Origin of the sequence: Catenuloplanes atrovinosus (assembly GCF_031458235.1) — a bacterium.
GTDB classification, from domain to species: Bacteria; Actinomycetota; Actinomycetes; order Mycobacteriales; family Micromonosporaceae; genus Catenuloplanes; species Catenuloplanes atrovinosus.
Map to the genome: position 1 here is coordinate 5,621,987 of NZ_JAVDYB010000001.1, position 115,343 is coordinate 5,737,329.

The 115,343-nt window shown below is 72.9% G+C and carries 97 protein-coding genes and 1 pseudogene (2 of these 98 running past the window's edge); 50 read left to right on the plus strand and 48 right to left on the minus strand.

From position 1 onward, the window contains the following. Positions 1–331 carry the end of a polyprenyl synthetase family protein gene (locus J2S41_RS24840; RefSeq protein ID WP_374728271.1) on the plus strand. The gene continues 653 nt to the left of window position 1, outside the view, so 331 of the gene's 984 nt are visible here — the last part of the coding sequence; the start codon falls outside the window, past its left edge; the stop codon is at positions 329–331. A gap of 60 nt (positions 332–391) precedes the next feature. On the opposite strand, the gene J2S41_RS24845 is transcribed toward J2S41_RS24840, so the two are convergent. After that, the gene (locus J2S41_RS24845) at positions 392–760 is read right to left on the minus strand and encodes an Rv2175c family DNA-binding protein (protein WP_310370985.1); all 369 of its coding nucleotides are present in this window, start codon (positions 758–760) and stop codon (positions 392–394) included. Between the two features lie 93 nt (positions 761–853). On the opposite strand from J2S41_RS24845, the gene J2S41_RS24850 reads away from it, so the two are divergent. The 5 genes from J2S41_RS24850 (at position 854) to bfr (ending at position 5,596) form a co-directional block, all read left to right on the plus strand. Beyond that, the gene (locus J2S41_RS24850) at positions 854–1,717 is read left to right on the plus strand and encodes a hypothetical protein (protein WP_310370988.1); all 864 of its coding nucleotides are present in this window, start codon (positions 854–856) and stop codon (positions 1,715–1,717) included. Positions 1,718–1,837: 120 nt separating this feature from the next. Next, positions 1,838–3,898, plus strand: coding sequence for a Stk1 family PASTA domain-containing Ser/Thr kinase (gene pknB / locus J2S41_RS24855; protein ID WP_310370990.1), 2,061 nt, complete (start codon positions 1,838–1,840; stop codon positions 3,896–3,898). Then, a complete protein-coding gene (locus J2S41_RS24860) occupies positions 3,889–4,758 on the plus strand; it encodes a deoxyribonuclease IV (RefSeq protein WP_310370992.1) in 870 nt (289 codons plus the stop codon). Before pknB ends, J2S41_RS24860 begins: the two co-directional genes overlap by 10 nt. An 85-nt stretch (positions 4,759–4,843) precedes the next feature. After that, positions 4,844–5,035: a (2Fe-2S)-binding protein gene (locus J2S41_RS24865; protein ID WP_310370994.1), complete on the plus strand. Its 192-nt coding sequence runs from the start codon at positions 4,844–4,846 to the stop codon at positions 5,033–5,035. Between the two features lie 78 nt (positions 5,036–5,113). Next, entirely contained in the window at positions 5,114–5,596 is a 483-nt protein-coding gene (gene bfr, locus J2S41_RS24870; RefSeq protein ID WP_310370995.1) for a bacterioferritin, read from the plus strand. A gap of 51 nt (positions 5,597–5,647) precedes the next feature. On the opposite strand, the gene J2S41_RS24875 is transcribed toward bfr, so the two are convergent. Beyond that, positions 5,648–6,469 (minus strand): FKBP-type peptidyl-prolyl cis-trans isomerase, encoded by an 822-nt coding sequence (locus J2S41_RS24875; protein ID WP_310370996.1) that lies wholly within the window; start codon positions 6,467–6,469, stop codon positions 5,648–5,650. Between the two features lie 432 nt (positions 6,470–6,901). Here J2S41_RS24875 and J2S41_RS24880 point away from each other — a divergent pair, with 432 nt between their 5' ends. After that, positions 6,902–7,489, plus strand: a complete 588-nt coding sequence (locus J2S41_RS24880; protein ID WP_310370997.1) for a hypothetical protein — start codon at positions 6,902–6,904, stop codon at positions 7,487–7,489. A gap of 4 nt (positions 7,490–7,493) precedes the next feature. On the opposite strand, the gene J2S41_RS24885 is transcribed toward J2S41_RS24880, so the two are convergent. The 4 genes from J2S41_RS24885 to J2S41_RS24900 all read right to left on the minus strand — a co-directional run bounded on the left by J2S41_RS24885 (position 7,494) and on the right by J2S41_RS24900 (position 13,170). Next, positions 7,494–8,516 carry a threonine aldolase family protein gene (locus tag J2S41_RS24885; RefSeq protein WP_310370999.1) on the minus strand — a complete coding sequence of 341 codons (1,023 nt, stop codon included), beginning with the start codon at positions 8,514–8,516 and terminating at the stop codon, positions 7,494–7,496. Next, complete coding sequence (locus tag J2S41_RS24890; RefSeq protein ID WP_310371000.1) at positions 8,509–9,915, minus strand: class II 3-deoxy-7-phosphoheptulonate synthase; 1,407 nt, start codon at positions 9,913–9,915, stop codon at positions 8,509–8,511. The genes J2S41_RS24885 and J2S41_RS24890 overlap by 8 nt, the downstream gene beginning before the upstream one ends. An 83-nt stretch (positions 9,916–9,998) precedes the next feature. Then, positions 9,999–11,186 carry an elongation factor Tu gene (gene tuf / locus J2S41_RS24895; RefSeq protein WP_310371002.1) on the minus strand — a complete coding sequence of 396 codons (1,188 nt, stop codon included), beginning with the start codon at positions 11,184–11,186 and terminating at the stop codon, positions 9,999–10,001. A 379-nt stretch (positions 11,187–11,565) separates the two neighbouring features. Then, complete coding sequence (locus tag J2S41_RS24900; RefSeq protein ID WP_310371004.1) at positions 11,566–13,170, minus strand: glycosyl hydrolase family 18 protein; 1,605 nt, start codon at positions 13,168–13,170, stop codon at positions 11,566–11,568. A gap of 141 nt (positions 13,171–13,311) precedes the next feature. On the opposite strand from J2S41_RS24900, the gene J2S41_RS24905 reads away from it, so the two are divergent. Further along, entirely contained in the window at positions 13,312–13,800 is a 489-nt protein-coding gene (locus tag J2S41_RS24905; RefSeq protein WP_310371006.1) for a glutathione peroxidase, read from the plus strand. 148 nt (positions 13,801–13,948) lie between these two features. Here the strand turns inward: J2S41_RS24905 and J2S41_RS24910 are convergent, their stop codons facing one another. After that, positions 13,949–14,299: a DUF2203 domain-containing protein gene (locus tag J2S41_RS24910; RefSeq protein ID WP_310371008.1), complete on the minus strand. Its 351-nt coding sequence runs from the start codon at positions 14,297–14,299 to the stop codon at positions 13,949–13,951. 197 nt (positions 14,300–14,496) lie between these two features. Between J2S41_RS24910 and J2S41_RS24915 the strand changes: the two genes are divergently transcribed. Next, positions 14,497–14,733, plus strand: coding sequence for a hypothetical protein (locus J2S41_RS24915; RefSeq protein WP_310371009.1), 237 nt, complete (start codon positions 14,497–14,499; stop codon positions 14,731–14,733). Between the two features lie 110 nt (positions 14,734–14,843). Here the strand turns inward: J2S41_RS24915 and J2S41_RS24920 are convergent, their stop codons facing one another. The 4 genes from J2S41_RS24920 to J2S41_RS24935 form a co-directional block, all read right to left on the minus strand. Continuing rightward, positions 14,844–15,236: a hypothetical protein gene (locus tag J2S41_RS24920; RefSeq protein WP_310371011.1), complete on the minus strand. Its 393-nt coding sequence runs from the start codon at positions 15,234–15,236 to the stop codon at positions 14,844–14,846. 154 nt (positions 15,237–15,390) lie between these two features. After that, positions 15,391–16,203 (minus strand): pyrroline-5-carboxylate reductase, encoded by an 813-nt coding sequence (proC, locus tag J2S41_RS24925; RefSeq protein ID WP_310371014.1) that lies wholly within the window; start codon positions 16,201–16,203, stop codon positions 15,391–15,393. A 71-nt stretch (positions 16,204–16,274) separates the two neighbouring features. Next, entirely contained in the window at positions 16,275–17,303 is a 1,029-nt protein-coding gene (locus J2S41_RS24930; protein WP_310371016.1) for a 6-phosphofructokinase, read from the minus strand. Positions 17,304–17,522: 219 nt separating this feature from the next. Further along, a complete protein-coding gene (locus J2S41_RS24935) occupies positions 17,523–18,026 on the minus strand; it encodes a polyadenylate-specific 3'-exoribonuclease AS (RefSeq protein WP_310371018.1) in 504 nt (167 codons plus the stop codon). 176 nt (positions 18,027–18,202) lie between these two features. On the opposite strand from J2S41_RS24935, the gene J2S41_RS24940 reads away from it, so the two are divergent. The 3 genes from J2S41_RS24940 (at position 18,203) to J2S41_RS24950 (ending at position 24,638) form a co-directional block, all read left to right on the plus strand. Then, the gene (locus J2S41_RS24940) at positions 18,203–20,791 is read left to right on the plus strand and encodes a glutamate--cysteine ligase (RefSeq protein WP_310371020.1); all 2,589 of its coding nucleotides are present in this window, start codon (positions 18,203–18,205) and stop codon (positions 20,789–20,791) included. A gap of 190 nt (positions 20,792–20,981) precedes the next feature. Next, positions 20,982–22,754, plus strand: a complete 1,773-nt coding sequence (locus J2S41_RS24945; RefSeq protein WP_310371022.1) for an N-acetylglutaminylglutamine amidotransferase — start codon at positions 20,982–20,984, stop codon at positions 22,752–22,754. Further along, complete coding sequence (locus J2S41_RS24950) at positions 22,755–24,638, plus strand: S9 family peptidase (protein ID WP_310371023.1); 1,884 nt, start codon at positions 22,755–22,757, stop codon at positions 24,636–24,638. On the opposite strand, the gene J2S41_RS24955 is transcribed toward J2S41_RS24950, so the two are convergent. Next, positions 24,589–25,380 (minus strand): phosphotransferase, encoded by a 792-nt coding sequence (locus tag J2S41_RS24955; RefSeq protein ID WP_310371024.1) that lies wholly within the window; start codon positions 25,378–25,380, stop codon positions 24,589–24,591. The two genes, J2S41_RS24950 and J2S41_RS24955, sit on opposite strands and share 50 nt — an antisense overlap. A 389-nt stretch (positions 25,381–25,769) precedes the next feature. On the opposite strand from J2S41_RS24955, the gene J2S41_RS24960 reads away from it, so the two are divergent. After that, complete coding sequence (locus J2S41_RS24960) at positions 25,770–26,462, plus strand: Crp/Fnr family transcriptional regulator (RefSeq protein ID WP_306826808.1); 693 nt, start codon at positions 25,770–25,772, stop codon at positions 26,460–26,462. A gap of 59 nt (positions 26,463–26,521) precedes the next feature. Here J2S41_RS24960 and J2S41_RS24965 read toward each other — a convergent pair whose 3' ends face one another. After that, positions 26,522–26,830 (minus strand): hypothetical protein, encoded by a 309-nt coding sequence (locus tag J2S41_RS24965; RefSeq protein ID WP_310371026.1) that lies wholly within the window; start codon positions 26,828–26,830, stop codon positions 26,522–26,524. 206 nt (positions 26,831–27,036) lie between these two features. On the opposite strand from J2S41_RS24965, the gene J2S41_RS24970 reads away from it, so the two are divergent. Continuing rightward, positions 27,037–30,501, plus strand: a complete 3,465-nt coding sequence (locus J2S41_RS24970) for an AAA family ATPase (RefSeq protein WP_310376515.1) — start codon at positions 27,037–27,039, stop codon at positions 30,499–30,501. A gap of 105 nt (positions 30,502–30,606) precedes the next feature. Here J2S41_RS24970 and J2S41_RS24975 read toward each other — a convergent pair whose 3' ends face one another. From J2S41_RS24975 to J2S41_RS24985, 3 genes are all read right to left on the minus strand, one after another. Continuing rightward, complete coding sequence (locus J2S41_RS24975; RefSeq protein ID WP_310371027.1) at positions 30,607–31,845, minus strand: hypothetical protein; 1,239 nt, start codon at positions 31,843–31,845, stop codon at positions 30,607–30,609. Next, positions 31,845–32,423, minus strand: coding sequence for an RNA polymerase sigma factor (locus J2S41_RS24980; RefSeq protein WP_310376517.1), 579 nt, complete (start codon positions 32,421–32,423; stop codon positions 31,845–31,847). Before J2S41_RS24980 ends, J2S41_RS24975 begins: the two co-directional genes overlap by 1 nt. A 282-nt stretch (positions 32,424–32,705) precedes the next feature. Then, positions 32,706–33,401, minus strand: a complete 696-nt coding sequence (locus tag J2S41_RS24985) for a lysophospholipid acyltransferase family protein (protein WP_310371028.1) — start codon at positions 33,399–33,401, stop codon at positions 32,706–32,708. 146 nt (positions 33,402–33,547) lie between these two features. On the opposite strand from J2S41_RS24985, the gene J2S41_RS24990 reads away from it, so the two are divergent. Then, positions 33,548–34,393: a DUF308 domain-containing protein gene (locus tag J2S41_RS24990; protein WP_310371029.1), complete on the plus strand. Its 846-nt coding sequence runs from the start codon at positions 33,548–33,550 to the stop codon at positions 34,391–34,393. Between the two features lie 196 nt (positions 34,394–34,589). After that, positions 34,590–36,002, plus strand: coding sequence for an alpha,alpha-trehalose-phosphate synthase (UDP-forming) (locus J2S41_RS24995; RefSeq protein WP_310371031.1), 1,413 nt, complete (start codon positions 34,590–34,592; stop codon positions 36,000–36,002). Here the strand turns inward: J2S41_RS24995 and J2S41_RS25000 are convergent. From J2S41_RS25000 to J2S41_RS25025, 6 genes are all read right to left on the minus strand, one after another. Next, entirely contained in the window at positions 35,999–36,793 is a 795-nt protein-coding gene (locus J2S41_RS25000) for an alpha/beta hydrolase (protein ID WP_310371033.1), read from the minus strand. The two genes, J2S41_RS24995 and J2S41_RS25000, sit on opposite strands and share 4 nt — an antisense overlap. Further along, positions 36,790–38,079: a flavin-containing monooxygenase gene (locus J2S41_RS25005; protein WP_374728272.1), complete on the minus strand. Its 1,290-nt coding sequence runs from the start codon at positions 38,077–38,079 to the stop codon at positions 36,790–36,792. Before J2S41_RS25005 ends, J2S41_RS25000 begins: the two co-directional genes overlap by 4 nt. 248 nt (positions 38,080–38,327) lie before the next feature. After that, a complete protein-coding gene (locus J2S41_RS25010; RefSeq protein ID WP_310371036.1) occupies positions 38,328–39,017 on the minus strand; it encodes an endonuclease/exonuclease/phosphatase family protein in 690 nt (229 codons plus the stop codon). 27 nt (positions 39,018–39,044) lie between these two features. Beyond that, complete coding sequence (locus tag J2S41_RS25015; protein WP_310371038.1) at positions 39,045–39,995, minus strand: ROK family glucokinase; 951 nt, start codon at positions 39,993–39,995, stop codon at positions 39,045–39,047. Between the two features lie 162 nt (positions 39,996–40,157). Then, positions 40,158–41,276, minus strand: coding sequence for a hypothetical protein (locus J2S41_RS39930; RefSeq protein ID WP_374728159.1), 1,119 nt, complete (start codon positions 41,274–41,276; stop codon positions 40,158–40,160). Positions 41,277–41,300: 24 nt separating this feature from the next. Next, complete coding sequence (locus J2S41_RS25025) at positions 41,301–41,753, minus strand: SRPBCC family protein (protein ID WP_310371039.1); 453 nt, start codon at positions 41,751–41,753, stop codon at positions 41,301–41,303. A 171-nt stretch (positions 41,754–41,924) separates the two neighbouring features. On the opposite strand from J2S41_RS25025, the gene J2S41_RS25030 reads away from it, so the two are divergent. The 5 genes from J2S41_RS25030 to J2S41_RS25050 all read left to right on the plus strand — a co-directional run bounded on the left by J2S41_RS25030 (position 41,925) and on the right by J2S41_RS25050 (position 48,904). Then, entirely contained in the window at positions 41,925–43,730 is a 1,806-nt protein-coding gene (locus J2S41_RS25030) for an AMP-dependent synthetase/ligase (RefSeq protein ID WP_310371041.1), read from the plus strand. Between the two features lie 34 nt (positions 43,731–43,764). Then, positions 43,765–45,456, plus strand: a complete 1,692-nt coding sequence (locus J2S41_RS25035; protein ID WP_310371043.1) for a sensor histidine kinase — start codon at positions 43,765–43,767, stop codon at positions 45,454–45,456. Between the two features lie 7 nt (positions 45,457–45,463). After that, on the plus strand, positions 45,464–46,132 hold the full coding sequence (locus J2S41_RS25040; protein WP_033341223.1) for a response regulator transcription factor: 669 nt from the start codon (positions 45,464–45,466) through the stop codon (positions 46,130–46,132). A gap of 251 nt (positions 46,133–46,383) precedes the next feature. Then, positions 46,384–47,193 (plus strand): SAM-dependent methyltransferase, encoded by an 810-nt coding sequence (locus tag J2S41_RS25045; protein ID WP_310371050.1) that lies wholly within the window; start codon positions 46,384–46,386, stop codon positions 47,191–47,193. Positions 47,194–47,206: 13 nt separating this feature from the next. Next, positions 47,207–48,904, plus strand: coding sequence for a putative bifunctional diguanylate cyclase/phosphodiesterase (locus tag J2S41_RS25050; protein WP_374728273.1), 1,698 nt, complete (start codon positions 47,207–47,209; stop codon positions 48,902–48,904). Here the strand turns inward: J2S41_RS25050 and J2S41_RS25055 are convergent. From J2S41_RS25055 to J2S41_RS25075, 5 genes are all read right to left on the minus strand, one after another. Next, a complete protein-coding gene (locus J2S41_RS25055; RefSeq protein WP_310371052.1) occupies positions 48,890–50,779 on the minus strand; it encodes an ABC transporter ATP-binding protein in 1,890 nt (629 codons plus the stop codon). The genes J2S41_RS25050 and J2S41_RS25055 overlap by 15 nt on opposite strands. Before the next feature lie 1,804 nt (positions 50,780–52,583). After that, on the minus strand, positions 52,584–53,708 hold the full coding sequence (locus J2S41_RS25060) for a glycosyltransferase family 4 protein (protein WP_310371053.1): 1,125 nt from the start codon (positions 53,706–53,708) through the stop codon (positions 52,584–52,586). 4 nt (positions 53,709–53,712) lie between these two features. Then, the gene (locus J2S41_RS25065) at positions 53,713–54,969 is read right to left on the minus strand and encodes a M48 family metallopeptidase (RefSeq protein ID WP_310371054.1); all 1,257 of its coding nucleotides are present in this window, start codon (positions 54,967–54,969) and stop codon (positions 53,713–53,715) included. Between the two features lie 25 nt (positions 54,970–54,994). After that, positions 54,995–55,225 (minus strand): hypothetical protein, encoded by a 231-nt coding sequence (locus J2S41_RS25070; protein WP_310371056.1) that lies wholly within the window; start codon positions 55,223–55,225, stop codon positions 54,995–54,997. Positions 55,226–55,284: 59 nt separating this feature from the next. Then, positions 55,285–56,694 carry an NYN domain-containing protein gene (locus J2S41_RS25075; protein ID WP_310371058.1) on the minus strand — a complete coding sequence of 470 codons (1,410 nt, stop codon included), beginning with the start codon at positions 56,692–56,694 and terminating at the stop codon, positions 55,285–55,287. 126 nt (positions 56,695–56,820) lie between these two features. Here J2S41_RS25075 and J2S41_RS25080 point away from each other — a divergent pair, with 126 nt between their 5' ends. The 8 genes from J2S41_RS25080 to J2S41_RS25115 all read left to right on the plus strand — a co-directional run bounded on the left by J2S41_RS25080 (position 56,821) and on the right by J2S41_RS25115 (position 68,730). Beyond that, positions 56,821–58,578, plus strand: a complete 1,758-nt coding sequence (locus J2S41_RS25080) for a DEDD exonuclease domain-containing protein (protein WP_310371060.1) — start codon at positions 56,821–56,823, stop codon at positions 58,576–58,578. 105 nt (positions 58,579–58,683) lie between these two features. Further along, positions 58,684–60,468, plus strand: a complete 1,785-nt coding sequence (locus tag J2S41_RS25085; protein WP_310371062.1) for a RelA/SpoT family protein — start codon at positions 58,684–58,686, stop codon at positions 60,466–60,468. Between the two features lie 24 nt (positions 60,469–60,492). Beyond that, positions 60,493–61,035, plus strand: a complete 543-nt coding sequence (locus J2S41_RS25090; protein ID WP_310371064.1) for an NUDIX hydrolase — start codon at positions 60,493–60,495, stop codon at positions 61,033–61,035. Continuing rightward, positions 61,032–61,871, plus strand: a complete 840-nt coding sequence (locus J2S41_RS25095) for an NTP transferase domain-containing protein (protein ID WP_310371065.1) — start codon at positions 61,032–61,034, stop codon at positions 61,869–61,871. Before J2S41_RS25090 ends, J2S41_RS25095 begins: the two co-directional genes overlap by 4 nt. Positions 61,872–61,907: 36 nt before the next feature. Next, positions 61,908–62,195, plus strand: coding sequence for an Lrp/AsnC family transcriptional regulator (locus tag J2S41_RS25100; protein WP_310371067.1), 288 nt, complete (start codon positions 61,908–61,910; stop codon positions 62,193–62,195). Between the two features lies 1 nt (position 62,196). After that, positions 62,197–63,009: an alpha/beta hydrolase family protein gene (locus J2S41_RS25105; RefSeq protein WP_310371068.1), complete on the plus strand. Its 813-nt coding sequence runs from the start codon at positions 62,197–62,199 to the stop codon at positions 63,007–63,009. 323 nt (positions 63,010–63,332) lie between these two features. Continuing rightward, positions 63,333–63,656, plus strand: a complete 324-nt coding sequence (locus tag J2S41_RS25110) for a CU044_2847 family protein (protein ID WP_310371069.1) — start codon at positions 63,333–63,335, stop codon at positions 63,654–63,656. Further along, the gene (locus J2S41_RS25115; RefSeq protein ID WP_310371070.1) at positions 63,637–68,730 is read left to right on the plus strand and encodes a tetratricopeptide repeat protein; all 5,094 of its coding nucleotides are present in this window, start codon (positions 63,637–63,639) and stop codon (positions 68,728–68,730) included. Before J2S41_RS25110 ends, J2S41_RS25115 begins: the two co-directional genes overlap by 20 nt. 100 nt (positions 68,731–68,830) lie before the next feature. On the opposite strand, the gene J2S41_RS25120 is transcribed toward J2S41_RS25115, so the two are convergent. The 5 genes from J2S41_RS25120 to ctaE form a co-directional block, all read right to left on the minus strand. After that, a complete protein-coding gene (locus tag J2S41_RS25120; protein ID WP_310371071.1) occupies positions 68,831–68,995 on the minus strand; it encodes a hypothetical protein in 165 nt (54 codons plus the stop codon). Between the two features lie 276 nt (positions 68,996–69,271). Beyond that, complete coding sequence (gene qcrB / locus J2S41_RS25125; protein ID WP_310371072.1) at positions 69,272–70,891, minus strand: cytochrome bc1 complex cytochrome b subunit; 1,620 nt, start codon at positions 70,889–70,891, stop codon at positions 69,272–69,274. After that, on the minus strand, positions 70,888–71,973 hold the full coding sequence (qcrA, locus tag J2S41_RS25130) for a cytochrome bc1 complex Rieske iron-sulfur subunit (RefSeq protein ID WP_310371073.1): 1,086 nt from the start codon (positions 71,971–71,973) through the stop codon (positions 70,888–70,890). The genes qcrB and qcrA overlap by 4 nt, the downstream gene beginning before the upstream one ends. Then, positions 71,970–72,836: a cytochrome bc1 complex diheme cytochrome c subunit gene (qcrC, locus tag J2S41_RS25135; RefSeq protein ID WP_310371074.1), complete on the minus strand. Its 867-nt coding sequence runs from the start codon at positions 72,834–72,836 to the stop codon at positions 71,970–71,972. The genes qcrA and qcrC overlap by 4 nt, the downstream gene beginning before the upstream one ends. Positions 72,837–72,916: 80 nt before the next feature. After that, positions 72,917–73,513 carry an aa3-type cytochrome oxidase subunit III gene (gene ctaE, locus J2S41_RS25140; protein WP_310371075.1) on the minus strand — a complete coding sequence of 199 codons (597 nt, stop codon included), beginning with the start codon at positions 73,511–73,513 and terminating at the stop codon, positions 72,917–72,919. Positions 73,514–73,689: 176 nt separating this feature from the next. On the opposite strand from ctaE, the gene J2S41_RS25145 reads away from it, so the two are divergent. The 4 genes from J2S41_RS25145 to J2S41_RS25160 all read left to right on the plus strand — a co-directional run bounded on the left by J2S41_RS25145 (position 73,690) and on the right by J2S41_RS25160 (position 76,600). Continuing rightward, a complete protein-coding gene (locus J2S41_RS25145) occupies positions 73,690–74,598 on the plus strand; it encodes a cytochrome c oxidase assembly protein (protein ID WP_310371076.1) in 909 nt (302 codons plus the stop codon). Between the two features lie 92 nt (positions 74,599–74,690). Beyond that, complete coding sequence (locus J2S41_RS25150) at positions 74,691–75,122, plus strand: hypothetical protein (protein ID WP_310371077.1); 432 nt, start codon at positions 74,691–74,693, stop codon at positions 75,120–75,122. Positions 75,123–75,162: 40 nt separating this feature from the next. Then, entirely contained in the window at positions 75,163–76,221 is a 1,059-nt protein-coding gene (gene trpD / locus J2S41_RS25155) for an anthranilate phosphoribosyltransferase (RefSeq protein ID WP_310371079.1), read from the plus strand. A 172-nt stretch (positions 76,222–76,393) separates the two neighbouring features. Further along, positions 76,394–76,600 (plus strand): hypothetical protein, encoded by a 207-nt coding sequence (locus J2S41_RS25160; RefSeq protein WP_310371081.1) that lies wholly within the window; start codon positions 76,394–76,396, stop codon positions 76,598–76,600. A gap of 67 nt (positions 76,601–76,667) precedes the next feature. On the opposite strand, the gene J2S41_RS25165 is transcribed toward J2S41_RS25160, so the two are convergent. Continuing rightward, positions 76,668–77,099 (minus strand): cytochrome c oxidase subunit 4, encoded by a 432-nt coding sequence (locus tag J2S41_RS25165; RefSeq protein WP_310371082.1) that lies wholly within the window; start codon positions 77,097–77,099, stop codon positions 76,668–76,670. Between the two features lie 9 nt (positions 77,100–77,108). Then, positions 77,109–78,086, minus strand: coding sequence for an aa3-type cytochrome oxidase subunit II (gene ctaC / locus J2S41_RS25170; RefSeq protein WP_374728160.1), 978 nt, complete (start codon positions 78,084–78,086; stop codon positions 77,109–77,111). A 194-nt stretch (positions 78,087–78,280) separates the two neighbouring features. On the opposite strand from ctaC, the gene J2S41_RS25175 reads away from it, so the two are divergent. Then, complete coding sequence (locus J2S41_RS25175) at positions 78,281–79,432, plus strand: cysteine desulfurase family protein (RefSeq protein ID WP_310371086.1); 1,152 nt, start codon at positions 78,281–78,283, stop codon at positions 79,430–79,432. Positions 79,433–79,435: 3 nt separating this feature from the next. Here the strand turns inward: J2S41_RS25175 and J2S41_RS25180 are convergent, their stop codons facing one another. After that, positions 79,436–79,789: a DoxX family protein gene (locus J2S41_RS25180; RefSeq protein ID WP_310371087.1), complete on the minus strand. Its 354-nt coding sequence runs from the start codon at positions 79,787–79,789 to the stop codon at positions 79,436–79,438. A gap of 116 nt (positions 79,790–79,905) precedes the next feature. Here J2S41_RS25180 and J2S41_RS25185 point away from each other — a divergent pair, with 116 nt between their 5' ends. Continuing rightward, complete coding sequence (locus J2S41_RS25185) at positions 79,906–80,715, plus strand: helix-turn-helix domain-containing protein (protein WP_310371089.1); 810 nt, start codon at positions 79,906–79,908, stop codon at positions 80,713–80,715. A 5-nt stretch (positions 80,716–80,720) separates the two neighbouring features. Here J2S41_RS25185 and J2S41_RS25190 read toward each other — a convergent pair whose 3' ends face one another. Continuing rightward, a complete protein-coding gene (locus J2S41_RS25190) occupies positions 80,721–81,950 on the minus strand; it encodes an outer membrane protein assembly factor BamB family protein (RefSeq protein ID WP_310371092.1) in 1,230 nt (409 codons plus the stop codon). Positions 81,951–82,079: 129 nt separating this feature from the next. Between J2S41_RS25190 and J2S41_RS25195 the strand changes: the two genes are divergently transcribed. Together J2S41_RS25195 and J2S41_RS25200 are read left to right on the plus strand one after the other, a co-directional pair. Beyond that, complete coding sequence (locus tag J2S41_RS25195; protein WP_310371094.1) at positions 82,080–82,664, plus strand: ArsR/SmtB family transcription factor; 585 nt, start codon at positions 82,080–82,082, stop codon at positions 82,662–82,664. After that, the gene (locus J2S41_RS25200) at positions 82,661–83,890 is read left to right on the plus strand and encodes an MFS transporter (protein WP_310371096.1); all 1,230 of its coding nucleotides are present in this window, start codon (positions 82,661–82,663) and stop codon (positions 83,888–83,890) included. The genes J2S41_RS25195 and J2S41_RS25200 overlap by 4 nt, the downstream gene beginning before the upstream one ends. 99 nt (positions 83,891–83,989) lie before the next feature. On the opposite strand, the gene J2S41_RS25205 is transcribed toward J2S41_RS25200, so the two are convergent. From J2S41_RS25205 to J2S41_RS25220, 4 genes are all read right to left on the minus strand, one after another. Further along, complete coding sequence (locus J2S41_RS25205; RefSeq protein WP_310371098.1) at positions 83,990–84,484, minus strand: P-loop nucleotide/nucleoside kinase family protein; 495 nt, start codon at positions 84,482–84,484, stop codon at positions 83,990–83,992. Continuing rightward, positions 84,481–85,458, minus strand: a complete 978-nt coding sequence (locus J2S41_RS25210; protein WP_310371099.1) for a carbohydrate kinase family protein — start codon at positions 85,456–85,458, stop codon at positions 84,481–84,483. The genes J2S41_RS25205 and J2S41_RS25210 overlap by 4 nt, the downstream gene beginning before the upstream one ends. A gap of 172 nt (positions 85,459–85,630) precedes the next feature. After that, positions 85,631–86,011 carry an iron-sulfur cluster insertion protein ErpA gene (gene erpA, locus J2S41_RS25215; protein WP_374728161.1) on the minus strand — a complete coding sequence of 127 codons (381 nt, stop codon included), beginning with the start codon at positions 86,009–86,011 and terminating at the stop codon, positions 85,631–85,633. A gap of 118 nt (positions 86,012–86,129) precedes the next feature. After that, positions 86,130–87,248 carry a glycerate kinase family protein gene (locus J2S41_RS25220; RefSeq protein WP_310371101.1) on the minus strand — a complete coding sequence of 373 codons (1,119 nt, stop codon included), beginning with the start codon at positions 87,246–87,248 and terminating at the stop codon, positions 86,130–86,132. Between the two features lie 93 nt (positions 87,249–87,341). Here J2S41_RS25220 and nadA point away from each other — a divergent pair, with 93 nt between their 5' ends. From nadA to J2S41_RS25235, 3 genes are all read left to right on the plus strand, one after another. Continuing rightward, on the plus strand, positions 87,342–88,511 hold the full coding sequence (nadA, locus tag J2S41_RS25225) for a quinolinate synthase NadA (protein WP_310371102.1): 1,170 nt from the start codon (positions 87,342–87,344) through the stop codon (positions 88,509–88,511). Positions 88,512–88,712: 201 nt separating this feature from the next. Beyond that, positions 88,713–90,068, plus strand: coding sequence for a UDP-N-acetylglucosamine 1-carboxyvinyltransferase (murA, locus tag J2S41_RS25230; RefSeq protein ID WP_310371103.1), 1,356 nt, complete (start codon positions 88,713–88,715; stop codon positions 90,066–90,068). 120 nt (positions 90,069–90,188) lie between these two features. After that, positions 90,189–90,797 (plus strand): DUF3043 domain-containing protein, encoded by a 609-nt coding sequence (locus tag J2S41_RS25235; RefSeq protein ID WP_310371105.1) that lies wholly within the window; start codon positions 90,189–90,191, stop codon positions 90,795–90,797. 7 nt (positions 90,798–90,804) lie between these two features. Here the strand turns inward: J2S41_RS25235 and J2S41_RS25240 are convergent, their stop codons facing one another. Beyond that, complete coding sequence (locus J2S41_RS25240) at positions 90,805–91,365, minus strand: helix-turn-helix domain-containing protein (RefSeq protein WP_310371106.1); 561 nt, start codon at positions 91,363–91,365, stop codon at positions 90,805–90,807. 53 nt (positions 91,366–91,418) lie between these two features. On the opposite strand from J2S41_RS25240, the gene J2S41_RS25245 reads away from it, so the two are divergent. Both J2S41_RS25245 and J2S41_RS25250 read left to right on the plus strand, forming a co-directional pair. After that, positions 91,419–92,228 carry an AzlC family ABC transporter permease gene (locus J2S41_RS25245; RefSeq protein WP_310371108.1) on the plus strand — a complete coding sequence of 270 codons (810 nt, stop codon included), beginning with the start codon at positions 91,419–91,421 and terminating at the stop codon, positions 92,226–92,228. Then, on the plus strand, positions 92,222–92,530 hold the full coding sequence (locus J2S41_RS25250; protein ID WP_310371110.1) for an AzlD domain-containing protein: 309 nt from the start codon (positions 92,222–92,224) through the stop codon (positions 92,528–92,530). Before J2S41_RS25245 ends, J2S41_RS25250 begins: the two co-directional genes overlap by 7 nt. Positions 92,531–92,717: 187 nt before the next feature. Here the strand turns inward: J2S41_RS25250 and J2S41_RS25255 are convergent, their stop codons facing one another. From J2S41_RS25255 to J2S41_RS25265, 3 genes are read right to left on the minus strand one after another with little or no spacing between them, the layout of a single operon-like run. Next, positions 92,718–93,674 carry an ABC transporter ATP-binding protein gene (locus J2S41_RS25255; protein ID WP_310371112.1) on the minus strand — a complete coding sequence of 319 codons (957 nt, stop codon included), beginning with the start codon at positions 93,672–93,674 and terminating at the stop codon, positions 92,718–92,720. Continuing rightward, positions 93,671–94,483 carry an ABC transporter permease gene (locus tag J2S41_RS25260; protein WP_374728162.1) on the minus strand — a complete coding sequence of 271 codons (813 nt, stop codon included), beginning with the start codon at positions 94,481–94,483 and terminating at the stop codon, positions 93,671–93,673. Before J2S41_RS25260 ends, J2S41_RS25255 begins: the two co-directional genes overlap by 4 nt. Then, the gene (locus J2S41_RS25265) at positions 94,476–95,324 is read right to left on the minus strand and encodes an ABC transporter permease (RefSeq protein WP_310371113.1); all 849 of its coding nucleotides are present in this window, start codon (positions 95,322–95,324) and stop codon (positions 94,476–94,478) included. Before J2S41_RS25265 ends, J2S41_RS25260 begins: the two co-directional genes overlap by 8 nt. A 183-nt stretch (positions 95,325–95,507) precedes the next feature. Between J2S41_RS25265 and J2S41_RS25270 the strand changes: the two genes are divergently transcribed. Beyond that, positions 95,508–101,528 carry a WG repeat-containing protein gene (locus tag J2S41_RS25270; protein ID WP_310371114.1) on the plus strand — a complete coding sequence of 2,007 codons (6,021 nt, stop codon included), beginning with the start codon at positions 95,508–95,510 and terminating at the stop codon, positions 101,526–101,528. 104 nt (positions 101,529–101,632) lie between these two features. Beyond that, positions 101,633–102,628: an aldo/keto reductase family protein gene (locus J2S41_RS25275; RefSeq protein WP_310371116.1), complete on the plus strand. Its 996-nt coding sequence runs from the start codon at positions 101,633–101,635 to the stop codon at positions 102,626–102,628. Positions 102,629–102,688: 60 nt separating this feature from the next. On the opposite strand, the gene J2S41_RS25280 is transcribed toward J2S41_RS25275, so the two are convergent. Then, complete coding sequence (locus J2S41_RS25280) at positions 102,689–103,474, minus strand: site-2 protease family protein (protein ID WP_310371118.1); 786 nt, start codon at positions 103,472–103,474, stop codon at positions 102,689–102,691. Between the two features lie 8 nt (positions 103,475–103,482). Then, on the minus strand, positions 103,483–103,683 hold the full coding sequence (locus J2S41_RS25285) for a hypothetical protein (RefSeq protein WP_310371121.1): 201 nt from the start codon (positions 103,681–103,683) through the stop codon (positions 103,483–103,485). Between the two features lie 118 nt (positions 103,684–103,801). Between J2S41_RS25285 and J2S41_RS25290 the strand changes: the two are divergent. Together J2S41_RS25290 and J2S41_RS25295 are read left to right on the plus strand one after the other, a co-directional pair. Further along, positions 103,802–105,694 (plus strand): annotated as a pseudogene (locus tag J2S41_RS25290) (bifunctional adenosylcobinamide kinase/adenosylcobinamide-phosphate guanylyltransferase); the annotation flags it as partial. Positions 105,695–106,679: 985 nt separating this feature from the next. Beyond that, on the plus strand, positions 106,680–107,441 hold the full coding sequence (locus J2S41_RS25295; RefSeq protein ID WP_310376524.1) for an adenosylcobinamide-GDP ribazoletransferase: 762 nt from the start codon (positions 106,680–106,682) through the stop codon (positions 107,439–107,441). A 736-nt stretch (positions 107,442–108,177) separates the two neighbouring features. On the opposite strand, the gene gcvT is transcribed toward J2S41_RS25295, so the two are convergent. Continuing rightward, a complete protein-coding gene (gcvT, locus tag J2S41_RS25300; RefSeq protein ID WP_310371123.1) occupies positions 108,178–109,266 on the minus strand; it encodes a glycine cleavage system aminomethyltransferase GcvT in 1,089 nt (362 codons plus the stop codon). Positions 109,267–109,399: 133 nt separating this feature from the next. Here gcvT and J2S41_RS25305 point away from each other — a divergent pair, with 133 nt between their 5' ends. Beyond that, on the plus strand, positions 109,400–110,953 hold the full coding sequence (locus J2S41_RS25305) for a leucyl aminopeptidase (protein ID WP_310371125.1): 1,554 nt from the start codon (positions 109,400–109,402) through the stop codon (positions 110,951–110,953). Positions 110,954–111,010: 57 nt separating this feature from the next. Here the strand turns inward: J2S41_RS25305 and J2S41_RS25310 are convergent, their stop codons facing one another. After that, positions 111,011–111,334 (minus strand): hypothetical protein, encoded by a 324-nt coding sequence (locus J2S41_RS25310; protein ID WP_310371127.1) that lies wholly within the window; start codon positions 111,332–111,334, stop codon positions 111,011–111,013. Positions 111,335–111,486: 152 nt separating this feature from the next. Between J2S41_RS25310 and lpdA the strand changes: the two genes are divergently transcribed. From lpdA to J2S41_RS25325, 3 genes are all read left to right on the plus strand, one after another. Continuing rightward, positions 111,487–112,902 (plus strand): dihydrolipoyl dehydrogenase, encoded by a 1,416-nt coding sequence (gene lpdA / locus J2S41_RS25315; RefSeq protein ID WP_310371129.1) that lies wholly within the window; start codon positions 111,487–111,489, stop codon positions 112,900–112,902. 44 nt (positions 112,903–112,946) lie between these two features. Continuing rightward, complete coding sequence (gene sucB / locus J2S41_RS25320) at positions 112,947–114,770, plus strand: 2-oxoglutarate dehydrogenase, E2 component, dihydrolipoamide succinyltransferase (RefSeq protein WP_310371131.1); 1,824 nt, start codon at positions 112,947–112,949, stop codon at positions 114,768–114,770. Positions 114,771–114,892: 122 nt separating this feature from the next. Then, positions 114,893–115,343, plus strand: partial view of a TIGR01777 family oxidoreductase gene (locus J2S41_RS25325; RefSeq protein WP_310371133.1) — the 5' portion only. It continues 446 nt past the right edge of the window; 451 of the gene's 897 nt are visible here — the first part of the coding sequence; the start codon lies at positions 114,893–114,895; its stop codon lies beyond the right edge, outside the window.

A 115,343-nucleotide genomic window follows, 5' to 3' on the forward strand; every position in this document is an offset into this window, starting at 1 on the left:
GTTCGGCGACCCGGCGCAGACCGGCAAGCCGGCCGGCGACGACCTGCGCGAGGGCAAGCGCACGTTCCTGATCGTGGCCGCGCTGGCCGAGGCGGGCGCGGCGGACCGGGCGACGCTGCTGGCCGCGCTCGGCGATCCGGCGCTGGACGCGGCCGGTGTGGACCGCCTGCGCGCGATCATCACCGGGACCGGCGCGCTGGTCCGGACCGAGGAGCGGATCACGATGCTGACCGGCACCGCGCTGGCGGCGCTGTCCGCCGTACCGCTGGAGCCGGAGGCCCACCAGGCGCTCGCCGACCTCGCGGAGGCGGCCACCCGCCGCACCATCTGAATCGCTGTTTTGCCTGGTGAAGGCGTCGTTCCCGGTCCGGAACGACGCCTTCACCGATCTTTAGAAGCCGGCCGACTGGGCGCGCCGCTTGACCTCGGTCGCGCGTGGCCCGCCCAGCGCTACGGCGGGCGAACCGGGCAAAGTGGCATCTTCGGTGTAGAGCCACTCCAAAGCCTCTTGGTCGTTGTACCCAGCGTCGTGCAGCAACGTGAGGACGCCAGGGAGGTGCTTGAGCACGGTGCCATTCGCCACCAGCTCAGCGGGCACCCGCATGATGCCGTCACGACGGACCGCCAGCAGCGCGCGATCACGGATCATCTGGTGCACCTTGCTGATGCCCAGACCCAGGCGCTCGGCGACGTCCGGAAGAGTCAGCCACTCGGCGGGACCCGGGGTTTCGCCGGCATTCACATCACGGGGTTCGGTCACCGACCCACCCTCGCATGCCGCGGTCGCGGCGGGCCAGCGGATCCCCCACCGGATCGGCCGGCCGGCCCGCCCGGCGAAAGGAAGCAACGACACGTGAGCATCTTGCGGATCGTCCGCGACGAGGCGGCGGGCGCCTGGCGATCGCTGCGGTACGACCTCGCCCGCCGCGGCACGGAGGCGCCGCGGCCCCACGGCGGTTACGCCTACCCCGGATACGACCCGGACACCGAGAACCTCTCCGGGTACGCCCGCCCGCCCCGCCGCCTGCTGGCCGCCGGCGCGTTCGGCGTGCTGGCACTGGTCGGCGCCGCGGGCACCTACGTGACGGTGGCGAGCAGCCTCGACTCCGTGCTGAACACGGACGCTGCGGCACCCCGCGGCGCGCCCGAGATCCCCGGCGTCCCGGCCCCGTCGCCGTCGCCCGGTCCGGCGCTGCCACCGGCCGCGGCGGCGTCGGAGGCGGCGGCGCGCGCGTGGACCAGCGCGGCGAGCCGCCCGATGCCGCGCGGCGCCGCCACCACCGCGACGGCCACGGCCCGCGGCGTGGCGCCGGTCGCCTCAGGTCCGGGGCGGCGCACGGTCGAGGCCGCCCCGACGCCGGACGTACCGCCGCTGACCGGCACGCCGGGCTCCGCGCCGGCCGCCGGGTCGCCGGGCCCGGCCCACCCGGGCCTGCCGGTGCCCACGCCGACCTCGCCGGACTACCCGGGGCACTGGGACGGCGACGAGGACGAGCCGGATCAGATCCCGGACTGGCCCGACTGGCCCGAGCATCCGGATTTTCCCACCGCGCCCCCGGAGATTCCCGAGTCCATGACGCCCACCCCGGGCGTGGACGCCACCGGGCCGGCGAGCGCGGAGCCCACCGGGGACGCGCCGAACACGCCCGCGAGTTCTCACAATCCCGGGAATACCGGGAATCCGGGGACGAATGCCGTGGGCGACACCGGCTACTAGGCGGCCAGCACCGGGCATAGCGTGATCGATCGGGCACTCTCCGCAGGGAGGGTGCCCGTGACGTATTCGCTATGGCATCCTGGTCTGCCGGTTATACAACGACACTTAGACTTCAGGCCGATGGATACTCAGGTCGCCGACGAACTTCTGGGCTCGCTTGTCGACGGGCGCTACCGCATTCGCGGTCGAGTCGCCCGTGGCGGCATGGCGACCGTGTACACCGCTACCGACGAGCGCCTCGAGCGCACGGTGGCTCTCAAGATCATCCATCCGTCGCAGAGCCGCGACCCGCGCTTCCTGGAGCGGTTCACCGACGAGGCGAAGACGATAGCGCGGCTGACCCACCCCAACGTGGTCGCCGTCTACGACCAGGGCGTCTACCGCGGCCTGCCGTACCTGGTGATGGAGTACGTGCGCGGCCGCACGCTGCGCGACATCCTGGCCCAGCGGCGCCGGCTGGACCCGGGCGAGGCGCTGACCATCCTGGACCAGATGCTCGCCGCGGTCGCCGCCGCACACCGCGCCGGACTGGTCCACCGCGACGTCAAGCCGGAGAACGTGCTGGTCGCAGAGCCGCCGAGCGGCGGGCTGATGGACGCGGTGGTCAAGGTCGCCGACTTCGGCCTGGCCCGCGCGGTCGAGGCGAGCGCGGAGGACGAGTCCGGCGGCGGCCAGCTGATGGCCACCGTGGCGTACGTGGCACCCGAGCTGGTCTCCGAGGGCAAGGCGGACACCCGCACCGACGTCTACGCGTCCGGCATCGTGCTGTTCGAGATGCTCACCGGCCGCGTGCCGTACGACGGCGACCAGCCCATCGAGATCGCCTGGGCGCACGTCGACAACGACGTCCCCGCGCCGTCCACGCTGGTCCCGGGCCTGCCGCCGTCGGTGGACGCGCTGGTCCGGTCCGCCACCCGGCGCGACCCGGCGGCCCGGCCCACGGACGCCGGCCGGCTGCTCACCGCCGTGCAGGCGGTCCGCGAGGAGCTGGGCAGCGCGCCCGCCGCCGTACCGCCGCGCCCCGGCGACGCCGCGACCGCGCAGCTGCGGCCGGTCTCCGAGCCGACCCAGGTGGTGGCGCGGGTCCAGCCGCCGGTGGTGGACGACCGCCCGCCGTGGTCGCGCCTGCCCGGCCAGCCGGAGCGCGCCCGCCCGCAGACGTACCCGGCCGGCGGCTACCAGCCACCCGCCGGCGGCACCTACTCCTCCGGCGGCACGGCGTACGGCAGCACCGCTTCCGGCGGCACCGCGTACGCCTCCGGCGGCGGCGCGTACGGCACGCCCCGCCGCCCGGCCCCGGCGGAGAACCCGCGGCTGCGCGTGGCCCTGCTCGCGGGCGGCCTGGCCGTGCTGCTGGTGGTGCTGCTCGGCGGCTGGTGGCTCGGCTTCGGGCGGTACACCACCGTGCCCACGCTGACCAACCTCTCCCAGGCGGACGCACAGAGCGCGATCACCCAGGCCGGCTTCGAGGTCCGGCTCGGCGACGGCCGGTACGACGAGACCGTGCCCAAGGACTCCGTGGTCGCGCAGGACCCGCCCAGCGGCAGCCGGCTGACCAAGGGCTCCACGGTCACGCTGATCCTCTCGCTCGGCCCGGAGCGCATCGTGGTGCCGGACGTGGTGGGCAAGGACTTCGCCGTGGCCAAGCTGGATCTGGAGAACCTGGGTCTTACGGCCGAGCGCGGCCCGGACCGGTTCGACAACGCGATCCCCGAGGGCTTCGTGGTCGCGGTCGAGCCGGCGGTGAACGCGGAGGTCAAGCCCGGCGACCGGGTGACGGTGACGGTCAGCAAGGGCCGCGCGCCGATCACCGTGCCCAGCGTGATCGGCAAGAACGTCAACGAGGCGCGCGCCCAGCTGGCCGCGCTCGGGCTGAACGTGCTGGAGGAGCGCAAGGACGACCCGAACCGGGCACGCGACGAGGTCATCTCGCAGGACCCGCCGGACGGTGCCGGTGCCGAGCCGGGCGCGGACATCCGGCTGACGGTGAGCAACGGCCCGCCGCAGGTCACGCTGCCCCGGGTGGTCGACCGCCCCTGCCAGGAGGCGAAGGCGCAGCTGGAGGGCATGGGCCTGCGGGTGCGGACCGACGTCAACCCGAACGCGACCGTCCGCTTCCAGAACCCGGCGGAGAACACGCCGGTCGATCCGAACGCCGAGGTCGTGCTCACGTGCTTCTAGCGAACTCCCGCCCGATCGGCGCGCACTCCCCGACCGCCGGCGGGCTGGCCAAGGCCGCACTGCCGCACCTGGACGCGATCGGCGGCGAGGCCGTCCAGGTGTACGTGTCGAACTCGCGCGGCTGGGCGCTGCCGGCCGGAAACCCGGCGCAGGACGAGCTGTTCCGCGACGGCTGCGCCACCCGCGGCGTGCCCGTGTTCATCCACGCGGCGCTGCTGGTCAACCTGGGCTCGCCGACGGCCGCCACGGTGGAGAAGTCGGTCGCCACGCTGGAGCACGCGCTGGTGCGCGGCCGCGCGATCGGCGCCTCCGGCGTGGTGTTCCACGCCGGCAGCGCGGTCGACGCGGAGTACGCCGAGACCGCGCTGAAGCAGGTCCGCGAGTCGCTGCTGCCGCTGCTGGACGCGGCCGCGGCGGCCGGCGGGCCACGGCTGCTGGTCGAGCCGAGCGCGGGCGGCGGGCGGTCGCTCGCGGCGCGGGTGGAGGATCTGGGTCCGTACCTGGCCGCGGTCGATCACCACCCGTGGCTGGGCGTCTGCTTCGACACCTGCCACGCATGGGCGGCCGGGCACGACGTGGCGGTGCCGGGCGGCATGACCGCCACGCTGGACACGCTGGTCCAGACCGTGGGGGTGGACCGGCTGCGGCTGGTCCACGCGAACGACTCCAAGGACCCGTGCGGCTCCACGCGCGACCGGCACGAGTCGATCGGCAAGGGCGCGATCGGCGAGGAGCCGTTCGCGGAGCTGCTGCGCCACCCGGCCACCGCGGGCGTCCCGGTGGTGGTGGAGACCGCCTCCGACGGTACGGCCGGGCATGCCGCGGACGTGGCGACGCTCAAGCGGCTCCGCACTGTGTGATCTTCCTCGGTGTGACAGGTCTTGCCTGGCCAGGGTGTTTAGGGCACCCTAACCAAGGCAAGCCTTACCAGACCGGAGGAGCGCAGTGTTCGCGTGCATCTGTAAGCGGGTCCGCGAATGCGAGGTCCGGTCGGTGATCCAGGGCGGTGCGCGGACCAAACGGTCCGTGGCGGAGGCGTGTGGTGCCGGGACGAGCTGCGGCACGTGCGTCCGCCGGATCGGTGATCTGATCGACGAGGAGACCGGCGCGCAGGCGGCGCTCAGTCACACCACCTAAACATATCCTAAGAAAAACCGCTAATCGGGCATATTGCTACGCTCCCCTCCACGGCAACCACGTGGGGGGTACAGAGCCATGCAAGGCGACGCACGCGTCATCGAGTTCCTGAACGAGCAGCTCACCGCGGAACTGACCGCGATCAATCAGTACTTCCTGCACGCCAAGATGCAGGACAACTGGGGATACACCGTGCTGGCCAAGCACACCAGGCACGAGTCGATCGACGAGATGCGGCACGCGGAGGTCCTGACCGACCGCATCCTCTTCCTGGAGGGCCTGCCGAACTACCAGAAGCTGTTCGCGCTCCGGATCGGCGAGACGGTCAAGGAGCAGTTCGACTGCGACATGAAGATCGAGCGGGAGGCCGTCGACCGGCTGCGCGCCGGCATCGACCACATGCGGTCCGTCGGCGACGTCACGTCCGCCAAGATCTTCGAGGACATCCTCGCGGACGAGGAGCACCACATCGACTACCTCGAGACGCAGCTGCACCTGATCGAGAAGTTCGGCGAGGCGCTCTACCTGCAGAACGTCACGCAGCACCCCGAGGCCGGATAAAGGCCATCAACGCGGTACGGGCGGGACCTCCACCGAGGTCCCGCCCGTCTCTCACTGTCCCTGTGCGTTCAGCACGTCCACCACGAAGCGCAGGTCGCCGGTCGGCCGGCCGCTCCCGTCGTCCTTGTCGCCGTAGGCCAGGTCCGGCGGCAGGTCCAGGATGATCCGGCTGCCCACCGGCACGTTCAGCAGGCCCTTCTCCCAGCCGTCGATCAGCTGGCCCATGCCGATGGTGAACTCGATCGCCTGCTGCCGGCTCCACGACGAGTCGAACTCCTCGCCGGTGCCGTACAGCACGCCCACGTAGTTCGCCGTGATCAGGTCGCCCGCCTTGGTGGCCGGGCCGGTCCCCTTGATCACATACGTAATCTTGGGCTTGCCCTTCTCGAGCGCGCCCTCACCCTTCTCCACCGTCGGCTTCGTGCTCAGCGCCGGGTCGGCACCGGCCGGGACCGGCGGGAACGGCACCGCGGGCGGCACCGACTGCTGCTCCTCGGCCGGCGCGGTCGGCGTGGCGGCGGGCTCGGCCGACGGGTCGGTCCGGCGGCTGTCCGCGAACCACACCGCGCCGACGATCACCGCGACCACCGCGAGACCGATCACGGCCAGACCGAACGCCTGCCGGCCGGCCTTGCGGGCGCGGGCACGCTGCGTCTCTATGCGCAGCAGCTCCCGCTTCTCCGCCTTGGTCAGCGGGCGGGCCTCCTCGGCCTTCTCCGTCTCCTCGGCGGTGTCGCCGGCCTCCTCGGCCGTGGCCTCGTCCGCGCCCCCGGCGGCGGCCTCGTCCTGGTCCTTGTCCGCCGCCTCGTCGATGACGTCCGCCTTCTTCGGCGCCGTCGTCTCGGACTTCTCCGTTCCGACCGGATCGCTCATCTGTCTGTCGACTCCCGATGGACAAGGGCCCGGCTCAGGCCCGTACGGCGAATAGCTTGAATTTCTCGGTACACCGTAATGCCTGAAGCTGGACGCGACCCACCCGGGAGCGAACGGATCGGTACCGTTGTCTGTCATGAGCGAGCTCGCGAGCGAATCATGGGCTCAGCGCCGCCCACCACGGAACCGCAGCATGGAGGATTTTCCGGCATGAGCGAGCTCGCGAGCGAATCATCGGCTCAGCGCCGCCCACCACGGAACCGCAGCATGGAGGATTTTCCGGCATGAGCGAGCTCGCGAGCGAATCATCGGCTCAGCGCCGCCCACCACCGAACCGCAGCATGGAGGATTTTCCGGCATGAGCGAGCTCGCGAGCGAATCATCGGCTCAGCGCCGCCCACCACCGAACCGCAGCATGGAGGATTTCCCGGCATGAGCGACCCGACCATGGTTGGCTTCGGTGCGAAACAGGCCTGGCTGGCCGTGCGCGACGCCGATCCCGCCGAGATCATCAAGGCGATGGAACTGCGGGACCTCGGCCCGGTCCCCTGGCGCGAGGGCATCGACCTCGCCTACCTCACGGACGACCGGCTGGTCCTCACGCCACCGCTGCCCGGCGCGGACACCGCCGCCTGGACGCTGGTGACCGGACGCTGGCTGCTCACCCCGGCCGCCCGCGCGGAGCTGGACGTGGCGGACCTGTCCGAGTCGCTCGGCACCGAGGTGCAGTCCTTCGCCACGCACCGGGTCGGCGAGCTGCACTCCTGGCGCCGCGCGGTGAAGGGCACGCTGGTTCGCGCGTTCGGCTACATCGGCGAGAGCGGCGACGTCACGGCCTGGCACGGCGCGCCGGACGAGGCCGAGCGCGAGGCCGGCCTCCCGGCCGAGCTGGACGACGACACCACCGTGCTGATCTCCGAGCGGGACGTGCTGCGCGTCGCCGCCGCGTGGAGCGTGGACCCGACCCGCCTCGACGGCCGCCGCGCGCCCGGGCCGCTGCGCGCCGCCGCGGCGCCGTGACCGCTCAGCTGAGCAGGTCGTGGAGCACCTCGGCGGCGCGGTCGACGCCGGCCGAGTCCACGTCCAGGTGGGTGACCAGGCGGGCCCGGCGCGGGCCGACCGGCGAGATCAGCACGCCGCGCTCGCGGGCGGCCTCGACCAGAGCCGCGGCGTCCAGCGTGGACTTGGTCAGGTCGAGCGGCACCAGGTTGGTGCGGACCGCGTCCGCGTCGACCACGCCGGTCGGCGCCAGCGCCGCGGCCAGCCGGGCCGCGTGCGCGTGGTCCTCGGCCAGCCGCGGGATGTGGTGGCGGACCGCGTGCAGGCCACCGGCCGCGATGATGCCGGCCTGGCGCATGCCGCCGCCGAGCCGCTTGCGGATCACGCGGGCCCGGGCGATCGCGGCCCGGTTCGAGACCAGCACGGACCCGACCGGCGCGCCGAGCCCCTTGGAGAGGCAGACCGAGACGGAGTCGAACAGCCGGCCGTAGACGTCCAGCGGCACGCCGGTGGCGACGTGCGCGTTCCACAGCCGGGCGCCGTCGCAGTGCAGGCCGAGGCCGTGGCGGTCGCACAGCGCGCGGAGCTGCCGGAGCGTGTCCAGCGGGATGATCGTGCCGCCGCTGCGGTTGTGGGTCTGCTCGACCGCGATCGCCCGGGTCGCGTTCGTGTCGTAGCCACCCGGCACCCTGATCATGCTCTCGACCAGCGCCGGGTCCAGCGCGCCGCCCACCGCGGGCCAGGTGCGGGAGGAGATCCCGCCGTAGGCCGCCGCCGCGCCCATCTCGTAGATCAGCACGTGGGCGTCCGCGTCGGTCAGCAGTTCCTCGCCGGGTGGCACGAGCAGTTGCAGCCCGATCTGGTTCGCCATCGAGCCGGTCGGCGTGAACAGCGCCGCCTCGTGGCCGAGCAGCGCGGCCACCTCGTCCTGCAGCAGGTTGACGGTCGGGTCCTCGCCGTAGACGTCGTCGCCGACCTCGGCGGCCGCCATGGCCGCGCGCATCTCGGGGGTGGGCTTGGTGAACGTGTCCGAGCGGAGATCAACCACGCAGCATCTCCGCCACCAGGAAGGCCAGTTCCAGCGACTGCTGCGTGTTCAGCCGGGGGTCGCAGGCGGTCTCGTACCGGCTGGGCAGGTCCAGGTCCGCGATGCCCTGCGCGCCGCCGAGGCACTCGGTGACGTCCTCGCCGGTCAGCTCCACGTGGATGCCGCCCGGGTGGGTGCCGAGCTGGCGGTGCACCTCGAAGTAGCCGAGCACCTCGTCGACGATCCGGTCGAACTGCCGGGTCTTGTAGCCGTTCGACGACTCGATCGTGTTGCCGTGCATCGGGTCGCACTGCCAGACCACGGTGGCGCCGGCCGCGGTGACCTTGTCCACGATCGCGGGCAGCGCGTCCCGGACCTTGTGGTTGCCCATCCGGCTGATCAGCGTGAGCCGGCCGGGGATGTTGTCCGGGTTGAGCCGCTCGCACAGCTCGATCGCGGTCTCCGGCGTGGTGGTCGGGCCGAGCTTGACGCCGATCGGGTTCGCGATGCGGGAGATGAAGTCGATGTGCGCGTGGTCGAGCTGCCGGGTGCGCTCGCCGACCCAGAGGAAGTGGCCGGAGAGGCAGTACGCCTTGCCGTCCGAGACGCGGGTGAGCGCGCGGTCGTACTCCAGCGCCAGCGCCTCGTGCGAGCAGGCCAGGTTGACCGTGCGCAGCGCGTCGTCGTCCTTCATGCCGCAGGCGCGGATGAACGCCATGGCCCGGTCGATCTCGCGGGCGATCGCCTCGTAGCGCTCGCCGGCCGCGGACGAGCGGACGAAGTCCTTGTTCCAGTCGTGCACCGCGTGCAGGTCGGCCAGCCCGCCGTTGAGGTACGCGCGCAGCATGTTCATGGCGGCGGCCGAGTTCGCGTACGCCCGGATCATGCGCTGCGGGTCCGCGACCCGCGCCTCCGGCGTCGCGTCCAGCGAGTTGATCATGTCGCCGCGGTACGCCGGCAGGCCCAGCGAGTCCGTCGCGGACGAGCGCGGCTTCGTGTACTGACCCGCGACCCGGGCCACCTTCACCACCGGCAGCGACGCGCCGTAGGTGAGCACCACGGCCATCTGCAGCAGCGTGCGCGCGTTCGCCAGCAGGTGCGCCTCGGTGTTGTCGGAGAACGTCTCGGCGCAGTCGCCGCCCTGGAGCAGGAACGCCTTGCCCTCCGCCACCAGCGCCAGCCGGGCGCGCAGGTCGTCCACCTCGTACGGCGCGACGATCGGCGGCACCGTGTCGAGGACCTTGCAGACCTCGCCGACCTCGTCCAGGTCCGGCCACGGCGGCATCTGCAGGCGCGGGAGCGTGCGCCAGCGGTCGAGGCCCAGCGCCTCGGCCTCCTCCGGGTCGGTGGTGGGGCGGCTGGTCTGCAGGGCGACCGAGCCGACGGCGGGATGACTCAGCTGATGCCACTCCTGGCGCATGCCTCAACACTACGGAACCGGCCGCCGCCCCGGAAAAGAGGCCCGCACGTCCCATCCACCAGGACGTACGGGCCCCTCACCGGCTAATCGAGCAGCTCGGTCACGGTGCCGGCGGCCACGGTCCGGTTGCCCTCGCGCACCGCGAAGCCGAGCCCGGCCGCCATCGCGACCGGCCGGTCCAGGACCACGCCGAGCGACACCGTGTCCCCCGGCACGACCATCGGCACCTCGCCCAGGTCCATCGCGCCGGCCACGTCCGCGGTCCGGAAGTAGAACTGCGGACGGTAGTTGGCGAGGAAGGGCGTGTGCCGCCCGCCCTCGGCCGCGGTCAGCGCGTACAGCTCGGCCCGGAACCGCCGGTGCGCCCGCACCGAGCCCGGCACGGCCACCACCTGGCCGCGCGCGACCTGGTCCCGCTTGACGCCGCGCAGCAGCACGGCCGCGTTGTCCCCGGCCTCGGCCGCGAGCAGGCTCTTGCCGAACGTCTCCAGCCCGGTCGCGACCGTGGCGATCGGCTCGCCGAGCCCGACCACCTCGACCGGCTCACCGAGGCGCAGCGTGCCGCGCTCGACCGCGCCGGTGACCACGGTGCCGCGCCCGGAGATGGTGAGCACGTTCTCGATCGGCATCAGGAACGGCTCGGCCAGGTCCCGCGGCGGCTCCGGCACGTAGCCGTCGACCGCGTCCAGCAGGTCCGCGATCGACTGCGTCCACCGCGGGTCGCCCTCCAGCGCACGCAGCGCCGACACGCGTACCACCGGCACCTCGTCGCCCGGGAAACCGTACTCGCTCAGCAGCTCCCGCACCTCCAGCTCGACCAGGTCCAGCAGCTCGGTGTCGGCCACCGCGTCCGCCTTGTTCATGGCCACCACCAGGTGCGGCACGCCGACCCGCCGGGCCAGCAGCACGTGCTCGCGCGTCTGCGGCATCGACCCGTCCAGCGCGGACACCACCAGGATCGCGCCGTCGACCTGCGCCGCCCCCGTGATCATGTTCTTCACGTAGTCGGCGTGCCCCGGCATGTCCACGTGCGCGTAGTGCCGGCTCGCGGTCTCGTACTCCACGTGCGCGATGTTGATGGTGATCCCCCGCTGCACCTCCTCCGGCGCCCGGTCGATCCCGTCGAACGACACGTAGCTGTTGACCTGCGGGTACCGCTCGGCCAGCACCTTCGTGATCGCCGCCGTCAGCGTCGTCTTCCCGTGGTCGACGTGCCCCATCGTCCCGATGTTGAGGTGCGGTTTCGTCCGCACGAACTGGCTCTTGGCCATGACCTTTCCCGTTGTATTCGTAAATTGCACCGGACGGCGAGCAGCAAAACGCGGGCGGACGCCACTCCGCGCCATTGACAATGGCATGACTCCGCGCCAGAACCGCGCGACGAAACCCCATGAGACTCCGGGGGTACGACGAGAGCACCCTCCTCCTCCGGTCCTGCTGGAACGGGAGAAGGGTCAGCTATCCAGTCGTCCGAGCATGACGGCGAGCGCGCCCACCCGGCCACCGCCGGTGCGCACCTCAAGCCCAGTCATGCCCAACATGGCGCCAAGAATAGTGCGGCGACCGGAAAGCCGCCACCCCATTGAATAGGCCTGCCCTCACCGCCGGGTGGACGGCGGTGAGGGCAGGTGTCCAGCGCGAAGGGATTACTTAGTTGAGGCCGTTCTTGACGGCGGTGATGAGTTCGCCGTTCGCGGTGTCGCCGGAGAGTTCCCAGAAGAACGCGCCGCCGAGACCCTGCTGCTTGGCGTAGGTCATCTTGCCGGTCATGGTGGCGGGGGTGTCGTAGCTCCACCAGTTGTTGCCGCAGAAGGCGTACGCCGTGCCGGCGACCGTGCCCGTGGCGGGGCAGGCGGTCTTCAGCACCTTGTAGTCGTTGATGCCGGGCTCGTACTGGCCGGAGGCCGGGCCGGTGGCGGTGCCGCCGGGTGCGGCCTGGGTGACGCCGGTCCAGCCGCGGCCGTAGAAGCCGACGCCCAGCAGCAGCTTGTCGGCGGGGATGCCCTTCGCCTTGAGCTTCTGGATGGCGGCGTCCGAGTAGAAGCCCGCGGTCGGGATGCCGTTGTACGAGGTGAGCGGCGAGTGCGGGGCGGTCGGGCCCTGCGCTGCCCAGGCGCCGAAGTAGTCGTACGTCATCGGCATGATCCAGTTGAGGTCCGCGGCCGCGCCGGCGTAGTCGGTGGCGTCGATCTTGCCGCCGTTGGTGCCGTCCGCCGTGATCGCGGAGGTGATCAGCGCGTTCGGGCCGAACTTGGAGCGCAGCGCCGAGATCACGTTCTTGTACGCGTTGGGCCCGCTGGTGTCACAGCTCAGGCCACAGGCGTTCGGGTACTCCCAGTCGATGTCGATGCCGTCGAACACGTCCGCCCAGCGCGGGTCCTCGACCACGTTGTAGCAGGACTCGGCGAACGCGGCCGGGTTCTGCGCGGCCTGGGTGAAGCCGCCGGACCAGGTCCAGCCGCCGAACGAGTAGATCACCTTGAGGTGCGGGTACTTCGCCTTGAGCTGCCGCAGCTGGTTGAAGCTGCCGCGCAGCGGCTGGTCCCACGTGTCCGCCACGCCGCTGACGCTCTCCGCCGCGGTGTAGGACTTCTCGTACGCCGGGAACGTCTCGCCGACCGAGCAGCGCCCACCGGTGGTGTTGCCGAACGCGTACAGGATGTGGGTCAGCTTCGCGGCGGAGCCGCTGGTGTCGATGTTCTTGACGTGGTAGTTCCGCTGGTAGACGCCCCACTCCGCGAAATACCCGACGACCTTCTTACCGCCCGGGTCGACCGGCGGCGGCGTGGTGGGCGGGGGCGTGTTCGGCGGCGGCGTGGTCGGCGACCCGGTGGTCGGCGGCGTCACCGGCCCGCCGGAGCAGGACACGCCGTTGATCGTGCAGTTCGTGGGCGCGGTGTACCCGCCGGTGGCCACGTATCCCCAGGTCACGGACGCGCCGGGGGCGAGACTGCCGGCCCAGCTCTTCTTGACCGCGGTGTACGTATTACCGCTCTTGGTGACGTCGGCGTCCCACGAATTGCTGATGGACGCGCTGGCCGGCAGCGTGAACGTGATGCTCCACGTGGCGACGGCGGCGTCGGAGCCGTTGGTCACCTTGACGGCGACCTCGTGCCCGGTCCCCCAGTCGGAGCTGGCGGTGAAGGTGGCGGCGATGCTGCCCGCGGCCATCGCGTTGACGGCCGGGACTGCGGTGGCGGCCAGCGCCGCGACGACCGCACCCGCCAGCAGCCCGCGGCGGACGGATTTTCTCATGGCGTCTCCACATCGATTAGGAAACTTTCCTAAGAGTGAAGGGCTACGTCACCACTTCGTCAAGATGGCCATACATGGATTTATCAATTTCTTAGGGCAACGGACGATCCGGACACCTCACGGCGCGTAGTCTCCAGTCTCATGACCGTCTTCGACGTCGAGATCAACTCACTCACCGGCGCGCCCTTCGACCTGGCCCGATACCGCGGCAACGCGCTGCTCGTCGTGAACGTCGCCTCCAAGTGCGGCTCCACCCCGCAGTACACCGCGCTGGAGGCGCTCGCCGAGGAGTACGCCGACCGCGGCCTCGTGGTGCTCGGCGCGCCGTGCAACCAGTTCGGCAACCAGGAGCCCGGCACCGCCGAGGAGATCGCCGAGTTCTGCGCCACCACCTACGGCGTCACGTTCCCGATGACGGAGAAGCTGGACGTCAACGGCCCCGGCCGGCACCCGCTCTTCGCCGCGCTGACCGACACGCCCGACACCGACGGCGAGGCCGGCGACGTCCGCTGGAACTTCGAGAAGTTCCTGGTCACCCCGGACGGCACCCCCACCGCCCGGTTCCGCACCCCGATCCGCCCCGACTCCCCCGAGGTCCGCACCGCCATCGAAAAAATCCTCCCGCACTGACCCTCACGCCCCTGCGGGTCGCGGCGATGCACGACGTCCGGGGTGGCGGGACGAGCGGCGGAAGTCATGGGACCGGCCGCGGGAGAGCAGGGAGGAGCGCCGGCGACGACCGGTGCCCGCGCCGGAACGGGTATATGAGAATTCCCGCTCAGGTCGGCCGGCGGCCGGCGAAGCCGCACTCCAGGCGGTGGTACCAGTCGATGCTGCGGTCGCCCTCGAGCCAGCACCAGAGGACCGGGCGGCCGTCGCGTTCGCCGGGGAAGTCGAGTGTGACCGGGGCCAGGTTCTTGATCTGGATGCCGTTCTGTTCGAGGAGCTCGACGGTGGCGTAGATCCGCGCGTCCAGCGCCTTGATCTCCGCGACGCCGCCGAACGCGCTCTCGATGCCGTCGGCCAGGTCGGCCTTCAGCTCCGCCAGGTCGGCGCGGAGCGTGATCAGCTCGTCGATGCGGGGACGCAGGGTCGCGATCAGCTGCCGGGCCTCGGCCAGTGTGAACACGACCCTCAGTATGGTGCATTCGTTGATCAGGCCATGCACCTGCCCGATCTGTCGCACTTCTTCCCCCATCGTGTCGTGGAGGGCGCGGACCTCGACGGGGTGCGCGTGCCGGGCCTGCGCGCCGAGTTCCACCGCCGCGCGAGCGCCGGCCGGACCGAGTCCGTCGGCGTCTACCGCTTCGCGGGCGAGGGATCTTCATGGCCTGGGGGTACGTCGGCGAGCAGCACTGCCGGTTCACCGCGCTCCGTGACGCGGCGGGCGGGTGGGGCGAGCCGGCGCCGGGATGCCCGCCGGTCCGCGAGGTACGGGACGGCGGGCGGGTCACTGCCCTCACGGTCGGGGATCACGTGCTCCCCATCGACCTCAGTGACCCACCCGCCGCCGACCCGTTCGGCTCCGGCCCGGACGTGCCGCCGCCGACCACAGAGGATTGAGACCAGCCGATGCCCAGGGACTGGCCCGGCCTCCGCAGCCGACAGCGGGGTCCACTCCGGGGCCCCCTGCCCCGGAAGTCGCCGGTGAGTGACCGGTGGCAGCCGGCCACTCACCAACGGGGCGGTTCGAGCGCGGCCGCGGGGGAAGGGGCGGAACCGCGCACGAACCTGATGGAGCCGATGGTGAGGCCGAGCGCCACGCCGAACAGCACGAGGTGCACGGCCGGCGGGACGATCGGCACGAAGGCGATGACGGCGACCGGGATCTGGATCAGTCCGACCAGGGCCATCAGCAGGCCCCGGCGCCGGGCTCCCCAGAGGTACGCCGAGACGACGGGCGAGATGACGACGGCCAGGCTCAGCACGTCCAGGAGCGCGTGGAGGTAGGGGTTCGTGACCTTGTCGTGCGCGAACGCGGACGCCGGGCTCGCCACCCACAGCATCCCGGCCGTCGCGCCGAGCGTCGCCCCACCGAGGACCAGGGATCGTCCGGCTGCTCGCATGGTGCACCTCCCCAGATCGGCAGTCAATTACTCGCTGTCATTTGACCGTAACGGGGAGCAGTGAGGGGGCGGAAGACCCACCGGGATGAATGAATAAACGGCCGGGTGAATGGCCGTGCATCTTCCCCCCGTGGAGCTTCCACACACCCCCTGATCAGGTGTTTTGCGCCGCGAGAGCGATCGCCCGATCGCGTGCGGCGGCAAGAGCATCCAGCACGGCGGCACGCAGTCCATGCCGCTCCAGTTCGGCCAGCGCGGCCGCGGTGGTGCCGGCCGGGGAGGTGACCGCCTCGCGCAGCGTGACCGGATGCTCACCGGAGTCGCGCAGCATGGTGGCGGAGCCGAGTGCGGTCTGCACGGCCAACTCGCGCGCGGTGCGCCGGGGCAGCCCGAGGTGCACGCCGGCCTCGATCATCGCCTCGACGAACAGGAAGACGTACGCGGGCCCGGAGCCGGAGACCGCGGTGACCGCGTCCTGCTGATTCTCCGGCACCCGGAGCACGGCGCCGAGCGGCCGGAACAGCTCCTCGGCCAGCGTCACGTGCTCGTCGGTGGCGTGCGCGCCCGGCGAGATCGCCGAGATCGCGGCGCCGGCCAGCGCGGGTGTATTGGTCATGACGCGCACCACGGGCGTGCCCTCGGGCAGCCGGCGCGCGAAGAACTCGGTGGTCAGGCCCGCGCAGAGCGAGACGACCAGCGTGCCGGGGCGCACGTGCGGGGCGGCCTCGCGCAGCAGCGCGTCCGCGTCCTGCGGCTTGACGCCGATCACCAGCACCTCGGCCTCGGCCGCGGCGGTCGCGTTGTCCACCACCCGGACGCCGTGCGCGGCGCGCAGTTCCTCCGCGCGGGCGGGGCGGCGCGCGGAGGCCAGCGCCCGGTCCGCCGGGTGCCCGCCGCGCAGCAGCCCGGCCAGTACCAGTTCGCCCATCGTGCCGGCGCCCAGGACCGCGACGATCCGCCCGCTCACGCGTACCCCCTCGGGTGTGGAAACGGCCGTGGGGTGCGGTTCCGGACGGAACCACACCCCACGGCGGTAGATCAGCTGCCGAAGAAGACCTCGGCCTCGGTGTACCGCTCCAGCGGCACGGTCTTGAGCTCGCCGGTGCCCTCGATCAGCGGGATGCGCACGATGTCGGTGCCGCGCAGCGCGACCATCTTGCCGAAGTCGCCGTCGTTGACCGCGTCGATCGCCTGCAGGCCGAAGCGGGTGGAGAGCACCCGGTCGAACGCGGTCGGCGTGCCACCGCGCTGGATGTGGCCCAGCACGACCGTGCGGGCCTCCTTGCCGGTCTTCGCCGCCAGCTGCTCGGCGAGCCACTGGCCGATGCCGCCGAGGCGGACGTGGCCGAAGCTGTCCAGCTCCTGGTTCTGCAGGACCATCTGGCCCTCCAGCGGCTGCGCGCCCTCGGCGACGACCACGATCGGCGCGTACTCGTGCTGGAACCGCTTCTCCACGTACGCCGCGACCTGGTCGACGTCGAACTCGCGCTCCGGCAGCAGGATGACGTTGGCGCCACCGGCGAGGCCGGCGTGCAGCGCGATCCAGCCCGCGTGGCGGCCCATGACCTCGACGATCAGCGTGCGGTGGTGGCTCTCGGCGGTGGTGTGCAGCCGGTCGATCGCCTCCATCGCGATGTTCACCGCGGTGTCGAAGCCGAACGTGTAGTCCGTGCCGTTCAGGTCGTTGTCGATCGTCTTCGGCACGCCGACGACGTTGACGCCCAGGTCGGCGAGCTTGGTGGCCACACCCAGCGTGTCCTCGCCGCCGATCGCGATCAGCGCGTCGACGCCGAGGTTGGCCAGGTTCTCCTTGACCCGCTCGACGCCGTTCTCGATCTTGAACAGGTTGGTCCGGGAGGAGCCGAGGATGGTGCCGCCGCGCGGCAGGATGCCGCGGACCTGCGGGATGCCGAGCGGCATGGTCAGACCCTCGAGCGGGCCCTTCCAACCGTCGCGGAAACCCACGAACTCGTGGCCGTAGACCGTGACACCCTTACGGACCACGCCGCGGATGACCGCGTTCAGACCAGGGCAGTCTCCGCCGCCGGTGAGCACGCCGATACGCATGTTGGCTCGTCCCTTCACAACACGTGCAAGCTTCTTCGGCACAGGGCCCCAGGGGCGACACTGCCGGCCCGGGGCGGGCCGCCATCGCAGACTGTAGTCGCCGTCACTAAGGCGCCCCCGGGCAGTCCCCGGCTACACCGCGATGTCAGCCGCGCTACATCTCGGTGACACTCCTCAGCCAAAACCCGGACGCCCGAAAAGCGGTGCCGCACCCGGGCATCACGTCCCGGGCCCCGTCATGGCCTTCCAGCGGGCCAGGTTGTGCCGCGCGTCGACCAGCGCGTCGTGCCGGTCGGCCTCGGCGTCGGGCAGCGGCGGGCGGCCCTTGTCGTCCCAGAGTTGGCGCAGGTCCTTGGTGAACCGCGGGATCGCCCGGGGCAGTGCCGGCATCGCGCCCCAGAGCTGCGCGAGCACCACGTGGTCGTACGCGGCGAACCAGGCCCACAGGTCGAGCTGCTCGCCGGTGCGGCCACGGATCGGCTCGACCAGGAACTCGTACAGCTCGTCGCGGATTCGCTCGCGCGACCGCCACGCGGGATCACCCGGAGAGGGGAGGCGGTCGAGGACATTGCGGCGCACCCAGGGCGTGGCACGCGTACCGTCGAACTCCGTGGAGATCGCGTAGAACTCCCGGCCGTACTCGTCCACCACGCCGATCGAGACCAGGTCGATCGTTCGACCATCCTCGATGAACTCACAGTCATAGAAGTAGCGGTATGTCATCGCGCACCATCCTCACCCATGCTGATGGTGGCTCCCCATCCAGGGGTGCGTGCGGCGACCCATGATCGGGTAAAACCGGGGCCGGTGGGTCGCGCACCTTAACCGGCCCGAAACGCAGTCGGCATGTGGCCTGGGAACAGTTCCCGGACAGTCGGCACCACGAGGTGGGAAAGAGAATGGTCGATACTCCGCAAGACGCGACGACGCTCGCCCCGAAGGACCCGAAGCCGGGTCCGGCCGCGCTCACGCTGGGGGTGGAGGAGGAGTTCCACGTCATCGACCTGGACACCCGGGAGCTGGTGCCACGCGCCGGTGAGCTGCTGGACCGGCTGCCACCGGACTCGTTCACGGCCGAGTTACAGCGCTCCGTGGTGGAGACGAACACCGCGGTCAGCCGCACGCTCGACGATCTCCGGGAGGACATCGTCCGGCTGCGGCGGCTGGCGGTCGGCGTGGCGGACGCGGCCGGACTGGGCATCGCCGCGGCCGGCACCGTGCCGCTGCTCAACGGCGAGGACCTGGCCATCACGCCCACCACCCGGTTCCGGCACATGCTGGACGAGTACCAGATGCTGGCGCGCGAGCAGCTGATCTGCGGCGCGCAGGTGCACGTCGGCATCGACGACCGGGACGTGGCGGTGGCGGTGGCCCAGCGGGTGCAGCCGGTGCTGCCCTCGCTGCTCGCGCTCTCCGCCAGCTCGCCGTACTGGATGGGCCAGGACAGCGGGTACGCCAGCGTGCGCTCGCTGGTCTGGCAGCGCTGGCCCACCGCCGGCGACCCCGGCCTGGTGACCAGTGCCGCCGACCACGACGCGCTGGTCCGCGAGCTGATCGCCACGGAGACGATCAGCGACCCCGCGATGATCTACTTCGACGTCCGGCCGTCCGCGCACGTGCCCACGGTGGAGCTGCGCATCACGGACGCCAGCTCGGACGTGGAGACCGTGGTGCTGCTGGCCGGGCTGTTCCGGGCCGTGGTCCGGCGCGAGATCGACCGGGTTCGGGCGGGCGAGGCGTACACGCCGGCCCGCCCGCCGGTGCTGCGCGCCGCGCTGTGGCGGGCCGCGCGCTCCGGCCTGGAGGGCGACCTGATCGACCTGCCGCGCGGGCCGAAGCCGGTGCCCGCGGCCGAGGCGCTGCGCCGGCTCACCGCGGACCTGCGCCCGTTCCTGGAGGAGGCCGGCGACTGGGATCAGGTCACCGACCTGCTGGAACGCGCGTTGCGGCGGAGCAGCGCGGCGGCCCGGCAGCGGCGTGCGTACACCCGCCGGGGCCGGCTGGCCGACGTGGTGGACCTGATCCTGGCGGAGACGCGCGGCGGCGAGACGCCCCGGGAGGCGGCGGGGCCGTCCGGGCGGCGGCTGGCCGACTACGCCAGCGCGGCCGACGAGATGTTCCCGGACACCGGGCCGCCGGAGGCGTACCGCGGGATCGTCGGCGCTTTGGACCAGATCGGCGCGCAGGAGCTGCGTCAGCGCGAGCAGTTGCGCGACGAGGAGCAGCGGGCGCGCGGCGTCACGTTCAGCGTGGCCGGCGAGGCGAGCACCCGGCTGTTCCCGTTCGACCTGGTGCCGCGGCTGGTCGACGCGCCCGACTGGGCCGCGCTGCGCGCCGGGCTCACCCAGCGGGCCCGCGCGCTGGACGCGTTCCTGCGCGACGTCTACGACGAGCGGTGGGTGGTCAAGGACGGCGTGATCCCGGCCTGGGTGGTGGACGGCGCGCCCGGGCTCAAGCCGACCGGCGCGCTGATGCGGCGGCAGGCCACCCGCGTGCAGGTGGCCGGCATGGACCTGGTCCGCGACCGGCAGACCGGCTGGCACGTGCTGGAGGACAACCTGCGCGTGCCGTCCGGCATCGGGTATGCGATCCAGAACCGCCGCCTGACGCTGTCCGTACTGCCGGAGCTGCCGCTGCCGGACAACCTGCTGCCGGTGGACGACACGCCCGCGATGCTGCGCCGCGCGCTGGTCGCGGCCGCGCCGCCGGCGGCCGGGGACGAGCCGTCGATCGTGGTACTGAGCCGCGGCAGCGACGACTCGGCCTGGTTCGAGCACCGGCTGCTCGCGCTGGAGATGGGCGTGCCCGCCGCGGTGAGCACGGACCTGCTGGTCGCGGACGGCACGGTCTTCCTGGTCCAGCAGGGCCGGCGGCAGCGGGTGGACGTGATCTACCTGCGGATGGACGAGGACGAACTGCTGCACGCGCCGGGCGCGGACGGCATGCCGCTGGGCTGGCCGCTGCTGTCCGCGGTGCACACCGGGCGGCTCGCGGTGGCGAACGCGCTGGGCAACGGCGTCGGGGACGACAAGGCGGTCTACGCGTACGTGCCGAAGTTCATCGAGTACTACCTGAGCGAGAAGCCGCTGCTCGCGGACGTGCCCACCTACCTCGGCGGCGTGCCGGAGCAGCGCGAGGAGATCCTGCGCCGGCTCGGCGAGCTGGTGGTCAAGCCGGTCGACGGGTACGGCGGCGACCGCGTCGTGATCGGCCCGTACGCGTCCGAGGCCGAGCTCACCGCGCTGCGCAGCCAGGTCACGGCCGCGCCGCACCGGTGGATCGCCCAGGAGGTGGTCTCGCTCTCCACCCACCCGGTCTTCGACGGCGAGCGGCTCACGCCGCGGCACGTGGACCTGCGCGCGTTCGTCTTCCTGGGCGACGGCGCGGAGGTCGCCTCGGCGGCGCTGACCCGCGTGGCACCGGCGGACAGCATGATCGTCAACTCGTCGCGCGGCGGCGGCGCCAAGGACACCTGGCTCCTCGGATAACCGAGGAACAGCTCACACACCGGACTGCCGGAGTCCGGTGACGGGTACCCGGACCGTTCTGAGCAGCGGCTACATGACGCCGCGTGTTCGATCATTTACGGTGCCGTCACATCCCGGTAATGCGGTCTACGGAGGCTGGACAGGTCGGCCGCACGGTGGCGGTGCCCATCACCTGCATGGGAGGTCTGTCATGTGCGGAATAGGTGGCGAGTTCAGGTTCGACGGCACGGCGCCGGACCCGGAGGCGGTCCGGCGCATGCTGCCGTGCCTGGCGTCCCGGGGCCCGGACGGCGAGGGGCTCTGGACCGAGGGACCGGCCGCGCTCGGCCACCGCCGCCTGGCCATCATCGACCTGTCCGCCGAGGGCGCGCAGCCCATGGTCGACGACGAGCTCGGCCTGGCCATGGTCTTCAACGGCTGCGTCTACAACTACCGCGAGCTGCGCGAGGAGCTGTCCGCGGCCGGCTACCGGTTCCGCTCCACCTCGGACACCGAGGTGATCATGAAGGCGTACCACCGGTGGGGCGTGCGCTGCGTCGAGCGCTTCTACGGCATGTTCGCGTTCGCCATCGTGGAGCGCGGGTCCGGCACGCTGGTGCTCGGGCGCGACCGGCTCGGGATCAAGCCGCTCTACTACGCGGAGACCCCGCACGGGCTCCGGTTCTCCTCCACGCTGCCCGCGCTGCTCGCGGCCGGCGGCGTGGACACCGAGCTGGACCCGGTCGCGCTGCACCACTACATGACGTTCCACTCCGTGGTCCCGGCGCCGAGGACCATCCTGCGCGGCGTCCGGAAGCTGCCGCCGGCCACGGTCCGGGTGATCACCGCGGACGGCCGGCACACGGACACGGTCTACTGGCGGCCGTCGCACACCCGGACCTCGGTGCTCACGCCGGAGGAGTGGCAGGGCGAGCTGATGACCCGGCTGCGCACCGCGGTCGCCCGGCGCATGGTCGCGGACGTGCCGGTCGGCGTGCTGCTCTCCGGCGGGCTGGACTCCAGCCTGATCGTGTCGCTGCTGGCCGAGCAGGGCCAGACCGGGCTGACCACGTTCAGCATCGGCTTCGAGTCGGCCGGCGGCGAGAGCGGCGACGAGTTCGCGTACTCCGACCTGATGGCGTCCCGGTTCGGCACCTCGCACCACAAGATCATGATCGGGGCGGACCGGTTCCTGCCCGCGGTGCACGACGCGATCGGCGCCATGAGCGAGCCGATGGTCAGCCACGACTGCGTGGCGTTCTTCCTGCTCAGCCAGGAGGTCGCGCGGCACATCAAGGTGGTGCAGTCCGGGCAGGGCGCGGACGAGATCCTGGCCGGGTACGACTGGTACCCGCCGCTGGCCGGCGTGCCGCGCGCGGACGCGGCCGAGGCGTACGCGCGGGTGTTCTTCGACCGCCGCCACGACGCGCTCCGCGACCAGCTCTCCCCCGAGTGGGCGCTCGACCGGGACGCCTCGTTCGAGTTCGTCGCCGCACACTTCGCCGCACCCGGCGCGGACACCGCGCTGGACGCCGCGCTGCGTCTGGACAGCACGGTCATGCTGGTCGACGACCCGGTCAAACGCGTCGACAACATGACTATGGCGTGGGGCCTGGAGGCCCGCGTACCCTTCCTGGATCACGAGGTGGTCGAGCTCGCGGCCGCCATGCCCCCGGAGATCAAACTCGCGGCCGGCGGCAAGGGCGTGCTCAAGGCCGCGGCCCGGGGCGTGGTGCCGGACGAGGTGATCGATCGGACCAAGGGCTACTTCCCGGTGCCGGCGATCCGCCACCTCTCGGGCCCCCTGCTCGACGACGTGCGGGACGCCCTGTCCTCGTCGGCCGCCCGCCGGCGCGGACTCTTCCGCAAGGAGTACGTGACCGACCTCCTGGACGCGCCGAACGCGACCCGGACGACGCTCGGCTCCAACGCACTGTGGCAACTGGGATTGCTGGAGCTGTGGCTCCAGCGGATCGGGGTGTAGATGACCGCTGAGCTCGGGGGCGCGGCGACGCTGCCCGGACCCGCCGTTCCCACGTTGGCCGTGCCGCCGCCCGGCGGCCCCGCGCCGACGCCGCCCGGATGGTCCCCGGCGACCTGCGCCAGTTGGTCACCGAGCCCGGCGCCGGACGGCGGCCGGGTGGCGTACGTCTCCGATCTCAGCGGTGCGCCACGCGCCTGGGTGCGGGATGCCCGGGAGGTCGGCGCGGCCCCGGTGCCGCTGCCCACCGGCGAGGAGCCGGTCACCCGCGTCACCTGGTCGCCGGACGGCAGCTGGCTCGTCTACCTGGTCGCGCCGGGCGGTGCGCCGCGCACCGAGGCGTGGGCGATCCGCCCGGACGGGACGGACAACCACCAGATCGCCGGATTCGGCGGTACGACCGTGCTGCTCGGCGACTGGATCCCGGGCACCTCGCGGCTGGCCGTCACCGAGACCGGCACGACCGCGTGCGCGTTGGTGCTGGACCTCGCCACCGGCGCGCGCCGGACGCTGGTCGAGGGCGACCTGCTCTGCCTGCTGGACGTCACCGCGGACGAGTCGCGCGCGCTGCTGCGGCGCGGCCCGCGCGGCGCCCGGTGGCTGGAGGTGCTGGACACCGGCACCGGCAAGAGCGAGCCGCTGCCGCTGGCCGGCGGCAACACCGACCGCGGATGGTTCGCCGACGGCGGCGCGACCGTGCTGGCCCGTACCGACGCGGGGTCGGATCTGGCCACGCTCGTGGCGGTGACCGGCGGCGACGTGCTGGAGCTGGCCCGCCGCCCGGACGCGGAGCTGGAGGACTTCGCGCCCACCCAGGACCGGCGCACGGTCGCGCTGCTCTGGAACCGGTACGGCGGCGTGAGCGAGCTGGGCCTGCTGGACCTGGAGTCGCGCGAGCAGCGCGCGCTGCCGCCGCCCGCGGGTGACGTCTTCGACGGCTGCGCGTTCGCCGCGGACGGCGGCCTGCTGGCGCTGGTGGTGCAGAGCGCGATCCAGCCCAGGACGATCTGGCTGATCGACCCGGCGCTGGGCGAGGGACGCGCGCTCGGCGACGACCCGACCGCGCCGGCCACGCCGGTGCCGGGCGAGCCGAGCTGGCCGGTGGTGATCGCGCCGCAGCTGTGCGACCTGCGCTCCGGCGACGGGCTGGCGATCTCCGGCTGGCTCTACCGGCCGGACGACGACCACGACGGGCCGTGGCCGACCGTGATCAGCCTGCACGGCGGGCCGGAGGCGCAGGAGCGGCCGGGGCACAACCCGCTGTTCCAGGCCCTGCTGGCGCGCGGGCTGGCCGTGTTCGCGCCGAACGTGCGTGGCTCGTCCGGCTTCGGGCGCAGCTTCGTCGACGCGGACAACCGGGCCGGACGGTACGGCGCGATCGCGGACGTGGCCGCCTGCGTGGAGTACCTGGTGAGCAGCGGCGTCGCGGACCCCGCCCGGATCGGGTGCATCGGCCGGTCGTACGGCGGGTACCTCACGCTGACCGCGCTGGTGACGTTCCCCGAGCTGTTCGCGGCCGGGGTGAGCGAGTGCGGCATGTCCGACTTCGCCACCTTCTACGAGCGCACCGAGCCGTGGATCGCGGCCGCCGCGGTCAGCAAGTACGGACACCCCGAGCACGACCGCGAGCTGCTGCGCGACCTGTCACCGCTGCACCGGATGGACCGGCTGACCGCGCCGCTGCTGCTGGTGCACGGCGCGAACGACACCAACGTGCCGGTGTACGAGTCCGAGCAGGTGCTGGAGGCGCTGCGCGGGCGGGACGTGCCGCACGACTACCTGCTGCTGCCCGGGGAGGGCCACGACTTCCTGGCCCGCTCCTCCCGGCAGACCGCGATCACCGCGACGGCCCGGTGGCTGGCGACGCACCTGGCGTCCCGCGGCTGACCGGGCGGCGGGCGGCCAGCGCGGCCCGGCGCAGCTCGATCAGCACCGGCAGCGCGGCCTCTATCTCGTCGCGCGGTACCGGGCCGGCCCGCGCGTACGCGTCGACCAGCTCCGCCTCGGCCTCCGCGCCGTCCGCGGCCAGCACCGCGGCGGCCAGGTCGTAGACGAGCGGGCCGGTGCCGGCCGGGCCCCAGCCGAGCAGGCCGGTCCGGCCGGTCGCCGGGTCGATCAGGAACAGCGGCGCCCACGGGTCGCGGTGCAACACGCCGTAGGTGAGCCGGTCGGTGACACACAATCGGGTGACGGCCGCGACCGCGCGGGCCACCGCGTCCCGAGTCTCCGCGGACAGGTGCGGCGCGTCCGGGTCCAGGCCGTGCCAGCTCGCGTTCGCCTGCAGGCCCGGGTGGAAGAACTCGTCCAGCGCGCGGTGCGCGGTGCCGAGCACCGCGCCCCACCAGCGCGCGTCGACCGGGTCGGCCGGGTCCAGCGGGCGGCCCTCGGCGCGGCGGCACAGCGCCAGCAGGCCGGTCCCGGTCTCCGTGTGCAGGCCGCCCTGCAGCGTGCGCTCCGCGGCACCGGCCGCTATGCCGCTCGCCCCCAGCCGGTCCAGCGCGGCCAGACCCGCCTCCAGTGCCGCCCGGGCCGCGGCCGGGACCAGCGTGGCGGTGTAGCGGCGGCCGGCGGCGGTCAGCTCCCAGCGGCTCGCGTGCACGCCGCGGCAGATCGACCGGACGTCCTCCACCGAGTGGTGCCACGCACGGCGTACGGTCGCCGGAAGTCCGTCGATCGGCGCCCGGTTTCGGCATCGTTCTCCGGAGGGCTCGCCGTTGCCTGAAGAATGGTGGTCGTCGGCCACGGCGCGATTGTGTCCGGCGGCCGGATGCCACGCCCGGAGTTCGCCGCGCGTTCCCCCAAAGGGGTCGTCACCCACGGCGACTATCGGGCGTATACCATCCGGCGTCGACTGTGACAGCACAGTCACGAACACGGGCACAGGGGTGTACAGAGCGCGACACACAGGCCATGATCTGGGTGGCAGCGCAGCGGAAGCGTTGACCAGTTGATGTCACGTCGGTCCGGCCGAGCGCGGGGTGGGCGCGACGCCGGTGCCGACCGGGGAGGGGTTGGACCGTGGAGGTTCGCCTGCCGGATCCCGGCGATGCGCTCACGGGCGTCGAGATGTTCGCCGGCCTGGAGCAGGAGGTACGGCAGCGGGTGATCGCCGCGGCGGTCCCGCGCACGTACCGTAAGGGTCAGATTCTGTTCGTGGAGAACGATCCCGGAGAGTCACTCATAGTGCTCAAGCGGGGCGCCGTCGCGGTCTTCCGGACCGCACCGACCGGCGAGCGGGCCGTGCTGACCGTGGTGCGGCCGCCCGACGTGCTCGGGGAGCTGTCGCTGCTGGACGGCTCCGGGCGCTCCGCCTCCGCGGAGGCGATCGAGGACTGCACCGCGCTGGCGCTGTCCCGGGCCGCCTTCATGGAACTGGTGCACTCCAATCCACGAATCCTGGACGCGGTGATGCGGGCGCTGGGGGCGTTGATCCGCCGGCTCACCGAGCAGAACGCGGACCACGTCTTCCTGGACCTGCCCGGGCGGGTGGCGAAGACGCTGGTCCGGCTGGCCGGCGAGAGCCAGGCACCGATGATCACGATCGAGCTCAACCAGAGCCAGCTGGCCGAGATGGCCGGCGGGTCGCGGCAGAGCGTGAACCAGGCGATCGGGTCCTTCGCCAGCCGGGGGTGGCTGCGCACCGAGGGGCGCCGGATCGTGGTGACCGACGTGGCCGCGCTGCGCCGCCGCGCCGGCATGGTCGACAAGTAGGTTTCATGATCGTGGCCCCCGCACCGGCGTCGGTGCGGGGGCCACGGCGTCTCGCGGGACTACTCGACCTTGCCGGGGCCGATGTAGCCCTCTTCCTTGGTCGCGCCCTTGCCGGTGCCGACGTGACCGTCCTCGGCCTGCTCGACCTTGCCGGGACCGATGTAGCCGGCCTCCGCCTGCTCCACCTTGCCGGGACCGATGTAGCCGTCCTGCTTCGTCGCGCCCTTGCCGTCCGTCGTCTGCTCCGGGTCCACCATCTGGTGCTCCTCCAGCTCGGCGAGCGTGATCGGGTCGACGTCGACGACATCGCCGGCTCTGTGCCGTACCCCCGCTCGATCGACCCATGCGACCGCCAGCTTCACATCCACCGTCGGTCCTCCACTCGCGTCCGTATGACTGGCAGCGACTCTATCCGTTCATCGAGTCCTGTCAGGACACTTGTCGCCATCTGTACAGGTCGGACAAACCCCAGGTGACGACCGCGGATGACGGCCGGTCAGGGGTCACGTGAGGCACGGCATCCGTCACGCCCTTGCACCCCTGGACGACCGTCCGTGACGATGGGTTGCGTCAATTGCCGGACGCGCTCACCCGGGAGCATCCCATCGGACCCGTATGCCTCGCCTGTGGACGGGCCGCCGCGCCCGACGATCGATTCTGTGGCGGCTGCGGGACGAGCCTTCAGACCTCCTGCGTCCACTGCGGGCGGGCACACCAGGCCGGCGTGCTGTACTGCACCGGCTGCGGACGGCCGCTGACCGACGCGCAGCCGGTGGTGCAGGAGGAGCGGCGGCGGATCAGCGTGCTCTTCATCGACGTGGTCGGGTTCACGCCGTACACGGAGCGGATCGACCCGGAGCAGGTCCGGCTGCTGCAGAACGACTACTTCAGCGCCGTGCGGCGCATCGTCCGGCAATACGGCGGCGTGGTGGAGAAGTACATCGGCGACGCCGTCATGGTGCTGTTCGGCGCGCCGGTCGCCACCGAGGCCGACCCGCTGCGCAGCGTGCGTGCCGGGCTGGAACTGCAGCGCGTGCTCCCCCGGCAGGGCCGCGCGCGCGAGGCCGGGCTGCGCTTCCGGGTCGGCATAGCCACCGGCGAGGCGCTGGTCAACCTCACCGCCGCGCACGACGGCGGCCAGGCCATCGTCGCCGGCGACCTGGTCAACACCGCGTCCCGGCTCCAGTCCGCCGCGCCCATCGACGGCGTGCTGACGGACGAGGCGACGTACCAGGCCACCAAGAGCGAGATCGAGTACGTGGCGCAGCCGACCACCACGCTGCGCGGCCGCTCCCGGCCCAGTGACGTGTGGCTGGCCGTGGCGCCGCGCCCGCCCCGCCCGGCCGGCGCGGAACGCGAGCAGACGCCGATGGTCGACCGCGAGCACGAGCTGGCGCTGCTGGTCAACGCGCTGCGCCGGACCGTGAGCAGCCGGACGCCGCAGCTCGTGACGATCTTCGGGTCGGCCGGCATCGGCAAGTCCCGGCTGCTGCGCGAGCTGGCCCGGCACGCCGGGCGGATCACCGGCGAGCAGGTGTGCTGGCGGGTCGGCCAGTGCCGGCCGTTCGGCGAGAACGTCACCTACGCCGCGCTCGCCGACATCGTCAAGGCCCAGGCCGGCATCCTCGACACCGACGACGAGGCGACCGCGCGCCGCCGCCTGGACCAGGCGCTGCACGGCCTGACCAGCGCGGAGGACGCGGAACGGCTCGCCGACGCGCTCGGCCCACTGCTCGGCCTGCCCGGCGCGCGGCTCACCCCCGGCGAGTCCGAGTCCGCGTGGCGGCGGTTCATCGTCCGGTTCAGCTCCGGCCAGGCCACCGTGCTGGTCTTCGAGGACCTGCACTGGGCGGACGCGCCGATGCTGCGCTTCATCGAGTCGCTCGGCGCGGCCACCCGGCGCATCCCGCTGCTGATCGTCTGCACCGCCCGGCCCGAGCTGCGCGAGCGGTACCCGCAGTGGACCAGCGCGATGACCGGCACCACGTCGATCTCGCTGCCGCCGATGCGGGAGAGCGACATCAGCACCATGTACTCGCTGATGTTCGGCAAGGCCGCCTTCACACCGGACCTGCTGGCCCCGCTGGTCGAGCTGGCCGACGGCAACCCGCTCTACGCGCACGAGTACGTGCGGATGCTGGTCGACCGCGGCAGCCTGCGCCCCACCGGCGGCCCCGGCTGGCGGCTCGACGAGCACGAGGCGCCGCCGATGCCGGACAACGTGCGCGCCGTCATCGCGAACCGGCTCGACCTGCTCGACCCCGCGGACCGGGCCGTGCTCCAGGCCGCGGCCGTGGTCGGCATGCAATTCTGGCCGGGCGCGGTCGCCACCGCGGTCAACCAGCCGGTCGAGGAGGTCGAACGCACGCTGCTGCGGCTGGAGCAGCGCGACCTGGTCGAGGAGCGCGGCAACTCCAGCATGGCCGGGCAGCTGGAGTACGCGTTCCGCCACGTGCTCGTCCGCGACGTCTGCTACCAGCGGCTGCCCCGGGCCGAGCGGGTCGCGCGGCACGAGCGCACCGCGGACTGGCTGGAGCGGGTGTCGTCCGGCCGGCAGACCGACCTGGCCGAGGTGCTGGCCAACCACCGGTGGGCCGCGCACGAGATCGCGCGGACGCTCGGGCTGGACCCCGGGCCGTACGCCAGCCCCGCCCGGGAGGCGCTGTTGCGGGCCGCGCGCCGGGCGTACTCGCTGCACGCGCTGGACGCCGCGCAGGAATTGGTCCGGCGGGCGAGCACGCTGCTCGCCGCCCCCGACCCGAGCGTCGAGCTGTTCGCGTCCGAGCTGGCCTTCTTCCGCGACGCGGACGCGTTCCTGGACGGCGGCGGCGAAGAACGGCTCACCGGCCTGGCGCACGCGCTCCAGGACTCCGGCCGGCTGGACGGCGCCGGGCGCGCCTGGACGCTGCTCGGCAGCGCGGCGCTGGCCCGCGCGGACCGGCCGGCCTGCCTGGCGTACCTGGCCCGGGCGATCGCGCTGTACGAGAAGCTGCCGCCGAGCGAGGAGGCCGCGCTCGCGCTGCTCGAATACGCCCGCGTCCACATGATCGACTACGAGACCGCGACCGCGATCGCCGCGGCCGACACCGCCGCCGAGGCAGCCAACCGGCTCGGCCTCACCGAGGTCCGGGCCAGCGCGCTCATCACCTCCGCGGTCGCGCAATACCTCCAGGGCGACGAGGAAGGCCTGCCGCGACTGAAGGAGATCACCCGGCACTGCCGCGAGCAGCAGCTCACCAGCCTCCGGCGGGCGATCCACAACCTCGGCTTCGCGATGCAGGAGGAGGGCGACATCACCGGCTCGCAGAAGCTGATCGACGAGTTCACCCCGCTGGAGACCGCCAGCGGCCTCACGCTCGCCACCAACTTCGTCGACGGCGCCGCCCGAGCCTACTTCGCCGGCGACTGGGCCGCGATGCTGCGCGACGCCGACGACCACATGCGCCTGCCCACCATCGAATGGGACCTGCACTGGGTCGCCCAGACCAGCTGGATGGGCCTGCTCCGCGACGAGTCCCCGCCCGTCCAGGACCCGGTCGAGGCCGCCGTCCGCACCGCCCGCCGCAGCGGCTTCCACAAGGTCCTGCGCTCCACGCTCGCGCACGCCGCCCTCTGCCGCGCCCTCCAGAGCCGCGACGCGGAGGCGGGCGCGCTGCTCGACGAGTTGGCGGCGGACTACGGCGACTCCCGCACGCTGGCGTTCGCGGAGTGGGTGGTCGCGGCCGCGTACGCGGCCTGGCTCCTCGGCCCGGACCGCGCCCGCCAGATCCGCACGCTGCTGGAACGCTCCCCGAGGCGCACGCCATGGGTCGACGCGGCGATCCTGACCTGCACGGGTACGTCGGCCGGGCATCGCGGCGCGCTGGACATCTTCGACCGGATCGGGGCGGTGAGCGACCAGGCGCTGGCGCGGGCGGCGCTGGTGCGGAGCCTGCGGGCGGAGGGGGACGCGGCGGGGGCGGAGCAGGCGCTGGAGGCGTTGACGTCGTTCAGCGAACGGAACAGCGCACCGGGACTGCTTCGACTCGCGTATCCGTGAGACGCCCCGGGGGCGAGGACCGCCGCGACAACGCGGCCGGACAGGGGAATTCGTCGCGTCATGCACGCACGACGCGACGAAGCCCCTCCGGGTTGCGCGAGAACGTCAGCCGCCGATCTTCACCGTCGTCAGGGTGGTGCCGTCCACGGCGACGACGGTGAGGACGTACCGGTGCGGCCCGCTGACGCCGGGCAGGACGAACATGCCGTCGGTGACCGTGGCGTCGATCGGCTGGTCGCCGCCCGTCAGGACGACCCTGGCGACGCGATCGTCGGTGGCCAGGCCCGCGATGAACTCCGTGTCGCTGCTCAGATCGCCCTGTTCGTTCGGGACGAAGTGATAGAACGCGCCGTTGACGATCACGTACGGATTGGCCTCTGCCACCCTCCCCACGGGGTACGCCGGGGTGCTCCCGTCCGTGACGTCCAGCCGGGCGGTCTCCCTCTCGTCGTCGACCAGGCAGAAGGCGAGCAGACCGGCATAGCGGGCGGTCCGCACCCGCTCGGTGGCGGTGAGCGCGACGGGCGCGCCGGGCTGCCAGGCGTGCGCGTCGATCAGCGGCGTGCCGTCCGGCCGGGCCGCGCAGTCCGTCAGGCCCGCCCGGTCCGGCTGCGGGCGGTCCTTGTGCGGGGTCGCCGGGGCGGGCAGGGACGTCACCTCCGTGGGGGTGAGATTCCAGCCGCTCAGCAGGGTCAGCGACTTCGGGCTCGCGGTCACGCTGTTGGGGGCGATGAAGACGCCGTCGCGGATCTCCGCGGCGGCCTCTCCGAAGTCCTCCGACATCGCCGGATCCTTGATGGACAGGTATTCCTCGTCGTCCGCGACGGTGCCGGCGACGGTGCCGGTGGGCGACACGTAGGTGATCCGGGTGGCGGTGGGGGTCTTGTCCGCCGGGGCGGACAGGGCGACCGTCTCGGGGGTCAGCTCGCAGAACCGCACCTTGTCGCCGGAGCTCAGCGTGATGAGGGTGACGCCGTTGGCCGAGGCGGTGAAGGCGGGCTTCCAGCCGTCGGCCGCGCAGCGCTTCGTGTCGTCGGCGGTCGCGCCGTCGCGCAGGTTGAAGCGGGGCTCCGGGGCGGTCGAGGCATCCGGGTCGGGTTCCACGATCGGCGGGCCGCTGGAGATCGGGCTCGCACCGACGCCCTGCGGGCCGGGGCCGTTGGCGAGGATCGGGACGCCCACCGCCGTGACACCGACCGCGGCCGCCGTCACGGCGATGGCCAGGCCGGTACGAGCCGGGCGGGCGGGACGGCCCGCGATCCCCTCCCCCAGCCGCTGCCGGGCCTGGCCCCGGACGCCGGGAGGAAGCTCACGCGCGGGCGGAAGGTCGTTGTCGTCGAACATCATTCCTCCGGAACACTCTGGTGCAGGCGCGCCCGCGCCCGGCTGAGCCGGGACTGAACGCTGTGGACGGTGATCCCGAGGATCTGCGCGGCGTCCTCGGCGGAGGCGCCGCCGAGCAGGCACAACTGGACGGCCTCCCGCAACGCGCGCGGCAGCCGGTCGACCGCGGCGAGAACCTGTGCCAGGCGGGCCGCGGCGGCGTCGCGCTCCACGACCCGGTCGGCGTGGTCGGGGGCCGCCGGGGTGAGCAGCCGCAGCCTGGCCTTGAGAAACCGGGCCATCCCGCGGCGCTCGCGCCGGCAGACGTTGCCGGTGACGACGTAGAGCCACGGCAGGGCGCTGCCGCCGACCAGCCGCAGGTCCCGCCGGCGGCGCCACGCGGTGAGGAAGACGACGGAGAGCAGGTCGTCGGCCTGGGACCACGAGCCGGTCAGCCGGTAGGCGTAGTTCCAGACCTTCTCCGCGTGCTGCTCGTACAGCTCGGTGAAGGCGGCCCGGTCACCGGCGAGGATCGCGTCGCGCAGCTCCGCCTCGGCCGGGGTCGTGTCGGCGGCGGGCGGCGCGCCTGGTTCGGACATCACGTCCACTTATTTCCGCGGCGGCCGCCCCGTCGCCGCCCATCGCAGTGACCCAGGACACACTTACCCGCTCGTCGAGTCATCCTGAACCACCGACAAGGCGCACCAAAGGCGCTCGAGGCAGCATCCGGACACCCTGTCCCACGGCAGCTCGCCCGACAGGTGCGGCGCGCGGAGGCCGCAGGCGAGGGCACGGCGGGAGTGGAAGGGAGGAGCGCCAGCGACGACCGGTGCCCGCGGGAGCATGCGGATCCCGGGCGGCCGGGAGCGGGTTAATAAGAATCAGGATGTGGGTTCTGAGGGCGCCGGCGCGGTTTTCAGTTTTGAGGCGTAGACGTCGACGTATTCGCGGCCGCCGAGTTCCATGATGCGGTACATGATCTGGTCGGTGATGGCGCGTTCGACGTAGCGGTCGCCGGCCATGCCGGCGTAGCGGGAGAATTCGAGGGGCTCGCCGAAGCGGATGCGGACGCGGCGGATCTTCCAGATGAGGGCGCCGGTGGGCTGGATCTCGTCGGTGTTGAGCATGGCGACCGGGACGACGGGGGCGCCGCTCTCCAGGGCCAGTCTGGCGACGCCGGTCTTGCCGCGGTAGAGGCGGCCGTCGGGGGAACGGGTGCCCTCGGGGTAGATGCCGGCGATGTTGCCGGCGCGGAGCACGCGGAGCTGGGTCTCCAGGGCGGCGCGGGCGGCGCGTCCGCCGGAGCGGTCGACCGGGATGGTGCCGGTGCCGGCGAAGAACATCTTCATGAAGCGGCCCTTGATGCCCTTGCCGGTGAAGTACTCGGCCTTGGCGACGAAGGTCACCTTCCGCCGGATGACCAGCGGCATGAAGATCGAGTCGGAGAAGGAGAGGTGATTGCTCGCCAGGATGACGGGACCGGAGGCGGGCACGTTGGCCAGGCCCTCGACGCGCGGGCGGTACACGACCCGCAACAGTGGGCCGAGGAAGACCCATTTGAGCAGCCAGTAGAGCACCGAGGTCCTTCCGAGGGGTGCCGGGCGCCGACGATCGGTGCCGGTGCAGAGCCTACGAAGCGCGAGTGGCGCGCCACAACGCACTCCCCGAACCGGCCTGGGTCGTGTCACCATTCAGAGCACGGTGGAAACAGGGGGTGAGTCTAATGTCAGCGGGTGGGGCCCGTCGCGGGCGGCGGGACAACGGACTGCACGTGGCGGATTACGCCGTCGCGGGCGATGTCGACCCTCGGGTCGGCGAGCACCTGCTCGACGTTCTCGCCGCCGGTGGCATCGCCGCCTACCTGCAGCCCTCTGCCGATCTTGATCCGGTGACGCGCACCACGAACCTGCCGGCCCGGCCGACCGACCGGCTCTTCGTGGACCGGGCGCACCTGGACCTCGCGCGGGAGTACCTGGCGAAGCTGTCCGCGGAGGCGGGCGGTGAGTCGATCACCCCGGAGGAGCCGGTCAAGAAGAAGGAGCCGGACGTCGAGGCGGAGTGGGCGCGGATCGTGGCCGGCTTCGACACGGACGTGGATCCCACGTCCACGCCGTGGCCGGACTCGGAGAACGTCACGGACAAGCCGCAGGAGCACAACCGCCGGAAGACGGACAAGGTCAACGGGCACGACCCGATGGCGCCGCCGGAGAAGCGGCGCGGGCTCGCCTCGGCGACGGAGTTCAGCGGCGTCACGGTGCCGCGCGAGGAGCCGTCGCTGCTGGACGGGCTGGACACGTTCGGTGCGGACCTGCCGGGCGACGAGGACGACGACGAGCGGTACGTGCCGCCGCCCCCGCCGCCGATCCCGCGCATCTCGACGCCGGCGCTGCTCGGCGTGCTCGGGGTGTTCGCCGGATTCATCCTGTTCCTCTTCCCGAGCGTGCTGCCGATCCAGCGCAACTACGCGATGCTGCTCGGCTTCGCCGGGATCATCGCGGGGTTCGTGACGCTGGTGTGGCGGCTGCGCACCGGCGACGACGACGAGCCGGGTGACGGCGCGGTCGTCTGACGCCGCCGAGTGACGCACCTCACCAGCCGGAGCCGGGTATTTTGCCCGGGATTCGGCGGAACGCCCATCGACGCGAGTCAGCGGCCGGTAATAGACATGTAACCTTGCGTCAGTAGAAATACTGACGCCCCTAGATCCCTGCGCACAATCCGCACAGCTCCCTCCCCGCGACCGTGAACGCGAAACGAGGCTCCGGATGCGTCAAAGCTCGCTCGTGGTGGTGGCCAACCGGCTGCCGGTCGACGACAACATCGCCCCGGACGGGGCCTGCGAGTGGCGGCGAAGTCCGGGCGGACTGGTCAGCGCGCTGCACGCGATCCTGGAGCACACCACCGCGACCTGGGTCGGCTGGTCCGGCGCCACCGGCCCGGCCGTGCCGCTGCCGGCCATCGGCGGCATCAGCCTGCGCCCGGTCTCGTTCTCGGACGCCGACTTCGCGCACTACTACGAGGGCTTCGCGAACTCGACGCTCTGGCCGCTCTACCACGACGCGGTGGAGCAGCCGACCTACCACCGCAGCTGGTGGGACGCGTACCAGCGGGTCAATCAGCGGTTCGCGGAGGCCGCCGCGGAGGTGGCGGCGGAGAACGCGGTGGTCTGGGTGCAGGACTACCACCTCCAGCTGGTGCCGGCGCTGCTCCGCGAGATGCGCCCGGACCTGCTGATCGGCTTCTTCATGCACGTGCCGTTCCCGCCGCCGGAGCTGTTCATGCAGTTGCCGCGCCGCGCGGAGCTGCTGCGCGGGTTGCTCGGCGCGGACCTGGTCGGCTTCCAGCGCGCGCAGGCCGCGCACAACTTCGCGCAGCTCTGCACGAAGGTGCTGGGCCTGACCGCGACCGACCGGCGGATCGCGGTCGACGACCGGTTCGTCCGGACCGGCGCGTTCCCGGTCTCGATCGACGTGGCCGAGATGGAGGCGCTGTCCGGGCGGCCGGACGTGCAGGCCCGCGCCCGGCAGATCCGCACCGACCTGGGCGAGCCGAGGCACGTGCTGCTCAGCGTGGACCGGCTGGACTACACCAAGGGCATCGAGCACCGGCTGAAGGCGTACAGCGAGCTGCTGGAGGACGGCCTGGTCAAGGTGCGCGACACCGTGATGGTGCAGGTCGCGGTGCCGAGCCGGGAGCGGGTCGAGCACTACGCGATCCTGCGCGACCGGGTGGAGCGCGAGGTCGGCCGGATCAACGGCGAGTTCGGCCGGGTCGGCGAGCCCGCGATCCACTACCTCAACCAGCCGTTCGACCGCGCCGAGCTGGCCGCGCTCTACCAGGCCGCGGACGTGATGGTGGTGACGCCGCTGCGCGACGGGATGAACCTGGTGGCGAAGGAGTACGTGGCCGCGCGGGTGGACGGCGCCGGCGTGCTGGTGCTCTCCGAGTTCGCCGGTGCCGCCGCCGAGCTGGATCGGTCGTTCCTGGTCAACCCGCACGACCTGGAGGGCCTGAAGCGGTCGCTGATCGACGCGATCGACTGCCCCAAGGCCGAGCGGGTGGAGCGGATGGGCGCGATGCGTGCGCACCTGCGCCAGCACGACATCCGCGACTGGGCCCGCAACTACCTGACCGCGCTGGACGACTCCGGCACGCTGGCGGAGCGGCTGACCGCCTAGTTCTTCTTCTCCAGCCAGTCCAGGATCGCGTCGATCGGCTCGCGCCAGCGGGTGTCCAGCATCAGGTCGTGGCCCATGCCGGGGAAGAGCAGCGGCGCGCCGCCGAACCGCCGGGCCGCCTTGGTCAGCGCGGACGGGGAGACGATCCGGTCGTGCTGGCTGCCGATCACCAGCACCGGCGGCGCGCCGACCGGCGGCTCCGGCGCGCGGTGCGTGATCAGCTGGTACTGCGCGCGGCGGCTGGCGTGCCGGACCCGGGACGCGTACGCCCGGGCCTGGTCCTCCGGCAGCTCGCGGCCGAAGAGCTGGCGGCGGCTGATCCGCAGCGGCGCGCCGGCCAGGGCGGGGATGGTGCCGGCCGGGTTGCGGCGCAGCGCCACGCCGAGCGTCTCCCAGCCGCCCAGCACCGGCGAGACCAGCACCGCGGCCCGCGCCGCGTAACGGGCCAGCGCGTGCGCGACGACCAGCGCGCCGGCGCCGTGCCCGATCAGCACGGCCTGGCGTGGCAGCGAGGCCGCGGCCTGCACCACGTCGTGCGCGTACGCCCGGAGGCCGGCGCCGGGCGCGTTGCCGGAGCCGCCGTGCCCGCGCAGACTGACCGCGTGCGCCGGGAAGCCGCGCCCGGCCGCGTGCTCCAGCCAGTGCTCGGCGAACAGCCAGGCGCCGTGGCCGAACCCGGGGACGAACAGCAGCGGCGGCCGGCCCTCGTCGACCTCGGGCGTGGCGCTGAGCACCTCGCGCCGTACCGGCGGGATCGGGTTAGCCCAGTCCGCCGAACGGTCGATCCTCACGCCGGCACCTCCGTCTCGTCCAGCAACCGTTGCAGGGCCTTCAGGTAGTTGCGGTAGCCGACCTCGAACCAGTGCCGCGGCGACCGGGCCACCCGGCCCTGCTCGAGCGGGCGGCCGGCCTCGGACCGCAGCCGCTCCCACACGCGCGCGGCCCGGTCCGGGTCGGCGGCGCGCAGCCGCAGCCAGCGGGCGAACGCCACGGCCTGCCAGTGCACCATCATGCCCATGCCGGAGTCCGGCTGCAGCAGGCCGGTGACCGCGAGCGTCGGGTGCCGCGGCGCGAACGCGTGCAGCATCAGGTGCGGGCGGCCGTCGGAGTCGGTGCCGGTCAGCGACGGGTCCAGGAACTCGAAGCGCGGCTCGTACCCGGTGGCGAGCACCACCAGGTCCGGGTCGATCGTGCTGCCGTCGGCCAGCTCCACCTCGGTGCGGTGGAAGCGGGTCACGTCCGGCACCGGCGTGAGGTCGCCGTGCCCGATGCTGTACAGCAGCTGACTGTTGATCACCGGATGCGTCTCGTACGGCCGGTGGTCCGGCCGGGCCAGCCCGAAGCGGGCCGGGTCACCGATGGTGTTGGTGATCAGGAACTGGTGCAGCCGCTGCCGCACCGCCAGCGGCAGGCGCTGCGCGCGCATGCTGAGCTGGTCGGACGGCCGGCCGAGCAGGTACTTCGGCGTGTACCAGTAACCGCGCCGGGTGGAGTGCCACGCCCTCGCCGCCTGCTGGCCCGCCTCGACCGCGATGTCACAGCCGGTGTTGCCGCCGCCGACCACCAGCACCCGGCGGCCGCGCAGCTCCGCCGGGTCCTTGTAGGCGGACGCGTGGATCACCTTGCCGCGGTAGTCCTCCATGCCCTCGATCCGCGGCATGCGGGGCGCCCAGTTGTGCCCGTTCGCTACCACCACCGCGAGGTAGCGGTGGGTGCGGGTGCCGCCGGCCCGGCCGGTGCTCTGCGTGGTCACGTCCCAGCGGCCGGCCTCGTCCGCCGGCTCCACGGAGACGACCTCGGTGCCGAACCAGACGTGCGGGCGCAGGTCGAAGTGGTCCGCGTACCGCTCCAGGTAGCTCAGGAACCGGGCGTGGTCCGGGTAGTCCGGCCAGGAGTCCGGCATCGGGAAGTCGGGAAACTCCGAGGTCGGCTTCGACGAGATCAGGTGCGTGCTCGAATACATCGGGCTGCGGTCGTTCCGCCAGTTCCACGCGCCGCCGACGCTGGTCTCCCGCTCGTAGCAGTCGACGCCGAAACCGTGCTCCTTGAGGTTCTTCACGGCCGCGAGCCCGCTCATGCCGGCGCCGATCACACAGACCGTGTCGTCGCCTCGGTCGTAGACGGGCCGGCCGTCCCGCCAGTGGGTCGCGCTGTCGAATTCGGTGGAGCTGGACACCGCGAAATCCTCTCGATTTCCGCCATACCTGTCCACCCCAGGAGCAAAAAATCAAAACCATCAGCGGGTACGTCCAGGGTCTCCCAGGATGCGCGGGGCGCGGCTGCGCCGCGTTCCGGGCGCGACCCGCTTGTGGAGGCGGGCGGGACTTACTCGGGGAGGACGAGGTCCGCGATCACCGGGAAGTGGTCGCTGGCGCGCTTGGCGAGCGGGGTGTCCACCACGTCGTAGCGGACCACCTGGATGCGCGGGTCCACGAACAGCCCGTCGATCCGCGCCTGCGGTCCGAGCAGCGGGAACGTGCAGCGGTCCGCCGCGCCCGCGGACACCGCCGCGTCCGTCAGGCCGTCCGCGATCGTGCGCCAGGCCGCGCCGCCGGACGTCTCGTTCACGTCCGCGCCGATCACGACCGGCGTCTCCACCGCGGACAGCTCCTTCCGCAGCAGCTCGGCCTGGCTCGCCCGCTCCGTCGCGTCCAGCGACAGGTGCGTGCCGGCCACCGTGAACCGGCGCCGGCCCACAGAGCACTCCGCGAACGCGGCGCCGCGCATGTGCCGGCCCGGCGTCAGCGGGAACTGCGTGGTCCAGGTGTGGTGCACGCGGACCCGCAGGTCGGTCAGGATCAGGTTGCCCAGCGACGGCAGCCCGCCCACGGCCAGCACCGCGCCGAACGCGCGAGCCAGGTTGGCGGTGCGGTTGCGCCAGCCGAACCGGCGCGGGCCCTCCTGCACGATCACCACGTCCGCGGCCACGCCGCGCACCACCTCGGCCAGCGCGGCCCGGTCGTCCCGCTGTCCGTGCACGTTGTAGCTGAGCACCCGCAGTGCGCCCTCGGTCACGCCCGGCCCCTCTCTCGTCACCCGCGCCTAGTCGGCCAGGCGGGCCAGGTCGGCCGCCCCGATAACGCCCGCGGTGTTGCCCATCTCGGCCGCGCGCAGCTCCGCCACCGGGAACCGGCCGCGCTGGCCGAGCGACTCCGCGTATGCCTTGCGGACCGGCTCCATCAGCAGGTCACCGGCGTCCACCACGCCGCCGCCGACCACCAGCACCTGCGGGTCCAGCACCTGCACCAGATCGGTCATCGCGGTGCCGAGCCAGAAGCCGATCTGGCCGAACGCCTCGCACGCGACCGCGTCGCCGCCGCGCGCCGCCTCGGTCACCATCGGGCCGCTGATCAGGTCCGCGTCGCCGCCGGCCAGCGCCAGCAGCGTCTCCGCGCGGTGCGGGTCCTGGCGCGCGCCGGCCCGGGCGAACCGGACCAGCGCCTTGCCGCTCGCGTACTGCTCGATGCAGCCGAGCCGGCCGCAGCCGCACGGGTGGCCGTCCGGCACCGCGGTCAGGTGGCCCAGCTCGGCCGCGATGCCGTGCGTGCCGCGCACCAGCCGGCCGCCGGTGACCAGGCCGCCGCCGATGCCGGTGCCGACCGTGAACATGACCATCGAGGCGTCCGCGTGCCGGGCCGCGCCGAACCGGAACTCGGCCCAGGCCGCCACGTTCGCGTCGTTCTCCACCACCACGGGCAGGCCGGTGGCGTCCGAGATGTACTTCTGCAGCGGCTCGTCGCGCCAGGCCAGGTTCGGCGCGAACAGCACGGTCGAGCGGCCGGCGTCCACGAAGCCGGCCGCGCCGATGCCGACGGCCGCGATCTCCCGGCCGATGGCCAGCTCCTGCACCACGTCGATGATCACGTCGCGGGTCGCGGCGACGTCGTCCGCGGGCGTGCCGCGACGCGTCTGGGCCAGCACCTCACCGTGGGGATCGACGACCCCACCGGCCACCTTCGTGCCGCCGATGTCGACTCCGATGGTCAGCGTCACCGCCGCCGCTCCCCTCATCACCATGCGTGCTGGGTTTGGTACCCAGTCCCCGCCCGTGCCATCCCGGACGGGTATGACCGGCGGCCGACCGCCCGCTTGATCAATACCCGACCCCGTCGCCCGCCCGCGCGTGGCGCGCCGGACGACGGCCGCGGCATCCCGTCAGGCGGTGTCGCGCGGCTCCCGCTCATGATCGCCGGTGGCCGGCGCGCCGCTGCTGCCGGGGTGGCCACCGCTCCCCCCGGCCCGCGTGGCCGCCGCCCACGGGTCCCCGGCCGGGGCCGCGTCCGCGCCCGCCCGGGTCGCGGCCGCCCACGGATCCACCCCCGGCCACCCGGTCCCGGACTCCTCGTGCGGCGCCTTCTCGCCGGTGCCCGCCGCCGTGCTCGCGCCACCGGACGCGCTGCTCCCGCCGGTCGGCGACACGCCGCCGGCGCCGGCGGGTGACGCGGTGCTCGCCTGGCCGGTCGATGCGGTTCCGGCGCCACCGGCCCACCCGGTGCTCGCGCCGGTGGTCCGGGTGGTCGTGGTGGCGGTGGGCGGGCCGGCCCAGGAGCTGGTGTCGGCGGCGGCGGTGGAGAAGGCCCGGAGCAGGCCCGCGACGCCCGCGGCCAGATCCCCCGCGCTGGTGGCGAGCTGCTCGGCGAACTCCGGCGTGGGGTTGCGGACCATGGTGATCGCGCGGCAGACCGGGCAGACGCAGCACTCCGCGCTGCCGGTGGCCCACCCGCCGGCCGTGCCGCCCACGTGCCCGGGCTCATCGCGCACGGCGCCGTGCGCACCCCACGCCGCACCGTGCGCATCCCGCGCGGTGCCGGCCGCGTCCCGCGCGGCGCCATCCGCGTCCCGCGCGGTGCCGGCCGCGTCCCGCGCGGCGCCATCCGCGGCCCGGGCGGTGCCGGCCGCGTCCCGCGTGCTGCCCGGCTCGTCGGGGTCCGCGGGCTTCGGCGGCGTGCCGGGAGCCGCCGGCTCGGCCGGCCGGGCGGCCGCCGCCTCCGGGGCCGGCGCGCGGCGCTCCTCCGTACCCCCGGCGTGTTTGTGCAGGTCCTCGCTGAATCCGGAGGCGGTCTTCGCGACGCCGCGCAGTGCGTCGCCGAGCAGGCCGAGGCCCGCGCTGGTCGTCTCGTGGCCGGAGGCTCGCGCGGCGAACCGCGCGCCCTGCGCCATCCACGCGGCCTGGCTCGCCCCCTGTGACGCGCGCGCGAGGACGGCCGCGACCAGGCGCTCCGCCTCCTCACGCGCCGAACCGGTGCCGCCGGCGGAAGAGTCCGGAGTCGCCATGGTCAAAGCCCCCTGTGCGGTGTGTCAGCCGGCGGGCAGGCTCTCCACCCGCCGCTTGAGCTCCTTGAGCGCCGTATCCATGATGCGCTTCTCGGCCTTGCGCCGGATCATGCCGATCGTGGTGATCGACAGGTCGACCTCCAGCGTGTACGTCACGGTGGTGCCGCCGTCCGCGTTCGCCTCGATGTCGTAGGACCCGCGCTGCGCCCGCTGCATCTTCGACGGCGCGACGAGCTGCCACTCGATGCGGGAGAGGTCCTCGGCGTACTCGTACCGCAGGGTGTACTCATCCGCCAGCACGCCCGCGTCGATGACGAACCGGACCTGGCTGGCATATCCGTCCTCGTACTCCTCGAGGACCTCGACCTGCTTGAACGCGTCGGCCCACTCGGGGTACGCACCGAAGTCGGCGACGACCTCGGCCACGCGCTCGGCCGGTGCGGCGATAACGATCGACTGGGTGGAGGAGTCCGCCATGCGGGCAGGCTACCGTGCGCCGGTGACACTTCCGGACCGGCCGGGACGACACGTCCCCCGCGACCGGCCGTACCGCGGCGGGCGGATGTGTCGGATCACCGTCTCGGACGGTACGTTTCTGCTGTATCAGGGCCGCCACGCGAGGCCCCCGTCGTCGAGGAGCTGTCCAAGGTGCGCGAGTTCTCCGTCCCTCCGGTCGTCACGATCGCCGACACCACGACCCTTACCGACGCGATCTGGGACAACGCGCGCGTGGCGCCCGAAACCGTCTCCTTCCTGCGGCGCACGGACCCCTCCTCGGAGCAGTGGTCGCCGATCACCGCGGCCGAGTTCCACGCCGACGTGGTCGCGGTGGCCCGCGGCCTGATCGCGGCCGGCGTGCGCGCCGGTGACCGCGTCGCGCTGATGAGCCGCACCCGGTACGAGTGGACGCTGATCGACTACGCCATCTGGGCGGCCGGCGCGGTGACCGTGCCGATCTACGAGACCTCCAGCGCGGAGCAGGCCTCCTGGATCCTCGCCGACTCCGGCGCGGTCGCGGCCTTCGTGGAGACGAACGCGCACGAGCTGCTGGTCTCCGGGCTGCGCGACGACCTGCCGGACCTGCGTGAGGTGTGGCAGCTCGACGCCGGCGGGCTGGACGCGGTGCGCGCCGGCGGCGAGCGGGTGCCGGCCGAGGCGGTCGAGGAGCGGCGGCGGCAGGCCCGCGCCGGCGACCTCGCCACGATCATCTACACCAGCGGCACCACCGGCCGTCCCAAGGGCTGCGAGCTGACCCACCGCAACCTGCTGGCCGAGGTGCTCAACGCGGTGGTCGCGTTCGGCCACCTGTTCAGCGGCGCCGAGTCCCGCACGCTGCTGTTCCTGCCGCTGGCGCACGCGTTCGCGCGACTGGTGCAGATCGGCGTGGTGACCGCGCGCGGCACGCTGGCGCACACGCCGGACACCCGGACGCTGCTGCCCGACCTGGCCGCCGTGAAGCCGACGTTCCTGCTCTCGGTGCCGCGCGTGTTCGAGAAGGTCTACACGGGCGCGAAGCAGAAGGCGGAGGCCGGCGGCAAGGGCGGGATCTTCGCGCGGGCCGAGGCCACCGCGATCGCGTACAGCGAGGCGCTGGACTCCGGCGGCCCCGGGCTGATGCTGCGCGCCCAGCACGCGATCTTCGACCGGCTGGTCTACAACAAGCTCCGCGACGCGATGGGCGGCAAGTGCACGGACGCGGTCTCCGGCGGCGCGCCGCTCGGCGGCCGGCTGGCGCACTTCTTCCGCGGCGTGGGCGTGGTGGTGATGGAGGGCTACGGCCTGACCGAGACCTCGCCGGCCGTGGCCGCGAACGTGCCGAGCGCGATCCGGATCGGCACGGTCGGCCGCCCGCTGCCCGGCGTCACGCTGCGCATCGCGGACGACGGCGAGATCCTGGTGCGCGGCGACATCGTCTTCGGTGCGTACCGGAACAACCCGGACGCCACCCGCGAGGTGCTGGACTCCGACGGCTGGTTCCACACCGGCGACCTCGGCGCGCTGGACGACGACGGCTACCTGAGCATCACCGGCCGGAAGAAGGAGATCATCGTGACCGCGGGTGGCAAGAACGTCGCCCCGGCCGTGCTCGAGGACCGGCTCCGCGCGCACCCGCTGATCAGCCAGAGCGTGCTGGTCGGCGACCGGCAGCCGTTCATCGCCGCGCTGATCACGATCGACGAGGAGGCCTGGCCGGGCTGGCTCGCCGCGAACGGGCGGGACGCCGGCAGCACGGTCGCGGACCTGGCCGGCGACCCGGCGCTGCGGGCCGAGATCCAGAAGGCGGTGGACGAGGCGAACAAGGCCGTGTCGGGCGCGGAGGCCATCAAGGTGTTCCGGATCCTGGGCCGCGACTTCACCGAGGCGACCGGCGAGCTGACCCCGTCGCTCAAGGTCAAGCGCGGCGTGGTGCACAAGACGTACGCGGACGACATCGCCGCCATCTACACCAAGTGACGGCAGGACTCCGGGCAGGCGATAGCATCCCGGAGTGGCCGCCTCACCCCCCGTCGCACCACGTCCGCATCCTCTGGCGGTCGCGGCTCGCTTCGTGATGCTGGCGCTCGTCGCGCTGCTCACGCTCATCACGACCCGGGACCCCGACCGCCTCTGGTGGATCGTGGCGCTGCTGATCCTCAGCGTTCCCGGCGTGATCGCGCCGCGACACCGCATCCTCGCGCCCGCGGCGCGGTTCGCCGAGGTCGTCGTCGTCGGCCTGGCGGCCAGCGACGTGGCCGGCGCGGCCAGCGCGGTGGGCAGCCTCGGGCCGGGCGTCGGCGCGGAGGTGATCCTGCCGTACCTGGCGGTCCCGCTCACCGTGGCGGCGCTGCAACGCCGGTCCCGGGAGGGCGCGGTGCTGCTCGGCGCGGCCGCGGGCACGCTGCTGGCCAGCGGCGCGGTCAACATGACGCCGACCGGCCCGCAGATCGCGCAGATCGGCTACATGGCGGTCTGCGCGCAGTGGCTGATCCTCGGCGGGCTGGGCACGTTCGCGGCGGACACGCTGCGCCGCTGGATGCTGGTCCGGGAGACCAAGCCCCAGCCGTACGCGGAGGCGACGCGCCTGCTCACCCAGCTCCGCAGCGTGGCACGTCAGCTGCCCGGCGCCACGCTGGACCCGGGCGGCATCGCCGAGCACCTGCTGGAGGAGCTGCGCGCGGTCGCGCCCGCGGACCGCGCCGCCGTGCTCACGGCCAGCGGCGGCGGACGTCTGGTGGTGCTGGCCCAGTCCGCGATGGAGCGCGTCGACTGGGAAACCACACTGGACGCGGACTCCGCGATCGCGGACGCGTGGGCCAGCCAGCAGCCGGCCACGGCGAGCCGGTCGCAGTCCCGCTCGCACCGCGGCGCGGAGGTGTCCGCGCTGGTGGTGCCGCTGGTCGCGGGCGTGCGGTCGATCGGGCTGGTGGTGGTGGAGAGCAACACCAGCCTGGCGTACCCGGCGCCGGTGGTGGCGCGGGTGACGTCGGTGACCGGCCCGGCCGCGCTGCGCCTGGAGGCCGCGCTGCTCTTCGACGAGGTGCGCTCGCTGGCCACCAACGAGGAGCGGCAGCGCCTGGCCCGGGAGATCCACGACGGCGTGGCGCAGGAGCTGGTGATGGTCGGCTACGGCATCGACAACGCGCTGGCCACGCTGCCGGAGGACGCCAAGGAGACCGCGGAGGAGCTGCGCACGCTGCGCGGCGAGGTCACCCGCGTGATCACCGAGCTACGGTTGTCCCTGTTCGAGCTGCGTTCCGAGGTCGACCGGCACGGTGGCCTGGCGGGCGCGATCGCGGAGTACGCGCGCACCGTGGGCTCCGCGGCGGGCCTGCGCGTGCACTACACGCTGGACGAGTCCACGGCCCGGCTGCCGGCCGCGACCGAGGCGGAGCTGCTGCGGATCGCGCAGGAGGCGATCACGAACGCGCGCAAGCACGCGGGCGCGTCGAACCTGTGGGTCACCTGCGAGGTGGACCCCCCTTACGCCCGCATCGAAGTGTCGGACGATGGACAGGGAATGGCGGATAAGCGACCGGATGGCCGGTACGGTCTTGCGATCATGAATGAGAGAGCGGAACGTATCCGTGGCCGCCTGGAGATTAGGCCGCGGAATCCGAGTGGAACGACGGTGGCGGTGGTGCTCGGAACCTCGCCCCGACGCGATAGCGTGCGTGATAATAACGCTCCAGAAGGGGAGTAAACCGAGCATGTCGACCAGCCCTGCGCCGACGACGCGTACCAAGGTCCTTCTCGTCGACGATCACGACCTGATCCGAAAGGGACTTCGGCACGCATTCGAGCGCGACCGGCAATTCGAGGTGGTCGGTGAGGCCGCCACCGCCGCCGAGGCGGTCCGCCAGGCCGGCGCGCTCCAGCCCGACGTGGTCATCATGGACCTTCGCCTGCCCGACGGCAGCGGCCTGGAGGCCACCCGGGCGCTGCGGAAGAACAGCTCCACCATGGGCATCGTGGTCCTGACCATGTACGCGGGCGACGACCAGCTCTTCGGCGCGCTGGAGGCGGGCGCCTCCGCGTTCGTGCCGAAGACCGCGCCGGCCGACGAGGTGGTGGCCGCCGCGCGGCACGCCGCCTCCGCGCCCAGCGCGTTCACCGCGGCCGATCTGGCCGAGGCGATGAAGCGGCGGCTCGCGCCGTCCGGTCCGCAACTGTCCCCGCGCGAGGGTCAGGTGCTGCGCCTCCTCGCCGACGGCATGAGCGTGGCCGGCATCGCGAAACAGCTCTTCGTCAGCGAGTCGACGGCCAAGACGCACATTTCCAAGCTGTACGAGAAGCTCGGCGCCGCTAATCGCGCGCAGGCGCTGATGACCGCGCTCCGGCTCGGTCTTCTCGAGGCGCCGGACGCGCCGAAGTTCTGAACGATTCCATTTCTTCGCTGGAGTCCCACTACGGCGGGCGCACCTTTCTTCCGAGGCGCGCTCGCCTTTTTGGTGCCGCCCGGTGCCCGATCGGTGGATGTCCTTTGTGACGCCCGGCCGGGCGCGCCCCGCCGGGCCCCGGGGCGGATCATCGACCGGAGGGGATATTCGGTACGGTCTGGATAGCCGGGCACGGACCGGGCAGAATAGCACCGGCCTCGATCCAGATTCCGTCATTGAGGGGCGCGACCATGCATCGGCCCGAGTGGGCACCGGAGAGCATCGACATCGAGCGGCCCAGCGTCGCCCGGATGTACGACTACTACCTCGGCGGATCACACAACTTCGCGGTGGACCGCGCCGCCGCGCAAGCGATGATCGCGGCTGTCCCCGAGGCGCCGCTGATGGCGCAGGCCAACCGCGCGTTCATGCGCCGTGCCGTGCGCTACCTCGCCTCGCAGGGGGTGCGGCAGTTCCTCGACATCGGCTCCGGCATCCCCACCGTGGGCAACGTGCACGAGATCGCCCAGCAGGTGCGGCCGGGGGCCCGCGTGGCGTACGCGGACATCGACCCGATCGCGGTCGCGCACGCGCGGGAGATCCTGGCCGGTGACGACCACACCGTGGTCATCCAGGCCGACCTGCGCGACCCGGAGTCCATCGTGCACCATCCGGACGTGCGCGCGCTGCTCGACTTCGACGAGCCGATCGCGGTGCTGGTCGTGGCCGTCACACACTTCATCCCGGACTCCGACGACCCGGCCGGGCTGATCGCGCGCCTGCGCGACACGCTCGCGCCCGGCAGTTACCTGGTGCTCTCCCAGGCCAGCGACGAGGGCCGCACGGACGAGGAGCGCGCCGAGGGCCAGGCGGTCTACCGGCAGACCGACAACCCGTTGCGGGCCCGCGACCGCGCCACGCTGCTGCCCTGGTTCGACGGCTTCGAGCTGCTGGAGCCCGGGCTGGTGTGGGTGCCGCTGTGGCGCCCGGACCCGACGGACAACACCGAGGACGCGGAGCGCGTGGTCTTCCTCGGCGGCGTGGGCAGGCTTGGTGGCTGAGGACGAGGCGGGGATCGCCGCGTTCGCGCGCGCCTGGGCCAAGGCGATCTCCGGAACCAGCTACATCCCGATGAGCCAGGGCGAACTGGAGGAGCGGCTGCGCGCGCTCACCGGCGAGTTGCGGGACGCGCTGCTGGCCGAGCCGTTCAGCCTGCGGCGCGGCTACCGCGTGGGCGGCGCGCTGGTCCGGGCGCACGTGGTCTCCGCGGAAGGGCTCGGCCGTACCATCGAGATCCTCGACCAGCGGCTGGTGCGCGACCTGGGCCTGCCGGACGCCGGCGGCCGGATGGCCCGGCTGCTCGGCACGGTCGCCACCGGCTACGCCCGCGCGCTGCGCGACCGCACGCTCGACGAGCAGGAGTCGATACGGCGCGCCGCGATGGTCGCCCGCGAGGAGGCGGAGAGCGCACTGCGGGAGAGCGAGTCGCGGTTCCGGCACCAGGCCACCCACGACTCGCTGACCGGCCTGCCGAACCGGGCGCTGTTCACCGACCGGCTGCGGGCCGCGTTCGCCGGCCCGCCGCGCCGGCTCGCGGTCTGCTTCCTCGACCTCGACGGCTTCAAGATGGTCAACGACTCGCTCGGCCACCACGCCGGTGACCTGCTGCTGGTGGAGGTGGCCCGGCGGCTGGCCCGCAGCGTCGGCGAGCACCTGGTGGCGCGGCTCGGCGGCGACGAGTTCGTGATCCTGATCGAGGGCACCACCTGCACCGAGGACGCGGTGAAGGTGGCGGACGCGGCGCTCGCCGCGATCAACGAGCCGGTCGAGGTGGACGGCCAGCGGCTGGAGGTCTCCGCCAGCATCGGCATCGTGGAGCGGGAGACCGGCGGCTCCTCCCCCAGCGACGTGATGCGCGCGGCCGACATCACGCTGCACTGGGCCAAGGAGGCCGGCAAGGGGCGCTGGGCGCTGTTCGACCCGGACCGCAACGAGCGGGAGATCGCGCGGTACACGCTGTCCTCGTCCATGCCGGCGGCGCTGGAGCGCGGCGAGTTCTTCGTCGACTACCAGCCGCTGGTCGCGCTGGACGGCGGCCGGCTGCGCGGCGTGGAGGCGCTGGTCCGCTGGCGGCACCCGACGCTCGGCGTGCTGCGGCCGGACCGGTTCGTCGGACTGGCCGAGGAGACCGGCCTGATCGTCCGGCTCGGCGCGTGGGTGCTCGGCGAGGCGTGCGCGCAGGCCCGCCGCTGGCTGGACGCCAGCCCGGACGCGCCGTTCGTCAGCGTCAACCTGGCGGTCCGGCAGATCGGCGACCCCGGGCTGATCGCCGAGGTGACCGAGGTGCTGGCCCGCACCGGCCTGCCGCCGGACCGGCTCCAACTCGAGATCACCGAGAGCGACGCGATGGCCGGCGTGGACCTCGGCGTGCTGGACGCGCTCGCCTCGATGGGCGTGCGGCTGGCGATCGACGACTTCGGCACCGGCTACTCGAACCTGGCGTACCTGCGGCACCTGCCGGTCCGCGAACTGAAGGTGGCCGGCGCGTTCGTGGAGGGCCTGCGCACCGGCGACTCCCCGGTCGACGAGAAGATCATGGCGACGCTGGTGGCGCTGGCGCACACGCTCGACCTGACCGTCACCGCGGAGAACGTGGAGACCGCGGGCCAGGCCGCCCGGCTGCGCGCGATCGGCTGCGACTCCGCGCAGGGCTGGCACTTCGGCCACCCCGGCCCGCCGTCCGCGATCGACGACCAGCTAGGAGCTGCGTGAGTACGCCTCCGCCTGCAGCGTGAACAGCTCCGCGTAGAGGCCGCCGCGCGCCATCAGCGTGTCGTGGTCGCCCTGCTCGGCCAGCGCGCCGTGGTCGAACACCAGGATCAGGTCCGCGGTGCGTACGCTGGCCAGGTGGTGCGTGATCAGCACGACCGTGCGCCCCTCGGCCAGCTCCCGCAGCCGCTGGTAGACGTCGTGCTCGGCCCGGGCGTCCAGGTTCGCGGTCGGCTCGTCGCAGATCAGCAGCGCGGCGTCGCGGAAGAACGCGCGGCTGACCGCGAGCCGCTGCCACTGGCCACCGGACAGGTCCGCGCCGTCGGTGAAGTGCCGGGACAGCAGCGTCTCGTACTTCCGCGGCAGCTCCACGATGAAGTCGTGCGCGTCGCCGGCGCGGGCCGCGTGCTCCACGTCGTCCTGACCGGCCGCCCGGTCGTACCGTCCGATGGTGATGTTGTCCCTCGCGGTCAGCGGCCAGTGCGTCGGCTCCTGCATCACCACCGCCACGCCCTCCCGCACACTGTCCGGCCGGTAGTCGTCCAGCACCACGCCGTCCCAGCTCACCGTGCCGCTCTCCGGCCGGTACAGCCCCGCGAGGATCTTCGCGAGCGTCGACTTGCCGGACCCGTTCTCGCCGACCAGCGCGACCGTCTGCCCCCGGCGCAGCGTCAGACTGACCCCGTCCACCGCGAGCTTCTCCGCGCCCGGATAGCGGAAGCTCACCCGATCGAGCCGCATCTCCTCGAACGTCCGCGGCGCCGTCCCGGCCGTGTCCGGCTCCGCGTGCTGCCGCGCCAGCGCGCAGAACGCCTGGTAGTCCGCGAAGTACAGGCCCTCCTCGTACAGGTGCCGGATGGTGAACGCCACCTGCGACAGCGCCCCGATCCCAGTACCGATCGCGTAGGCCGCCGCGCCGCCGACGGCCAACTCCATCCGCCCGGTCATCAGAAGCCAGATCATCACGGCGTACGTCAGCCCGGTCGCCGCCGCACCGAGCGCGGTCCCGGCCAGCGTGGTCCACACCTGTCGTTCCATCACCCGGATGTGCGCCCGCGTCTCCGTGTCCAGCAGCCGCCGCACCTCGGCAAGCAGAAACTCCCGCAGCGTGAACGCCCTCAGCTCCGGCGCCGCGTCCCGGTCGGCGAGCAGGTCGGACAGCATGTAGCGGCGGCGGTACAGCGACGTCAGCCGCAGCCGCTGCCGGTAGTCCAGCCGCGCGGACCGTACCGCCGCCCACGCGGTCGGCACCACGGCCAGCACCAGCAGCGGCAGCAGGACCGGATGCAGCACGGCCAGCACCCCACCGGCCGCCACCAGCGCGATCACGTTGGTCCCCAACTCGATCGCCTGATCCACCAGCGACTGCGACGCGAACGTGCCACGGTCGCGGGCCCGGTACATGGTGTCGCGCCAGGCCGCGTCGTCGAAGACCGCCAGGTCGGCCCGGGTGGTCAACTCCAGCAGCCGCAACTCGGCCGCGCGGCTCACCAGCGGCGACAGCCGGCCATGGGCCGCGGTGGCGGCGGACGACAGCAGCGTCCGAACGGCGCTGGCCGCCGCGAAGATCAGGACGGACGGGATGGCGGCCCTGACCCGCTCCGGCGTCGGCCCCTCGGCCAGCAGCCCATCGAGCACCCCCACTACGCTGACCAGGCCGATCGCCCCGACCGCGCCGCCGGCAAGCTGAAGGAGGACGACGGCGAGGGTGATGCGAGGGCTGCTCTCCCAGGCCAGGCGCCACGCCTGAGCCAGAAGTCTGGGCAGGCGGCGCAGCATCCGCCAAAATCCGGCGCTGGCCGCCTCGGCACTGCTCTTCAGCCAGTAGGGAACCTCGAGTTCGGGTTCGTCATCACGCTCATCGACCGCGGTCGTCACCACACTTCCAGTACGGCACATGTCGATGCGTTGTGCGAAGAGGGCGGGGCTACTCAATCACGCAGCTTGCGCTGCGTGGGAGGGCGCGCATGGCGGGCGCAGCTCCGTTCTCGGGTGCGCGACTGGTCCGCGTCGCGGCGGGCGGCCAGCCCGCGTCACGGCGGACGGCCGGCCCGCGTCACGGCGGACGGCCGGCCGGCGTCACGGCGGGCGGCCGGCCCGCGTCACGGCGGGCGGCCGGCCGGCGTCACGGCGGGCGGCCGGCCCGCGTCACGGCGGGCGGCCGGCCCGCGTCACGGCGGGCGGCCGGCCCGCGTCACGGCGGGCGGCCGGCCCGCGTCACGGCGGGCGGCCGGCCCGCGTCACGGCGGGCGGCCGGCCCGCGTCACGGCGGGCGGCCGGCCCGCGTCACGGCGGGCGGCCGGCCCGCGTCACGGCGGGCGGCCGGCCCGCGTCACAGCGGGCGGCCGGCCCGCGTCGCGACGCACGGCCGGCCCGCGTCACGGCGCACGGCCGGCCCGCGTCACGGCGCACGGCTGGCCCGCGTCACAGCAGGCGACTGGCCCGCGTCACAGCGGGCGACTGGCCCGCGTCACAGCGGGCGGCCGGCCCGCGGCGCCACGGCGGGCGACTGGCCCGCGCCACGGCGGCGGCCGGCCCGCGCCACGGCGCACGGCTGGCCCGCGTCACAGCAGGCGGCTGGCCCGCGTCACAGTGGGCGGCCGGCCCGCGCCACGGCGGGCGGCTAGCCTGCCTCGCGGTGCGCGGCGGGTCTTTCCTTATCGGTTCTCCACCGGCCGTCCATGAATATCGGGCGCTTCGCGCCCGATATTTCGTGTTATTGGTGCGGTTGGTCGAGGCATGCGGATAAGGCAGCCTCCGGCGGGCCTCTGGCTCCGGGGCATGGGCGTGCGTTGCCTGGTCACGGCGGGTTTCGTCGGCCCCGTTGTCTTTTCGTGGGTGGTATGGGTTGCGTGTCGTGTGCCTGGCTGCCCCGTCACCGTCTCCCGGGCGAAGCCGAGCAGATCATCGGCAGGGCCGCCAGCTTTGGTCTCGTCGGTTGTGGTGTCGTCGTTGGTGGCGGCCCTGCCGATGATCTGCACCCCAAGGGCAGGTCGACGGCGACGGGGCAGCCAGGCGGTGGCGGTTTGCGCTGACGCGCCAACCATTCGCAGTCGCGACTCGCGCTGACCCGCCAACCACCCACCGTCGCGACTCCCGCTGACCCGCCAACCACCACAGTCGCCGCTCGCGCTGACCCGCCAACCACCCACAGTCGCGACTCCCGCTGACACGCCAACCACCACAGTCGCCGCTCGCGCTGACGCGCCAAGCGCCGGCGGTGGCGCCCGCCGCCGGCCACCGGCGGCTTCTGCCGGCACGCCAGCATCGGGGGTTGCGTTCGCACGCGGGCCACCGGTGGCTCGCACTGGTGGACCGAGCGCCGGTGGTCCGCTTGCCAGATCCGGCGCGGAGCCCGACCCGGGGCTCCGGCGCCCGATCTAGCGGATCGGCGCCCGATATTTCGTGTTATCGCGCCATGCCGCTGAGGGGCGACGACGGCTATGTATACGTCATCAACGTTATGAGGCCCTCATAACGTTGATGACGTATACATAGCCACTGGATCTCCCGCGCGGTGGCCAGCCATCGACCCGACCTGTCCGATATTTCGGCATATCGCGGCGGGGTGCGACAGCGAGGGGGCACGGCGGGACTGGCAGGGAGGAGCGCCAGCGACGACCGGTGCCCGCGGGAGCACCGGGAGGCGGCCACGCCGGGAGTGGGAAAAGGAAAAAGGTCTTCAGGCTGACAGCAGGGCTGTCAGCCTGGCCGCCTGCTGGTCCCAGCGCCATTCCTTCGCGACCCACTCGCGGCCCGCGGTGCCCAGGCGCCGGGCGAGGGTGGGGTCGGAGAGGAGGGAGACGGCGTGGTCGGTCAGGGAGGGGAGGTCGCGGCCGCCGACGACGTAGCCGGTTTCGCCGTTCAGTACGGCGTCGGGGGCGCCGCCGGAGTCGCCGGCGATGACGGGGAGGCCGGTGGCGGAGGCTTCGAGGTAGACGATGCCGAGGCCCTCGACGTCGAGGCCGCGGTTGCGGGTGCGGCAGGGCATGGCGTAGACGTCGCCGGCGGCGTAGTGGGCGGGGAGCTCGGGCCAGGGGACGCTGCCGGTGAAGATGACGTCGCGGTCGATGCCGTGGTCGCGGGCGAGGCGTTCGAGCGTGGGGCGGTACGGGCCGCCGCCGACCAGCAGGAGGGCGGCGTCGGGGACGCGGCGGCGGATCTCGGGGAATGCGCGGATCAGCGTGTCCTGGCCCTTGCGGGCGACGAGGCGGGAGACGCAGACGAGGACGGGGCGGCCGGTGAGCCCGTGCCGGGCGCGGATCTCGTCGCCGCCGGCGTCGGGGTGGTACGTGTCGGCGTCCACGCCGGGGGCCAGGCGTTGCAGGTCGGTGAGGCCGTGCAGCGCGCGGTCCAGCCGGGTGCGGGTGTACTCCCCCAGGTACGTGATGACGTCGGTGTGGCGGGCGATGCGGCGCAGCAGGTTGCGGGCGCCGGGGAGCGCGGCCCAGCCGACCTCGTGGCCGTGGGTGAGCGCGACCGCGCGCCGGATGCCGCCGCGGCGGCGCAGCGTGTCGGCGAGCAGGCCGAGCGGGGCGGCGGCGCCGAACCAGACGGTGTCGCAGTCGTGCGCGCGGGCGAGCTCGGCGGCGCGGCGGGCGACCGCGGGCGTGGGGACGAGGACGGACGTGTCCTCGCGGACGACCTCGAACGGCTGGGCGGCGTCGAACTCGTCCGCGCCCTTCCAGCGGGACGCGTAGACGACCACGCTGCCGGCGGGCTGGCGGACCGCGAGGTTGTGCACGAACGACTGGATGCCGCCGGGGCGGGGCGGGAAGTCGTTCGTGACCAGCAGGGTCTTGGTCACGCGGTCAGCGCTCCCCTCGGGCGTAGGCGCGGGCCGCGGCCATCCGCTCCACGGTGGACGGGTGGGTGGCACCGTACAGGTACTCCCAGCGGGGCGGGTCGGGGTCGCCGAGGTTGACCGTGGACAGCCGCGCCTGCATGGACTCGAACGTGGCGGGGTCGCCGGTGAGCGCCAGCGCGTGCGCGTCCGCCCGGGCCTCGACGCGGCGGCTGACGAACGCCTGGGCCGGGGACGAGAGCAGGCCGGCGACCGTGACGACCGCGAGGACCAGCGCGATCGCGCGGGGCTCGCCGATGTCCTGCGCGCCGGCCGCGCGGAGCAGGGCCGGCCAGGAGCCGAGCAGGTAGAGCGCGACGACCGCGGCGGCGGCGCCGAGCGCGCCGAGGAGCGTGCCGATGAGGACGTCGTCGTCCCGGGCGTGGCCGAGCTCGTGCGCGACGACGGAGGTGACCTCCTCGGGCGTGGCCTCCTTCAGCAGCGTGTCGTAGACGACGATGCGGCGGGTGGGGCCGAGCCCGGATACGTACGCGTTGACCGCGCGGGTGCGCCGGGACGCGTCCGCGACCAGCACCTCGCGGACCGGGACGCCGTCGCGCTCGGCCAGCCGCATCAGCTCGGTGCGCAGCGGGCCGTCGGCCATCGGCGTGAACCGGTTGAAGACCGGCTCGACCAGCACCGGCACCACGAACGAGAGCAGCGCGACCAGCGTGGCGGCACCGGCGGCGCCGAACGCCCACCACCACCGCGGTGCGAACCGGGTGAGCGCGTAGAACCCGAGCAGGACCACGCCGCCGATCACGGCGCCGACCGCCCAGGACCGGAGCAGGTCGGCCACCCAGCCGCCCCAGCCCTGGGTGGAGAGGCCGTAGCGGACCAGCACGGTGTGCCGCCAGGCGCCGATCGGCAGCGTGAGCAGGTCGGCGAGCAGCACCACGGCGAAGCCGCCGAGCAGCGCCTGCGCGACCCAGTGACCGCCGAACGGGCGGCCGCTCAGCTCGACCAGGCGGGCGCCGAGCGGGGTCAGGCCGAGGACCAGCGCCACCACCAGACCGAGGGCGAGACCGCCCCAGGTGGCCGGGCGCAGCGTGGAGCGGAACTCACGGGCGCGGTCGACCCGGTCCTGCGGCAGCGTGGCCAGCGCCGCGACCTGGTCGGCGCGCGGCGCGGGCGGGCGCTGCCACGGGATCAGCAACAGCGCCGCGACGAGCAGCGCGGCGGCGAGGACGCCGAGCGTGAGCACCGCCCACCAGCGAGGGGTCATGGCGACCCATCCTAGGCCGGGGTGCTCAGGCCACGTCGCGGCGGAGCGGGACCAGCCGCAGCGGCGTGCGTGGGACGGACTCGTCGGGCACCTCGACGATCTCCGGGTCGAGGCCGGCGCGGGCGAGCACCTCGATGGCCTGGATCTCGTCGGGGGTGAGTCGCTCGATCTCGGGTGGGGTGTGGAACAGGGCGTGGATGGCGCAGCCGGCGCAGCCGGTGCCACGGACGGCACAGGTGTCGCAGTCGACGATCATCGCTCCTCCTCACGGGTACGACGTACACGCTAGGTGAGGGGTATGACAAAAAACGGTGTCTATGCGCGGGAGAGGCGTCTCAGCAGCGAATCCGCAGCCAGCGGGTACGCACCGTGCCGGCGCACGCCGTCCGCGACCTCCCGGTCGGAGGACACGACGATCACGGGGCGTCCCGACGGCTCCGCGCGCACCAGCCGGCGGATCACCTCGTCCGCCGTCTCGCCCTTGCGGGAGAACAGCACGCGCACACCGCGCGGTGCCGGCGGCAGCCCGTGCTGCCGCTCCGCGCCGTCGAAGACCACCGTGACCTCGTCGCCGGTCTGCGCCGCGATCCCGCCCAGCCCGGTGATCAGGCGTTTGCGCTGGTGCTCGAGCGACATCTCGGACCAGCCGCGCTTGGTGACGTTGTAGCCGTCCACGATCAGGTGCGCCTTCGGCAGCGCGAGCAGCTGGTCGAGGCGGGCCGGGTCGTCGTTGTCGGTGGCGCGGGCCTGCACCCGGTCCGGCGCGTCCGGACGGTCCGCGGTGGCGTCCGCGACCAGGTCGGCGGGGAGCCGGTCGGCCGGTCCGAGCGCCAGCTCGCGGCGCAGCCCGTTGGCGGCCTGGCCGATCGTCTCCAGCAGCAGCCAGAGCCGGGCGTCGTCCGCGGTGCGCGAGTCGCGGACCGCGGCCCGGGCGCCGCTGGCCGCGGCCTCCGCGTCGGCCAGCTTGGAGCGGAGTTTGCGCAGCTCCTGGTCTTGCCGGTCGGCCGCGCTCTTGGCCCGGCCCTTCTCGGTGGCGAGCATCTCCGCGGCCTTGCGCTCGCGCGCCTGGGTCTCGCGCAGCGTGCGGGCCGTGGCGCGGTGCTCCTCGCGCAGCTGGTTCAGCTCCTCGCGGACGCGGGCCAGCTCGTCGCGGAGCTTGTCGGCCTCGACGCGGGCGACCGCGCGGTCGTGCTCGGCGCGCGTGGCCCGCTGCTCGGCGGCGCGCACGGCCTCGCTGACCGCGGCGCTGTCCGCCTCCGCGCGGACCGCGTCGCCCGCGGCCGCGACCAGGTCGAACCAGCCGGCCGGGCGTACCAGGTATGCCAGGGCGGCGACGTCGACCGGGTCGGCCGCGCCGACCGGCGTGCCCTCGGCGATGGCGGTGCCGAGGTCGCCGGCCTCGCTGGTGGCCCGGCGGCCGATCCGCTGCCGGAACAGCGGGTCCGCGGCGAGCTGGGTGGCGATGGCGGTGCCGCCGAGGCGCGCCCGCCGGTTCGGCGCGAAGCGGGCGACCTTGCGCAACGTGTCCGGGATCTCGTCGAACGGCAGGCCGGGCAGGAGCGTGGCGGTGAGCGCGATCACCCGCTGGCGGACCTGCTCGGGCAGCATCGGCTCGGCGGACTCACCCGGGTCGTGCGACTCGGCGGACTCGGGGACCCGGATGATCGCAGGGTACGGCGCCGCTTCCCCGGGGGAGCGGTCGTCGGGCGGCGCCGGTACGGACATACGACAAGTCTCCCACCGTGCGGCCCCCGACCGCGCGACAGCGGCTATTGATCTCTCCTGGTCCGCCAAGGCTACTCCTGGGTCACCCGGTGCAGAAGTGTCGGACCCTGCGCCTACCGTGCCCTGGTGGCACAAACCGAAAACTTCGTCCAGGGCCTGCTGCTCGACGACGACCCCGGGTCGGTGCCGCTGTCCGGGGTGACGTTCGTGGTGGTGGACCTGGAGACGACCGGCGGCGCCCCGGCCAAACCGGACGGCAGCAACGGTTGCGGGATCACCGAGATCGGCGCGGTCAAGGTGCGCGGCGGCGAGGAGCTGGGCGTGCTGGGCACGCTGGTCAACCCGGGCGAGGCGATCCCGCCGTTCATCACGGTGCTGACCGGCATCACCGAGGCGATGCTGGCGCCGGCGCCGCCGATCGAGGAGGTGCTGCCCGCGTTCCTGGAGTTCATCCGCGGCGCCGTGCTGGTCGCGCACAACGCGCCGTACGACGTGGGTTTCCTGAAGGCGGCCTGCGCCCGGCACGGCTACGACTGGCCGAATCCGAAGGTGCTGGACACCGCGGCGCTGGCCCGGCGCGCGCTGACCCGCGACGAGGTGCCGAACCGGAAGCTCGGCACGCTGGCCGCGTTCTTCCGCACGCCGACCCAGCCGACACACCGCGCGCTGGACGACGCACGGGCCACGGTGGACGTGCTGCACGGCCTGTTCGACCGGCTGGGCAGCCACAACGTGTCCACACTCGGCGAGGCGATCGAGTTCGCGAAGGCGGTGACGCCCACCCAGCGCCGTAAGAAGCACCTGGCCGAAGGGCTGCCCAAGGTGCCGGGGGTGTACGTGTTCCGCGCCGCCGACGACCGTCCGCTCTACGTCGGCACCTCGGTGGACATCGCCACGCGGGTGCGCAGCTACTTCACGGCCGCGGAGAAGCGCGCGCGGATGTCCGAGATGCTCAACGCGGCGGTCCGGGTGGAGGCGATCGAGTGCGCGCACGGGCTGGAGGCGGAGGTGCGCGAGCTGCGGCTGATCGCGGCGCACTCCCCGCCGTACAACCGCAGGTCGAAGTTCCCCGATCGGGTGGTCTGGCTGAAGCTGACCACGGAGCCGTACCCGCGGCTGTCCATGGTCCGGGCGCTGGCCGACGACGGCGGGACGTACCTCGGGCCGTTCTCGTCGAAACGGGCGGCGGAGCTGGCCGCGGCCGGCGTCTACGACGCGATCCCGATCCGGCAGTGCGGGCACAAGCTCTCGGTGCGCATCCCGATGCCCGCGTGCGCGCTGGCCGAGCTGGGCAAGTGCCCGGCGCCGTGCGAGCACCGGATCACCGTGGACGATTACGACGCGCTCGCCGCCGCGCCGTTCCGGACCGCGGTCACCGGCGATCCCGGACCGCTGATCACCGCGCTGATGGCCAGGATCGACACCCTTTCCACAGCCCAGCGGTACGAGGAGGCCGCCGTGCTCCGGGGCCGGATGGCCGCGGTGCTGCGCGCGCTGATCCGCATGCAGCGGCTGACCGGAATCACCGCGCTGGCCGAGCTGGTCGCGGCGCGCCCGCACCCGGGCGGCGGCTGGGACCTGGCGATCGTCCGGCACGGACGGCTGGCCGCGGCCGGCGTGTCGCCGCCGCGGGTGCACCCGCGCCCGACCATCGAGACGCTGCGGCTGACCGCGGAGACCGTGCTGCCCGGCCCGGGGCCGACCCCGGCCGCGACCGCGGAGGAGACGGAGCGCATCCTGGCCTGGGTGGAACGACCGGAGACCCGCCTGGTGGAGATGACCGACGGGTGGGCGTCACCCGTTCAGGGTGCCGCGCGCTTCGGCGAGCTTCTGGCCAGGGCGGAAGGGGCCTACTCGGCAAATAACTCAGCCGTTCGGTCATAGGCAAGTAACCATTCGCATGACGAAGCCTCGCATAGGCTGTAGGGCAACACTGTTCCGGGCCGCGCTCGTTTCACCGCAGAAGCGGCTTATTGAGGAGGTGTCCGGGTGGACGTCGACGCCGGCCACGGCGCCGCACTGGGACGTGCACTGCCCTCCCCCGACGTGCCCTTGGCCCGGCGGCTGCGCTCGCTGCTCTCCTGGCAGCCACCGGAGAACGACCCGGTCACCAAGCTGGTCAAGATGCACAGGTCGGTCCACCCCTCCGGAGACATCGCGGTGCTGCGGCATGCGTACCGGGTCGCGGACAACTGTCACCGGGGGCAGATGCGCAAGAGCGGCGATCCGTACATCACGCATCCGCTCGCGGTCGCGGAGATCCTCGCCGAGATGGGCATGGACACGACCACGCTGATCGCGGCGCTGCTGCACGACACGGTCGAGGACACGTCGTACACGCTGGACGCCCTCCGCGGCGACTTCGGCGACGAGGTGGCCCACCTGGTCGACGGCGTGACCAAGTTCGACAAGGCGTTCTACGGCAAGGCCGCGGAGTCCGAGACGATCCGCAAGATGATCGTGGCGGCCGGCAAGGACGTGCGCGTCCTGATCATCAAGCTCGCCGACCGGGTGCACAACATGCGCACGCTGGACGCCCGGTCCGCCGCCTCCCGCGAGCGGATCGCCAAGGCCACGCTGGACGTGCTGGTCCCGCTCTGCGACAAGCTCGGCATCCAGTGGCTCAAGCGCGAACTGGACGACGTGGTGCTGCTGCACCTGCACCCGGAGGCGCACGAGCGGATCTCCTCCCACGTGGCGAACCGGCCCGGCTGGGACGAATACCTCGACGACGTGGTGCGCCAGTCCAAGGCCGCGCTGCGGCGCCAGCGGGTGACCGCGTCCGTGACGCCCCGGCCGCGGCACCTCTACTCGATCTGGAAGGACACGGTCCGCGGGGAGTACAGCACGCCGTTCGACCTGCCCCGGATCGCGATCGTGGTCGACGGCACGGACACGGACTGCTACATGGCGCTCGGCGCGATCCACACCCGGTGGCGCCCGGTCGCCGGACGGTTCAAGGACTTCATCGCCTCGCCGAAGAACAACCTCTACCGCTCGCTGCACACCACGGTCACCGGGCCGGAGGGGCGCACGGTCGAGGTGCTGATCCGCACGGAGGCGATGCACCGCCTCGCGGAGTTCGGCGTGGCCGCGCCGTACCGGTTCCCCAAGCTGGTCGCCCGCGGCGAGGGCGCGGACCAGCTGGACTGGCTGCACCGCGTGCTCGACTGGGAGCCGGAGGCGAAGGACGCGGCGGTCTTCCTCAACTCCCTCCGATGTGAACTCGCCGAGTCACAGATCCAGGTTTTCTGCGAGGGGCGGCCGGTGGTGCTGCCCCTCGGTGCTACCTCCGTCGACCTCGCCTACGAGGTGGGAACGGACGCCGGCGACCGCTGCGTGGCCGTGACGGTCAACGGGCGGGCCGCGCCGATGCTCTCCGAGCTGTCCGAGGGCGACGTGGTGGAGCTGTTCCTGGACGACGACGGCGGCACCGACCTGCTCGGCCGCACCGAGCACCGGGGCCCGGACCGCGCCTGGCTGAAGTACGTCAAGACCTCGCACGCGCAGTTGCAGCTCAACCGCCGGTTCGCGGAGGAGGACGCGCCCGGCATGACCATCACCGACAAGGTACGGCTCGGGCGTGCCACGATCGGCCTGACGCTGCTGCGCAAGCACAACCGCGGGCTGGCCAGCGAGCGCCCGCTGATGCGGCTCGCCGAGCAGCTCGGCTACCCGGACCTGGAGACGCTGCTGGTGGCCGTGTTCGACCGCACGCTCGACCCGGACGACCTCGCGCAGAAGCTGGTCGCCTCCGTGGATCACCCGGACTGACGCCGACCCACTAGCCTTGCAAATGTGAATCTCCGCCACTCCACCGCGCTGCGGGCCGTCGCGTACGGCACCTTCTACCGGTTGCCGCTGGTCCTCCGCCGTCGCATAGTCCGCGCGGTCGTGCCGAAGTACGTCGTCGGGGCCGTGGTGTTCGTGCACGACTCCGAGGCACCCGCGCCCGGCCGCATGCTGCTGCTCCGCCAGCCCCCGGGCGTGAGCTGGACGCTCCCCGCGGGCCTGCTCCAGCGGAAGGAGGCCCCGATCGACGGCGCGCGGCGCGAGCTGCACGAGGAGACCGGGTTGCACCTCAGCCGCGAGCAGCTGATCCCGGCCACGCCCAACGCGATCGTGCACGCGAAGGGCTGGGTGGACATGTGCTACCACGCGTTCGTACCCGCGTCGACCGCGCCGGTCCGCGCGGACGGCGCCGAGGTGCTGGAGCTGCGCTGGTTCGCGCTGGACGACCTGCCGCGGCTCTCCCCCGCCACCGGCCGGCTGCTCGGCATGTTCGGCATCGGCCCGTCCGCCGCGCCCGGCAGCACGCCCTCGATCCCGACCCGCCGATGAGCGACATCGCCGCGGTCGTCCTGGCCGCCGGAGAGGGGCAGCGGCTGCGCCCGCTCACGCTGACCGTGCCGAAGGCGCTGTGCCCGGTCGGCAACGTCCCGCTGCTGGACCGCGCGCTGGACCGGGTCGAGGCGCTCGGGCTGCCCGCCGCCGTGAACGCCGCCTACCTGGGCGAGGCCGTGGCCCGGCACGCGGAGGGGCGCGCGCACGTCTCCGTGGAGCCGGACGGGCCGCTGGGCACCGGCGGTGGGCTGGCCCGGCTCCGGTCCTGGGTGGACGGGCGCGGCGTGCTGCTCGGCAACGCGGACGCGTACCTCCATGATCCTGATCGTGATCCGGGCGCGGACATCGCCGCACTGATCGACGGCTGGGACGGCACCTCCGTCCGCATGCTCGGCCGGCCCGCCGCCGATGGCCGCGGCGAGTTCGGCGAACACGACTTCGCCGGCTTCTCGCTCATCCCGTGGCGGTACGTGGCGTCGCTGCCCGACGAGAAGCACGAGGTGGTGCGCTCCGTGTGGCGCCCGGCCGAACGGGAGGGCGCGCTCACCGTCGTGCCCTATCAGGGCACCTACCTCGACACCGGTACGCCGTCGCTGTACCTGGCCGCGAACCTGCACGCCGCCGCCGGTACGCCGCTGATCGCCGCCGGCGCCGCCGTCGCCCCCGGCGCCACCGTGCGGAACGCGGTGATCGGCGCCGGCGCCCGCGTCGACGGCGACGTCCACGACGCCGTGGTCTGGCCCGGCGGGCGGGTCCACGCCGGCGAGACGCTCACCGCCGCGATCCGGGTCGGCGACGACCTCACGGTCCCGGCCGCGCTGCCGCTAGCATGAGCTGATCCGAGTCCTGCTGATCAAGGGAGCCCTCCGGTGATCACCGCGATCGTCCTCATCGACTGTGCCACCGACTCCATCCCGGAGGTGGCGGAGAAACTGGCCGCACTCCCCGGCGTCAGCGAGGTCTACTCCACCGCCGGCCACGTCGACCTGATCGCGATCATCCGCGTCCGGCAGTTCGAGCAGATCGCCGAGGTCATCGCGGGCGGCATCTCCAAGGTCCCCGGCGTGATCAACACGGAGTCGCACATCGCGTTCCGCGCCTACTCCCAGCACGACCTGGAGGAGGCGTTCGCGATCGGCCTGCCGGAGACGGACTGACTTGCTGATCCTCGACCGCAGCGCCGACCGCATCGCCGTGCGGGTGTATCCATCCCCGTCACCCACCGCCCCCGCCGTGGTGATCCTGCCCGCCATGGGCGTACCGGCCGCTTACTACCGCCGGTTCGCCGAGGCGCTGCACGACGCCGGCCTCCTGGTCGCCGTCGCCGACCTGCGCGGCACCGGAGCCAGCACCCCACCCACCTCCGCCGGCTCCGCACACGGCTACGCCGAGCTGGTCGACGACGTCGCCGCGGTCCTCCACGCCCTCGCACCCCAGCTCACCGGCCGCCGCCGAATCCTGCTCGGACACTCACTCGGCGGCCAGCTCGCCGTACTCCACCTGGCACTGCGCCCGGACACCGCCGTGGACGCACTCGTCCTGGTCGCCGCCGGCCTCCCCCACTGGCGCAACTTCCGCGGCACCCTCCGCCACGGCATCCGCCCCTTCGCCCACATCATGAACGCCACCGCCACCATCGCCCGCTTCTGGCCCGGCTGGGGCTTCGGCGGCCGCCAGCCCCGCCGCGTCATCCGCGACTGGTCCCACGTGGTCCGCACCGGCCATTTCCCACCGATCAACGGCACCACACCGGCGCTGGAGTCCATCACCCGGCCGGTGCTAGCGGTCTCCGTCGACGGCGACACCCTCATGCCACCACCCACGGTCGACGACCTCTGTGGTCGCCTGACCTCCGCCCCGGTGACCCGCCTCCACTACGACCCCAGCACCTCCGGCGCGCCGATGAACCACTTCACCTGGGTCAAGGCCGCGGCGCCACTGGCCGCCCGGGTGGCATCCTTCGCCGCGTGACGCCCGCGGATGGCCACACGCGCCGGCGTACGGCTTGACGTACACAGCCGCTATCGACATCTGTGAACTCGACCGCGGGCTCGCAGCCGAGTCGGCTCAGCAACGGTCGACTACAGCCGCGTCGGATCTGCCGAATTGCGGATGTCTGATCTTTCCGTCGTAGGTCGTTGTTGATCGCCGATTGGTCCAAGTGGATATTGCGGTTGGATCGGTGCTGGCGGAATGCGGGGGCCGTTCGGTGGGCGCGGTTGGCTGGATGTGTGGTGGCTGGTGTCTGGTTTGCGGCTGTTTGCTGGTAGCGGATTGTGCCATGGTTCGGGGCTATGGGTGATGGGGTGGCGGTCGCGGTTCCGGTGCGCTTCGGTGGGGTCGCGGTGCTGGCTGAGGCTATGCCGGTGTCGCGGCCGGCGGGGTCGGAGGAGACTTCGGTTGCGTCGCAGGTGATCGCCGCGTACGTGCGGGCCGAACAGACGGTGCTGGGTGTGGCGGGGACGGTCGTGCGGTTGGGGCGTGCGGTGGCGTCGCCGTCACAGGTGCAGGTGCAGTTCGGGGTGAGTGTGGCCGTGGAGGGCAGTGTGCTGGTCATGAAGGGCACGGCGGGTGCCACGCTGGCGATCACGCTGACTTATGACGTCCCCGCCGCCTGATATTCCGGGGTTCCTGGGCCGTGTCGTCGACGCCGGCGGTACGGCGGTGGGGACCTGTTTCCAGGTGTCTGCGGGTGTGCTGGCGACGGCGTGGCACGTGGTCAGGGACCTGGGTTCGGATGCGCCGGGTGCGCGGGTGTTGGTGGGGCAGTTGGCCGGCGGTGAGGTGTGGCCGGCGGTGGTACACGCGGTGGATTCGATGCGTGACCTGGCGGTGCTACGCGCCGACCGCCCGTTGGCCGCCTCGGTGCCCGGGCTCGTCGCGGTGGCTGCGGTGAAGCCGGCGGAGATGATGGCCGTGCAGGGCGTGTCCGAGTTCGAGAACGACAGGCCGTTCGCGGTGTCGGCGACGACCGGCGTGTGGCAGGGCTCGGCGCTGCGCGAAGACGGTGTGGCCGTCGGGCAGATGGATGCGGCCGGCCTGGTGCTGGGGATGTCGGGTGGTCCGGTCCGCCGGATCAGTGACGGCATGGTCGCCGGTGTGGTCTCGGCACGCTACATCCCGGCGGCGGGTTCAAGCCGGTTGCGCGACGCGGTGTGGGTGGCTCGGGCGGATGACCTGCGGGTGTTGCTCGCCGATGTGGCCGACGTCCGTCTGCGGCAGGCTCCCGCCGGTGAGCTTGTCGAGGTCACCGTGACGGTCAGCGACACGGAGGTGTCGGTGGTCGGTGGTGGCCGGTCGGAGTCCCGGGCGCACGACGGTGTGCCGGTGGCGTTGAAGATGGCGTGGGAGGCGCTGACCCGCGCTCGTGCGGGACTCGGCGGTCAGCGGCATGTCGCTGCGGACACCGGTATCGCGGGGCCGGTGCAGGCGGCGACCGCGGAGGTGGGCCGGCTCTTGACCGAGGCGTTCTTCGCTGAAGGCCCCGGCAGGCTGCTGGCGAGGATTCTGGAGGATGCGCGGTCGGCCCACCGGCCGGTCCTGATCGGGTTGCGGGTGCCGGGCCCGCTGGCGGCGCTGCCGTGGGAGACCGTCCGGCCGTCCGGCTCGGAGCGGCCGCTGGCGTTGGACCCGCTGGTGCGGGTCTTCCGCCAGGTGGACGCTGCCGGTTCGCCGCCGTCGTTGCCCGGCCCGCTACGGATCCTGGTGGCGATCGCGTCGCCGCTGGCGGGCGGGGGTCAGGTGCTCGGCTATGAGCGGGAGCTGCGGAATGTGCTGACCGCGGTCCGCGCCGCGCGTGCCGATGCCGCTGATGTGCGGGTGGTGCCGTTCGCCACGACCGCGGAGATCCGGGCCGCGCTGGAGCGGTATCCGGCGCACGTGCTGCACCTGTCCGGCCACGGCGGGCCCGGCCGGCTGGAACTTGAGGACGCGGAGGGAAACGCCCGCTCTGTGACCGCCGCCGAGTTGATCGACGAGGCGGTGCCGGCCGGCCGGATGCCCGTGGTGTTCGGCCTGGCCGCCTGTCACACCGGACGGGAATCGGCCGCCGGGGACCCGTCGTTCGCGGCCGGGCTGATCGCCCGCGGTGCCGGTGTCGTGATCGGGACCGAGACCTCGATCTCCGACGGGTACGCCACGACGCTGTTCGCCCGCATCTACGGGCGCCTCGCCGCGTCCAGCGCCGCCGGCCAGGCGGCTGACGTGGTCACCGCGGTCGCCGAGGCCCGCATCGAGGTCCAGCAGACCCTGACCGGCTCCGGCGACGTGCGCCGGCAGACCCTCGCCGGGTTGCAGGAGTGGGCGACGGTCTCGGTCACCGCCCCCGCCGGGACGGTGCCGTTGATCGACACCGGCCGGCCCCCTGAGCCGCTGCCCCCTGTGGAGCGTGCCGGCGTGTTGCGGCGGGAGGTCGGCGAGGTCGTCGGCCGCCGCCGGGAGCAGCGCCTGTGGCCCGCCGAACTCCTCCAGGATGCACGGGCCGGGCTCGTGATCCACGGGCTGGGTGGGGTCGGGAAGACCACGCTCGCGGACGAGTTGGTCGCCCGGGTGCGGGAGCGGGAGCCGGAACGGATTCCGGTGGTCGTGACCGGGCAGATCAGCGGCGAAAGCCTGCTCGCGTCCCTCACCACCCCCCTCGCTGAAGCGCTGCGCGGTACCCCGGCGACTCATCCGGTCTGGACGGTGCTCGCGCGGGTCGCCGCCACCGAGCAGCCTTTGGCGGTACGGATGACCGCGCTGCTGGAAGCGCTGCTGCCGGCCGTGCCGGTGCTGCTCGTGCTGGACAACTTCGAGGACAACCTCGACGGCACCGGGCAGCGGCCGGTGCACGACCCGTCCTTGGCCGCCGTGCTGTCTGCCATCGCGACCCAGCCTGGCCGGTGCCGGATGCTGATCACCAGCCGGTACCGATTCACCCTGCCCGGCCGCGCGCACCGGCTGCTGGCCTTCCACCAGTTGGGGCCGCTATCGCTGGCCGAGACCCTCAAACTCGTCTGGGTGCTCCCGGCCCTCGACCGGCTCGCCCCGGCCGACATCGAGCAGGTCTGGCGTGCCGTCGGCGGCCACCCCCGCTGTCTGGAATACCTGGACGCGCTCCTGGCCAAAGGCACCGCCCGCTACACCGACGTCACCACCCGCCTGCTGGCCGGCGTCGAAACCCGGCTGCGCACCGCCGGGACCGCCGACGACGCGGACGTCACCGATGAGGCGATCGACGACTACCTGTCGGCCCACAGCACCCTCGACACCGCCCTCGCCGAGGCCGCCACCCTGGCCGCCGACGACATCCTCCTCGACCAACTCCTCACCGCCCTCGCCGACACCCCCGACGCGGCCCGGCTACTGCTCGGCGCCTCCGTCTACCGCCACCCCGTCGGCCACGCCGCGCTCGCCTTCCAACTCGGCCGGCCGGACCCCACCATCGAGCCCGCCGCCCACATTCCCGGTATCGACCAGCAGATCAGCGAGCTACTCACCTCAGCTGGTGTTGACCTCACCCAGCCGCTGGATGTCGACGGCCTGTCCGCCATGGTGCGCATGGGTCTCGACCAGCTGCTGGACCAACGGTTGCCCGTACCGCCCGTCCGAGTCGAGGCCGACCTCGGCACGCTGCTGCGCCGGTGCGCCGACGCCAGCCTCATCACCGTCATCGACCCCCGCAAAGCTGGTGGCGGCCCGCACGTGTTCGTCCACAGGTGGACCGCCACCGAACTCACCCGCCGTGCCATCGGCGACCACCGCCAAAAAGACCTGGCCACCGCACACCGCAACGCCGCCGCCTACTGGCAATGGTGCGTCGACCACTGGCCCCAACCACCCGCCGCCGACGCCGACGACCTCCGCGAAGCCCACCACCACCTCCACATCGCCAACACCCTCACCACAGCACCCGACCACGACACCATCGCCACCACCGCTCAACGTCTCCAGTACCTCCTCGGCCAGCTCGGGCAACGCCACGAAGCCGCCACATACGCCCACGAACACCTCACCCACCGCCGCCACCTCCACACCCTCCAACCCACACCACAACGAACAGCCGACCTCGCCGGCGCCCTCAACGACCTCGGCATCCGGCTGTCGGCGCTGGGGCGGCGGGAGGAGGCGCTGGCCGCCACGGAAGAGGCGGTCGAGGTGAATCGGCGGCTGGCCGCCGCGAACCCGGCCGCGTTCGAGCCCGACCTCGCCGCGTCGCTGAACAACCTCGGCGCCGATCTGTCGGGGCTGGGGCGGCGGGAGGAGGCGCTGGCCGCCACGGAAGAGGCGGTCGAGGTGCGGCGGCGGCTGGCCGCGGCGAACCCGGCCGCGTTCGAGCCCGACCTCGCCGCGTCGCTGAACAACCTCGGCGCCGATCTGTCGGGGCTGGGGCGGCGGGAGGAGGCGCTGGCCGCCACGGAAGAGGCGGTCGAGGTGCGGCGGCGGCTGGCCGCGGCGAACCCGGCCGCGTTCGAGCCCGACCTCGCCGGGTCGCTGAACAATCTCGGCATCCGGCTGTCGGGGCTGGGGCGGCGGGAGGAGGCGCTGGCCGCCACGGAAGAGGCGGTCGAGGTGTATCGGCGGCTGGCCGCCGCGAACCCGGCCGCGTTCGAGCCCGACCTCGCCGGGTCGCTGACCAACCTCGGCATCCGGCTGTCGGGGCTGGGGCGGCGGGAGGAGGCGCTGGCCGCCACGGACGAGGCGGTCGAGGTGCGGCGGCGGCTGGCCGCGGCGAACCCGGCCGCGTTCGAGCCCGACCTCGCCGCGTCGCTGAACAACCTCGGCGCGATGCTGTCGGAGCTGGGGCGGCGGGAGGAGGCGCTGGCCGCCACGGAAGAGGCGGTCGAGGTGCGGCGGCGGCTGGCCGCGGCGAACCCGGCCGCGTTCGAGCCCGACCTCGCCAGGTCGCTGACCAACCTCGGCGCGATGCTGTCGGCGCTGGGGCGGCGGGAGGAGGCGCTGGCCGCCACGGAAGAGGCGGTCGAGGTGTATCGGCGGCTGGCCGCCGCGAACCCGGCCGCGTTCGAGCCCCATCTCGCCGCGTCGCTGAACAACCTCGGCGCGATGCTGTCGGAGCTGGGGCGGCGGGAGGAGGCGCTGGCCGCCACGGAAGAGGCGGTCGAGGTGCGGCGGCGGCTGGCCGCGGCGAACCCGGCCGCGTTCGAGCCCCATCTCGCCGGGTCGCTGACCAACCTCGGCGCCGATCTGTCGGCGCTGGGGCGGCGGGAGGAGGCGCTGGCCGCCACGGAAGAGGCGGTCGAGGTGTATCGGCGGCTGGCCGCGGCGAACCCGGCCGCGTTCGAGCCCGACCTCGCCAGGTCGCTGAACAACCTCGGCAATGGGCTGTCGGCGCTGGGGCGGCGGGAGGAAGCGCTGGCCGCCACGGAAGAGGCGGTCGAGGTGTATCGGCGCCTGGCCGCGGCGAACCCGGCCGCGTTCGAGCCCAACCTCGCCAGGTCGCTGTGGGCGTTCGCGTGGGTATGTGTGAAATCGAAAGCCAATTGGATAGAAGCCAGGGAGTTGGTCACCGAGGCCATCAACCTCTACGAGCGGCTGATACAACGATTCCCGCAAACGTTCGCCGGAGAGCTGCTATCCGCATACCGGACGCTGGCGGACGTGCTGGACGGCCTCGGCCAGGCAGACGAGGCTGCCGACTTGCGCCGTCAGCTCAACAAGGCAGCCGGCGGAAGCAGCCCGGACCGAACTGACTGACCCGCCTACGCCACCGAGGCGGCCATTGTGCACCTCGCAGGGCCGCCACCAACGATGCCACCGCAGCCGATGGGACCAATGCTGGCGGCACGGCCGATGATCAGCCCGGCTTCGCCCGGGAGACCCATACCACCACGAAAAAGAACGGGTCGACGGGACCCGCCGTGACCAGGGAACGCACGCCCATGCCCCGGAGCTGGGGCCCGCCGGAGGCGGATCTTAAAGCCGCGCCGAGGCCGATCATGGCGACCAGCCCCAGGTCCATGCCCACCTGAATCCGAACCCGAGCACCAGGTAAGGCTGGCGATGTCGTCCCAGCCGCGACCGACGGGCAGAGGCGGTCGAGTGGCTCACGATCCGGCGCACAGCGCCGCATCCGCCGGGACCCGCATTGAGCCCGGCCGGAACCGGCAGGGAGGAGCGCCAGCGACGACCGGTGCCCGCGGGAGCATGCGGACCGCAACCACGCCGGAAGCGGGCACATAAAAAGAACCCGCCGGCCTCGGAAGAGACCGGCGGGTTCGGGAGAACGACACAAGCGTCAGTGACGCCCGCTACCGACTTCCTCGCGCTTCGCGGAGGGGTCGACCGGTGGGTGTCCCGGTGAGACGGGAGCCTCGACCGGCTTCTCGATCGGGAAGAAGAAGCCCTTGATCGCCGGGCCGAGGGCGCCGACGCGGTTCATCTTCTTCGGTACGACCCAGCCGGTGTATTCGAGGTGGGTGTGGCCGTGCTCGTCGGGGGCGGCCAGGGGCTGGTGCACCTCGACGAAGCGGCCGTCGGGGAGGCGGCGGATGATGCCGGTCTCCACGCCGTGGGCCAGGACCTCGCGGTCGTGCTGCTGGAGGCCGAGGCAGATGCGGTAGGTGATCCAGTAGGCGATCGGCGGGACGATCAGCAGGCCGATGCGGCCGGCCCAGGTCATCGCGTTCAGGCTGATGTGGAACTTGTCCGCGACCACGTCGTTGCCGCCGGAGATGGTGGCGATGATGTAGAAGGAGACGGCCATCATGCCGAGCGCGGTGCGGTGCGGGTTGTCGCGCGGGCGCTCCAGCAGGTTGTGGATGCGCTTGTCGCCGGTGAGGCGCGCCTCGATCGCCGGGTACAGCATCGGGAGGACGATCAGCACGCCGAGCAGGACGCCGGCGGGCCAGAACATCGGCGGGATGACGTAGCCGTCGCCGATCGGGAGGTAGATGTCCCAGTCGGGCATGAGGCGGACCAGGCCGTCCATGAACATGACGTACCAGTCGGGCTGGGAGGCCGAGGAGACCTCGGACGCCCGGTACGGACCGAACAGCCAGATCGGGTTGATCTGGAAGGCGCCGGCCATGAACGCGATGACGCCGAAGACGGCCATGAAGAAGCCGCCCTGCTTCATGGCGTAGCGCGGGAACATGCGCTCGCCGACCACGTTCTCGTTGGTCCGGCCGGGGCCGGGCCACTGGGTGTGCTTCTGCTGGAAGACCAGGCCGAGGTGGGCGGCGATCAGGCCGAGCAGCAGCGCCGGGATGATCAGCACGTGCGCGATGAAGAACCGCGGGATGATCAGCATGCCCGGGAACTCGCCGCCGAACACGGAGCTGGACAGCCACGAGCCGATGACCGGGAAGGACAGCATGATCGCCGAGGCGATGCGCAGGCCGGTGCCGGAGAGGCCGTCGTCCGGGAGCGAGTAGCCGGTGAAGCCGGCGAAGAAGCCCAGGAGGAACAGCGTCACGCCGATGACCCAGTTGGTTTCACGCGGCTTGCGGAACGCGCCGGTGAAGAACACCCGGAACATGTGGATGACGATGGCCGCCATGAACATGAGCGCGGCCCAGTGGTGCATCTGCCGCATGATCAGGCCGCCGCGGACGTCGAACGAGATGTCCAGCGACGAGGCGTAGGCGGCCGACATCTCGGTGCCACGGAGCGCCGTGTAGGAGCCGTTGTACACGACCTCCTGCATCGACGGGTCGAAGAAGAGGGTCAGGAAGACACCGGTCAGCAGCAGGACGACGAACGAGAAGAGCGCGATCTCGCCCAGCAGGAAGGACCAGTGGTCGGGGAACACCTTGTTCAGCAGGCTGCGCAGTGGGGTCGCCACCTGCAGCCGCTCGTCGGCACCGCGCGCCACGTTGCCGGGCACGGCGCCGATGTCGAGCTTCCGGCGTTTCATGGCCGCTCCCAGAAGTCCGGCCCGACGGTCTCCTTGTAGTCCGACTTCGCCACGAAGAAGCCCTCGCTGTCGACGTCGATCGGCAGCATCGCGAGCCGCTTGTGGGCGGGGCCGAACACTGGTCGGGCGTTGTCAATGATAAGGAACTGCGACTGGTGGCAGGGGCAGAGCAGCCGGTTCGTCTGCTGTTCGTAGAGGCTGGCGGGGCAGCCGGCGTGCGAGCAGATCTTGGTGAAAGCGACATAGTTCCCGTAGTACGCACCACGGTTGATCTCGTCGGCGTCGGCCGCGGCCGCCGCCTTCTGCGCGTCGTCCTCACGCAGGTGGATCAGCAGCGTGGGCGAGTCCGCCCACTCGTTGGTGGCGCCGTGGTCGATGCCGGGGAAGACCGTGATCTGGCCGCCGGCGCTGACGTCCTCCGGCCGGACCGGCGTGCCGTCCTCGCGGACCAGGCGCACCAGGTGGCCCTCGTTGTAGACCGGGTTGAAGCCGGTCTTGAACATCGACTGGCGCTCGTCGCCGTGCGGGTCCTTGATCAGGCCACCGATCAGCGGCGCCGCCGCGACCACGGCCACCGGCGCGAGGCCCAGGCCGATCGCGCCCTTGAGCAGCGGGCGGCGCTTGAGGCCCAGTTCGTCCAGCATGTAGAGCGCGGTCTCGCCGGTCAGCTTCTGCTGCTCCGGGTCGGTGCCGACGTGCCGGTCCTGGACCGAGATCTCGTGCGGCAGCAGCTTCTTCGCCCAGGTCAGGATGCCGAAGCCGATGCCGAGCAGCGCGATGCCGAGCGTGACGCCGAGCAGCGGCGTGTAGTAGTTGCTGAGCTGGTCCGCGCCCAGCTCGTACCGCCACGGCCAGAAGATGTAGACGCCGAGGAACGCGAGCGAGGCGACGCCCGTGATCAGGAAGAACGTGGCGATGATCCGCACCATCCGCTTCTCGGCCTTGCTGCCGGGCGGAAACTGCGGCTCGTAGTGCACGATCTCGATGTCGTCCCGGCGCGCGCCCTCGCGCACGATGTCGAACCGGGAGAGCTTCGGGTCGTTGATGTCCACCCGCTCGGTGGACGGACTCTCAGTGCTCACGACTTCCCCGCAATCCAGAGGCACGTGAAGACCAGCGCCGTGATGCCGACCAGGAAGATGGCCAGGCCCTCGGTGATCGGGCCGAAGCGGCCGAGGTTGAAGCCGCCCGGGTCGCCGCCGTCCTGCAGCTGGCCGGTGATGTAGGTGATGATGTCGCGCTTCTGGTCCGGCGTCAGCTGGTTGTCGCCGAAGACCGGCATGTTCTGCGGGCCGGAGAGCATGGCCGCGTAGATGTGACGCTCGCTGACGTCGCCCAGCGCGGGCGCGAACTTGCCGGACGAGAGCGCGCCGCCACCGCCGCCGAAGCCGTGGCAGGAGGTGCAGTTGAGCCGGAACAGCTCGCCACCGCGGGAGAGCGCCTCCGGGTCCGCGTTGATGTCGTGGGTCAGCGGGCCGTCCGGGATCTCCGGGCCGCCGCCGAGCTCCTGGATGTACTGCGCGAGCTGCTGCGCCTGCTCGTCGTTGAACTGCGGCATCTTCTCCTCGGCCTGCGCCTCCTGGCGGACCATCGGCATGCGCCCGGTCTCCACCTGGAACTCGACGGAGGCGGAGCCGACGCCGATCAGGCTCGGGCCGCGGCCCTCGATGCCCTGCGCGTTCCGGCCGTGGCAGGTGATGCAGCTGTTGTCGAAGAGCTCCTTGCCCTGCTGCGCCGCGGTGGAGAGCGCCACGTCCTCCTGCGCCTGGACGCTCGGCGCGAGGAACGTGTAGACGCCTCCGGCGAGCATCAGCGCGGCGACCAGCCGCACCGCGGCACCGGCGCGCCGGCGGAGCTTGCTCGGCGGCGAGTTACGCCCACGGCGCCACCGCGAGCGGAAGCCGCCGCCGCGGCCCGCACGCCGGGCGGGGGAATCAGAAGTCATGGCAAGGAGTCCTTACGCGGTGGTAGACCGTTCGTGCTCAAGGGACGGGGCGGTGGCCCAAAATGTGACGCCGGAGTCGCTCACTGAATCCAGTAGATCATTAGGAACAGGGCGATCCACACGACGTCGACGAAGTGCCAGTAGTAGGACACCACGATCGCGGCGGTGGCCTGCGCAGGGGTGAAGCGGCCCATCGTGGTCCGGATCATGAAGATGATGAACGCGATCAGACCGCCGGTGACGTGCAGACCGTGGAAGCCCGTGGTCAGGTAGAACATCGAGCCGTAGCCGTCTTCGTTGATCTTCACGCCGTGACCGACGAGCGTGATGTACTCGTTCACCTGGCCGAGCACGAAGACCAGGCCCATCACGAACGTGATGGTGAACCAGCGCCGCAGCGAGTGCACGTCGCCGCGCTCGGCCGCGAACACGCCCATCTGGCAGGTGACCGACGACAGCACCAGGATCACGGTGAAGGTCGTCGCGTACGGGATGTTCAGCGCCTCGGTGTGGTGCTCCCACTGCTCGGGCGCCGCGGCCCTGATGGAGAAGTACATCGCGAACAGGGCCGCGAAGAACATCAGTTCGCTGGAGAGCCACACGATCGTGCCGACGCTGACCATGTTGGGTCGGGTCAGCGAATGGATCCGGCTCTTGTCAATGGCTGCCGCAGTCACGGGGTCATTATTGCCCCATACGTGGGGCGGAGAACGTCGGGGTGGCAATCTTGGTGCGTGTCGACCCTTTTCCCGGGCCGGACGACGCCCGCCTGAGCGCGGGGCATAGCCTCGATGACGTGCCTCTCGTCGATCGGAACCCCCTCGCGACCTCGGCCTACCCCGTAGCATCGGGGGTGGAGCCGCTGACCGGCACGACGTTCTTCACCGAGGCCAGCCTGGACAGTCCGCTGGCGGTCGGCCTGGTGGTGGGCGCCGCGCTCTACCTCTACGGGGTGTACCGGCTGCGGCTGCGCGGCGACCGGTGGCCGGTGCTGCGCACGGTCTGCTTCCTGGTGCTCGGCTTCGGCTGGGTGGCGCTGGTGACGCTGAGCGGGCTGCACGCGTACGACACCTCGGTCATCTCGGTCCACATGATCCAGCACATGGTGCTGTCGATGGTGGCGCCGATCTTCCTGGCGCTGGGCGCGCCGGTGACGCTGGCGCTGCGGGTGCTGCCGAAGCGGCCGAAGGCCACGCTGCTGGCGGTGCTGCACAGCCGGCTGGCGCGGGTGGTCACGTTCCCGCTGTACGCGTACGCGATCTTCGTCATCAACCCGTTCGTGCTCTACTTCACCGGGCTCTACCGGCTCAGCCTGGAGAACGCGTTCGTGCACGAGCTGGTCCACCTGCACTTCCTGGCGACCGGCTGCCTGTTCTTCTGGCCGCTGCTCGGCCTGGACCCGCTGCCCGGCCGCTGGCCGTACCCGGGGCGCGCGCTGCTGATGCTGCTCTCCGTGCCGTTCCACACCGTGCTCGGGCTGACGATCATGCAGAGCACCACGCTGCTCGGCGGCGACTGGTACCCGAACCTGGGCCTGACCTGGCTCGACCCGTACACGGACCAGAAGACGGCCGGTGGCATCCTCTGGGCCGGCGGCGAGATCGTCAGCGTGACCATGCTGGGCGTGCTCATCCTGCAGTGGATCCGGCAGCAGGAGCGCGAGGCCCGCCGGGTGGACCGCCAGCTCGACCGCGAGGAGGCCGCCGCCGCGCGGGACGCGAGCAACGAAGAGCGTGCCGGGGCATCCCCTTCCGGCGGCTGACGAGTAGCATCCGCACGACGGCTGCGACGCACTTCACAGGCGCCTCGGCCGCCGGAAACGCACCCGGACCACGGATCGGAGCGGAGCGGATCATGAGTAGTGGCGAGAGCAACCCGCAGGCGGGCACCTACACGGTCCTGCTCTACAGCGACGACCCGGCGGTGCGCGACCACATGCGCCTGGCGATCGGCACCCGCCCCGCGCCGGACCTGACCGTCGAGTTCGCGGACGCCGCCAGCTGGGAGGAGTGCCGCCGGCTGGTCGACGAGTACGAGATCAGTCTGATGGTGCTCGACGGCGAGGCCTCGCCGGCCGGCGGCATCGGCATCGCGCGACAGGTCAAGGACGAGTACCAGGCTCCCCCGCCGGTGATCGTGGTGATCGCCCGTGCGGCGGACCGCTGGCTGGCCGCGTTCGCCGAGGTGGACGCCACCCTGGTGCACCCGCTGGACCCGGTGGCGACGGGCCGGGCCGTGGCGGCGCTGCTCCGCTCCGGCAAGGCACCGCAGGTCACCAGCGCATAACAACCGACAATTCCCCCCTTAGATCCTCGGGAGACCCACGATGGGCGAACGGACCTGGCCGAATCTGCTCACCGCACTGCTGCGAGCCGACGAGCTGTCCACCGAGGACACCTGGTGGGCGATGAACGAGATCGTCACCGGGAACGCGACGCCCGCCCAGGTGGCCGGCTTCGCCATGGCGCTGCGGGCCAAGGGCGAGACCGCGGCCGAGCTGGCGGGCCTGGTCGACGCGATGCTGGCCAACGCGGTCCCGGTGGCGCTGCCCGAGGAGGTGCGCACCGGCGCGGTCGACATCGTCGGCACCGGCGGTGACCGCGCGCACACGGTGAACATCTCCACCATGGCCGCGGTCGTGGTGGCCGCGGCCGGCGTGCCCGTGGTCAAGCACGGCAACCGCGCCGCGTCGTCCTCGTGCGGCGCCGCCGACCTGCTGGAACATCTCGGCATCCCGCTGGACCTGGGCCCGGCCGGCGTCGCCCGGACGGTGACCGAGGCCGGCATCGGCTTCTGCTTCGCGGCCCGGTTCCACCCCGGCTTCCGGTTCGTCGGCCCGCCGCGGCGCGAGCTGGGCGTGCCCACCGCGTTCAACTTCCTGGGCCCGCTGACCAATCCGGCCCGTCCGACCGCGGGCGCGGTGGGCTGCTTCGATTCGCGGATGGCGTCGGTGATGGCCGGCGTGTTCGCGGCGCGCGGCGACTCGGTGCTGGTCATGCGCGGCGAGGACGGGCTGGACGAGTTCAGCACGGCCGCGCCCACCCGGGTCTGGATCGCGGCCGGTGGCACGGTCACGGAGCAGGTGATCGACGCGGTGGAGCTGGGGCTGCCCCGCTCGGCCCCGGGCGACCTGCGCGGCGGCGACGTGGCGTTCAACGGCGCGGCCGCGCGGCGGTTCTTCGCCGGCGAGACCGGGCCGGTGCGGGACGCCGTGCTGCTCAACGCGGCCGCGGGACTGGCGGCCCGGACCGGGCTCCGGGGTGACGTGCGGGAGGCGCTCAGCGACGGTCTGAAGCGGGCCGCCGCGGCCGTCGACTCCGGCGCCACGGAAGCGCTGCTGGCCAGGTGGGTCGAGGCGGCGACCGAGGCCAAGGCCGCCGAATAAACCTTCCAAGATCAAAATCACACGGGGGTACGGCGTGATCTACGCCGTACCCCCGCTGTGATTTGTCCGATATGCGTGACACGCCGGTGCGAGGTCCCACTTTTTCCCGACCGACGGTGGCACGTTGGAATCACATTCGGGTAATTCCCCACCCTTCCCCGAGGAGGTACCCGTGGAAGACAAAGAGATGCACTGCGTCATCTGCCAGCGGGAGATGCTGTTCGAGATCCCGCCGTGCGAGGACGACCACGGCGACGACTGCCCCGAGCTGGTCTGCACCGGCTGCGGGGCGGCCATCGTGCTGCAGCCGATCACCATGCGGGTCTGGCGGCGCACGCCCGGCAACCGGGTCGCGCCGATCCAGCGCCGCGCCGCCTGACGGCCGCCTGAGCCCGGAGACAGCGAAGCGCCGCACCCCGGTGGGGTGCGGCGCTCACTCGTGGTCCCTAGAACTCGACCGGCCGGCGGGTGCCGGTGTAGTACTCGAACAGCAGGCCGCACGCGGAGGCGATGACCGCGACCAGGCCGATGGCGATCAGCCACCACATGAAGAAGACCAGGCCCAGCGCGGTGAGCGCGCAGGACAGCGCCAGGCCGAACGGCCAGTAGCTGCCCGGGCTGAAGAAGCCGACCTCGCCGGCGCCCTCGGCGATCTCCGCGTCCGCCCGGTCCTCCGGGCGCGGGTCGATGCGCCGCGAGACGAACCAGAAGAACCCGGCGCACATCGTGCAGAGCAGGCCGGACAGGATCAGCGCGACCGTGCCGACCCACTCCAGCTGGCCGACGTCCGAGTCGCCCTGCGTCCAGAAGCCGTAGAGCGCGGCCGCGAAGAAGAGGAAGAGGGCGACACCGCCGAACATCCGATATTCAGCCTTCATGGCCGACCCCTACCTTCCTTCGCCGTCGGTCTGCGCGCCGTTGAAGTTGTTGGCGTCGCGCTTGGTCTTGAACGGCTCCGTCGTGATCGCGAACCGGTCGTCGCCGGTGAAGCCGATCGTCTCCATCGCCTGGGGCGTGGACTGACCGGCCTGCTTCGCCGCCAGGAACTGCTGGTAGCGAGCCTGGTCGACGGCGACCAGCTCGAAGTTCATCATCGAGTGGTACGTGCCGCACAGCTCGGCGCAGCGGCCGACGAACCGGCCCTCGGTGTCGATCGTGACCTCGAAGACGTTGCGCGCGCTGCCCGGCAGCACGTCGCGCTTGAACAGCAGCTCCGGCACCCAGAAGGAGTGGATCACGTCGCGGCTGGTCTCCTCGAACCGGATCTTCTGCCCGGTCGGCAGCACCAGCAGCGGGATCTCCTCGGTCGAGCCGACGGTGGAGGCGAGCACCTCGGCGTCCTCACCCGGGCCGGCCAGGTAGTTGAACTCCCAGTTCCACTTGAACGCGACGACCTCGACGACGACGTCCGGGTCCTTGGAGATCTTGTCCACATCGGTCTGCACGATGGCGGTGTAGTAGAAGAGCACGCACACCACCAGCACCGGCGTGACCGTGTAGAGCACCTCCATCGGCATGTTGAACCGGGTCTGCGGAGGCAGCTCCTCGCCGCGCTTGCGGTACCGGATGACGCACCAGAAGATCAGGCCCCACACGAAGATGCCGACCACCAGGGCCGCGATCACGGAGCCGATCCAGAGGTCGTACATCCGCTCGGCCTGAGGCGTGATGCCGCCCTGCGGCCAGCCGAAGCCACCGAAGGCCGCACCGACATCGCAGCCGCTCAGCAGGGCGACCAGCAGCACGCCCCCGAAGCCGAGCCCGGCGATCCGCCGGTTGCGGGAGCCGTTGTCCCGTCCCGTGTCCGAGGCGCGCACGCCCGAACCCTTTGCGACCACTGCTCCTGCCTCTCCTCCGCGGTACATGTTGCTCACCGCCGTGTGGTGCGACCGGCCGCTGTGGTGTCACGCCGGCCCGGCCGGTCCCGCAAGCCGGTCACCACCCGTCAAAGCGGCACCGACGACCGCAGATTACTCGACCTGGCGTCGGCGCAAGCCCCAGGGGTCGCGTGTCCGCGCTTCGTGATCACGGCGAACATCTGGACGATACCGTTTGGCACGTGTCCTCCACCGCGCAACCCGGACCTTCGGCGGCATACCTCGACGCCGCTACCGCGGTTCCCCTGCATCCGGTCGCCAAACAGGCGATGATGGCGGCGCTGGCCGACGGCTGGGCCGACCCCGGCAAGCTCTACAGCCGGTCCCGAAAGGCACGACAGCTGGTGGAGGCCGCGCGCGCCACCGTCGCGGAGTGCCTCTCGGTCCGCCGTGAGGAGCTCTTCTTCACCAGCAGCGGTACGACCGCCGCGCACGCGGCCGTGCTCGGCGGCCTGGCCGGGCGCCGCCGCGCCGGCGAGACCTTTGTGCACTCCGCGATCGAGCACTCCGCCGTGCTGCACGCGGCGTCGTCCGCGGGCGTGCCCACCACCAGCGTGGGCGTGAGCATGCGAGGGCGGCTCGACCTGGCGGCCTGGGAGGAGGCGGTCACGGCGCCGGGCGTGGCGCTGGCCGCGCTGATCAGCGCCTCGCACGAGGCCGGGACCGTGCAGCCGGTCTCCGCCGCCGCGGAGATCTGCGCGGAGGCGGGCGTGCCGCTCTACGTGGACGCGGCGCAGTCGATCGGGCGGATGGGCGTGCCGCCGGGCTGGTCGCTGCTGTCCGCGAGCGCGCGCAAGTGGGGCGGGCCGTCCGGCGTGGGCGTGCTGGTGATCCGCAAGAACGTGCGGTGGGTGTCGCCGTACCCGGAGGACGAGCGGTCGTACGTGCGTACCCCCGGCGCCGTCGATCTTCCGGCCATCGTCGCGGCCGCGGCCGCGCTGCGCGCCGTGACCAACGACGCGGCCGCGGAGGCGAAGCGGCAGTCCGCGCTGGTCGACCGGATCAGGACCGAGGTGCCGCGGCTGGTGCCGGACGTGGAGGTGGTCGGCGACCCGGTCGAGCGGCTGCCGCACCTGGTCACGTTCTCCTGCCTCTACGTGGACGGCGAGGCGCTGCTGCACGCGCTGGACCGGCGCGGGTTCGCGGTGTCGTCCGGCTCGTCGTGCACCTCGTCCACGCTGCGGCCCAGCCACGTGCTGGAGGCGATGGGCGTGCTGTCCCACGGCAACGTCCGGGTGTCGCTGCACCGCGACACCACCTCGGCGGACGTGGACCGGTTCCTGGCCGAACTGCCCGGCATCGTCGCCGAACTGCGCGCCGAGTCCGGCCTGTGACGGTCAGGCGGTGAGCACGCGCAGCACCAGCGCCGCGACCGCGAGCACGGTCACCACCAGCGGCAGCAGCCACTTCGGGGCGGGGTCACCGGCGCGCAGGTGCACGATCGCGGCGCCGGAGGCCATGGCGACGAAGCCGGCCAGCGCGGCGATCCCGAGCGGCGCCCACCAGAGCCCGATCACCAGGCCGGCGATGCCGGCCGCCTCCAGCACCCCGAGCAGCCGGTACGGACCCGGCGGGAATCCGAGGTGGACGGCCTCGGCCGCCAGCTCCGCTCCCCCGCGCGCCTTCCGCAGCGCGGCGACGGAGAACACGACGACCAACAGCACACTGAGCACGACCACGACGGCGAACAACGGCGCAACCTCCCGGCTATCACGGTGACGTCCCGAGCGTGCCGGACCGCACGTCATCGGAGCCACACCAGGTCGTGGTGTGGCAGCCGCGCGAGGCCGGGCGGAATACTGGCCCGGTGAGCGAACTCGGCGATTTCCTGCGCGCCCGGCGGGCCGCGCTGAGCCCGGAGGAGATCGGCGTGCCCACCCACGGCGCGACCCGGCGGGTGCCGGGCCTGCGGCGCGAGGAGGTCGCGATGCTCGCCGGCGTGAGCACGACCTACTACGCGCGGCTGGAGCAGGGCGAGAGCCACCAGATGTCCGACTCGGTGCTGGACGCGGTGGCCCGCGCGCTGCGCCTGGAGCAGGTCGAGCGCCTGCACCTGGCCCGGCTGGCCTGGCCGGCACAGCTCGTCCGCCGCGACCCCGGCCCGGACCGCGTCCGTGACTCGCTGCGCCGCATGATCGAGGGCAACACCGAGCAGGCGGCCGGCCTCCTCAGCCGGCACGCGGACCTGCTGGCCGGCAACCGCCTGTTCCACACGCTGTTCGGGCTGCCACCCGGGCGGCGGGTCAACCTGGCGCTGTGGCTGTTCCTCGACCCGGCCGCCCGTGACCTGCACGTCGACTGGCCGGCCGCCGCCGTGAAGATGGCCGCCTACCTGCGGATGACCGCGAGCGAGTGGCCCGGCGATCCGGAGCTGGCCGCGGTGATCGGCGAGCTGAGCATCGGGAGTGCGGAGTTCGCCGAGCTCTGGGCCAGGCATCCGGTCCGGGAGTGCCTGCACGGCGAGTACGCGCTCCGGCATCCGCAGGTCGGCGAGCTGACGCTGGCGGAGGAGGCGCTGGTCGTGCCGGATGCGGCCGGTCAGCGCCTGGTCGTCCTGACGCCCGCCGGGTCCGACCCGGAGTGGGCCGCGCGGCTGCGCCTGCTCGGCTCGCTCTGACCGCCTCAGCGGTAGGCGGCCACGGCGGCGCCGCCCTTGATCAGGAAGACGTGGTGGTGGCCGAGCGCGACCGGGCCGGTGCTGTACTCGGCGAGCGGCAGCCGGCGCAGCTCACGGCCGTCCCGGGCGCGCAGCGCGAGCAGGTGGGTGACCGGGGTGTCCGGGTTGCTCTGGAGCCAGACGACGCCGTTGCCGGCCACGATCGGGCCGTACGGGTAGGCGCCCGGCGCGGTCCACAGCCGGCGGCCGGTGCGCACGTCGAACGCGGCGATGCGGTGGTCGTCCGGCACGGTCAGGTCGTCCGCGCCGGCGTAGAGGCGCCCGCCCGCCGCGGTCAGGTCGTGGTAGCGATGGGTCGCCGGCGCGCACCAGAGCCGCCGGCCGTCCCGGGCGCCGTGGGCGCACAGCCGGTCGCCCGCGACCAGCACCGCGTGCGGGTCGGCCGCGAGGTCGCCGCCGCCGCGCACCTCCCGCTGCCAGAGCCGCCGGTTGGCCAGGCTGAGCTGGGTGACCAGCGCCGGTGAGTCGTCCACGACCGGGGCGGGTTCCTGGCCGGGCGGGATGATGTCGTCGCCGTAGAGCTCGTCGCGGTCCTGGAGCGTGCGGACCGCGATCCGGCCGCCGGCCGCCGCCGCGACCGGGGCGCCGCCGGTCAGCGTGCGGGTCCAGGCGCGGGCGCCGGTCTCCGCGCGGAACGCGTGCAGCACGGTCCGCTCGCAGACGTCGCCCTCGTAGCGGCCGCAGTCCCGGCCGGACGCGGCCAGCACCAGGTCACCGGCCGGGAGCACCCAGGCCGCGGGCCGGTCGCCGGCGAGCGTGGCGGTCCAGCGGGTCCGGCCGCCGAGATCGTGGGCGCGCACCACGCCGTCGGCCGTCGTGATCGTGAGGATCGACCGGCCGTCCGTGACCGGGCCGCCGAGTTCGGGTCCGGGCAGCCCGGGCGCGGCGAACGGGAGGCGTGCACCGGTGGCGGCGTCCCGGCGTACCAGGCGGATCAGGTCCCCGTCGCGCGCGCCGTGGTAGACCGAACCGGCGACGTGGAGCGGGTCGCCGGCCGGCGCCGCGTCGGTCGCGGTCCACGCCTCGGCGAGCCGCGCGGCCCGCGCGGGCGTCGGCCCGTCCGTGCCGGGCACCGGCGGTACAAGCATCGGGTCGACCGGCGCCGCCTGGACCGGCCCGGCGGCCAGCGCGGTCAGCAGCACCGCCGCGGTCGTGGTGAGCAGCGTCCGTGTCATCGCTGAGAGCCTTTCGTCGGATCCGCGGCCTCAGTATGGGCGCGCCTTCCCGGCGAATCCGGCTTTCCGGACGCCTCCGCGTGTGCACAACTCTTGTGCACAAATTCTGTGCACAGTTACTGTGCACGCGTGGAGCAGACCGGCGTCCGGATCGACGCGACTCAGCTGAAGGTGCTGGCCCACCCGTTGCGGTCCCGGCTGCTGGCCGCGCTGCGCACCGACGGCGCCGCCACCGCGACCCGGCTGGCCGAGCGGCTGGGGACGAACACCGGCGCCACCAGCTACCACCTGCGCCGGCTGGCCGAGGTGGGCCTGGTGGTGGAGGACGACCGGCCCGGCGCCGGCAAGCAGCGCTGGTGGCGTGCCGCGCAGGACTGGCACAGCATCGTGGCCGGCGACTTCCCGGAGGACGACCCGGACGCGCAGGCCGCGCTGGACTGGCTAGACGAGTTCTACCGCTCCGAGCACGCGCGCGCGGCCGCCCGGTGGCGGGCCGAGGAGCGCCGGTGGCCGGCCGAGTGGCGGGATGCGGTGACCTCGAACGACTACCTGCTCGACCTCACGCCCGCGCAGGTCCGCGCGCTGAACGAGGAGGTCGGCGCGCTCATCGAGCGGTACCGGGCGTTGCCGCGCGCGGAGGGCGCCGAGCGGGTGGTGGTGCTGTACGAGAACCACCCGGTGCCCCGCGCCCGGCCCGCCGGGGAGGCCCGATGACGGTCCGGGCCCGCTACCTGATCCTGCACGGCCTGCGCTGGCTGCCGGTCGGGCTGCTGATCCCGGTCACCGTGCTGCTGGCCCAGGAGCGCGGGCTGTCGCTCTCCCAGATCGGCCTGATCACGGCCGTGCAGGGCGTCGTGGTGCTGGCGCTGGAGCTGCCCACCGGCGGCCTGGCCGACACCATCGGCCGCCGCCCGGTGCTGCTGCTCGCCTCGCTGGTCAACCTCGCCTCGCTGGCGCTGCTGGTGGTGGCCGACTCGTTCTGGGCGTTCGCGGTGGTCTTCGCGCTGCAGGGCGTGTTCCGCGCGCTGGACAGCGGACCGCTCGACTCCTGGTACGTGGACGCCGCGCTCGCCGAGGACCCGGACGCCCGGTTCGAGGACGGGCTGAGCCGGGGCGGCGTGGTGCTCGGCTGCGCGATCGGCGGCGGCGCGCTGCTGGCCGGCGGCCTGGTCGCGCTGGACCCGATCCCGTCGGTGAGCGCGCTGACCGCCCCGCTGGTCGCGGCCGTCGCGCTCCAGGCGGTGACCGTGGTCGCGACCGTGGCGCTGCTCCGCGAGCCGCCGCGGTCCGGCACCGGCCCGGCGGGCCCGGCCGGGACGCTGCGCGGCGTGCCCGCCGTGATCGCGGACGCGGCCCGGCTGCTGCGCCGGTCGCACGTGCTCACCGCGCTGATCGCGGTGGAGCTGTTCTGGGCGTTCGGGATGATGACGTTCGAGCTGCTCTTCCCGGTACGGCTGGCCGAACTGGTCGGCAGCCCCGGCACCGCGGGCACGATCATGGGCCCGGTGGGCTCGGTCGCCTGGCTGGCCTCCGCGGCCGGCGCCGCGCTGGCGCCCGTGCTGGTCCGGCGGCTCGGCCCGGCCTGGTCCGGCGTGACCCTGCAGGCCGGGCAGGCGCTGGCGGTGCTGGCGATGGGCCTGCTCACCGGCCCGGCGGGGGCGATCGCGGCATATCTGGCCTGCTACGCGCTGCACGGCGCGGTCAACCCGGTCTTCCGGGGCCTGATGCACCGGCAGTCGGACGCGGGGAACCGCACCACGGTCGCGTCGCTCGCCTCGATGGCCGGGCTGCCGGCCGCCGCGGCCGGCAGCGTGGTGCTCGCCGCGATCGCGGACGCCGCCGGCGTGCGCACCGCGATCCTGGCCGGCGCGATCCCGCTGGCGGTGGCCGCGCTGGGATACCTGGCGGCGCGCCGCACGCCGCCGGCGTCCCGCGATTGAGGCACTCCCCCGGCACCCCGCGATCGAGGCATTCGCCCCGGCGCCGGGCGATCGAGGTGTTCCCCACGCCGCCGGAGCCGCGTGCGGAACACCTCGGCGTCAGGCGCGCAGGTAGTCGAGCAGCGAGCGCAGCGGGTCGCCGGGCGCCGTGGTGTCCACCACGACCCGGCGCCCCACGTAGGGCTGGTACTCCGCGCGGCGCTCCAGCACCCGCACCCAGTCCACCTCCGCGTACGCCGGGTCGGCGGCCTGGCGGGCCTCCACGCGGCGGCGGTGCTCGGCCTGGTCGCCGCACCACACCTCGACCACGCGGAGCGGCACCTTGGCCCGGTCCGCGAGGTCCAGCCACAGCTCACGGGACTCGACGGCCGGGTTGACCGCGTCCACCACCACCGGCAGGCCGAGGTCGAGCTGCAACTCGGCCAGGGACGCCACGGCCCGGTAGGCCTCGGGGCCGGTGGACCGGAACGCACGCTCGATCGGGTCGACCGGGAGGACCGGGGCCGGCAGCGCGGCGCCCACCCGGCGGGCGAGCGTGCTCTTGCCGACCCCCGGCAGCCCGGCGAAGACGATCAGCACCGGGCGGGCGGTCACGGGATCAGGTGCGGGCGCACGTCCTCCGCCGCCGCGTCGCCGTAGGCCTCGCCGAGCGCCTTGACGAACTGGTCGGCGCGGATCTCGTACTCCTGGGTGCCGACGGTCTCCAGCACGTACGTGGCGAGCAGCGAGCCGATCTGGGCGGACCGCTCCAGGCCGAGGCCCCAGGTGAGGCCCGCGAAGAAGCCGGAGCGGAACGCGTCGCCGCCGCCGGTCGGGTCGTACGCGGAGACGGAACGGGCGACCGGGACGTGGATCGGCGCGATGTCCCGCCCGGTGATCCGGGCGCCGTCCTTGCCGAGCGTGGTGACCTGGACGTGCACCCGGTCCAGGATCTGCGCCTCGCTGAGCCCGGTCTTGCTCTCCAGCAGCGACTTCTCGTACTCGTTCGTGAAGAGGAACTCGGCGCCGTCGATCAGCTTCAGCACGTCCTCGCCATCGACGCGGGCGAGCTGCTGGGACGGGTCGGCGGCGAACCGGATGCCGCGCTCCCGGCACTCCTCGGAGTGGCGGACCATGGCGGCCGGGTCGTTCGCCCCGACGAGCACCAGGTCGAGGCCGCCGTTGCGGTCCGCGACCGGCGCCAGCTCGATGTTGCGGGCCTCGGCCATCGCGCCCGCGTAGAACGAGGCGATCTGGTTCATCTCGGTGTCGGTGGTGCAGACGAAGCGCGCGGTGTGCGCCACGTCGCTGATGTAGACCGAGCCGCAGTCGACACCGTGCCGCTCCAGCCATGAGCGGTAGTCGGCGAAGTCGGCGCCGACCGCGCCCACCAGGATCGGCCGCAGACCGAGCTGACCCATGCCGAACGCGATGTTCGCCGCGACGCCACCGCGGCGCACCACCAGGTCGTCGACGAGGAACGACAGCGACACCTTGTGCAGTTGGTCGGCCAGGAGCTGGTCGGCGAACCGGCCCGGGAAATGCATCAGATGGTCGGTGGCGATCGAGCCGGTAACGGCGATCTTCATGTCGGCCCTCGAGGGTGTCGGCGGCTATAGCCCGAACAGCCTACCGGCACGGACGCCGGTGGCAGGACGCTCGCCCGTCAGGTCGGCGTCATCTGACGGTAACGCGAGACCCTCGAAAACCACTGGAGGGTACGTCGTGCGCGCGCACGGCGTACCCTCCGATGATCTTGATTTAGTGGAACGAGTCGCCGCAGGCGCAGGAGCCACCGGCGTTCGGGTTGTCGATGGTGAAGCCCTGCGCGTCGATGCGGTCCGCGTAGTCGACGGTCGCGCCGGTCAGGTACGGCGCGCTCATCCGGTCCACGACGACCTGGACGCCGCCGAAGTCGTCCACGATGTCACCGTCGAGCGAGCGCTCGTCGAAGAACAGCTGGTAGCGGAGGCCGGAGCAGCCGCCGGGCTGCACCGCCACGCGCAGCCGCAGATCGTCGCGGCCCTCCTGCTCGAGCAGGTTCTTGACCTTCTCCGCCGCGACGTCCGTGAGGATGATGGTCGTCGCAGCCTTGGTCGTCTCGGCCACGGCCTCGGTGCCGGTCTGCGCTGAAGTGGTCACTTGGAGGTCTCCCTGCGCTGTGCGGATTTATTCCGTCTGTGGCCAACGCATGTCCGCTGACCGTGCATTCCCACCCAGTCTAAAACTTCTCCCAGGTTATGCCCGTGCGCCGTTGGTCTCACCGGCTGTATTGACCCGCCAGACGCTCCGCCAGCGCGCTCAGCCCCGCCGCTGGTCCGGCCATCGCCGCGTCCACGTCCCCGCCGAAGAAGTCCACCAGCGAGTACGTCTCGGTGACGCCCACCGCGGCCGCCTCCCGCCGACCGGTGGTGACCCGGCCGGCCAGCACCACGCACGGCAGGCCGCGGTCCCGGGCGCCGCCGGCCACGCCCGCGACCACCTTGCCGCGCAGCGACTGGTGGTCGAACGAGCCCTCGCCGGTGATCACCAGGTCCGCGGTGTCCAGCGCGGCGGGCAGGCCGGTGAGGCGGGTCACCAGGTCGATGCCGGACTCGCAGCGGCCGCCGAGCGCGAGGACCGCGGCGCCGAGCCCGCCGGCCGCTCCCGCGCCGGGCAGCGCCGCCAGCCCGGGTGGTGCCGTGGGCAGTGCCTGCAGCAGGCCGGCGTACGTCTCCAGCGCGCGGTCCAGCACGAACACGTCCTCCCGGGTGGCGCCCTTCTGCGGGCCGTAGACCGCGGAGGCGCCGTGCAGGCCGGTGAGCGGGTTGTCCACGTCGGTGGCCGCGACCAGCTCGGCGCCCCGGGTGCGCGGCGTGCCGGTGAGGCCCGCAGCCGCGGTGAGCGCGGCTCCGCCGTACGGCAGCGCGTAGCCACCCGCGTCCACCGGCGCGGCGTCCAGCGCGGCGAGCATGCCGGCGCCCGCGTCGTTGACGGCGGAGCCGCCGAGGCCGATCACCACGCGGGTGGCGCCGTGCTCGATCGCGGCGAGGATCAGCAGGCCGAGCCCGTACGACGTGGTGCGCTTCGGATCGCGCTCGGCGGGGTCCAGCAGGTGCAGGCCGCAGGCGTGGGCGCTCTCGACGTACCCGGTGCCGTCTTTGATCAGGATCGTGCCCTTCGCCGGCCGGCCGAGCGGGTCGACCGTGTCGATGATCACGCGGCGGCCGTTCAGGGCGGGCGCCAGCACGTCGATGAAGCCGGGGCCGCCGTCCGCGAGGGGCCGCTCGACCAGTTCGTCCCGATCGTTCGCGGCGCGCCACCCGTCGGCGATCGCACGCGCGGCGGCCGGCGCGTCGATGCTTCCGGCGAACTTGTCCGGACAGATCAGGATTCGCACGGTTTTCACTCCCTGGTCGACGGCGCTTCGGACCAGTGTGAGGGATGCCTGGATCACACCGGCGGGCCGGTCTCACTGTGAGACAATCTTCGTGTGACATCGACCTGGGTAGAGCCGTCCAACACCGCAACCGCCCTGCTGCTGCTGGGCAGGGGCACCGACCCGGCCTCCGAGCGCGGCGTCGACTGCCCCGGAGACCTGCCGTCACCGAGCGACCCCGACCTGGTGGCCCGCGCCATGGCCGCCAAGCTCGCGCTCGGCGACCGCGTCTTCGTCCTGGGGCACCACTACCAGCGGGACGAGGTGATCCAGTTCGCCGATGTGACGGGCGACTCGTTCAAGCTCGCCCGCGAGGCCGCGGCCCGGCCGGACGCGGAATTCATCGTCTTCTGCGGCGTGCACTTCATGGCCGAGAGCGCGGACATCCTGACCACGGACGCGCAGAAGGTGATCCTGCCGGATCTCGCGGCCGGCTGCTCGATGGCCGACATGGCCGTGCTGTCCCAGGTGGAGACCGCGTGGGACCTGTTCGAGGACCTGGGCATCGCCGCGGACGTCGTGCCGGTCACGTACATGAACTCGTCGGCCGACATCAAGGGCTTCGTCGGGCGCAACAAGGGTGTGGTGTGCACCTCGTCCAACGCCAAGCGCGCGCTGGACTGGGCGTTCGAGCAGGGGTCGAAGGTGTTCTTCCTGCCCGACCAGCACCTCGGGCGGAACACGGCGGTCCTGGAGATGGGCTACTCGCTGGACGACTGCGTGCTCTACGACCCGCACAAGCCGCACGGCGGCCTCACCCCCGAGCAGCTGCGGAACGCCAAGATGATCCTCTGGCGCGGCCACTGCTCGGTGCACGGGCGGTTCACGCTCTCCTGCGTGGAGGAGATTCGCGAGCGCGTCCCCGGGGTAAACGTGCTCGTGCACCCGGAATGCCGTCACGAGGTGGTGACGGCGGCCGATCACGTGGGCTCGACGGAATTCATCATCAAGACCATCGAGGCCGCGCCGGCCGGGTCCGCGTGGGCCGTCGGCACCGAGCTGAACCTCGTGCGCCGGCTCGCCAACGCGCACCCGGACAAGCAGATCATGTTCCTCGACCGTACTGTGTGTTACTGCTCGACTATGAACCGCATCGATCTGCCGCATCTGGTCTGGGCTCTGGAAGAACTTGTCGCCGGCCGGACACCGAACCAGATTACGGTCGATCCGGACACTTCGGCATATGCACGATCCGCGCTCGATCAGATGCTTGCGCTGCCGTAACAGGCATCCGAGGCTCCGTAAGATCCCCGACAGAACCACCGCCGCTCGTCCCGGTTTCGTGCCAGGACGGGCGGTGTGCGGGTTCTTGTCTTGGTAACCGAGCGCTATGCTTCCCCGGCGACAAGCGCCAGCCCCCCGCTCGTTGATTCGCACGAACGAGAACCGGCGCCCATCCCCCTTACGCAAGCGCTGGAGGTTGCGTTGACCGACGACGTGCTGGCCGTACACGGTGGTACACCGCTGAACGGCCGGGTCCGGGTCCGCGGCGCCAAGAACCTCGTCTCCAAGGCGATGGTGGCGTCCCTGCTCGGCGACAGCCCGAGCACGCTCTACGACGTCCCCGCCATCCGCGACGTGGAGGTCGTCACCGGCCTGCTGGAACTGCACGGGGTCCGGGTCAGCAAGGGCGAGTCCGACGGCGAGCTCATCTTCGACCCGTCGAACGTCGAATCCGCCTCGACCGACGAGATCAACGTGCACGCCGGGTCCAGCCGGATCCCGATCCTGTTCTGCGGGCCGCTGCTGCACCGGCTGGGCCACGCGTTCATCCCCGACCTGGGCGGCTGCCACATCGGGCCGCGCCCGATCGACTTCCACATCCAGGCGCTGCGGCAGTTCGGCGCGATCGTGGACAAGGCGCCCGAGGGCATGCACCTCACCGCGCCGAACGGGCTGCACGGCACCAAGTTCGAGCTGCCGTACCCGAGCGTCGGCGCCACCGAGCAGGTGCTGCTCACCGCGGTCCTGGCCGAGGGCGTCACCGAGCTGCGCAACGCCGCGGTCGAGCCGGAGATCATGGACCTCATCTGCGTGCTGCAGAAGATGGGCGCCATCATCACCGTGCACACCGACCGGGTCATCGAGATCAAGGGCGTGAAGCGGCTCGGCGGCTACTCGCACCGCCCGATCCCGGACCGGATCGAGGCCGCGTCCTGGGCCGCGGCGGCGCTGGCCACCCGCGGCGACATCACGGTGCTCGGCGCGCAGCAGGCCGACATGGGCACGTTCCTGAACGTGTTCCGGTCGATCGGCGGCCAGTTCGAGGTCACCGACACGCTCCCGCCGAACGACAACCGCCCGGGTCGCGAAGGCGGCATCCGCTTCTGGCACCCCGGCACCGAGCTGACCGCGGTGGCGCTGGAGACGGACGTGCACCCCGGCTTCGCCACCGACTGGCAGCAGCCGCTGGTGGTCGCGCTCACCCAGGCACGGGGCATCTCGATCGTCCACGAGACCGTGTACGAGCAGCGCCTCGGCTACACCGAGTCGCTGAACACGATGGGCGCGACGATCCAGACCTACCGCGACTGCCTCGGCGGTACGCCGTGCCGCTTCGGCCGGCGTAACTTCCACCACTCCGCGGTCATCGCCGGCCCGTCCAAGCTGCACGCGGCCGACCTGGTCATCCCGGACCTGCGGGCCGGGTTCAGCCACCTCATCGCGGCGCTGGCGGCGGAGGGCACCTCCCGGGTGTACGGCGTGAGCCTGATCAAGCGCGGCTACGAGAACTTCGAGACGAAGCTCGCCGACCTCGGCGCGAACGTCGAGCGGGTCTGACGCTCCGATCGGAAGGGGAGGCCGGGACCTGAGGGTTCCGGCCTCCTCGTTCTTTCGGGTGACGGGCTTGCGCACGGTGGCCGGTTTCGCTGTCTTTCATCTCTTGGCTACCCTTGCCACGTGCCGCTGTTTCGTCGCAAGTCCACCGATCTCGTCGAGGACCAGGTCTCCGAGGTCGAGACGTCCGAGGACGTGACCACCGCCACCCGGGGTCACACCCCGAGCAAGCGTGAGCTGGGTGTGGCGACGCCGAAGCGGCCGAGCACCCAGCGCCGCCCCGGCGGTGCCGCGGTCAGCCGGACGCCGCTGACCAAGGAGGAGGCGAAGGAGCAGCGCCGGCTCGCGCGGCAGCGGGAGTCCGAGCGGTTCCGCCGCGAGGGCGGGCCGCGGGACCGCGGGCCGGAGCGCGTGCTCGTCCGCAACGTGGTCGACTCGCGGCGCACCGTCGGGTCGTTCTTCCTGGGTGGCGCGTTCGTGGTGCTGATCGGCGCCAGCGTGCCGGACGCCCGGGTGCAGGCCATCGCGAACGTGCTGTGGCTGGCGCTCGCGCTCGCCGTGATCGTGGACAGCATCCTGATCAGCCGCCGGATCAAGAAGGTGGTGCGCGAGCGCTTCCCGAAGACCACGGAGCGGATGGGCTCGCTCTACTTCTACGGCATCTCCCGCTCGCTGAGCTTCCGCCGCATGCGGGTGCCGATGCCCGCGGTCGCGGTCGGCGAGAAGTACTGAGTCCTGATCATGGGTGCTCCATGATCAGGACCGCCCAGCTGCCGGGCTCCAGCCCTTCGTAGACGTGCGGTGCGTCGCCCGGGTAGGACACGTAGTCGCCCGGGCCGAGCTCCACCGGCTCGTCCGCCGGGCCGATCCGCACCCGGCCGGACGCCACGATCGCGTGCTCGACCGTGCCGGGCAGGTGGGGTTCCGCGCGCCGTACCGCGCCGGGCTCGGACTCGATGATGTAGACGTCCCGGCGCGCGCGGCCGTCACCGGCGGTGAGCAGCGAACCGGTGTAGAACGCCTGGTCGGACGTCACCCGCGGGTTCTCCCCCGCGCGGACCACCCGCACCTTCGGCGTGGGCGGCTCGATCAACCTGCTCAGCGGGACGTCCAGCGCGTTGCCCAGCGACCAGAGCGTCTCCACGCTGGGGTTGCCGCTGCCCGCCTCCAGCTGCGAGAGCGTGGACTTGGCCACGCCGGCCCGGCGGGCCACCTCGGCCAGCGAGAGGCCGGCGCGTTCCCGTTCCCGCTTCAGGGCGGCCGCGATGACGGCGATCGGCGGCTCAGGCGTTCGTTTCATCGGACCCTTCGTTCGATTTGACATACTCGACGGTACGTTCGATATTTCATGGTGTGCGTTCAGTAAATCGAACGATCCTGCGGGACGCGTTCGCGATCGCGGTGGCGACCGGCGCGGTGGCGATCTCGTTCGGCGCGATCGCGGCCGGAAGCGGCCTGCCGCCCTGGTCGGTGGTGCTCATGTCGGTGTTCATCTTCGCGGGCGGCGCCCAGTTCATGGCGGTAGGGCTGCTCGCCGCCGGAAACCCGCTGGCCGCGCTCTTCGGCGGCCTGCTGATCAACGCCCGCCACCTGCCGTTCGGCCTGGCGGTCGCGGACGCGGTCGGCCCCCGCCGATGGCAGCGGCTGCTCGGCAGCCACCTCGTCATCGACGAGTCGGTCGCGTTCGCCCTCGCCCGCACCGACCCGCGCGAACGCCGGGTCGCGTTCTGGGCCACCGGCGCGCTCCTCTTCGTCTGCTGGAACCTCGGCACGCTGGCCGGCCTCGCGCTGGGCTCCGCCGTGGGCGACCCGGCCGTGCTCGGCCTGGACGCGGCGTTCCCGGCGGGGCTGATCGCATTGATCCTGCCGTCCCTGCGGGACCGCGCGACACGCGAGGTGACCCTGGCCGGCGCGGCCCTCGCCGTGCTCACCACGCCACTGCTGCCGGCCGGGCTCCCGGTGCTGCTCGCCCTGGGCGGCCTGCTCGTCCTGGCCATCCCCCGCCGCCGCCCGGCAACCCCCGACGCGGCCGGCCGGTCTTCGGCCGACGAGCCGGCGACTCGGGACGGCACACCAGCGGCACAGCGCGAAACACCGGCGGCGGACGGCGGGGCACCGGCGGCCGGGGGCCGCGCGGCGGACGCGGAGGAGGCGGCATGGTGATCGCCGTGATCGTCGGGCTGGCGGTGGGCACCTACGCGTTCCGGCTCCTGGGCGTGATGTTGCATGACCGGCTGGAGCTGCCGGAACGCGTCCGGGTGGTGCTTCCGCTGGCCGCGTCCGCGCTGCTCGGTGCGCTCGCCGCCACGGCGGCGCTGACCGAGGGAGGCGCCCTCGCCGGTGTGGCCCGGCCGGCCGGGGTGCTGGTCGGCGTGCTGCTGGCGTGGCGCCGCGTGCCGTTCGTCGTGGTGGTCGTCGCCGCCGCCGCGACCACCGCGTGCCTCCGCCTGCTCGGCGTGCCCTGAGCGGGTCGCCCGGGGCCGCCTGACGCGCGATCGCACCTGACCGCGGGGCCGGACCGGGTGGTCTTGAACGGCGGGACCGGCTCCGTCGCGGCGGGCGAACGGAGCGCTAGCGGAGATGAGGCCGGCGGCGCGGTTGGCCCGCGGGAGCATGCGGGTCGCACCGCGCCGGGAGCGGGAATATCCGTTTTTATGGGTTCTTGTAGAGGCGGGCGATGACGTCCTCGATCTCCGGTTCGAGGACCGAGATGTCGCGGACGGGGGCGGCCCTGGCGATCTGGATGACGAGGTCTCCGGCGGTGGCGGTGGTCAGGCGGTAGGTGAGGCGGCGGCCGTCCAGGGCCGTGTCGTCGAGGTCGGCGCCGGTGACCGGGATCGGGGTGGCCGGGGGCTCGTCCAGGTCGACGACGACGCGGCGGCGGGAGTCGAAGCGGGCGTGCAGCGCGTCGAGGGTGCCGTCGTGGACGACCCGGCCGTGATCGATGACGACGAGCCTGCGGCAGAGGCGCTCGATGTCCGCCAGGTCGTGCGTGGTGAGCATCACGGTGGTGTCGCCGCGCCGGCCCAGTTCGGTCAGGAACGCGCGGACGGCCTGCTTGCTGACCACGTCCAGGCCGATCGTGGGCTCGTCCAGGAACAGCACCTCGGGGCCGTGCAGCAGCGCGGCGGTGAGCTCGCCGCGCATGCGCTGGCCGAGCGAGAGCTGCCGGACCGGCGTGTCCAGGAACTCGTCGAGTTCCAGCATGGCGCGGCAGCGGGCCAGGCGGGCGGCGTGGTCGCCGGGCGGCACCCGGTAGACGTGCCGGAGCAGGTCGAAGGACTCGCGCAGCGGCAGGTCCCACCACAGCTGGGAGCGCTGGCCGAAGACCACGCCGATGCGCAGCGCGAGCCGGATGCGCTGGCGGACCGGGACCAGGCCGCAGACCGTGACGTGGCCGCCGGACGGCATCAGCACGCCGGTCATCATCTTGAGCGTGGTGGACTTGCCGGCACCGTTCGGGCCGATGTAGCCGACCGTCTCGCCGCGCGCCACGGTCAGGTCGACGCCGGCCACCGCGGCGGTCTCCCGGCGCTCGCGGCGGAACCGGCCCTTCTTGACCGAGACGGTGAAGGTCTTGCTGAGGTCGCGGGCCTCGATGACTGTCATGATCCGGTACTCCGATAGTGGCGGACGCCGGTGCGCCAGACCAGGCCGGCGACGAGCGCGGCCGGGACACAGACCAGCGGGGCGGCCCATCCGGCCCAGGCGGGCAGGCCGAGCGGGTCGGCGCGGCCGAGCAGGGCCAGCGCCGGTTGGTAGGCGACGAACGCGAAGCCGAGGCCGTACGCGAAGACGCGCCGGAACCAGCCGTCGTAGACCGTGACGGGGTAGCTGGTGAAGTCGCGCCCGCCGTAGGTGAACGCGTTGCCGACCTCGCCGGACTCGATCCACCAGAACGCCACGGACGCGGTACCGACGAAGATCGCGCCGAAGAACACCGCGCCGGCGAGCGGGGCGACGAGCGCGAACGCCACGCGGGCCGGCGTCCAGTCGACGTCCGCCCGGAGGAGCGCGACCGCCAGCACGGCGGCGGCGAACAGGAACCGGGACACCTTGCGCAGCGGCAGGTCCATGGCGAGCAACTGACCGAGCGGGCCGAGCGGGCGGACCAGTACCGCGTCCATCAGGCCGGTCCGCACGTACAGCCGGATTCGCTCGATGTTGCCGACCGTGAGGTCGGCCAGGTTGAACGCGCACAGCCCGAGCCCGGCCATCACCAGCGACTCCTCCAGCCGGAACCCGCCGACCAGGTCCGTGACCGTGAACAGCACGATCACCGTGGCCACGTCCAGCACGGTGGCGGACACGTTGGTGGCCAGGTCGATCGCGAAGGACATCCGGTACGAGGCCTGCGCGCGGGCCTGCGCGCGCAGCAGGTGCAGGTGCCCGCCGAGCCGGGCGCGGAACTCACCCACCCTGGATCACCAGCCGCCGCTCGGCCCGGCGCTGCACCACCCGGCAGAGCAGCAGCATGATCGCCGCCCAGAGTCCCTGGAGCGCGACGATGCCGAACTGGACAGGCGTGGCGTCCCGCTCCACCAGCACGTCCAGCGGCGCCTGGAACAGGCTGGGCAGCGGCGTGAGCAGCCAGAGCGAGAGCAGCGCGGGCTCCGGCAGGAAGCGCAGCGGGAAGTAGAGGCCGGCCACCACGCCGGAGCCGAGCGTCCAGAGCGAGATCGGGCCGCGCACGTCGAGCAGCCAGTAGGCGGTGCAGTTGACCAGGAACCGGCAGCAGAACGTGATCACCACGGCGAGCACGACGGAGACGGCGAACAGCGGCGGCGTGTGCCACCGAACCGGAAGATAGAGGTCGAAGAAGAGCATGCCGACGAGTACGGGTGGTACGCACCGGGTCAGCACCGCGTGCCAGGCCCGGCCCAGGTCGGCGGCGAGCATGCTGTGCACCGGGTCGATCGGGCGCAGCAGATCGCTGACCACCTCGCCGGTGCGGATGCGGTCGGCCAGCTCGGGCGGGCCCCAGAGCAGCACCACCGCCAGCAGTCCCTGGGCGACCCAGACGAACGTGGCCAGTTGCTCCGGCGTGTAGCCGCCGACCACCGCGCCACCGGCGACGGCCAGGAAGAGGTAGCAGCGGAGGAAGCCGAAGATCGTGTTGGTGAACGTTCCGGCGACCGTGGCCTGACGATAGGTGGCGTAGCGACGAAACCCTGATACCGCGATAATCCAGAATGTCGTGATTTGTCCGACGAATTTTTGATGCGGGATGGTGCGCACGGTGGCGTCGAACAAGCCCACGCCGTTACCCTCCTTTCCGCGGACTCCGCTGCGCCGAGCCGGGTGACTCTACCCGGGGTTCACGGCTGCCCAGCGATAGATTTCCCATGAGGTGAGCCGGCGTGAATATGCGACGCCCGTCAGCGTTTCCGCTGGCACGCGTCACAGTCCGCCGCCGCCTGGCACAACGAGATGGGGTGAACCGTGGCGCCGGAACGTAAGGACCGTCGCGGTTCACAGCTGCCCGCCTGGGCGGTGGAGATCACCGACGAGTGGATGGAGGTCCCCGGGGGGCAGAAGTACCCGGGCGACCCCGGCCAGACCGTGCAGGCGCGCAGCAGCGCGGTGTACCGCTCGTCCGTACGGCCCGACCCGGACGGTGCCACGCCCGTTCCCCCGCCGATCAACGGACGGCCGTCCCGGCCGGCCTCGGGGCGGGCGCGACCACCGGCGCCGGGACGCCGGGCGGCCGCCAACGGCTTCGACTACGAGGAAGACCACTTCCTGGACGATCCACCGCGCGGGCGCGCGGGTGGGCATGACGTCCGGGTGTACGGCCGTGGGGCGGCCGAGGACGAGGAGCCGCGCGGGCGCGGGCGGGCCGGGGCCGGGCAGCGGGCCGACTTCGACTACGACCCGCGGGCGCGTGATCCGCGGGGGCGGAACGGGCGCGGCGGAGGGCCGCGCGACCTGGATCTCGATCTCGACCTCGACGAGGACGGGTTCGATCCGCGGGACGCCGACCCTCGGCCGCGGCGCGACCCGCGGGACCGCGATCTCGATCCCCGCGACGCCGATCCGCGGGAGCGGGGCGGGCGCGGGGGTGATCCGCGCGAGCGCGGTGGGCGCGGGGGTGATCCGCGCGAGCGTGGCGGGCGCGGTGCCGACCCGCGCGACTTCGACCCGCGCGAGCGGGCCGGCCGCCGGGTGGATCCGCGTGATCTCGACCCGCGTGATCTCGACCCGCGCGATCTCGACCCGCGTGAGCGGGGCGGGCGCGGCGCCGACCCGCGCGATCTCGACCCGCGTGAGCGGGGCGGGCGCGGCGCCGACCCGCGCGACTTCGACCCCCGCGAGCGGGGCGGCCGAGGCGCGGAGCCGCGTGAGCGCGGCGGGCGGGGCATGGACCGGCGTGACCTGGACCCGCGCGACCTGGAGGCACGCGGCCTCGATCCGCGCGGCCTCGATCCGCGCGATCTTGACCCGCGTGAGCGCCGGGCGCGAGGTGTCGATCCCCGCGATCCGGACCCGCGCGACGTGGACCCGCGTGAGCGGAACGGCCGCGGTGGGGCCCCACGTGACCTCGGCCCGCGCGATCGCGGCGGGCGCGATGCCGACCCGCGCGACCTGGACCCGCGCGACCTGGACCCGCGCGACCTGGACCCGCGCAACCTGGACCCGCGCGACCTGGACCCACGCGACCTGGACCCGCGCGACGCCGACCCGCGTGAGCGGAACGGCCGTGGCGGTGACCCGCGCGACTTCGACCCCCGCGAGCGCGGCGGACGCGATCTGGACCCGCGCGAGGCGGACCGGTGGGAGCGGAACGGCCGCGGCGTGGACCCGGACGGTCCGGACCCGCGTGACGTCGACCCGCGGGACCGGCCGCGGCGGGGCGCCGACCCACGGGACGACGCCGATCAGCACGGGCGCGACCCGCGGGACGACCCGCGCGGCCGTGGCCGGGATGGTGGCCGTTACGGCGGTGGGCGGCCCTCGGAGCAGGAGTGGCGGACGGGCGACCCCGGCCGTCCGCGTCGCCCTGCCCGCCGGCCGGACGACGCGCCCGGGGACGTACGCCCGGCCGCGCAGGCCGGCGGGCCCGACCGTGGCCGCCGGCCCGGCTGGGACCAGGCCGCCGACTGGCAGCAGGCCCGCGGCGGCCGGCGCGACGCACCCCGCGGCGACCAGCCGTGGCGCCGCCGCGAGGTGGTGCAGAACTGGGGCGAGCCGCTGCCCGCGGACGCCGACGTCGACGAGCGCGACCTGCCGGCCGCCCGGCGTGACGAGCCGGGCCGTGTCCCGGGGGACCGCCCGGACCAGCAGGGACGTCCACCGGTACGCGATGCCGACCCGGCCCGCCGGGAGCAGCCCGACGACGGGCGCTCCGGTGCCCCTCGGCGGCAGGAGCAGCCGGACCGTCCGGTCGAGCCGGCCGCCGGTGGCGACCAGGCGCGGCGCGGCGAGCGGACCTGGATCAAGCCCGGTCAGCGGGCCGTGCCGGCGCGCGCGGACGAGCCCGTGCGCCGTGCGGAGCCGCCGGCGCCGGTCGTACCGATCCGGCGCGACCAGGACCGCCCGTGGGAGCAGGAGCCCGCGGCCGCGGCGTGGGGCCCGGCGGCCGGAGACGTGCGCGACGAGCCGCGGCCGCCGCGTGCCGAGCCGGAGATGCCGGGCGAGCCCGCACGCCGCGCTGGCGATCCGGCGCGGTACGCACCGGCCGCGGCCGATCCGGCCGCCCGCTTCGACGCGGAGCGGTCCGGATATCCGCGCCGCGACGTGCCGGACGCGGACCCGCGTGACCGCGGTCGCCCGGCCGTGCCGCCGATGGCGCCCGCCGCCTCCGCCGCCCCGCCGATGGCCCCGCCGCGTCCTGGTTACGCGGACGGTCCCGAGCGCTCCGGCGGTCACGCCCGTCCCGATGTGCCGCAGCGTCCCGGCTACGCGGGCGGTCCCGAGCGCTCCGGCGGTCACGCCCGTCCGGGTGTACCCGGGCGTACGGTCGCCGAGCCGGCCCGCGGTGGTGCTTCGACGCCGCCGCCGGCCGCGCCGCCGCGTCCGGGACGGCCGTCGTCCGGCGAACCGTGGGGCCCGCAGGACCGGCCGATCAGCCCGGCCGCCGCGTACCGTGGTGGCCCGGCCGACCCGGCGTGGCAGGACGCCTCGGAGCAGACGCGCCGCCTCGGCGCAGACCCGTCCGACGCGACGCGGCCGGTCAGCGGCGCGCCGTCCGACCAGACGCAGCCGCTCGGCGCCGCCTTCGAGACGACCCAGCCGATCTCCCGGCCGACCGGCGCACCGGTCAGCGGCATCCCCGCGGACCGCACACCGCCCATCGGCCGCGACATCGACCCGGCCCGGCCGGTCAGCGCCACGCCCTACGACCGCCCTCGGCCGACCGGCGCACCGGTCAGCGGCATCCCCGCGGACCGCACACCGCCCATCGGCCGCGACATCGACCCGGCCCGGCCGGTCAGCGCGACACCCTACGACCGCCCCCAGCCGGGCGGTGGGCCGGTCCGGCCGGTCGGCGAGGTGCCGTCGGAGCAGACGCAGCCGCTCAACCGCGGTCCCGAGGCGGCGCGGCCGGTCAGCGGCTCTCCCTACGCCGGTGGGCAGCAGGGCGGGCCGGTGCGGCCGGTCAGCGGCTCTCCCTACGCCGGTGGGCAGCAGGGCGGACCGGTGCGGCCGGTCAGCGGCGTGCCGTCCGACCGGGCGCGGCCCGCCTCCGGCGACGCCGACGCGACGCGGCCGGCCGGCGGGGCGCCGGGGCGGCCGGTCAGTGGCGTGCCCTATGGGCACGAGTGGGCGCCGGGCGCGTCCGCGCCAACGAGTGGTGCTCCCTACGGTCCGGCGCGACCGGGTCCGGCGCCGGAGCCGCAGCGGCCGGCCGCCGGGCCGCCGCGCGGGCAGGAGTGGGCTCCGGGAGCGGCTCAGCCCGTCCCCCGGGCGCCGCAGGAGCCGCAGCGTCCGGAGGCTGGCCGGGAGGCGCAGCACCCGGTCAGCGGCGCGCCCTACGGGCAGGAGTGGGCGCCCGGGGCGACCCGGCCGGTCAGCGGCACCCCCTACGGCCAGGGACGGCCGGAGACGGGCCAGGAGCCGGTCCGGCCGATCAGCGGCGCGCCCGCCGATCCGCGCGGCCAGGCCACAACCGACCCACGCGGCCAAGCCGCGGCCGACCCACGCGGCCAAGCCGCCACAGCCGAACCCCGCGGCCAAACCGCGGCCGATCCACGCGGCCAGGCCACAACCGACCCACGCGGCCAAGCCGCCACAGCCGAACCCCGCGGCCAAGCCACAACCGACCCGCGCGGCCAAGCCGCAGCGGACCCGCGCGGCCAAGCCGCGGCCGACCCACGCGGCGAGGCCGTGGCGGACCTGCCGGAGGCGCAGGCCGGTGTCAGCGCGACCCTCCCGCAGGCCCGGCCGGACGTTCCGGTCCGGCCGGGTCAGCGGCCGGACGAGCGCGACCAGCAGCCGGAGCAGCCTCCCGCGCCCGAGCGCGGACAGCAGGGCGGGGCCGACCGGGATCGCCCGGTCAGCGCCGCGCCCTACCAGGAGGCGCCGGAGCGGGACGAGGCCGGATATCGGCCGCCGGGCGGGTCGGTGCAGCCGCCGCCGCTGGAGCCGTCGCCGTACGACCACTACCCGCAGCAGCCCACCCAGCGTGAGCGGGCGCCGGAGGAGGCGCCGGCCGCGGCGCCCGCCGTACCCGATCATGATCGGCCTTCGCTCGGTGAGCTGCTGACGGCGAGCGGCGCCGGGACTCGCTCGGTGCCGGCACCCACGGACGACCTCGCGGAGAAGCAGGGCGCGCCGCCCCGCGCCGACTCCGGCTGGTTCGGGTCGTCCACCAAGCCCACCGAGACCGACGAGCCGCAGGAGCGGCCGCCGGCACCCGAGACGGCAGAGACGACGCCGGCCGAGCCGGAGACCGCCGGCACGCCGGAGGAGGGCGCCGAGGAGCCCGGCGAGGAAGCCGCCGTCACCGCCAGCCCGGACACGGTCCTGCCCGGCCCGGCCGGCCCGGCCGCCGGTGCGGCCACCGCGCTGCGCGCCCCCACGATGATCACCCCGATCGTCACCCCGGACGCGCCGGAGGACGCGGCCGCCGGCGACGCCGAGGACACTCCCGGGGCCGAGGAGCGGGCGGCGGACGAGGCTCCGGTCGAGGAGGAGCCGCAGCGGCCGGCCGATCCGGAGCAGGTACTGGCCACGTACGCCTGGCGGTTCCATCACGAGACGCTGCGCGAACTGGTCGACGACCCGGACGAACTGCGGCAGGTACGCGAGCGCCTCACCGAGAAGCTGGCCGGCGCCACCGACAACGCCACCCGGGCGCGGCTGCTGAGCCTCCGCGCGGTGGTCAGCAGGATTCTCGGCGATCTCGGCCCGGCGCTGCACGACGGCCGGATGGGGTTGGAGCACGCGGAGCTGACCGGGCACTTCCGCCGGATCGCGATCGCGCAGGCGCGGCTGGCGCACGTGCTCCAATGGCGCGGCGACTTCATCGAGGCGGACCGGCTGTTCGCGGAGGCGAACTCGTCGGAGCTGCCGGATCGGCTGCGCGCCACCATGCACGAGCACGCCGGGCGGTCCGCGTACGACCAGGGCCGGTTCATGGAGGCGCTGCACCACTTCGAGCGCGCGCTGGAGCTGCGCAAGGTCGAGGACCCGGACCTGATCTCGCGCACCGAGCTGGCGCTGGACGCCGTGTTCGCGAAGGTGGCGGCGAACGGCTGGGGCCCGTACCCGCGCACCGAGGACGAGATCCTCCAGGTGCACCGGCCGCCGCAGCCGATGTTCTCCGAGCGCGTGCAGCGCTGGGGTTACTCCGATGAGGACGGTGAGCCGGCGATCGCGCCGAGCTACGCGGACGTGCAGCCGTTCCGGGACGGTGTGGCGTGGGTGCGCCGGCCGGAGGCCCAGCACTGGGAGCTGATCGACGAGTCCGGCGAGCTGCTGATCCCGGCGGACGCGGGCTACTACGGCGTGGGTTCGTTCTCGGACGGCCTGGCCTGGGTCTCCCGGGACGGCAACGGCGGCTGGGTGGCGATCGACAAGTCGAACGCGGTGGTGATCGGCCAGCCGTACGAGGACGTGCGCCCGTTCCGGCGGGGGATCGCGGCGGTGCGGCGGAAGAGCGGCTGGGGCGCGGTGGACACGTCCGGGCGCGTGGTGGTGCCGACGCAGTACAGCGGGTTCGCGACCGCGCTGACCGACGGGCGGTACGTGGACGGCTTCACCGACGAGGGCCTGGCGATCGTTGACCTGAACGGGCGCAAGGGCGTGGTGGACCGGTCCGGCACCGTGGTGGTGCCGCCGACGTACCCGGCGATGGTGATCCATCCGGTGGCGTTCCTGATCGGCGCCGGCGCGGGCACCGGGCGGTGGGGCGCGGTCGACCGCCGCGGCGAGCCGTTGATCGACCCGGTGCACGCGTCCCGGGCGGACGTGATGGACGAGATCGACCGGCTGCTCGCGGACACGAAGCCGGTCCTCTAGACGTGGAGGACCGGCCCGGAAAAGCGGACGGCGAACCGGGCCGGCCTCCTCACCATAGGTGCCGAACCCCAAGGGCGGCTGAGAAAACTGGGTAGTGTCGGCGCATGGAATTTCGTCACCTCGGCCGTTCCGGCCTGCTGGTCAGTGAGATCTCGTACGGCAACTGGATCACCCACGGCTCCCAGGTGGAGGAGGAGGCGGCGGTCGCCTGCGTGCGTGCCGCGCTGGACGTGGGCATCAGCACGTTCGACACCGCGGACGTCTACGCGGGCGGGCGCGCGGAGGAGGTGCTCGGCCGCGCGCTGAAGGGCGTACGCCGGGAGAGCGTGGAGATCCTGACGAAGGTCTACTGGCGCACCGGACCGGGCCGGAACGAGAGCGGCCTGTCCCGCAAGCACATCCGCGAGTCGATCGAGGCCTCGCTGCGCCGGCTGCAGACCGACCACGTCGACGTCTACCAGGCGCACCGGTACGACCACCACACGCCGCTGGAGGAGACGATGTCCGCGTTCGCGGACGTGGTCCACTCCGGCAAGGCGCACTACATCGGCGTCTCCGAGTGGACCGCGGACCAGCTGCGCGCCGGTCACGCGCTGGCCAAGGAGCTGAAGATCGCCCTGGTGTCGAACCAGCCGCAGTACTCCGCGCTGCACCGGATCATCGAGGGCCAGGTGGTGCCGGCGTCGCAGGAGCTGGGCATCAGCCAGATCGTGTTCTCGCCGATCGCGCAGGGCGTGCTGACCGGCAAGTATCTGCCGGGCGAGCAGCCGCCGGCCGGCTCCCGGGCCACGGACGAGTCCGGATCGAAGACGATCGCGCGATTCATGCGCGACGACGTGCTCTCCGCCGTGCAGCGTCTCAAGCCGCTGGCCGAGTCGGCCGGGCTGAGCATGGCGCAGCTCGCGCTCGCCTGGGTGCTGCAGAACCGGAACGTGGCGAGCGCGATCGTCGGCGCGTCCCGCCCCGAGCAGGTGCACGACAACGCCAAGGCCGCCGGCGTACGGCTGGAGGACGACCTGCTCAAGCAGATCGACGAGGTGCTCGGCGAGCTGCCCGAGCGCGACCCGGCCAAGACCCAGTCCCCGGCCGAGCGGCCGTAGGACCTCCACCGAGAAGCCGCGCGGGTACGTCGTACCCGCGCGGCTTCTTCGAGGTTTTGATCAGTCGGCCGAGTAGCTCCAGAAGCGCAGCAGCGCGAAGCCGTCGCCGTAGAGGTACGACGGCATGCCGATCAGGTCGCCCAGCGTGAAGACGACGGAGAAGAACGCGCCGCCGATCGTCGGGTTCCACAGGAGCGCGAACAGCATGATGAACCCGAACGGGGCGATCACGTCCCAGGTCCGCTTCCAGGAGAACGGCAGCCACGGCCGCAGGATGTTGCCGCCGTCCAGGCCCGGCACCGGGATCAGGTTCAGCACGGACGCGGTGAGCTGCAGGAACCCGAGCAGTGCGATGCCCGCCCAGAACTCGGTGTGCGTCTCGCCGGTCACGCCGAACACGAACGGCAGCGCCAGCAGCACCGCGAACACCAGGTTCGTCGCCGGGCCGGCCAGGCTGACCAGCGACGACCGCAGCCGGCTGCGCAGCGCGCCGTGGTTGACCCACACCGCGCCGCCGGGCAGGCCGATGCCGCCGAGCACCACCACGATCACCGGCAGCACGATGGACAGCAGCGGGTGGCTGTACTTCAGCGGGTTCAGCGTCAGGTAGCCGCGGTGCGCCGCGTCGATGTCACCGGACCGGAACGCGACCAGCGCGTGCGCGTACTCATGAACACACAGCGAGATCAGCCAGCCGGTCACCACCAGCAGGAACACGTCGAACGCGACGTTGCCGAAGCCGCTCCACGCCATCACGCCGGCGGTCACGAACAGCGCCACCAGGCCGAGGAAGATCGGGCTGGGGCGGAACGCCTCCCGCGGCACCCCCATGACGAGGTTGCCCATCCGGTCGCTCACTCGCGCACCGGCTGCAGACTCATCGAGTACTCCACCCGGTCGTCCTCCACCAGAACCACCGTGCTGACGCCGCTCCCCTGCAGCTCACGCCAGGTCTGCCCGATCCAGGACTCCGCGTCGGCCTGGCTGGAGAACGCCTCCGACGGGCCCTCCACCGGCTTGCCGTCCGAGTCCTCGTAACGCCAGTTCCACGGCATAAGCGCGTCTCCCCTCATCGCCGGACACCCGTCCCTGGCGGGATCGAAGGCCACGTGCACAAGCGTAGTCGGCTGGCCCGGCTGACCGCGCACAGCGGATCGCTCTAAGGTACGGGTCATGTCCGTTGACGGGTGGAACACCCTTCTCGTGCTCGGCGGCATCCGATCCGGCAAGTCGGAGTTCGCCGAGTCGCTCGTGTCCGGCGCGACCAACGTCCGCTACCTCGCCACGTCCGCCCCCGTCTCGCTGTCGGACTCCCCCGACGACCCGGAGTGGGCGGCCCGCATCACCGCGCACCGCGAGCGCCGCCCGGAGACCTGGGAGACGGACGAGGTCGGCACGGACCCGGGCCGGCTGATCACCGCGCTCACCGAGGCGAAGCCGGACGAGACGCTGCTCGTCGACGACCTGGGCGGCTGGGCCGGCGTGCTGCTCGACCCGGCACACCAGCCCGCCGACGACGTGAAGACCGTTCAAGAACTCGCCGCGGCGGTACGGGGATGCGCCGCGCGGCTGATCCTGGTCAGCCCGGAGGTCGGGCTGTCGCTGGTGCCGACGACCACGCTCGGCCGCGCGTTCGCGGACGCGGTCGGCACCATCAACCAGGCGATGGCCGCCGCGGTGGACGCGGTGGTGCTGGTGGTGGCCGGGCAGCCGACGTGGCTGAAGGGCTCCGCCGACGCCTCCGCCACCGAGCCCGCGACCGCGCCCGCCGCCGCCTCTCCCGCGGCGCTGCCGGACGTGCCCGCGCCGATCGTGCTGCCCGAGGTGATCACGCCGGTCGCCGCGCCGCCCGCGCCCGCCGCCGCCTCCTCGCCCGAGGACGTGCTGCGCGGGCCGACGCAGGCGCTGCCGATGGTGCGTACCGGCCTGGTCATCCAGCCCAACATGGAGCTGCCGCTGCCGGACGACGAGGCCGGACCGGCCGCGCTCGACCGGCTCGCCACACTCGACCTGGCCGGCACCGGCCTCGGCGAGCTGGCCGGCGTGGTCCGGTTCGCCGCCGCCACCCAGGGCACCGACACGCCGCGCCCCTGGCAGTCCGTGCGGGTGCTGCTGGTCCAGGGCGACCACGCCGGCGGCGCGTCCGCGGGCACCCCGGACGGCGAGTCCAACCGGCGCACCGCGCAGGCCCGGCTCGGCATCGGCGCGCTCGCCCAGCTCACCACGGCCGCCGGAGCCACGCTCCAGGTCGTGGACGCGCCCGCGTCCGCCGCCATCGAGGACGGTCCCGCCCTCACGCTCGCCCAGGTCGACCACGCGCTCCGGGTCGGCTGGCGGCTCGCCGAGGAGGCCGTGGAGAGCGGCGCCGATCTGTTGGTCATCGCCGCGTCCGGGGCCGGCACCCCGGCCGCCGCGGCAGCCGTGCTGGCCGCCACCGCCGGCGCGGAGCCGTCCGCCGTGCTGCCGCTGGTCCGTACCCCCGAGGGCGACTTCGACGACAACGCCTGGATGGCCCGGTGCGCCGCCGTCCGCGACGCCATGCAGCGGGTGCGCAAGGGTGGGCGCGAGGCCAAGGACATCCTGGCCGAGGTCGGCGGCGGCGACATCGCCGTGGTCACCGGCATCCTGCTCGGCGCCACCGCCCGCCGTACCCCCGTCCTCCTCGACGGCCCGGTCGGCGTGGCCGCCGCCCTGGTCAGCCGCGACCTGGCCGGCCAGGCCCGGCACTGGTGCCTGCTCCCCGACCACAACGGCGACCCGGCCGTCAAGCTCGCCGCGGACGTCCTCGGCCTCACGCCGGTCCTCACCATGCGGCTCGACCTCGGCGAGGGCACGGCCGCGCTGGCCGCGCTGCCGGTGCTGCGCTCCGCGATCGCGCTCGCGGCCTCCATCCCGCCGCGGGATGCCGCACCGTCCATGTCGTCCGCCGAGGGGGACGCGTCGTGGCCGGCGGAGGGTCTGGACGCGACGGCCGCGGCCGGGGCCGCGTCGGCGGGAGCCGCCGGGCTGCTGGCGGAGGCGGCGCTGTCCGCGGGGTCCACCGCCACCTCCACTTCCTCGTCGGACTCCGGCGCGGCGTCCACGGGCGACTCCGGGGCCGCGTCGGGTGACGATGCGGCCGTCGCGCTGGCCAGCGCGGTCGGCGTGGTCACCGGCGACTCGACGAGCGACACGGACTCCAAGGACACGGACAACGACACGACGACCGTCCTGCCGGGCGCGGGCGGCTCCGCCGCGGCCACGACCGGCGGCATCACTCCTGCCGGTGGCACGGACAACGACACGACGACCGTCCTGCCGGGCGCCGGTGGCTCCGCCGCGGCCACGACCGGCGGCATCACTCCTGCCGGTGGCACGGACAACGACACGACGACCGTCCTGCCGGGCGCCGGTGGCTCCGGCGCGGCCACGACCGGCGACATCGCGCGGGCCGGTGGCACGGGCAGTGACGTGACGACCCACGTCTCCGGCTCCGGTGCCGGTGGCGCGGGTAACGACGCGACCACCGGGATCACCGGCGCTGGTGGCACCGGCAACGACGGGGGACCCGGCATCGGCACGAGGGGTGCCGGCGCCGACACGACAGCCGTCATCACCGGCGCCGGCGGGTCGGACGCCGATGAGACGGCCGTGATCCGGCTCCCCGAGAGCGCGACCTCCGGCGGCGCCGGCGCGGCGGCCTTCCCGTCCCGCACCGCCGACGCGACCGAGGACGACGCGGAGCGCACCGCGGTCTTCTCCGTCGCGCCGCCGGCCGACGAGTCACCGACCACGGCGTTCCGGGTACCGCCCAAGGACGACCCGGAGGCCACCACGGTCATCTCCACCGGCGGCACGTCCCGTACCGAGGACGACGAGGACTCCACCTCCTGGCTCCCCGGCTTCGGCAATCCGCGCCGCACCGACGACCCGGACGCCCCCACGCGCCGCTGACCCGTTGCCCACCCCGCACAACGATCCCGCGCCCAGGCCCGCCCCGGAACCCTCCGGCGGCGGGCCTGCCGCACCCGCGGTCTCCCCGGGCGGCGGCGATGCGGCGGCCGGGCGGTGGGTGCTGCTGGTGGACGGCGTGCGACTGGCGGTGACCACGCTGACGGTCGTACCGGTGCGGGTCGGCATCGTCGACCGGCGGACCGCCGCGGTAGCCATGACCGCCGCACCGGCCGTCGGGCTCCCGCTCGGCGCGCTCCTCGCCGGCATCCTCCTGCTGCTCGACGCGGCCGGTGCCCCCACGTTGCTGGCCGCGGCCGTCACGCTCGGCCTGTCCACGCTGCTCACCCGCGCGTTGCACCTGGACGGCCTGGCCGACACCGTCGACGCGCTCGGCTCCTACCGCGCCGGCGAGGCCGGGCTGGCCGTGATGAAGAAGCCGGACATCGGCCCGTTCGGCGTGGCCGCCGTGACGCTCGCGCTGCTCACCCAGGCCGCCGCGCTCACCGCGCTACCGGACGCCGCACCGGTCGCCGTGCTGTCCACCGTCTGCACCGCTTACGGCACCGGGCGCCTGGCGATCTCCTGGGCCTGCCGCCGGGGTCTGCCCCCCGCCCGCCCGACCGGGCTGGGCGCCCTGGTCGCGGACACCGTGCCCCCGGTCCCGCTGGCACTCGGCACCGCGGCGACCGTGGCGATCTCGGTACCCGCCGTCCCCGGCCGCCCCTGGCAGGGCCCGCTGGCCGTGATCCTCGCCCTCACCGCCACCCACCTGCTCCTCCGCCAGTGCCACCGCCGCTTCGGCGGCATCACCGGCGACATCCTCGGCGCCTCCCTCGAACTCGCCACCACCGTCGCCCTGATCACCCTCGCCCTCCGGTGATCGTTCCTCGCTGCGCGGACCCCTCCCGGGATTCGCAGACCGCTCTCTCGCTCCGGGCACACTCTCGCTCCGGGCACCACCCGCTCCGGGCACACTCTCGCTCCGCGGACCACTCTGGCTCCGCCGACCAGTCACGCTCCGCGGATCGCCGGGGGGATATTTCGGCTTCGGACCGCGCGGGTGACCATCAGGTCGCGCCGATGATCAACTCACTTTGTGAGCCTCCGGCACGTAATTCGAGCGAAATTACGTGCCGGAGGCTCACATAGATGAAAAGTCATCGATCGAATTACTGACGATATACCGAAATTTCGGGCGCGGCGCGGCGGACCACCTCGGAACAGATCGGGCGCGGCGCGGCGGACCACCTCGGAACAGATCGGGCGCGGCGCGGCGGACCACCTCGGAACAGATCGGGCGCGGCGCGGCGGACCACCTCGGAACAGATCGGGCGCGGCGCGGCGGACCACCTCGGAACAGATCGGGCGCGGCGCGGCGCGACCGTCTCGGAGCAGATCGGGCGCGGCGCGCCCGAGCACGGACCGAGCGGCGAGCGGCAGCCGGCGCGCCGCGGAGGGCGCGACGTTGAGTATCGCGGCGGCGAGCCGCTGGGGCGTTCGCGGCCGCGGGCCCGCGTTTCCAGCGGCGGCCTCCGCGCGAGCCGGCCGGGACGGCACCCACGGCCGTACCGGGCCGGCAGTGGACGGTGCGACCGGCGGGCCGCCCGGCCGGCGGGCTAGCGCACCGAGGTGGTGACGAAGGGCGGCTTGACGATGGTCATGGGGGTGCGGCGGCCACGGATGTCGACGTGGACGGTGTCGCCGAGGGAGGTGCCGGGGACGGTGTCGAGGAGGGCGAGCGCGATGCCGACCTTGCGCGTCGGGGAGAACGTGCCGCTGGTGATCTCGCCGACGCGGGCGTCGCCGGCGTAGACGTCCATGTGGGCGCGCGGGATGCCGCGGCCCTGTGCCTCCAGGCCGACGAGCACGCGGCGCGGGCCGGACTCCTTTTCGGCGAGCAGCACGTCACGGCCCCAGAACGCGGGCTTGGTCCAGCCGACCGCCCAGCCGGAGCGGCCCTGCACGGGCGTGATGTCCAGCGACAGGTCCTGGCCGTGCAGCGGGTAGCCCATCTCGGTGCGCAGCGTGTCGCGCGCGCCGAGCCCGCACGGCTTCAGCGTGGGGTCCGCGTCGAACAGCGCGTCCCAGACCGCGGTGGCGGACTCCGCCGGTACGACCAGCTCGTACCCGATCTCGCCGGTGTAGCCCGTCCGGCACACGATGATGTCGGCGCCGGCCAGCCGGGCCGGGGCGAAGCTCATGTACTGGTGACCGGTGTCCAGGCCGAGCGTGGCCAGCAGCGCGGGCGAGGCGGGGCCCTGGACGGCCAGCACCGCGAACGCGTCGTGCTCGTTCCGCACGCTGACGCCGGTGGGCGCGGCCTCGGTGAGGCGGCGGACGACCTCGGCGGTGTTGGCCGCGTTCGGGATCAGGAAGACGTGGTCGTCGCCGTGCAGGTAGGCGATGATGTCGTCGACCACGCCGCCGGTGGCGTCGTCGCAGCACAGCGTGTACTGCGCGCGGCCGGGGCCGATGCGGCCGAGGTCGTTGGTGAGGCAGGCGTTGACGAACGCGGCGGCGCCGGGCCCGGTGACGCGCGCCTTGCCGAGGTGGGACACGTCGAAGACGCCGACGTTCTCGCGGACCGCGGTGTGCTCGGCGATGACGCCGCCGTCCGCGTACTCCAGAGGCATCTCCCAGCCTCCGAACGGCGCGAACTTCGCGCCCCGGGAGACGTGCCGGTCGTGCAGGGGAGATCTCTTCATGGGTGGCAACTTACCCGCATCCGACCATCTGGTTAGCATCGGCGGGACATGATGTTGTCCAGCGGGTACGCCTCGCAGACGACCACACCAGCGGATGCGCACCCGCACGCCGCCCAGACGTCGGAGAAGCCGAGTGACTCAGCCCAATCCCTCCCTGCACCTGGTGGACAGCGACCCCGCCGAGCTTGCCGTCGACGCCGTCGTGATCGGCGTGCACAGCCGCGACGACGAGCCGTCCGGTCTGCTGATCGCCAGCGGCGCGGAGAGCATCACGGCTGCGTTCGACGGCCGGCTGGCGGAGACGCTGCGGCTGCTGGGCGCGTCCGGCAGCGCCGGTGAGGTGACCAAGATCGCAACCCTAGGCACGGTGACCGCGCCGATCGTCGCGGCCGTCGGCCTGGGCCCGGAGCCGTCCGGTGCCGCGCCGGAGCCGGAGGCGCTGCGCCGCGCGGCCGGGACCGCGGTGCGCGCGCTGGCCGGTGCCGGCACCGTGGCGCTGGCGCTGCCGCTGCCGGACGACGCGGACGGCCCGGCCGCGCTCGGCGCCGTCGCCGAGGGCGCGGTGCTCGGGTCGTACCGGTTCGCCGGGTACAAGACGAAGCCGCAGCCGGGCCGCCGTGAGCCGGTCGGGACCGTGCGGGTCGTGGTGCCGGACGCGGCCGACGCCGGGCTGGTCGCGGCGCTGGCGCGGGCGTCCGCGGTGGCGTCCGCCGTGGTGCGCACGCGCGACTGGGTGAACGCCGCGCCGAACGAGCTGCGCCCGCCCCAGTTCGCCGAGCAGGTCGCGGCCGCGGGCCGCGAGGCCGGGCTCGAGGTCGAGGTGCTGGACGAGAAGGCGCTGGCCGAGGGCGGATACGGCGGCATTCTCGCGGTCGGCCTCGGCTCGGAGGCCCCGCCGCGCCTGGTGAAACTGACCTACACGCCGCAGTCCCCGGCCGCGGGCGCCAAGCGGGTCGCGCTGGTCGGCAAGGGCATCACGTTCGACACCGGCGGCGTCTCGATCAAGCCGGCCGCGGGCATGTGGGAGATGAAGTCCGACATGGCCGGTGCCGCCGCGGTCGCGGCCACCCTGCTGGCGGTGGCGGAGCTGAAGCCGGCCGTGCCGGTGACCGGCTACCTGCCGATCGCGGAGAACATGCCGTCGGGTTCGGCGTACCGGCCGGGTGACGTGGTCACGATGTTCAACGGCAAGCGGGTCGAGGTGCTGAACACGGACGCCGAGGGCCGCATGGTGCTGGGCGACGCGATGGCGCGGGCCTGCGCGGACGGCACCGACTACCTGTTCGAGACGTCCACGCTGACCGGCGGCCAGGTCATCGCGCTCGGCAAGCGGATCTCCGGGGTGATGGGCACGGCGGAGCTGACCGAGCGGGTGAAGGCCGCGGGCGAGCTGGTCGGCGAGCCGGCCTGGCCGATGCCGCTGCCGGACGACGTGCGCAAGGGCATGGACTCGGACGTCGCGGACATCTCGCAGGTCAACGCGGGCATGGACCGGGCCGGGCACATGCTGCAGGGCGGCGTGTTCCTGCGCGAGTTCGTCACCGAGGACGTGGCCTGGGCGCACATCGACATCGCGGGCCCGAGCTTCCACACCGGCGAGGCCACCGGCTACTGGACCAAGGGCGGCACCGGCGTGCCGGTGCGCACGCTGGTCGCGCTGATCGACGACGTGGTCGCGAACGGCTGAGCACGCGATTCCGGGCGTCCCGTCACCGGGGCGCCCGGATCAGCGATAGATTCGCGGTCAGGAGGACGCGCGCTTGCGACGCTCGTTGTAATCGCGCATGCGCTGCGGATAGCCCACGAGCTGAATGTCGTACACGGGAATCGCCATCCTGTGCGCGAACCGCCGCGCGCCCTCGGGCGAGTCGATGCGACGGCGGGTCCACTCGCCGTCGTGGGCTATCAGGATGACCGTGGTCTCGGTCACGGTCGTCTTGGGCTCGATGAAGACCTCGACACCGGTACGCGAGGTCACGAACTGTGCGAGGTGTTCCAGGGCCTCATTCTGCGCCGCTCGGGCAACCGAGCCCCCGCCCGACTTCTTCTGCCGCCTGAACCAGGCCACCGTGTGTCTCCCCCATCCGCAACCGTCACGGGCGACTTGCAGGCAAGGGTACTGCCAGGGGACGTGTTCCTGGGCACCTCCCTACGCGGCCCCCTTCCACAAGTGACAGGATGGGCACGGCACCATGCACGTTACGACAGCATGACCGTCGTATGAGCGACGCGACTTGGGAGTTGACTGTGAGCCAGCCGAACGGCGAAACCTTCGACATCGTCATTCTCGGCGCCGGCAGCGGTGGTTATGCCACGGCGCTCCGCGCGGTCCAGCTCGGCCTGACCGTGGCCCTGGTGGAGAAGGACAAGCTGGGCGGCACGTGTCTGCACGTCGGCTGCATCCCGACGAAGGCGCTGCTGCACGCGGCCGAGGTCGCGGACGAGACCCGGGAGTCCGAGCAGTTCGGCGTGAAGGCTGAGTTCCACGGCATCGACATGGCCGGGGTGAACTCGTACAAGGACGGTGTCATCTCCCGTCTGTACAAGGGCCTGTCCGGCATGCTCAACGGCAACAAGTCGATCACCGTGGTCGAGGGCGAGGGCAAGCTCGTCGCGCCGAACACGGTGGAGGTCAACGGCAATCGCTACGTCGGCCGCAACGTCGTGCTCGCCTCCGGGTCGTTCTCCCGGACGCTGCCGGGCCTGGACGTGGACGGCGAGAAGATCATCACCAGCGAGCACGCGCTGAAGCTGGACCGCGTGCCCAAGTCGGTGATCGTGCTGGGCGGCGGCGTGATCGGCGTCGAGTTCGCCAGCGTGTGGAGCTCGTTCGGCGCCGAGGTCACCATCATCGAGGCGCTGCCCCGCCTGGTCGCCGCGGAGGACGCGGAGGTCTCCAAGGCCGTCGAGCGCGCGTTCCGCAAGCGGAAGATCAACTTCAAGGTCGGCAAGCCGTTCGAGAAGGTCGAGAAGACCGAGAACGGCGTGCGCGCCACCATCCAGGGCGGCGAGGTCGTCGAGGCCGAGCTGCTGCTGGTCGCGGTCGGCCGCGGCCCGCGCACCCAGGGCCTGGGCTACGAGGAGCAGGGCATCAGGATGGAGCGCGGCTTCGTCCTCACCGACGAGCGCCTGCGCACCAACGTGCCCAACGTGTTCGCCGTCGGCGACATCGTGCCCGGCCTCCAGCTCGCGCACCGCGGCTTCCAGCAGGGCATCTTCGTGGCCGAGGAGATCGCGGGCAAGAACCCGGCCGTCATCGACGAGCTGGGCATCCCGCGGGTGACGTACTCGAACCCGGAGATCGCGTCCGTCGGCCTGACCGAGGCGAAGGCCCGCGAGCAGTACGGCGACAAGGTGAAGACGTACAACTACAACCTGGGCGGCAACGGCAAGAGCCAGATCCTCAAGACCACCGGCTTCGTCAAGCTGGTCGGCGTGGAGGACGGCCCGGTCGTCGGCGTCCACATGGTCGGTGCGCGCGTCGGTGAGCTGATCGGCGAGGCGCAGCTGATCTACAACTGGGAGGCGTTCCCGGGCGAGGTCGCTCAGCTCGTCCACGCCCACCCCACCCAGAACGAGGCGCTGGGCGAGGCGCACCTGGCCCTGGCGGGCAAGCCGCTGCACGCACACGCCTGATCTTGAACATACCGTCGCGGTTGCTTGTTAAGGAGTCTTGAGACATGCCGGTATCGGTCACCATGCCCCGGCTCGGCGAGAGCGTCACCGAGGGCACCGTCACGCGCTGGCTGAAGCAGGTCGGCGACACGGTCGAGGCGGACGAGCCGCTGCTCGAGGTCTCCACCGACAAGGTCGACACCGAGATCCCGTCCCCCGCGTCCGGCGTGCTGACCAGCATCCTGGTGAACGAGGACGAAACCGCCGAGGTCGGCAGCGAGCTGGCGGTCATCGGCGGCGAGGGTGACGCGCCCGCCGCCGCACCGGCCCCGGACGCGGACGAGCAGGACACGGACGACGCGGCCGTCGAGGCGCGCACCGAGCAGTCCACCTCGGCGGACACCCCGGAGAACCTGGAGGCCCCGGCCCCGTCCTCCGGTAGCGACGGCGGCAACGGCAACGGCGGCGGCGAGGGCACCGTGGTGACCATGCCGGCGCTGGGCGAGAGCGTGACCGAGGGTACGGTCACCCGCTGGCTCAAGGAGGTCGGCGACCCGGTCGAGGTCGACGAGCCGCTGCTCGAGGTCTCCACCGACAAGGTCGACACCGAGATCCCGTCGCCGGCCGCGGGCACGCTGCTGGAGATCAAGGTCCAGCAGGACGACACCGCGGAGGTCGGCGCGGCCCTGGCCGTGATCGGCGCCGCCGGCGGTGCCGCGCCGAAGGCGGCGGAGAAGGCGCCGGAGCCCGGCCCGGCCGCCCCGGCCAAGCCCGTCGCGGAGTCGTACGCGACGCCGTCCCCGGCCGCGGAGGCCCCGTCCTCCTCGACGCCGGCCGAGGCGCCGAAGCCCGCGGAGGCCCCGAAGCAGGCCGACGCGCCCAAGGTCGAGTCGAAGCCGGCCCCGGCCGTCGCGTCCGCGCCGTCGAACGGCGCCGCGGACGAGGGCGAGGCCGCGTACGTGACGCCCCTGGTCCGCAAGCTGGCCGCCGAGCACAACGTCGACCTCGGCTCGCTGACCGGCACCGGCGTCGGTGGCCGCATCCGCAAGCAGGACGTGCTGGACGCCGCGGAGAAGGCGAAGGCGGCCGCCGCCAAGCCCGCTCCCGCCCCGGCGGCGGCAGCGGCCCCCGCCGCGGAGCCCAAGGCCAAGCCGGCGCCGAGCCCGCTGCGTGGCCGGACCGAGAAGATGACCCGCACCCGCGCCACGATCGCCAAGCGCATGGTCGAGTCGCTGCAGATCTCGGCGCAGCTGACCACCGTGGTCGAGGTCGACATGACCAAGATCGCGAAGCTGCGGGCCCAGGTGAAGGACGCGTTCCAGCAGCGGCACGGCGTGAAGCTGTCGTTCATGCCGTTCCTGGCGCTGGCCACGGTGGAGGCGCTCCAGCAGCACCCGGTGGTGAACGCGCGGATCGACCAGGAGGCCGGCACGATCACCTACCACGACGCCGAGCACCTGGCGATCGCGGTGGACACGCCGAAGGGCCTGATCGTCCCGGTGATCAAGGACGCGGGTGACCTGAACCTGGGCGGCCTGGCCAAGCGCATCGCGGACGTCGCGGACCGTACCCGGAACAACAAGATCGGGCCGGACGAGATCTCGGGCGGCACGTTCACGCTGACCAACACGGGCAGCCGGGGCGCGCTCTTCGACACGCCGATCATCAACCAGCCGCAGGTCGGCATCCTGGGCACGGGCGCGATCGTGAAGCGCGCCGTGGTCGTGGACGACCCGGAGCTGGGCGAGATCATCGTGCCGCGCTCCATGATGTACCTGGCGCTCTCCTACGACCACCGGATCGTGGACGGCGCGGACGCGGCCCGCTTCCTCAGCACCATGAAGGAGCGGCTGGAGGCCGGCAACTTCGAGGCCGAGCTGGGCCTCTGATCCACTCGTAGCTCAACCTGGGGGCGAATCCCGGCCGCGCGCCGGGGTTCGCCCCCGCCCGGCTTCCGCCCCGGCCGCCCCCAGGTCGAGTGAACGCCCGATCTTCAGGGAATGATGGCTCCATGAGGATTCTGCTGGCGGGGGCGTCAGGTTTCTTGGGTACGGCGCTGCGCGAGCGCCTAGCGGCGGACGGGCACGATCTGCGGCAACTGGTGCGGCGTACGCCGGAGACCGGCGACCAGATCCCGTGGAAGCCCTCCTCCGGCCACCTCGACCCGGCCGCGCTGCGCGGCGTGGACGCGGTGATCAACCTGGCCGGTGCCAGCATCGGCGGCCAGCGCTGGACCGCGTCGTACAAGCGCAAGCTGCGCAGCAGCCGGGTGGACACCACCGGCACGCTGGCCCGCGCGATCGCCGCGCTGCCCGAGAGCGAACGGCCGAAGGTCTTCCTCAACGGCTCCGCGAAGGGCTGGTACGGCGACACCGGCGACACCCCGGTCGAGGAGGAGGCGCCGGCCGCCGACGACTTCCTCGGCGACCTGTGCCGGGTGTGGGAGGCCGCGGCCCGCCCGG

Coding starts and splice junctions, on each gene's coding strand:
- trpD (WP_310371079.1), top strand. CDS start 75,163: ATGGGCGAACGGACCTGGCCGAATCTGCTCACCGCACTGCTGCGAGCC.
- J2S41_RS24915 (WP_310371009.1), top strand. CDS start 14,497: ATGGCCTGGGGGTACGTCGGCGAGCAGCACTGCCGGTTCACCGCGCTC.
- qcrC (WP_310371074.1), bottom strand. CDS start 72,836: ATGACTTCTGATTCCCCCGCCCGGCGTGCGGGCCGCGGCGGCGGCTTC.
- sucB (WP_310371131.1), top strand. CDS start 112,947: ATGCCGGTATCGGTCACCATGCCCCGGCTCGGCGAGAGCGTCACCGAG.
- J2S41_RS25005 (WP_374728272.1), bottom strand. CDS start 38,079: ATGAGCGGGCTCGCGGCCGTGAAGAACCTCAAGGAGCACGGTTTCGGC.
- J2S41_RS25190 (WP_310371092.1), bottom strand. CDS start 81,950: ATGACACGGACGCTGCTCACCACGACCGCGGCGGTGCTGCTGACCGCG.
- J2S41_RS24990 (WP_310371029.1), top strand. CDS start 33,548: ATGTCAGCGGGTGGGGCCCGTCGCGGGCGGCGGGACAACGGACTGCAC.
- bfr (WP_310370995.1), top strand. CDS start 5,114: ATGCAAGGCGACGCACGCGTCATCGAGTTCCTGAACGAGCAGCTCACC.
- J2S41_RS24905 (WP_310371006.1), top strand. CDS start 13,312: ATGACCGTCTTCGACGTCGAGATCAACTCACTCACCGGCGCGCCCTTC.
- J2S41_RS24900 (WP_310371004.1), bottom strand. CDS start 13,170: ATGAGAAAATCCGTCCGCCGCGGGCTGCTGGCGGGTGCGGTCGTCGCG.
- J2S41_RS25115 (WP_310371070.1), top strand. CDS start 63,637: ATGACGTCCCCGCCGCCTGATATTCCGGGGTTCCTGGGCCGTGTCGTC.
- qcrB (WP_310371072.1), bottom strand. CDS start 70,891: ATGAAACGCCGGAAGCTCGACATCGGCGCCGTGCCCGGCAACGTGGCG.
- J2S41_RS24945 (WP_310371022.1), top strand. CDS start 20,982: ATGTGCGGAATAGGTGGCGAGTTCAGGTTCGACGGCACGGCGCCGGAC.
- J2S41_RS25120 (WP_310371071.1), bottom strand. CDS start 68,995: ATGGACCTGGGGCTGGTCGCCATGATCGGCCTCGGCGCGGCTTTAAGA.
- J2S41_RS25150 (WP_310371077.1), top strand. CDS start 74,691: ATGAGTAGTGGCGAGAGCAACCCGCAGGCGGGCACCTACACGGTCCTG.
- J2S41_RS24940 (WP_310371020.1), top strand. CDS start 18,203: ATGGTCGATACTCCGCAAGACGCGACGACGCTCGCCCCGAAGGACCCG.
- J2S41_RS25165 (WP_310371082.1), bottom strand. CDS start 77,099: ATGAAGGCTGAATATCGGATGTTCGGCGGTGTCGCCCTCTTCCTCTTC.
- tuf (WP_310371002.1), bottom strand. CDS start 11,186: ATGGCCAAGAGCCAGTTCGTGCGGACGAAACCGCACCTCAACATCGGG.
- ctaC (WP_374728160.1), bottom strand. CDS start 78,086: ATGTACCGCGGAGGAGAGGCAGGAGCAGTGGTCGCAAAGGGTTCGGGC.
- J2S41_RS25025 (WP_310371039.1), bottom strand. CDS start 41,753: ATGGCGGACTCCTCCACCCAGTCGATCGTTATCGCCGCACCGGCCGAG.
- J2S41_RS25110 (WP_310371069.1), top strand. CDS start 63,333: ATGGGTGATGGGGTGGCGGTCGCGGTTCCGGTGCGCTTCGGTGGGGTC.
- lpdA (WP_310371129.1), top strand. CDS start 111,487: ATGAGCGACGCGACTTGGGAGTTGACTGTGAGCCAGCCGAACGGCGAA.
- J2S41_RS25200 (WP_310371096.1), top strand. CDS start 82,661: ATGACGGTCCGGGCCCGCTACCTGATCCTGCACGGCCTGCGCTGGCTG.
- J2S41_RS25070 (WP_310371056.1), bottom strand. CDS start 55,225: ATGATCGTCGACTGCGACACCTGTGCCGTCCGTGGCACCGGCTGCGCC.
- J2S41_RS24980 (WP_310376517.1), bottom strand. CDS start 32,423: ATGTCCGAACCAGGCGCGCCGCCCGCCGCCGACACGACCCCGGCCGAG.
- J2S41_RS24890 (WP_310371000.1), bottom strand. CDS start 9,915: ATGCGCCAGGAGTGGCATCAGCTGAGTCATCCCGCCGTCGGCTCGGTC.
- J2S41_RS39930 (WP_374728159.1), bottom strand. CDS start 41,276: ATGGCGACTCCGGACTCTTCCGCCGGCGGCACCGGTTCGGCGCGTGAG.
- J2S41_RS24975 (WP_310371027.1), bottom strand. CDS start 31,845: ATGTTCGACGACAACGACCTTCCGCCCGCGCGTGAGCTTCCTCCCGGC.
- J2S41_RS25210 (WP_310371099.1), bottom strand. CDS start 85,458: ATGAAGATCGCCGTTACCGGCTCGATCGCCACCGACCATCTGATGCAT.
- J2S41_RS24930 (WP_310371016.1), bottom strand. CDS start 17,303: ATGCGTATCGGCGTGCTCACCGGCGGCGGAGACTGCCCTGGTCTGAAC.
- J2S41_RS25280 (WP_310371118.1), bottom strand. CDS start 103,474: ATGGGCAACCTCGTCATGGGGGTGCCGCGGGAGGCGTTCCGCCCCAGC.
- J2S41_RS25095 (WP_310371065.1), top strand. CDS start 61,032: ATGAGCGACATCGCCGCGGTCGTCCTGGCCGCCGGAGAGGGGCAGCGG.
- J2S41_RS25075 (WP_310371058.1), bottom strand. CDS start 56,694: ATGTCCGTACCGGCGCCGCCCGACGACCGCTCCCCCGGGGAAGCGGCG.
- J2S41_RS25255 (WP_310371112.1), bottom strand. CDS start 93,674: ATGACAGTCATCGAGGCCCGCGACCTCAGCAAGACCTTCACCGTCTCG.
- J2S41_RS24880 (WP_310370997.1), top strand. CDS start 6,902: ATGAGCGACCCGACCATGGTTGGCTTCGGTGCGAAACAGGCCTGGCTG.
- J2S41_RS25045 (WP_310371050.1), top strand. CDS start 46,384: ATGCATCGGCCCGAGTGGGCACCGGAGAGCATCGACATCGAGCGGCCC.
- pknB (WP_310370990.1), top strand. CDS start 1,838: ATGGATACTCAGGTCGCCGACGAACTTCTGGGCTCGCTTGTCGACGGG.
- J2S41_RS25240 (WP_310371106.1), bottom strand. CDS start 91,365: ATGAAACGAACGCCTGAGCCGCCGATCGCCGTCATCGCGGCCGCCCTG.
- J2S41_RS24950 (WP_310371023.1), top strand. CDS start 22,755: ATGACCGCTGAGCTCGGGGGCGCGGCGACGCTGCCCGGACCCGCCGTT.
- J2S41_RS24875 (WP_310370996.1), bottom strand. CDS start 6,469: ATGAGCGATCCGGTCGGAACGGAGAAGTCCGAGACGACGGCGCCGAAG.
- J2S41_RS25040 (WP_033341223.1), top strand. CDS start 45,464: ATGTCGACCAGCCCTGCGCCGACGACGCGTACCAAGGTCCTTCTCGTC.
- J2S41_RS24995 (WP_310371031.1), top strand. CDS start 34,590: ATGCGTCAAAGCTCGCTCGTGGTGGTGGCCAACCGGCTGCCGGTCGAC.
- gcvT (WP_310371123.1), bottom strand. CDS start 109,266: ATGAAGAGATCTCCCCTGCACGACCGGCACGTCTCCCGGGGCGCGAAG.
- J2S41_RS25285 (WP_310371121.1), bottom strand. CDS start 103,683: ATGCCGTGGAACTGGCGTTACGAGGACTCGGACGGCAAGCCGGTGGAG.
- J2S41_RS24920 (WP_310371011.1), bottom strand. CDS start 15,236: ATGCGAGCAGCCGGACGATCCCTGGTCCTCGGTGGGGCGACGCTCGGC.
- J2S41_RS25275 (WP_310371116.1), top strand. CDS start 101,633: ATGGAATTTCGTCACCTCGGCCGTTCCGGCCTGCTGGTCAGTGAGATC.
- J2S41_RS25065 (WP_310371054.1), bottom strand. CDS start 54,969: ATGACCCCTCGCTGGTGGGCGGTGCTCACGCTCGGCGTCCTCGCCGCC.
- J2S41_RS24935 (WP_310371018.1), bottom strand. CDS start 18,026: ATGACATACCGCTACTTCTATGACTGTGAGTTCATCGAGGATGGTCGA.
- J2S41_RS25250 (WP_310371110.1), top strand. CDS start 92,222: ATGGTGATCGCCGTGATCGTCGGGCTGGCGGTGGGCACCTACGCGTTC.